110 protein-coding genes, 1 tRNA gene and 1 riboswitch (3 of these 112 running past the window's edge) are annotated in these 115343 nt (G+C 55.2%); of the genes, 56 read left to right on the plus strand and 55 right to left on the minus strand.

Features of this window, described 5'->3' with window-relative positions:
* Nucleotides 1-8, plus strand: the 3' end of a protein-coding gene (locus FEE96_RS17245; protein WP_138164367.1) for a penicillin-binding protein activator. It extends 1165 nt beyond the left edge of the window; only the last 8 of its 1173 coding nucleotides appear in the window; its start codon lies beyond the left edge, outside the window; the stop codon is at nt 6-8.
* Nucleotides 1-2796, plus strand: the 3' portion of a protein-coding gene (locus tag FEE96_RS17250) for a [protein-PII] uridylyltransferase (protein WP_171021747.1). Its footprint begins 33 nt before the window's first position; 2796 of the gene's 2829 nt are visible here — the last part of the coding sequence; its start codon lies beyond the left edge, outside the window; the stop codon is at nt 2794-2796. The genes FEE96_RS17245 and FEE96_RS17250 overlap by 41 nt, the downstream gene beginning before the upstream one ends.
* Nucleotides 2793-4343, plus strand: a complete 1551-nt coding sequence (gene murJ, locus FEE96_RS17255) for a murein biosynthesis integral membrane protein MurJ (RefSeq protein ID WP_138164368.1) — start codon at nt 2793-2795, stop codon at nt 4341-4343. The genes FEE96_RS17250 and murJ overlap by 4 nt, the downstream gene beginning before the upstream one ends.
* The gene (locus FEE96_RS17260; RefSeq protein WP_138164369.1) at nt 4340-4927 is read left to right on the plus strand and encodes a Crp/Fnr family transcriptional regulator; all 588 of its coding nucleotides are present in this window, start codon (nt 4340-4342) and stop codon (nt 4925-4927) included. The genes murJ and FEE96_RS17260 overlap by 4 nt, the downstream gene beginning before the upstream one ends.
* 71 nt (nt 4928-4998) lie before the next feature.
* Complete coding sequence (locus FEE96_RS17265; protein WP_138164370.1) at nt 4999-5196, plus strand: YgaP family membrane protein; 198 nt, start codon at nt 4999-5001, stop codon at nt 5194-5196.
* A 94-nt stretch (nt 5197-5290) separates the two neighbouring features.
* Here FEE96_RS17265 and FEE96_RS17270 read toward each other — a convergent pair whose 3' ends face one another.
* On the minus strand, nt 5291-5977 hold the full coding sequence (locus FEE96_RS17270; protein ID WP_138164371.1) for a rhomboid family intramembrane serine protease: 687 nt from the start codon (nt 5975-5977) through the stop codon (nt 5291-5293).
* A 125-nt stretch (nt 5978-6102) separates the two neighbouring features.
* Between FEE96_RS17270 and trpS the strand changes: the two genes are divergently transcribed.
* The gene (gene trpS / locus FEE96_RS17275) at nt 6103-7131 is read left to right on the plus strand and encodes a tryptophan--tRNA ligase (protein WP_138164481.1); all 1029 of its coding nucleotides are present in this window, start codon (nt 6103-6105) and stop codon (nt 7129-7131) included.
* 58 nt (nt 7132-7189) lie between these two features.
* Nucleotides 7190-7396, plus strand: a complete 207-nt coding sequence (locus tag FEE96_RS17280) for a cold-shock protein (protein ID WP_127750132.1) — start codon at nt 7190-7192, stop codon at nt 7394-7396.
* 167 nt (nt 7397-7563) lie between these two features.
* Here the strand turns inward: FEE96_RS17280 and FEE96_RS17285 are convergent, their stop codons facing one another.
* From FEE96_RS17285 to paaG, 4 genes are read right to left on the minus strand one after another with little or no spacing between them, the layout of a single operon-like run.
* Nucleotides 7564-8160 (minus strand): TetR/AcrR family transcriptional regulator, encoded by a 597-nt coding sequence (locus FEE96_RS17285; protein WP_138164372.1) that lies wholly within the window; start codon nt 8158-8160, stop codon nt 7564-7566.
* Between the two features lie 4 nt (nt 8161-8164).
* Nucleotides 8165-9475: a phenylacetate--CoA ligase PaaK gene (gene paaK, locus FEE96_RS17290; RefSeq protein WP_138164373.1), complete on the minus strand. Its 1311-nt coding sequence runs from the start codon at nt 9473-9475 to the stop codon at nt 8165-8167.
* 15 nt (nt 9476-9490) lie between these two features.
* Nucleotides 9491-9916: a hydroxyphenylacetyl-CoA thioesterase PaaI gene (gene paaI / locus FEE96_RS17295; protein WP_138164374.1), complete on the minus strand. Its 426-nt coding sequence runs from the start codon at nt 9914-9916 to the stop codon at nt 9491-9493.
* A gap of 2 nt (nt 9917-9918) precedes the next feature.
* Nucleotides 9919-10704 (minus strand): 2-(1,2-epoxy-1,2-dihydrophenyl)acetyl-CoA isomerase PaaG, encoded by a 786-nt coding sequence (gene paaG / locus FEE96_RS17300; protein ID WP_138164375.1) that lies wholly within the window; start codon nt 10702-10704, stop codon nt 9919-9921.
* 122 nt (nt 10705-10826) lie between these two features.
* Between paaG and paaZ the strand changes: the two genes are divergently transcribed.
* From paaZ to FEE96_RS24140, 5 genes are all read left to right on the plus strand, one after another.
* Complete coding sequence (paaZ, locus tag FEE96_RS17305; protein WP_138164376.1) at nt 10827-12857, plus strand: phenylacetic acid degradation bifunctional protein PaaZ; 2031 nt, start codon at nt 10827-10829, stop codon at nt 12855-12857.
* Nucleotides 12858-12953: 96 nt separating this feature from the next.
* The gene (locus FEE96_RS17310; RefSeq protein ID WP_138164377.1) at nt 12954-13757 is read left to right on the plus strand and encodes a PaaX family transcriptional regulator C-terminal domain-containing protein; all 804 of its coding nucleotides are present in this window, start codon (nt 12954-12956) and stop codon (nt 13755-13757) included.
* A 27-nt stretch (nt 13758-13784) separates the two neighbouring features.
* Nucleotides 13785-14741 carry an alpha/beta hydrolase gene (locus FEE96_RS17315; RefSeq protein ID WP_138164378.1) on the plus strand — a complete coding sequence of 319 codons (957 nt, stop codon included), beginning with the start codon at nt 13785-13787 and terminating at the stop codon, nt 14739-14741.
* 137 nt (nt 14742-14878) lie between these two features.
* Nucleotides 14879-14955 (plus strand) — tRNA-Met (locus FEE96_RS17320).
* A 246-nt stretch (nt 14956-15201) separates the two neighbouring features.
* On the plus strand, nt 15202-15465 hold the full coding sequence (locus tag FEE96_RS24140; protein WP_212744794.1) for an S-adenosylmethionine decarboxylase: 264 nt from the start codon (nt 15202-15204) through the stop codon (nt 15463-15465).
* A gap of 374 nt (nt 15466-15839) precedes the next feature.
* Here the strand turns inward: FEE96_RS24140 and FEE96_RS17330 are convergent, their stop codons facing one another.
* Nucleotides 15840-16712, minus strand: a complete 873-nt coding sequence (locus FEE96_RS17330) for a MurR/RpiR family transcriptional regulator (protein ID WP_138164380.1) — start codon at nt 16710-16712, stop codon at nt 15840-15842.
* Nucleotides 16713-16860: 148 nt separating this feature from the next.
* Here FEE96_RS17330 and FEE96_RS17335 point away from each other — a divergent pair, with 148 nt between their 5' ends.
* The 7 genes from FEE96_RS17335 to FEE96_RS17365 all read left to right on the plus strand — a co-directional run bounded on the left by FEE96_RS17335 (nt 16861) and on the right by FEE96_RS17365 (nt 24923).
* On the plus strand, nt 16861-17646 hold the full coding sequence (locus tag FEE96_RS17335) for an N-formylglutamate amidohydrolase (protein ID WP_138164381.1): 786 nt from the start codon (nt 16861-16863) through the stop codon (nt 17644-17646).
* Complete coding sequence (locus tag FEE96_RS17340) at nt 17639-18235, plus strand: TRAP transporter small permease subunit (protein ID WP_138164382.1); 597 nt, start codon at nt 17639-17641, stop codon at nt 18233-18235. Before FEE96_RS17335 ends, FEE96_RS17340 begins: the two co-directional genes overlap by 8 nt.
* Nucleotides 18235-19737, plus strand: a complete 1503-nt coding sequence (locus FEE96_RS17345) for a TRAP transporter large permease (RefSeq protein WP_138164383.1) — start codon at nt 18235-18237, stop codon at nt 19735-19737. The genes FEE96_RS17340 and FEE96_RS17345 overlap by 1 nt, the downstream gene beginning before the upstream one ends.
* Before the next feature lie 52 nt (nt 19738-19789).
* Nucleotides 19790-20824, plus strand: coding sequence for a TRAP transporter substrate-binding protein (locus FEE96_RS17350; RefSeq protein WP_138164384.1), 1035 nt, complete (start codon nt 19790-19792; stop codon nt 20822-20824).
* Nucleotides 20825-20929: 105 nt separating this feature from the next.
* A complete protein-coding gene (locus FEE96_RS17355; RefSeq protein WP_138164385.1) occupies nt 20930-22282 on the plus strand; it encodes a glutamine synthetase family protein in 1353 nt (450 codons plus the stop codon).
* Between the two features lie 113 nt (nt 22283-22395).
* Complete coding sequence (locus FEE96_RS17360; RefSeq protein WP_138164386.1) at nt 22396-23778, plus strand: aldehyde dehydrogenase family protein; 1383 nt, start codon at nt 22396-22398, stop codon at nt 23776-23778.
* Nucleotides 23778-24923, plus strand: coding sequence for an iron-containing alcohol dehydrogenase (locus tag FEE96_RS17365; protein WP_138164387.1), 1146 nt, complete (start codon nt 23778-23780; stop codon nt 24921-24923). Before FEE96_RS17360 ends, FEE96_RS17365 begins: the two co-directional genes overlap by 1 nt.
* 102 nt (nt 24924-25025) lie before the next feature.
* Here FEE96_RS17365 and FEE96_RS17370 read toward each other — a convergent pair whose 3' ends face one another.
* Nucleotides 25026-26030, minus strand: coding sequence for a LacI family DNA-binding transcriptional regulator (locus FEE96_RS17370; protein WP_138164388.1), 1005 nt, complete (start codon nt 26028-26030; stop codon nt 25026-25028).
* 155 nt (nt 26031-26185) lie between these two features.
* On the opposite strand from FEE96_RS17370, the gene gap reads away from it, so the two are divergent.
* The 10 genes from gap (at nt 26186) to FEE96_RS17420 (ending at nt 38483) form a co-directional block, all read left to right on the plus strand.
* A complete protein-coding gene (gene gap / locus FEE96_RS17375; RefSeq protein ID WP_138164389.1) occupies nt 26186-27214 on the plus strand; it encodes a type I glyceraldehyde-3-phosphate dehydrogenase in 1029 nt (342 codons plus the stop codon).
* Nucleotides 27215-27445: 231 nt separating this feature from the next.
* Nucleotides 27446-27916 carry a hypothetical protein gene (locus tag FEE96_RS17380; protein ID WP_138164390.1) on the plus strand — a complete coding sequence of 157 codons (471 nt, stop codon included), beginning with the start codon at nt 27446-27448 and terminating at the stop codon, nt 27914-27916.
* Nucleotides 27907-30102 carry a NosR/NirI family protein gene (locus tag FEE96_RS17385; RefSeq protein ID WP_138164391.1) on the plus strand — a complete coding sequence of 732 codons (2196 nt, stop codon included), beginning with the start codon at nt 27907-27909 and terminating at the stop codon, nt 30100-30102. Before FEE96_RS17380 ends, FEE96_RS17385 begins: the two co-directional genes overlap by 10 nt.
* Nucleotides 30103-30114: 12 nt before the next feature.
* Nucleotides 30115-32031: a TAT-dependent nitrous-oxide reductase gene (gene nosZ / locus FEE96_RS17390; protein ID WP_138164392.1), complete on the plus strand. Its 1917-nt coding sequence runs from the start codon at nt 30115-30117 to the stop codon at nt 32029-32031.
* A 4-nt stretch (nt 32032-32035) separates the two neighbouring features.
* On the plus strand, nt 32036-33292 hold the full coding sequence (locus tag FEE96_RS17395) for a nitrous oxide reductase family maturation protein NosD (protein WP_138164393.1): 1257 nt from the start codon (nt 32036-32038) through the stop codon (nt 33290-33292).
* The gene (locus tag FEE96_RS17400; protein ID WP_138164394.1) at nt 33285-34178 is read left to right on the plus strand and encodes an ABC transporter ATP-binding protein; all 894 of its coding nucleotides are present in this window, start codon (nt 33285-33287) and stop codon (nt 34176-34178) included. The genes FEE96_RS17395 and FEE96_RS17400 overlap by 8 nt, the downstream gene beginning before the upstream one ends.
* Nucleotides 34175-34999, plus strand: coding sequence for an ABC transporter permease (locus FEE96_RS17405; RefSeq protein WP_138164395.1), 825 nt, complete (start codon nt 34175-34177; stop codon nt 34997-34999). Before FEE96_RS17400 ends, FEE96_RS17405 begins: the two co-directional genes overlap by 4 nt.
* Nucleotides 34996-35517: a nitrous oxide reductase accessory protein NosL gene (locus tag FEE96_RS17410; RefSeq protein WP_138164396.1), complete on the plus strand. Its 522-nt coding sequence runs from the start codon at nt 34996-34998 to the stop codon at nt 35515-35517. Before FEE96_RS17405 ends, FEE96_RS17410 begins: the two co-directional genes overlap by 4 nt.
* The gene (locus FEE96_RS17415) at nt 35514-36422 is read left to right on the plus strand and encodes an FAD:protein FMN transferase (protein WP_138164397.1); all 909 of its coding nucleotides are present in this window, start codon (nt 35514-35516) and stop codon (nt 36420-36422) included. The genes FEE96_RS17410 and FEE96_RS17415 overlap by 4 nt, the downstream gene beginning before the upstream one ends.
* 96 nt (nt 36423-36518) lie before the next feature.
* A complete protein-coding gene (locus FEE96_RS17420; RefSeq protein WP_138164398.1) occupies nt 36519-38483 on the plus strand; it encodes a sensor histidine kinase in 1965 nt (654 codons plus the stop codon).
* 105 nt (nt 38484-38588) lie between these two features.
* Here FEE96_RS17420 and FEE96_RS17425 read toward each other — a convergent pair whose 3' ends face one another.
* The 9 genes from FEE96_RS17425 to FEE96_RS17460 form a co-directional block, all read right to left on the minus strand.
* Nucleotides 38589-39938 carry a sigma-54-dependent transcriptional regulator gene (locus FEE96_RS17425; protein WP_138164399.1) on the minus strand — a complete coding sequence of 450 codons (1350 nt, stop codon included), beginning with the start codon at nt 39936-39938 and terminating at the stop codon, nt 38589-38591.
* Nucleotides 39938-40072, minus strand: coding sequence for a hypothetical protein (locus tag FEE96_RS24005; RefSeq protein ID WP_280817697.1), 135 nt, complete (start codon nt 40070-40072; stop codon nt 39938-39940). The genes FEE96_RS17425 and FEE96_RS24005 overlap by 1 nt, the downstream gene beginning before the upstream one ends.
* 133 nt (nt 40073-40205) lie before the next feature.
* Nucleotides 40206-41399, minus strand: coding sequence for a formate dehydrogenase subunit gamma (locus FEE96_RS17430; RefSeq protein ID WP_138164400.1), 1194 nt, complete (start codon nt 41397-41399; stop codon nt 40206-40208).
* Nucleotides 41400-41525: 126 nt separating this feature from the next.
* Nucleotides 41526-42119 (minus strand): formate dehydrogenase FDH3 subunit beta, encoded by a 594-nt coding sequence (gene fdh3B, locus FEE96_RS17435; RefSeq protein WP_138164401.1) that lies wholly within the window; start codon nt 42117-42119, stop codon nt 41526-41528.
* A 12-nt stretch (nt 42120-42131) separates the two neighbouring features.
* On the minus strand, nt 42132-45026 hold the full coding sequence (locus tag FEE96_RS17440; RefSeq protein WP_138164402.1) for a formate dehydrogenase subunit alpha: 2895 nt from the start codon (nt 45024-45026) through the stop codon (nt 42132-42134).
* Nucleotides 45027-45136: 110 nt separating this feature from the next.
* On the minus strand, nt 45137-45328 hold the full coding sequence (locus FEE96_RS17445) for a twin-arginine translocation signal domain-containing protein (protein WP_138164403.1): 192 nt from the start codon (nt 45326-45328) through the stop codon (nt 45137-45139).
* 50 nt (nt 45329-45378) lie between these two features.
* Nucleotides 45379-46005: a TorD/DmsD family molecular chaperone gene (locus tag FEE96_RS17450; RefSeq protein WP_425467333.1), complete on the minus strand. Its 627-nt coding sequence runs from the start codon at nt 46003-46005 to the stop codon at nt 45379-45381.
* The gene (locus tag FEE96_RS17455; protein ID WP_138164404.1) at nt 46002-46634 is read right to left on the minus strand and encodes a DUF3306 domain-containing protein; all 633 of its coding nucleotides are present in this window, start codon (nt 46632-46634) and stop codon (nt 46002-46004) included. Before FEE96_RS17455 ends, FEE96_RS17450 begins: the two co-directional genes overlap by 4 nt.
* On the minus strand, nt 46631-47170 hold the full coding sequence (locus FEE96_RS17460) for a DUF3305 domain-containing protein (protein WP_138164483.1): 540 nt from the start codon (nt 47168-47170) through the stop codon (nt 46631-46633). Before FEE96_RS17460 ends, FEE96_RS17455 begins: the two co-directional genes overlap by 4 nt.
* A gap of 376 nt (nt 47171-47546) precedes the next feature.
* On the opposite strand from FEE96_RS17460, the gene FEE96_RS17465 reads away from it, so the two are divergent.
* On the plus strand, nt 47547-49493 hold the full coding sequence (locus FEE96_RS17465) for a 4Fe-4S binding protein (protein WP_138164405.1): 1947 nt from the start codon (nt 47547-47549) through the stop codon (nt 49491-49493).
* On the opposite strand, the gene FEE96_RS17470 is transcribed toward FEE96_RS17465, so the two are convergent.
* A complete protein-coding gene (locus FEE96_RS17470; RefSeq protein WP_246079504.1) occupies nt 49487-50269 on the minus strand; it encodes a hypothetical protein in 783 nt (260 codons plus the stop codon). The genes FEE96_RS17465 and FEE96_RS17470 overlap by 7 nt on opposite strands.
* A 27-nt stretch (nt 50270-50296) precedes the next feature.
* On the opposite strand from FEE96_RS17470, the gene FEE96_RS17475 reads away from it, so the two are divergent.
* From FEE96_RS17475 to FEE96_RS17485, 3 genes are read left to right on the plus strand one after another with little or no spacing between them, the layout of a single operon-like run.
* Nucleotides 50297-51364 (plus strand): Mrp/NBP35 family ATP-binding protein, encoded by a 1068-nt coding sequence (locus FEE96_RS17475; protein ID WP_138164406.1) that lies wholly within the window; start codon nt 50297-50299, stop codon nt 51362-51364.
* Nucleotides 51361-52065: a biotin/lipoate--protein ligase family protein gene (locus tag FEE96_RS17480; protein ID WP_138164407.1), complete on the plus strand. Its 705-nt coding sequence runs from the start codon at nt 51361-51363 to the stop codon at nt 52063-52065. The genes FEE96_RS17475 and FEE96_RS17480 overlap by 4 nt, the downstream gene beginning before the upstream one ends.
* A complete protein-coding gene (locus FEE96_RS17485; RefSeq protein ID WP_138164408.1) occupies nt 52065-52544 on the plus strand; it encodes a DUF6505 family protein in 480 nt (159 codons plus the stop codon). The genes FEE96_RS17480 and FEE96_RS17485 overlap by 1 nt, the downstream gene beginning before the upstream one ends.
* Nucleotides 52545-52646: 102 nt before the next feature.
* Here the strand turns inward: FEE96_RS17485 and FEE96_RS17490 are convergent, their stop codons facing one another.
* The 5 genes from FEE96_RS17490 to FEE96_RS17510 form a co-directional block, all read right to left on the minus strand.
* Nucleotides 52647-53447 (minus strand): ABC transporter substrate-binding protein, encoded by an 801-nt coding sequence (locus tag FEE96_RS17490; RefSeq protein WP_138164409.1) that lies wholly within the window; start codon nt 53445-53447, stop codon nt 52647-52649.
* The gene (locus FEE96_RS17495) at nt 53444-54154 is read right to left on the minus strand and encodes an ATP-binding cassette domain-containing protein (RefSeq protein WP_138164410.1); all 711 of its coding nucleotides are present in this window, start codon (nt 54152-54154) and stop codon (nt 53444-53446) included. Before FEE96_RS17495 ends, FEE96_RS17490 begins: the two co-directional genes overlap by 4 nt.
* Complete coding sequence (locus FEE96_RS17500; RefSeq protein WP_138164411.1) at nt 54154-54858, minus strand: ABC transporter permease; 705 nt, start codon at nt 54856-54858, stop codon at nt 54154-54156. Before FEE96_RS17500 ends, FEE96_RS17495 begins: the two co-directional genes overlap by 1 nt.
* 264 nt (nt 54859-55122) lie before the next feature.
* The gene (locus tag FEE96_RS17505; protein WP_138164412.1) at nt 55123-56076 is read right to left on the minus strand and encodes a dihydrodipicolinate synthase family protein; all 954 of its coding nucleotides are present in this window, start codon (nt 56074-56076) and stop codon (nt 55123-55125) included.
* A complete protein-coding gene (locus tag FEE96_RS17510; RefSeq protein WP_138164413.1) occupies nt 56073-58202 on the minus strand; it encodes a xanthine dehydrogenase family protein molybdopterin-binding subunit in 2130 nt (709 codons plus the stop codon). Before FEE96_RS17510 ends, FEE96_RS17505 begins: the two co-directional genes overlap by 4 nt.
* Before the next feature lie 158 nt (nt 58203-58360).
* Between FEE96_RS17510 and FEE96_RS17515 the strand changes: the two genes are divergently transcribed.
* Nucleotides 58361-59155 carry an aspartate dehydrogenase gene (locus FEE96_RS17515; protein ID WP_138164414.1) on the plus strand — a complete coding sequence of 265 codons (795 nt, stop codon included), beginning with the start codon at nt 58361-58363 and terminating at the stop codon, nt 59153-59155.
* A gap of 9 nt (nt 59156-59164) precedes the next feature.
* Nucleotides 59165-60109 carry a LysR substrate-binding domain-containing protein gene (locus tag FEE96_RS17520; RefSeq protein ID WP_138164415.1) on the plus strand — a complete coding sequence of 315 codons (945 nt, stop codon included), beginning with the start codon at nt 59165-59167 and terminating at the stop codon, nt 60107-60109.
* Between the two features lies 1 nt (nt 60110).
* Here the strand turns inward: FEE96_RS17520 and FEE96_RS17525 are convergent, their stop codons facing one another.
* The 5 genes from FEE96_RS17525 to FEE96_RS17545 form a co-directional block, all read right to left on the minus strand.
* Nucleotides 60111-60653 (minus strand): 3-hydroxyanthranilate 3,4-dioxygenase, encoded by a 543-nt coding sequence (locus FEE96_RS17525; protein WP_138164416.1) that lies wholly within the window; start codon nt 60651-60653, stop codon nt 60111-60113.
* 163 nt (nt 60654-60816) lie between these two features.
* The gene (gene nagA, locus FEE96_RS17530; protein WP_138164417.1) at nt 60817-61959 is read right to left on the minus strand and encodes an N-acetylglucosamine-6-phosphate deacetylase; all 1143 of its coding nucleotides are present in this window, start codon (nt 61957-61959) and stop codon (nt 60817-60819) included.
* Nucleotides 61956-62984 (minus strand): SIS domain-containing protein, encoded by a 1029-nt coding sequence (locus tag FEE96_RS17535; RefSeq protein ID WP_138164418.1) that lies wholly within the window; start codon nt 62982-62984, stop codon nt 61956-61958. Before FEE96_RS17535 ends, nagA begins: the two co-directional genes overlap by 4 nt.
* A gap of 11 nt (nt 62985-62995) precedes the next feature.
* Nucleotides 62996-63754 carry a GntR family transcriptional regulator gene (locus FEE96_RS17540; protein WP_138164419.1) on the minus strand — a complete coding sequence of 253 codons (759 nt, stop codon included), beginning with the start codon at nt 63752-63754 and terminating at the stop codon, nt 62996-62998.
* The gene (locus FEE96_RS17545; RefSeq protein ID WP_138164420.1) at nt 63751-64641 is read right to left on the minus strand and encodes a glucosamine kinase nucleotide-binding domain-containing protein; all 891 of its coding nucleotides are present in this window, start codon (nt 64639-64641) and stop codon (nt 63751-63753) included. Before FEE96_RS17545 ends, FEE96_RS17540 begins: the two co-directional genes overlap by 4 nt.
* A 153-nt stretch (nt 64642-64794) precedes the next feature.
* Between FEE96_RS17545 and FEE96_RS17550 the strand changes: the two genes are divergently transcribed.
* The 10 genes from FEE96_RS17550 to eda all read left to right on the plus strand — a co-directional run bounded on the left by FEE96_RS17550 (nt 64795) and on the right by eda (nt 76591).
* Complete coding sequence (locus FEE96_RS17550) at nt 64795-65688, plus strand: N-acetylmuramic acid 6-phosphate etherase (RefSeq protein ID WP_138164421.1); 894 nt, start codon at nt 64795-64797, stop codon at nt 65686-65688.
* Nucleotides 65689-65732: 44 nt separating this feature from the next.
* A complete protein-coding gene (locus tag FEE96_RS17555) occupies nt 65733-66983 on the plus strand; it encodes an ABC transporter substrate-binding protein (RefSeq protein ID WP_138164422.1) in 1251 nt (416 codons plus the stop codon).
* Between the two features lie 69 nt (nt 66984-67052).
* A complete protein-coding gene (locus FEE96_RS17560) occupies nt 67053-67967 on the plus strand; it encodes a carbohydrate ABC transporter permease (RefSeq protein WP_138164423.1) in 915 nt (304 codons plus the stop codon).
* A gap of 11 nt (nt 67968-67978) precedes the next feature.
* Nucleotides 67979-68818, plus strand: a complete 840-nt coding sequence (locus FEE96_RS17565) for a carbohydrate ABC transporter permease (RefSeq protein ID WP_138164424.1) — start codon at nt 67979-67981, stop codon at nt 68816-68818.
* Nucleotides 68815-69843: a Gfo/Idh/MocA family protein gene (locus FEE96_RS17570; RefSeq protein ID WP_138164425.1), complete on the plus strand. Its 1029-nt coding sequence runs from the start codon at nt 68815-68817 to the stop codon at nt 69841-69843. Before FEE96_RS17565 ends, FEE96_RS17570 begins: the two co-directional genes overlap by 4 nt.
* Before the next feature lie 2 nt (nt 69844-69845).
* Entirely contained in the window at nt 69846-70841 is a 996-nt protein-coding gene (locus FEE96_RS17575) for an ABC transporter ATP-binding protein (protein ID WP_138164426.1), read from the plus strand.
* 152 nt (nt 70842-70993) lie between these two features.
* Nucleotides 70994-72619, plus strand: a complete 1626-nt coding sequence (gene pgi, locus FEE96_RS17580; RefSeq protein WP_138164427.1) for a glucose-6-phosphate isomerase — start codon at nt 70994-70996, stop codon at nt 72617-72619.
* A 28-nt stretch (nt 72620-72647) separates the two neighbouring features.
* Nucleotides 72648-74099 carry a glucose-6-phosphate dehydrogenase gene (zwf, locus tag FEE96_RS17585; RefSeq protein WP_138164428.1) on the plus strand — a complete coding sequence of 484 codons (1452 nt, stop codon included), beginning with the start codon at nt 72648-72650 and terminating at the stop codon, nt 74097-74099.
* A 32-nt stretch (nt 74100-74131) separates the two neighbouring features.
* Nucleotides 74132-75943: a phosphogluconate dehydratase gene (gene edd / locus FEE96_RS17590; RefSeq protein ID WP_138164429.1), complete on the plus strand. Its 1812-nt coding sequence runs from the start codon at nt 74132-74134 to the stop codon at nt 75941-75943.
* Complete coding sequence (gene eda / locus FEE96_RS17595; RefSeq protein WP_138164430.1) at nt 75944-76591, plus strand: bifunctional 4-hydroxy-2-oxoglutarate aldolase/2-dehydro-3-deoxy-phosphogluconate aldolase; 648 nt, start codon at nt 75944-75946, stop codon at nt 76589-76591.
* 53 nt (nt 76592-76644) lie between these two features.
* On the opposite strand, the gene gph is transcribed toward eda, so the two are convergent.
* The 7 genes from gph to phnD all read right to left on the minus strand — a co-directional run bounded on the left by gph (nt 76645) and on the right by phnD (nt 82701).
* Nucleotides 76645-77301: a phosphoglycolate phosphatase gene (gph, locus tag FEE96_RS17600; RefSeq protein ID WP_138164431.1), complete on the minus strand. Its 657-nt coding sequence runs from the start codon at nt 77299-77301 to the stop codon at nt 76645-76647.
* Nucleotides 77301-77855: a thioredoxin family protein gene (locus tag FEE96_RS17605; protein ID WP_138164432.1), complete on the minus strand. Its 555-nt coding sequence runs from the start codon at nt 77853-77855 to the stop codon at nt 77301-77303. Before FEE96_RS17605 ends, gph begins: the two co-directional genes overlap by 1 nt.
* Before the next feature lie 124 nt (nt 77856-77979).
* Nucleotides 77980-78993, minus strand: coding sequence for a class 1 fructose-bisphosphatase (locus tag FEE96_RS17610; RefSeq protein ID WP_138164433.1), 1014 nt, complete (start codon nt 78991-78993; stop codon nt 77980-77982).
* 248 nt (nt 78994-79241) lie between these two features.
* Nucleotides 79242-80057: a phosphonate ABC transporter, permease protein PhnE gene (phnE, locus tag FEE96_RS17615; protein WP_138164434.1), complete on the minus strand. Its 816-nt coding sequence runs from the start codon at nt 80055-80057 to the stop codon at nt 79242-79244.
* The gene (gene phnE, locus FEE96_RS17620) at nt 80057-80869 is read right to left on the minus strand and encodes a phosphonate ABC transporter, permease protein PhnE (RefSeq protein WP_138164435.1); all 813 of its coding nucleotides are present in this window, start codon (nt 80867-80869) and stop codon (nt 80057-80059) included. The genes phnE (FEE96_RS17615) and phnE (FEE96_RS17620) overlap by 1 nt, the downstream gene beginning before the upstream one ends.
* Nucleotides 80866-81660, minus strand: a complete 795-nt coding sequence (gene phnC, locus FEE96_RS17625) for a phosphonate ABC transporter ATP-binding protein (protein WP_138164436.1) — start codon at nt 81658-81660, stop codon at nt 80866-80868. The genes phnE (FEE96_RS17620) and phnC overlap by 4 nt, the downstream gene beginning before the upstream one ends.
* Before the next feature lie 69 nt (nt 81661-81729).
* The gene (phnD, locus tag FEE96_RS17630; protein ID WP_138164437.1) at nt 81730-82701 is read right to left on the minus strand and encodes a phosphate/phosphite/phosphonate ABC transporter substrate-binding protein; all 972 of its coding nucleotides are present in this window, start codon (nt 82699-82701) and stop codon (nt 81730-81732) included.
* Between the two features lie 50 nt (nt 82702-82751).
* Here phnD and FEE96_RS23555 point away from each other — a divergent pair, with 50 nt between their 5' ends.
* From FEE96_RS23555 to FEE96_RS17650, 5 genes are all read left to right on the plus strand, one after another.
* Complete coding sequence (locus FEE96_RS23555; protein ID WP_171021748.1) at nt 82752-82976, plus strand: hypothetical protein; 225 nt, start codon at nt 82752-82754, stop codon at nt 82974-82976.
* A riboswitch (cobalamin riboswitch) is annotated at nt 82940-83156 on the plus strand. Its footprint overlaps the gene before it by 37 nt.
* Before the next feature lie 101 nt (nt 83157-83257).
* Entirely contained in the window at nt 83258-83665 is a 408-nt protein-coding gene (locus FEE96_RS17635; protein ID WP_138164438.1) for a DUF1636 family protein, read from the plus strand.
* Complete coding sequence (locus FEE96_RS17640; RefSeq protein ID WP_138164439.1) at nt 83662-84456, plus strand: ABC transporter ATP-binding protein; 795 nt, start codon at nt 83662-83664, stop codon at nt 84454-84456. Before FEE96_RS17635 ends, FEE96_RS17640 begins: the two co-directional genes overlap by 4 nt.
* Nucleotides 84457-84461: 5 nt before the next feature.
* Nucleotides 84462-85397, plus strand: coding sequence for an ABC transporter substrate-binding protein (locus tag FEE96_RS17645; RefSeq protein ID WP_138164440.1), 936 nt, complete (start codon nt 84462-84464; stop codon nt 85395-85397).
* 3 nt (nt 85398-85400) lie between these two features.
* Nucleotides 85401-86450: a FecCD family ABC transporter permease gene (locus FEE96_RS17650; RefSeq protein ID WP_138164441.1), complete on the plus strand. Its 1050-nt coding sequence runs from the start codon at nt 85401-85403 to the stop codon at nt 86448-86450.
* Between the two features lie 58 nt (nt 86451-86508).
* Here the strand turns inward: FEE96_RS17650 and FEE96_RS17655 are convergent, their stop codons facing one another.
* From FEE96_RS17655 to uxaC, 14 genes are all read right to left on the minus strand, one after another.
* Nucleotides 86509-89736 carry an error-prone DNA polymerase gene (locus FEE96_RS17655; RefSeq protein ID WP_138164442.1) on the minus strand — a complete coding sequence of 1076 codons (3228 nt, stop codon included), beginning with the start codon at nt 89734-89736 and terminating at the stop codon, nt 86509-86511.
* Nucleotides 89733-91199, minus strand: a complete 1467-nt coding sequence (locus FEE96_RS17660; RefSeq protein WP_138164443.1) for a Y-family DNA polymerase — start codon at nt 91197-91199, stop codon at nt 89733-89735. The genes FEE96_RS17655 and FEE96_RS17660 overlap by 4 nt, the downstream gene beginning before the upstream one ends.
* Entirely contained in the window at nt 91153-91707 is a 555-nt protein-coding gene (locus FEE96_RS17665) for an ImuA family protein (RefSeq protein WP_138164444.1), read from the minus strand. Before FEE96_RS17665 ends, FEE96_RS17660 begins: the two co-directional genes overlap by 47 nt.
* Before the next feature lie 266 nt (nt 91708-91973).
* Complete coding sequence (locus tag FEE96_RS17670) at nt 91974-93107, minus strand: UxaA family hydrolase (protein ID WP_342770974.1); 1134 nt, start codon at nt 93105-93107, stop codon at nt 91974-91976.
* Nucleotides 93108-93112: 5 nt separating this feature from the next.
* On the minus strand, nt 93113-93496 hold the full coding sequence (locus FEE96_RS24060; RefSeq protein ID WP_342770975.1) for a UxaA family hydrolase: 384 nt from the start codon (nt 93494-93496) through the stop codon (nt 93113-93115).
* 3 nt (nt 93497-93499) lie between these two features.
* Nucleotides 93500-94669 carry a mannonate dehydratase gene (uxuA, locus tag FEE96_RS17675; RefSeq protein WP_138164445.1) on the minus strand — a complete coding sequence of 390 codons (1170 nt, stop codon included), beginning with the start codon at nt 94667-94669 and terminating at the stop codon, nt 93500-93502.
* A complete protein-coding gene (locus tag FEE96_RS17680; protein ID WP_138164446.1) occupies nt 94666-96093 on the minus strand; it encodes a mannitol dehydrogenase family protein in 1428 nt (475 codons plus the stop codon). Before FEE96_RS17680 ends, uxuA begins: the two co-directional genes overlap by 4 nt.
* The gene (kduD, locus tag FEE96_RS17685; RefSeq protein ID WP_138164447.1) at nt 96071-96814 is read right to left on the minus strand and encodes a 2-dehydro-3-deoxy-D-gluconate 5-dehydrogenase KduD; all 744 of its coding nucleotides are present in this window, start codon (nt 96812-96814) and stop codon (nt 96071-96073) included. The genes FEE96_RS17680 and kduD overlap by 23 nt, the downstream gene beginning before the upstream one ends.
* The gene (kduI, locus tag FEE96_RS17690) at nt 96811-97635 is read right to left on the minus strand and encodes a 5-dehydro-4-deoxy-D-glucuronate isomerase (protein WP_138164485.1); all 825 of its coding nucleotides are present in this window, start codon (nt 97633-97635) and stop codon (nt 96811-96813) included. The genes kduD and kduI overlap by 4 nt, the downstream gene beginning before the upstream one ends.
* A gap of 16 nt (nt 97636-97651) precedes the next feature.
* Nucleotides 97652-97957: a cupin domain-containing protein gene (locus FEE96_RS17695; protein WP_138164448.1), complete on the minus strand. Its 306-nt coding sequence runs from the start codon at nt 97955-97957 to the stop codon at nt 97652-97654.
* An 8-nt stretch (nt 97958-97965) separates the two neighbouring features.
* Complete coding sequence (locus tag FEE96_RS17700; RefSeq protein ID WP_127747184.1) at nt 97966-99246, minus strand: TRAP transporter large permease; 1281 nt, start codon at nt 99244-99246, stop codon at nt 97966-97968.
* Nucleotides 99247-99248: 2 nt separating this feature from the next.
* On the minus strand, nt 99249-99770 hold the full coding sequence (locus FEE96_RS17705) for a TRAP transporter small permease (protein WP_138164449.1): 522 nt from the start codon (nt 99768-99770) through the stop codon (nt 99249-99251).
* A 60-nt stretch (nt 99771-99830) separates the two neighbouring features.
* Nucleotides 99831-100814: a TRAP transporter substrate-binding protein gene (locus FEE96_RS17710; protein WP_138164450.1), complete on the minus strand. Its 984-nt coding sequence runs from the start codon at nt 100812-100814 to the stop codon at nt 99831-99833.
* A 24-nt stretch (nt 100815-100838) separates the two neighbouring features.
* A complete protein-coding gene (gene uxaC / locus FEE96_RS17715) occupies nt 100839-102245 on the minus strand; it encodes a glucuronate isomerase (protein ID WP_138164451.1) in 1407 nt (468 codons plus the stop codon).
* Nucleotides 102246-102398: 153 nt separating this feature from the next.
* Here uxaC and FEE96_RS17720 point away from each other — a divergent pair, with 153 nt between their 5' ends.
* Both FEE96_RS17720 and FEE96_RS17725 read left to right on the plus strand, forming a co-directional pair.
* A complete protein-coding gene (locus tag FEE96_RS17720) occupies nt 102399-103136 on the plus strand; it encodes a GntR family transcriptional regulator (protein WP_138164452.1) in 738 nt (245 codons plus the stop codon).
* Complete coding sequence (locus tag FEE96_RS17725; RefSeq protein ID WP_138164453.1) at nt 103133-104065, plus strand: sugar kinase; 933 nt, start codon at nt 103133-103135, stop codon at nt 104063-104065. Before FEE96_RS17720 ends, FEE96_RS17725 begins: the two co-directional genes overlap by 4 nt.
* Before the next feature lie 126 nt (nt 104066-104191).
* On the opposite strand, the gene FEE96_RS17730 is transcribed toward FEE96_RS17725, so the two are convergent.
* From FEE96_RS17730 to FEE96_RS17760, 7 genes are all read right to left on the minus strand, one after another.
* Nucleotides 104192-105220: a 5-oxoprolinase subunit C family protein gene (locus FEE96_RS17730; protein ID WP_138164454.1), complete on the minus strand. Its 1029-nt coding sequence runs from the start codon at nt 105218-105220 to the stop codon at nt 104192-104194.
* Nucleotides 105217-105879 carry a 5-oxoprolinase subunit B family protein gene (locus FEE96_RS17735; RefSeq protein ID WP_425467334.1) on the minus strand — a complete coding sequence of 221 codons (663 nt, stop codon included), beginning with the start codon at nt 105877-105879 and terminating at the stop codon, nt 105217-105219. The genes FEE96_RS17730 and FEE96_RS17735 overlap by 4 nt, the downstream gene beginning before the upstream one ends.
* Nucleotides 105880-105972: 93 nt before the next feature.
* A complete protein-coding gene (locus FEE96_RS17740; protein WP_138164456.1) occupies nt 105973-107256 on the minus strand; it encodes a TRAP transporter large permease in 1284 nt (427 codons plus the stop codon).
* A 3-nt stretch (nt 107257-107259) separates the two neighbouring features.
* Complete coding sequence (locus FEE96_RS17745) at nt 107260-107823, minus strand: TRAP transporter small permease subunit (RefSeq protein ID WP_138164457.1); 564 nt, start codon at nt 107821-107823, stop codon at nt 107260-107262.
* 64 nt (nt 107824-107887) lie between these two features.
* Nucleotides 107888-108925: a TRAP transporter substrate-binding protein gene (locus FEE96_RS17750; RefSeq protein ID WP_138164458.1), complete on the minus strand. Its 1038-nt coding sequence runs from the start codon at nt 108923-108925 to the stop codon at nt 107888-107890.
* 2 nt (nt 108926-108927) lie between these two features.
* The gene (locus FEE96_RS17755) at nt 108928-109761 is read right to left on the minus strand and encodes a putative hydro-lyase (RefSeq protein ID WP_138164459.1); all 834 of its coding nucleotides are present in this window, start codon (nt 109759-109761) and stop codon (nt 108928-108930) included.
* 75 nt (nt 109762-109836) lie between these two features.
* Nucleotides 109837-110736 carry a LysR family transcriptional regulator gene (locus tag FEE96_RS17760; protein WP_138164460.1) on the minus strand — a complete coding sequence of 300 codons (900 nt, stop codon included), beginning with the start codon at nt 110734-110736 and terminating at the stop codon, nt 109837-109839.
* Nucleotides 110737-111295: 559 nt separating this feature from the next.
* Here FEE96_RS17760 and FEE96_RS17765 point away from each other — a divergent pair.
* The 4 genes from FEE96_RS17765 to FEE96_RS17780 all read left to right on the plus strand — a co-directional run.
* On the plus strand, nt 111296-112204 hold the full coding sequence (locus FEE96_RS17765) for a hypothetical protein (protein ID WP_138164461.1): 909 nt from the start codon (nt 111296-111298) through the stop codon (nt 112202-112204).
* Between the two features lie 366 nt (nt 112205-112570).
* Nucleotides 112571-113608, plus strand: coding sequence for a TRAP transporter substrate-binding protein (locus FEE96_RS17770; RefSeq protein WP_138164462.1), 1038 nt, complete (start codon nt 112571-112573; stop codon nt 113606-113608).
* A 73-nt stretch (nt 113609-113681) separates the two neighbouring features.
* Entirely contained in the window at nt 113682-114464 is a 783-nt protein-coding gene (locus tag FEE96_RS17775) for a TRAP transporter small permease subunit (protein WP_138164463.1), read from the plus strand.
* Nucleotides 114465-114469: 5 nt separating this feature from the next.
* A protein-coding gene (locus FEE96_RS17780; RefSeq protein WP_171021749.1) for a TRAP transporter large permease crosses the window boundary here: on the plus strand, nt 114470-115343 show its 5' portion. Its footprint extends 575 nt past the window's final position; only the first 874 of its 1449 coding nucleotides appear in the window; the start codon lies at nt 114470-114472; the stop codon falls past the right edge of the window.

Genomic DNA, 115343 nt, shown 5'->3' on the forward strand with positions numbered 1-115343 from the left:
GATTCTGATCCGGCGGCCAGGGCCATTACCCGTTTTCCATTGGCCCTGGGCCCACTGGTCTGTGATCCATCTGCGATTTTCGACAGCGAAAAAATTCGATCACAGATCGATGATTTGGCCACCAGCAAAGACAACGCCACCTTGCGTGGCGAAGTTGTCCAGCTTTTGCGGGACGCCAACAAGGCCGGGCGGGCGTTGATCGCCGAGCAGTTCGCAAAAGCGCCCTTTGATGCCCGCCCCATGACCCGATCTTATACGTTTCTCACTGACGGGCTGGTCACTTCGGCCTTGTACGCAGCTATTGAAATTATGCATCCTGCCGCGACGCCAACCAGCAGTGAACGTATCGCTGTTATCTCGGTCGGCGGCTACGGTCGTGGTGAAATGGCACCAGCTTCGGATGTCGATCTGTTGTTCTTAACCCCCTACAAGATCACAGCCTGGGCCGAGAGCGTCATAGAATCGATGCTCTACATTCTGTGGGATCTGAAGCTGAAGGTTGGCCACGCCAGTCGCACCATCCATGATTGTCTAAGATTAGGGCGCGAAGATTTCACCATCCGAACCGCGATGCTGGAGCACCGGTTTCTAGCAGGTGATCAGGACCTGGCCGACGAGCTGGACCAACGGTTGACGCGTGATCTGTTTCAGGGAACCGCTCACGAGTTCATCGAGGCCAAGTTGTCTGAACGCGAAGCGCGCCATATCAAGCAGGGCCAACGCTATATGGTCGAGCCCAATGTGAAAGAGGGCAAAGGCGGATTGCGGGATCTGCAATCGATGTATTGGATCGCCAAATATCTGTACCAGGTGCAAGACACCGCCGAACTGGTGCCACTGGGCCTGTTTGAATCGGAAGAGTTCGATCTGTTTGCCAAGGCCGAAAACTTCCTCTGGGCGGCGCGATCCCACCTGCATTTACTGACCAAGCGCGCCTCTGAAGTTTTGTCGTTCGACATGCAGGTCGAGGTCGCCGAACGTATGGGCTACCAGGATGTGGCTGGCCGTCGCGCTGTCGAAATTTTCATGCAGGATTATTTCCGCCATGCCACCACGGTGGGGGATCTGACCCGGATTTTTCTGACCAAACTTGAGGCCAGCCACCAGAAAGGTGAACCCTTGCTGGAGCGGCTGTTTCGTCGTCGCCCCAAGACCAAACCGGGTTACACGGTGGTGAATAACCGTCTGGACGTCGTTGAGCCTGAGACTTTTTTGAACGACAAATTGAACCTGTTGCGGCTCTTCGAGGAAGGCCTGCGCACGGGAATGTTGATCCACCCCGACGCGATGCGGTTGGTCACGGCCAATTTGGACTTGATCGATGATGATTTCCGCAAGACTCCCGAAGCGCGCCGGATTTTTCTAGACCTCCTGCTGAAACACGGTAATCCCGAACGCGCCTTGCGGCGCATGAACGAACTGGGCGTGCTGTCAGCGTTCTTGCCCGAATTTGCCCCCATTGTCGCGATGATGCAGTTCAACATGTATCATTCCTATACTGTGGACGAACATACGATTCAGGTCATCGTGAATTTTGCTGCAATTGAGCGGGAAGAACTGGAAGAAGAATTACCTCTCAGCTCAAAAATCATGCGCAAAGGGCTGAACCGCAAGGTCCTGATGGTGGCAATGCTGTTGCACGACATCGGCAAGGGCCAGCCTGTTGATCACTCAATTTTGGGGGCGCAGATCGCGCGTAAGGTGGCGCCGCGGCTTGGACTGAACAAAGCCGACAGTGAAACCGTGGAATGGCTGGTGCGCTATCACTTGCTTATGTCGGATATGGCGCAGAAACGTGACATCGCCGATCCTCGCACCGTACGGGATTTTGCCAAGGCTGTGAAAACAGTGAAACGGCTGGACCTGCTAACCGTGCTGACCGTTTGTGACATTCGTGGCGTTGGACCAAACACGTGGAACAACTGGAAAGCGGCACTATTGCGGGCGCTGTATAAGCAGACCCGCGAAGCGCTGGAGAACGGCATGGAGGCGCTGAACCGCGAACTGCGCGGTACCAGCGCCAAAAAAGCACTGCGGGCAGCTCTTCCGGATTGGCCCAAAGCTGTGCTCAAGAAAGAAACAGCACGTCATTATGATCCGTACTGGCAGGGATTGCATATCACTGGCCATGTGGATTTTGCCGAAATGCTGCGTGAACTGGAGCAAAGCGAGGACCCGGGGAACATCGTTATCCGGTTGTTTCCTGATGACGACCGTGATGCCACGCGGGCTTGTTTTGTGATGCCAGACCACCCCGGAATTTTTGCCCGTGTGGCCGGCGCATTGGCACTGGTTGGGGCCAACGTCGTTGACGCGCGCAGTTATACCACCAAAGACGGCTACGTCACCGATGCCTTCTGGATCCAGGATGCCGAAGGTCACCCGTTTGAGGCGTCGCGCCTGCCCCGCCTTCGCCAGATGATCCGCAGAACCCTAAAAGGGGAAGTCGTCGCCCGTGATGCATTTAAGGCGCGTGATAAAATCAAGAAACGCGAGCGCGCCTTTAACGTGCCAACCCATATCACCTTTGATAATGACGGATCCGAGATTTACACCATCATCGAAGTCGACACGCGCGACCGCCCTGGTTTGCTTTATGATCTGGCCCGCACCCTGACGGCTGCAAATGTCTATGTCGCCAATGCCGTCATCGCGACATATGGCGAACAGGTGGTCGATACGTTTTACGTCAAAGATATGTTTGGACTGAAATACTACGCGGCCTCAAAGCAACGGTTTCTTGAAAACAAGTTGCGCACAGCAATCGCCGAAGGCGCAAAGCGGGCACGGACATGAAGCCAATCAAATTGTTATCCGGGTTCCTGACCGTTGGGTTCTGGACCCTCGCCAGCCGTATTCTTGGCTTTGCACGTGAGATCCTACTGACCGCCTATGTCGGGCCAGGCCCGGTGATGGATGCCTTTGTCGCAGCTTTCCGTCTGCCCAACATGTTTCGTCGCTTCTTTGCCGAGGGCGCGTTTAACGCCGCTTTTGTCCCAATGTTTGCCAAAAAATTTGAGGCCGGCGACGATGCACAGGGTTTTGCCCAATCGGCCCTCAATTTACTTCTGACAGCCGTTTTGGTGCTTGTTGGGCTCGGCATGGTGTTCATGCCAGCATTGGTCTGGGCAACAGCCAGCGGCTTTTCTGGCGACATGCGCTTCGACATGACCGTTGGTTTTGGCTATATCATGTTCCCCTACATTCTGCTCATGTCTTTAGCTGCGCTGTTTTCCGGCGTCCTGAACGCCACTGGCCGGTTTGCCGCGGCGGCTGCGGCCCCAGTGCTGCTGAACATCTTTGCCTGTTCGGCAATGGTGGCTGGGGCTGTGCTTGGCGGCGAGGTAATCATATGGCTGGTCTGGACCATACCCGTGGCAGGCGTGGCGCAGCTGGCTCTGGTATGGGGGGCAGCCGAACGTGCAGGCATTCGTCTGCGCATTGGAAGACCCCGCCTAACCCAAGAAATGCGCAATCTGGTACGGGTCGCGGTTCCGGCAGCATTGGCTATGGGGGTGACACAGATCAATCTGGTGGTGGGTCAACTGGTGGCTTCGGATATTGAAAACGCTGTAAGCTGGCTGTTTGTGGCCGACCGGTTGTATCAACTGCCATTGGGCGTCGTAGGAATTGCCGTCGGCATCGTATTGCTGCCTGACCTGTCACGCCGGTTGCGCGCTGGGGACGATACCGGTGCACGGGATGCTTTTTCCCGCGCTGGAGAGTTCTCGCTTATGCTGACGATCCCCTCAACTGTTGCCTTTCTGGTGATGCCGATACCGCTGGTGTCGGTGCTGTATGAACGCGGAGCAACAGGCCCTGAAGATGTCACCGCCATTGCCCTCGCGGTTGCTGTCTACGGCGTGGGCTTGCCCTCATTTGTGCTGCACAAGCTGCTGCAACCACTGTATTTCGCCCGCGAAGACACCAAATCACCGTTCCGCTTTGCACTGGTAGCGATGGTGGTGAACGCAGCACTGGCCTTTGGCCTGAAACCAGTGGTCGGCTGGATAGCCCCTGCTGTCGCAGCCTCGGCCGCAGGCTGGGTGATGGTGGCCCTACTGATGTTCGGAGCGCGGGGCATGGGGGAGGTCGCCCGCTTTGACACCCGTTTTCACCGTCGTATCTGGCGCATCGTAGCTGCATCTGCTGTGATGGGTGTGATTCTGCTAGCACTGGTATCAACATTTGGCTGGCTCTTCACCCTGCCAAGCTGGCGGTATCTGGCTCTTCTGGGCCTGATCATTCTTGGCGCAATCAGCTACTTCGGTGCGGGTCAACTTCTTGGCGCTTTCAAACTGGGTGAATTCAAACGTGCCATGCGCCGCGGCGGCCACACATGACCCAGCTGACATGCCCCGCTGGAACCGTTCTGTTCACACCCGGTCAGGACTGCCCCGGCTTTGTGCGCCTGACCAAAGGTACGGTGCGCGTCTCGCTCACCGCAGCCAACGGGCGCGAGGTGGTGCTGTACCGGGTTGGCCCGGGGGACGTCTGCCTGCAAACCTTTGCCTGCTTGACCGATGGTAGAACCTACTCTGCAGAAGGGATTGCCGAAACGCCGCTTAGCGGCGAAATCATGCCCCACGCTGATTTTCGCAGTGCAATGACCCGCGACGACGCATTTCGCACCGAAATCATGACTGCGGTTGCACGCCGCTTTGGAGATTATGAGCAGCTGGTCGAAGACGTCGCCCTCACCGGGTTTGATGCGCGGTTGGCCCGGGTGCTGCTGCGACTGGCTGATGATCAGGGGCGTCTGTCAATCACACATGAGGCTTTAGCCGCCGAAACGGCATCAGGACGCGCTTTTGTCAGCCGTCGTCTACGTGAACTGTCTCGTCTGGAACTGGTTGAAACACACCGTGGCGGGTTGCAAATCCTGGACCGCCCCGGATTAATTGCTGTTTCTCAAGACCAACGGTGACACTGTCACCGACAGCCCAAGCCTCAGGGGCTAAAGTCCGTTCAAACGCGCTAGTTTGAAAGGAAAAGAACATGCCTCGCAACGAAGGCTCCCTAGACCGCGCCCTGCGCATCATCCTCGGATGTGCACTGCTGTCATTGATTTTCATCGGTCCGCAAACCATGTGGGGGCTCGTCGGAATCATCCCGCTGGCCACTGGTTTGATGGGCTTTTGCCCACTTTACCGGATCATCGGTCTCAACACCTGCCCATTGAAGAAACAGAGCTAGAGACCGCCACAGCGCCGCGCCTCTGCGCGGCGCTACGCCCAACGCCTTGTGGCTCATCGACGATGAGTTTCAAAGGGGGCGGGAGTGCACCATCTTAGTCGCGGCGGATATTGCTTCGAATGCGGGCCCAACCGCCCGGAGCAAGGAAAAATGACAACCCAAATCCAGTTGCAAACCCTGCCAAATCCGCAACCCAGTCCTTTTGGCCACCAAACAGCAGACCAAACAGCAGCTGAATCCCCATCAAAAACGCAATCAGTGTAAAGGCGCGGCTTTGCTGGGCACCAACCAGCGCCAAAGATCGCCAAAGCAGATACGTAAAGGCTCCGATCAGCCCGTAGACCGCAGGGAAGCCACCGTAGAGCCACTGGGATGAGTTCACCAACAGCGCATAACCCAGCGCCCCCCCGATACCTGAGAGCAGAAAAATCACGACCATGGCGAGATTTCCCATGACCTCACCAACCATTTTTCCCATGGCCAAAACAAACACACAGACAAACAACGCCTGGGTAAAGGCACCATGCACAAAGGTGTAGGACACAAATCGGATCATGTGCTCAGCTGGCCAGCGATCCGTTTCCCACATCGACCAGAAGAGCTCACTGTGAAAGCCGTAGGTGTGCAGGGCATCTAGCCGCCACCCTATCGCGCTGGGGCCTCCAATGATGCCACGTGCGCCGAGGGAAAACACCAGCTCGATCCCCATGATGAACAAAGCCAGCGCCACCACGGCAGGGGGGAGTGTATTAACCGGTGATGGATTGGGATCGCTGCTCATTTCAATAACTCCTTGGCCACATGTGGCTGTTCTTTAACCATCTCAGGACGTGCCGCCTGTTGACGATAGCTGATCCCATGGGTAAGGCACCTGAGATCGTAATTCCAGACGGGAGTTATCGCCAGATGAGCGAAACCAGTTTTACCCCGCGTGTGTTCTCGGGCATTCAGCCGTCCGGCAACCTGCACCTGGGCAACTACTTGGGCGCAATCAAGCGCTTTGTCGATATGCAGGGCTCGGATTTCGAGACCGTTTATTGCATGGTGGACATGCATGCGATCACCGTCTGGCAAAATCCCCAGGACCTGATGAAATCCACCCGCGAGTTGTGCGCCGGGTTCATCGCCAGTGGCATCGACCCAGAACAGTCGATCCTAATCAATCAGAGTCAGGTCCCTGAGCACGCCCAACTGGCGTGGATCTTCAACTGCATCGCCCGCATGGGCTGGATGCAGCGGATGACTCAGTTTAAGGACAAGGCTGGTAAGAACTCACAGAACGCCTCATTGGGGCTGTTTGCTTACCCTGCGCTGATGGCCGCGGACATTCTGGTCTACCACGCCACCCACGTACCCGTGGGCGACGATCAGAAACAACATCTGGAGCTGACCCGCGACATCGCGGCCAAGTTCAACCATGACTATGGCGTTGATTTCTTCCCGATGACCGAACCGGTGATCAAAGGTGCCGCTACACGGGTGATGAGCTTGCGGGATGGGTCGAAGAAAATGTCAAAATCGGACGCATCAGATGCAAGCCGTATCAACATGACAGATGACGCGGACACATTGGCCAAAAAGATCCGCAAGGCGAAAACTGATCCGGATGCGCTACCAAGTGAAGCCAAGGGTCTGGAAGAGCGCCCCGAGGCGCGCAATCTCGTCAATATCTATGCTGCACTGAACGACCAAAGCGTCGACGCCGTGCTGTCCGAGGTTGGTGGCAAACAATTTGGCGAATTCAAGCCGATGCTGGCTGAATTGGCGGTTGCCAAGCTTGCTCCAATCGCGGAAGAAATGGCAAGATTGATGAATGAGCAAACAGAGATTGACCGCATACTGTCTCGTGGTGCAGAACGGGCGCGAGAAATCACTGCGCCGATTCTGCGCAAGACATATGACATTGTGGGTATGGTTCCGCCTACCACATTGTAATAACTGAACGACAACAAGCCCTTACACGTTGTTTGGGCGACATACTGGAGAAAATCGGATGGCTAACGGCACCGTAAAATGGTTTAACGCAACTAAAGGTTTCGGCTTTATTGAGCCAGAAGCAGGCGGAAAAGACGTGTTTGTACACATTTCTGCTGTTGAGCGTTCGGGCCTGAACGGCCTCAACGACAACCAGAAAGTTTCCTACGAGCTGGAAACTGGCCGTGATGGCAAAGAATCTGCTGGTTCGCTGAAACTGCTGTAAATCAGTTTCTTGCAGCTTGAGCTGCAGACATTTAGAAGCCGCCCTTTTCAAGGGCGGCTTCTTTCATTTCATGAGAGCACAAATCGATCTTAAACAGAGCCCTGCCCCCCGAAAATGACGGGAAAGCCGGTGATGCATTGGAAACCGGCGTCAGTGACTGTTCGTGGTCAGATCCCGCTTACCCCGTTCAGCGTCAAGCTAGAAACCATACTGGCATAGTCTTCCCGCGCCTGTGTTCCTGCACCTGAATTCCACATATAGTACCAATTCAGCATACCAAACACTGACATCGTCGCCGCACGCAACTTGGCTGCATCATGGTCAAAGACCTGTGGCGCAGCTCTGCGCAGGGTATCACTCATGTGCTGAACCAATTCGCGCTGGTAGCCCCTGAGCAGGGCCTGTTGGTCCTCTGGTAGAGCCGCCATGGCGCTAATCTGCACCTGATGTTCATGATCGGCCCCCTGATAGGCCTGCAGTATCCCAGAAACAATCCGGTGCAACTGCTGATCTGGCACTAACCCCTGCAGATCCAGCCCGCAAACTCGGTCTCGCAGATCACGCAGGTAACTGTCGAGAATATCAAAAAGGATGGCATCTTTGCTATCGTAGTAGTGATAGATATTGGCCTTTGAGATCCCACATTCACGCGCAAGCTGGGTCATTGAAGCGCGGTCAAATCCCTGCTCCGCAAACACCTTGGCTGCGGATTTCAGGATTTGTTCACGCTTCTGATCATGGTCCTTAGCAATCGTTCGGGCCATTTTGTTACCCTTTATGGCGGTTATCAACAACTCGGACGGCCTTACCCTGCGACCGTGCAACAGATCCGGGATCGCCTGTGATCACCTCGGTCGAAACACCTACTATATCCTTGATCCGTTTAGTCAACATTCGTGCCGCCGCGGTTTTTGACAGTTCATTTGCCGCACCTGGCTCTGCCTCAACAAATACACGCATCGCATCCATACGTCCGGATTTATACAGCTCGATCTGGAAATAGGGGGCTAGACCACCGGTGGCCATCACCTGCTCTTCGATCTGCGTCGGGAACACGTTCACACCACGCAGGATAATCATGTCATCACTACGCCCGGTGATCTTCTCCATCCGCCGCATCGAACGGGCTGTACCTGGCAGCAACCGGGTCAGGTCACGGGTGCGGTAGCGGACCATTGGCAGGCCCTCCTTGGTGAGAGTGGTGAAGACCAATTCACCCATCTCGCCGTCCTCGACTACCTCTCCAGTAACCGGGTCGATTATCTCGGGGTAGAAATGATCTTCCCAGATGTGCAGCCCATCTTTGGTTTCGACGCATTCATTGGCCACTCCGGGGCCCATGATTTCAGACAGCCCGTAGATGTCCACGGCATGCATATCAAAGGCCGCTTCGACCTCTTGCCGCATAGCATTGGTCCAGGGTTCCGCGCCAAAAATACCCACAGACAGTGACGAGTCGCGTGGATCCAGCCCCTGTTTGTGGAACTGCTCCAGGATATTCAGCATATAGGATGGCGTGACCATGATGCCGTCAGGTTTAAAGTCATTGATCAGGCCGACCTGTTTCTCGGTCTGGCCTCCACCCATTGGCACCACTGTCGCCCCAAGCCGCTCGATGCCGTAATGCGCGCCCAGGCCGCCAGTAAACAGCCCATAGCCATAGGCGTTGTGTATCATATCACCGCGCCGCAATCCCGAGGCACGCAGGGATCGCGCAAGCAGGTCAGCCCAGTTGCTGATGTCATTGGCTGTATAGCCCACCACAGTTGCCTTACCTGTGGTACCCGACGACGCGTGTAGCCGCATGATCTGCTCACGCGGCACCGCAAACAGGCCAAAGGGATAGTTGTCACGCAGGTCGTTTTTGTAGGTGAATGGGAACTTGGACAGGTCCGATAGAGATTGCAAGTCGTCGGGGTGAACGCCCGCTTCGTCGAACCGTTGCTTATACATCGGGACGTTGTCATAGGCGTGGCGCAACGACCATTTCATCCGCTCCAGCTGCAGCGAGCGAATTTCATCGATTGAGGCAACTTCGATGGCTTCTAGATCGGATTTCTTAGGGCTCAGGTCTTTCATAGCGTCGTCCTCATTCTATTCGTCAAATAACTGGCCCTTGATCGCCCGGGAGAAACCCCGAAATTCTGCGATTTTCTGGCCGGTCTGATTGGTCACTGTCACGTCATAGATCCCACTACGTCCAGTCAGCGAGACCTCGCTGGCGCTGGCCGTCAACCGGTCACCCAGCTGGCCCAGCGCAGTAAAACTAATCATGTTGTGCTGTGCTACAGTGGATTGGTTGCGGCTGTTGCAGGCAAAGGCGAAGGCGCTATCGGCGAGCATGAACGTGACGCCACCGTGGCATATACCATGGCCGTTGCAATGATGCTGCGCCACAGTCAGTTCCAAGGTGGCAACCCCCTCATCCATATGGGTGATCTCCATCCCGGCCCATTTAGAGGCGTGATCGTCGGCCCACATGGCCGCTGCAGATTTTTCGGCCCTGAGTTTTGGTGTCATTACTATTTACCTTTGAATTCTGGTGCACGCTTTTGCAGGAAGGAAGCAACGCCTTCTGCATAATCTGCGCTTTCACCACAGGTTTTCATCGCATCTGCTTCAATTTCCAGCTGATCACTTAAGCTATTGGTGGCCGAGGCCTGAATGGTCATTTTAGTCAGCCCCAAACCCAACGTCGGGCCATTGGCTAGCTTTCCAGCCAAGGCTCGCGCCTGAGCCATCAAATCAACGTCAGGATAGGCCTTCCAGATCAAACCCCAGTCTTCGGCCTTCTGGGCGGGCAATGGCTCGCCAGTCAGAGCCAAGCCTTTGGCACGGGCCTCGCCCAGCAAATGCGGCAGATGCCAGCTGCCACCTGTGTCGGGGATCAATCCAACCTTGGAAAACGACTGAATGAACTTGGCACTCTCACAGGCCAGCACCAAATCACATGCCAAAGCCAAATTGGCCCCGGCCCCAGCGGCCACGCCATTCACCGCACAAATCACCGGGAATTCCAGCGATCGGATCAACCGCACCAATGGTGCATAAAAGGTGCGAACTGTGTTGCCCAAATCTGGCGGACCATCTGACTTTGACGGATCACGATCCCCCAAATCCTGCCCAGCGCAAAATCCGCGCCCTGCCCCGGTCAGCAGCACTGCGCGGGCGCCACCATCACGGGCAACTTCCAGTGCTGCGCGCAGGGCATAGTGCATCTCATCGTTAAAGGCGTTCAAACGATCCGGACGATTAAGGGTGATTTCCACCCAGGTTCCGTGATCCTCTGTCAGAATTGACGCAGTCATATGACTATCCCCTATCTATGCGCAGTGCCCTAATGGCCGTTTTGACAAATTTCTTGCATAAACCGACCGGTTGGTCAATATATTCTGCAACCCTACCAACTCTCACGTTCAAGGAGCGCGACATGAGCATTCAACAGGTTTCCAGTTTTGCCGCGGGCCAATGGATCACCCCCGGTGCCGGGGCACGCAACATCGCAAGCGCCATCACCGGTGACGTCATCGCAACCGCCGGCAACGACGCGCTGGATGTGCAATCTATGCTCGATCACGCCCGCAGTGTTGGTGGCCCCGCCCTACGTGCGCTGACATTCCATGACCGTGCCCGAATGCTCAAAGCACTGGCCGCTCATCTGAACCAACACAAACAGACCCTATACGAGGCGTCTTTTGACACTGGCGCGACCCAAAATGATCACATGATCGATGTGGATGGCGGAATTGGCACCATGTTTGTGTTTGCCTCCAAAGGGCGGCGGGAAATGCCCGATGGGCAAGTCTATCTGGATGGAGACGTCGAGCAGCTTAGCCGCCACGGAACCTTTCTAGGCCAGCATATTTGCACACCGCTGCAGGGTGTTGCCGTTCACATCAACGCGTTCAATTTCCCCGTTTGGGGCATGCTGGAAAAGCTAGCACCGACACTGTTGGCTGGCGTACCGGCAATTGTGAAGCCTGCCACCAACAGTTGCTATGTCACTGAGCTGGCAGTGCGGTTGATGCTGGACAGCGGCATTTTGCCAGCTGGCGCGCTGCAATTGGTTTCAGGCGGGCTTGGCGATATGCTGGACCATCTGGGCATGATGGATATGGTCAGTTTTACCGGATCAGCCAACACCGCGCTGAAACTACGATCTAACCCGGTAATCCTTGAAAACTCGGTCCGATTTGTCGCGGAACAAGACAGCCTGAATGGCTCTATCCTAGGCCCAGATGCCACCCCCGGAACGCCAGAGTTTGACTTGTTTATCAAAGAAGTCAGTCGGGAGATGACCACTAAGGCGGGTCAGAAATGTACTGCCGTCCGCCGCATCATCGCCCCCGATGCACAGGTTGAAGCAGTCATCGAAGCGCTGTCAGCCCGACTGGCAAAGACCACAATTGGTGATCCCCGACTGGACAGCACCCGGATGGGCGCTCTGGTCAGCAACAGTCAAAAGCGTGACGTGTTGGAAAAAGCCGCGATCATCGGTCAAGAAGCCACTCGGGTTTACGGAGACCCTGATAATTTCACGGTTGATGGAGCTGATGCCAACAAAGGCGCCTTTGTTCCGCCAATGCTGTTCCATTGCGCAGACCCTGATAATGCCCAGCGCGTCCACGATACCGAAGCCTTTGGTCCTGTCTCTACCGTGATGGGCTACCGCGATGTCGATCATGCTGTGGCGCTTGTGAACAAGGGTCAGGGCTCGCTGGTGGCCTCCGTCATCACCCACGATCCGGAGGTGGCCCGTCAGGTTGCATTGGGCGCGGGTGCATATCACGGGCGTCTGTATTTCAACAACCGGGACTCGATGAAGGAATCAACCGGCCACGGTTCTCCCCTGCCCCATATGGTCCACGGTGGCCCCGGTCGTGCAGGTGGTGGCGAAGAATTGGGCGGCGTACGAGGTGTGATGCATTACATGCAGCGTACCGCCATACAGGGTTCACCCGACATTCTGTCAGCCATTGGCCAGACGTGGGTTCCCGGTGGCACCGAAATCAAAGGTCCAGCCCATCCGTTCACACGCAAGTTTGGCGAGCTGGCGATTGGTGAAACCCTGCACAGCCCTTCGCGTATCGTCACACTTGAAGACATCGAAGCCTTCGCCAATTTTACCGGCGACACGTTTTATGCCCACATGGACGATGACGCCGCCAAGCGGAACCCGTTCTTCCCCGGCCGGGTGGCACATGGCTATTTGCTGTTATCCTTTGCCGCGGGCCTGTTTGTTGAGCCAAATGAGGGTCCGGTGCTGGCGAATACCGGGTTGGACAACCTGCGTTTCATGAAGCCAGTTTCGGCGGGTGATAGCATCAAAGTTCGCCTGACTGTCAAGAAAAAGACCCCCCGCAATGAGGAGTACGGCGAGGTGCGTTGGCATGTTACGCTGACCAATCAGGACGACGAACAAGTGGCTGAATACGAATTGCTGACTATGAACGCGTTCTAAGCGCAGAGCACTTCATACCCTCACAGGCTGAACAACAGACTGTCTATGAACGTAATTAGGCTGGTCTCCCCCCAAGGGGAGACCTACATAGGTTACATGATACATACAGATAACCCGTGCTTTGAAACCAGTGTTAACCTATTGAACGACCCGCAGAACCAGCGGGTTTGGTCGATTATCATCTCGCTTTTTGGCGACATGGCGCAACAACCCAAAGACCAAATCAGCGGCGGCGCACTGACCCGTGTTATTACACCTTTGGGTATTAAACCCGAAGCAATCAGAGTTGCCCTGCACCGGCTTCGTAAAGATGGCTGGATTGAAAGCGTTCGCTCTGGACGGGCCTCGGTTCATTACCTAACCGAGTTTGGCCGCACCCAATGCGCGGCAGTTACACCGCGGATCTATGCTCGTGAACCGGGGGCACCGCAAAGCTGGCATCTATTGATTGCCGCCGAGACCTGTGGTCAGGCAGCGTTGGACGAGGCATTGCTGCTGCCGGGCTATATTGCAGTTAACCGCACCACAGCATTGGGGTTTGGTCCAAAACCCGGAAAAACTCAGGATCTTCTGGCGCTGGATGCAGATAATTTGACTTTACCAAACTGGTTTAAAACTCAGCTGTTTCCTGCCGATTTATCAAATTCCTGTGCCGCCCTGCTAAAAGCAGTCAACGCGATCCCTGACCCAGCGCCGGATCTGAACTCAGCGCAGGTTGCCACGTTGCGTACGCTGATCGTGCACCGCTGGCGTCGTGTTGTGCTGCGCCACCCTGATTTGCCTGCCAGTTTTCACCCAGCAGGCTGGGTTGGTGAGGCTTGCCAAAGAAGGGTGTTTTCCTTGCTCGACCAACTGCCCCGTCCCGTTTTGGCTGACTTGTGCGAAACCCCAGAAATTTGACCAACTGCCACCAATCGGAGCCTGGCTATGACTGTTATTAACTCTCTTGCCCTGGCCGGTCTGGCACTGCCGGCAGCTTTTTTGTCGGCATCACATCTAAAAACCCGCCGTTTGGCGCGCAGGGCTGAAACCTTGGTGCCGCCCGTTGGTCAGTTGCAAATGGTACCCGGTGGCTCAATCCACTATGTTGAAATGGGCCCGCGAGAGGCGCCGCCACTGGTCTTGATCCATGGGCTGTCAGGACAGTTGCAGCATTTCACCTATGCCCTCGCGGAGCTGCTGACACCTGATTTTCGGGTCATCATCCTGGACCGCCCCGGCTGTGGCTATTCAACTCGCAATCAGGATCATCTCGCTACTCTGTCTGAGCAGGCGCGGATGATCCAAAGCTTTCTGGACCTGCGTAATGTAGATCAACCAATTCTGTGCGGCCATTCACTGGGTGGCGCTATTGCACTGGCAATGGCACTCAACGCACCACAGAAAATACGCGGGCTAGCACTATTGGCGCCTCTGACCCACCCGGTTGCTGATGCTGGCAGCTTTAAGGGACTAATCATACATTCCCCATTTATGCGCCGCCTGATTGCTCAGACGGTTGCAATCCCTGCCGCGCAACGCACTGCCACTGAAGTTCTGCAGCAGATTTTCGCTCCCTCCCCCTGCCCCGAGGATTTCCTGATCCAAGCGGGGGGCGCGCTTGGTCTACGTCCCAAGAGTTTTGTAGCCGCATCATCCGACGCCACGCTGGCCAGTGCTGGTATTGGGGAACAATCCCCCCGCTATGCCTCTGAGTTAAAGACACCCGGCGCGATCTTGTTTGGCTCCCAAGATGCGGTCCTTGACGTAAAGACAAATGGGAACGCCATGGAACAATATGGCCTGCACTGCGAAACCGAACCCAACCAGGGGCATATGCTGCCAATCACCGCACCAGCCCGGTGTAACCAGTTCATCCGGAACACTGTCGACAGTCGGTGCTGAGCCCAAACGCTCATCATTTCCAGCCAGCTGCAGGCCTCACTTCACCCCAGTCAGAAAAACACACCGCAATGCCCATTTGCAGTACTTTCTCTCTTGACCCCGCCCCGTGAACCTCCTAAATCGCCTGCACACGGCGTGGCGGTATAGCTCAGTTGGTTAGAGCAGCGGAATCATAATCCGCGTGTCCGGGGTTCAAGTCCCTGTACCGCCACCAAAACTCTTCTATCGCAAGAGTTTAAAGACCAGACCCCAAGTCGAAGATCTTATAGAAATTCTATTTTTGAAACGATGTCGCGAATGCGTGGACATTCAAGGAAACAATTGACGCCCCCATATGCTCTGGTCTGACAGGCATTTCGCGCAGATCGAAATCACTTCGACGAAACAAACACAAACGCTTGAAAGCCTGCCACCACACAGTCGACAGTTTCAACCAAATCACGAGCCAGAACATGCGCTAATGCGATCCGTGCAGGCGGTCGGTTCCAAGCTTATCGAGGTGAACACACACGATTTTGGTAACTGCATCGGATTTACCGGAGTAGCCCTGCTAGCGAAATCCATTATCTCCGCTCGCACTCAACCCGAGCATCGGTGTGTCGCCGTTGATCAACTGGCAGCGACCCCCGCCTATCTAACCGAAATTCAAAATTCGGCTCCGCAACTTTACAACAGGCCGCTTGGAGTGAAATCACAGATTGAGGTGCATGTCTTAGCTTATTAGACGTCAGGACCCATGGCGTTAGAAATAAGGAATGAGATCAACGTTTCATCATAGAAGTTGATACGCAGGATCAGTTGAACTTTCATCCCATGGTCTGGCGCGACCAGTCACAACAGCAGTTGCGGGTTGTCACCAAGGCTTGGCAATAAGGCGATGCGTGCCTCTCTGATGACAGCGATTCACAATATATTCGAACGGATGAGTACCGCCACCACGAGCAGTTGGCCCACCCAGCCCGGCCCAGGGTAAAGACCGATTCCGAAAGAGTTCTCCTTTCTGTCGCCGGTGATGGGCTGCCGTTCGTGGGGTCTTGAAAATATCCCAGTGTCACGCGCAACCTTACTGAGACGAAAACAACCTACAATCCCAAACCGTCAGGAAAATTTGCGGAACAGTCTTGTCATGTCGAACAGTTCATCCAGCCGGTCATAGCGATCTCGGGTTTCACTCCAGCCCTCTTCTTGGGTGGCTGCAATCATCGCCTCAAGCAACATCATGGTAGAGATGTTAGAATCCCAGGCTGACGGAATTTCGACCCAACAATTAAAGCTATGCTGCGCCACGGGTGCAATTGGACTGGCCCATTGATCGGTAATCAGGATGATCTTCACACCGCGATCAGCCGCCAGTTCTGCTAGCCGTTGCAGGTTGGTTTCATACCGCCGGACGTCGAACATCAGCAAAGTATCACCTTCGACCATATCCAGCACGTAATGAGGCCAGGTTGCTGAGGACGATGTCATATGAGTCACCCGCTGCCGGATCGCCTGAAAGTGGGTAAATGCATAATCGGCCAGCGCACGGGTGATACGCCCCCCAACCACATATAGCCGCCCTTCTGTGTTGGCCAATTTCCGTACCGCAGAGTCAAACTGTTCTGGATCAATATTAAACAATGTCTGACCAAGGTTATCTGTCACGGCCTGTGCAAATCTGTTCAGAAGATGCCCTTCGGGGGCCTCGGTGATCCATTTGTCACGCCGCTGAGTCGGCCCCGAAACCTTGGCTTCTAGCTCTTTCAGCAAGGCCTGCTGGAATTGAGGATAACCTTTAAAGCCAAGCTTTTGCACCATACGGGCCACAGTTGGCGTCGACACTTCAGCATTGGCTGCCACAATTGTAATCGATGCCAGCCCCGCAGCCGGATAGTTTTCTAGCAATGAGGTCGCGAACTTACGTTCTGATTGGGTCAATGAAGAATAGTGTTCGCGAAGCAATTCGCGGACGGTGGCGGTTGGATCGGTCAAAACTGCTGTCCCATTCTAATTGCCTACCTTTTAAGCACTTACCACACCAAAAACAATTCTCCTCTACGTCAGGTGTGGTCGTCTCTGAAAAGATATTGACACATTCAATCCTTCATGGAAAGATCTTTCCAAAATGGGAGAGGGCTGTATGTCATTGGGCGATTCCAACGCTTGCGCGAAGGTCGCGGAGATCAACAATCCGGAGGGATCCGGCGTTGCCTTGATTCTCTGTGAGCATGCCAGCAATCACATTCCCGAAGCCTATTCGGGCCTGGGATTGTTGCCGGCAGACCGGGACAGCCACGCGGCCTGGGATCCGGGCGCGCGAGCCATAGCACTCCATCTAAGCGAGGCACTAAATTCTCCGATGGTGGCCGGTCGGGTCTCGCGCCTAGTCTACGACTGCAATCGCCCACCCGAGGCAGTCTCGGCGATGCCCGAAAAATCAGAATTGGTCGAAGTTCCGGGCAACCGGAACCTGACAGACGCAGAGCGTCAGTTGCGGGTGGACGAAATCTACCGACCGTTTTGCCATGTCGTTAGCGATGTCATCACCAGCCGCAAGGCGGCAGGTATACAGACCGTTCTGATAACGATTCACAGCTTTACTCCGGTCTACTTTGGCCAGCAGCGAGCGGTGGAGATCGGCATTCTTCACGACGATGATCGCACGATGGCTGACGCCATGCTGGCCAACACCCATTCGCTGCAACACCGTCGGGTAGAGCGCAATCAGCCCTATGGTCCCCAGGATGGCGTGACGCATTCACTGCAATTGCATGGCCTGGCCAATGGTCTGGCAAATGTAATGATCGAAGTTCGCAACGATCTCCTGCGTACACCGGAAGATGAGGTCAAGATGGCCGAAGAATTGCTGGTCATGATTAAACCCGCTCTTGCCACGTTGGCGCAACAAGGGGGCGACAATGCCTAGAGTGATAACCGGATATATCCGTGGCGTGGACGCGATGAACCGCTTTATCGGCCGGATCGCAATGTATCTGATCTTTGTGCTGGTTGGCGTACTGCTGTGGTCATCAATCTCCAAGACGTTTTTCTATCCGTCGATCTGGACGCTAGAAACTGCGCAGTTTGTGATGGTTGCCTATTACATCCTTGGTGGCCCCTATTCGATCCAGATGGGATCAAACGTGCGGATGGACCTGTTTTATGGCGGCTGGTCGACCAAGACCAAAGCCTGGGTTGATGCCTTTACCGTGTTGTTCCTGATGTTCTATCTTGGCGTACTGCTCTTTGGCGCGGTGGGATCTACCGCCTATTCATTGGGCTATTTCGGACTCGAGCCGTTCTCGTTCTTCTGGGACCTGTTTGTCACGTTATTCACCGACGGTGTGTCAGGTGTCACTGAGAAAATAGGACACATGGAGCGCAGCCCAACCGCCTGGCGACCCTTCCTGTGGCCAGTAAAATCCATGCTTTGCGTCGGGGTCATACTGATGCTGATGCAAAGCCTTGCAGAACTGTTCCGGGATATCGGACGTCTTCGTGGAGTTGACCTCTGATGTCATATGAATTGATCGCAATCCTGATGTTCAGCGGCATGATGTTAATGCTGATGACTGGCCAGCGGGTGTTTGGCGCCATCGGCTTTATCGGAGCCGCCGCAGGTATGGCCCTGTGGGGCGTCGGGGGGTCGGATATTCCATTTGCGGCAGCGATGAAGCTGATGAAATGGTATCCGATGCTGACGCTGCCGATGTTCATTTTCATGGGCTATGTGCTGTCGGAATCCAAGATCGCCGATGATCTGTACAAGATGTTCCACGTCTGGATGGGACCGGTCAAAGGTGGTCTGGCGATTGGCACTATCGGCTTGATGGTTCTGGTGTCTGCCATGAACGGTCTGTCGGTTGCCGGTATGGCCATCGGTGCCACCATCGCCCTGCCCGAACTGCTGCGACGTGGTTATGACAAGGTATTGGTGACGGGTGTGGTTCAGGCCGGATCATCCCTGGGCATTTTGGTACCGCCATCTGTTGTGCTGGTGCTCTATGCGATGATCGCGCGGCAGCCGGTGGGTCAGCTGTGGCTGGCTGGGGTGCTGCCCGGACTGATGATGGCAACGATGTTTATCATCTACATCTACCTGCGCGCCCGTATTCAGCCGCATCTGGGGCCAGCCATGAAGCCCGAGGATCTGGCCGAGTTTGAACAGATTTCCGACCATCCGCTACGTCTGAACTTTATTGTCCTGGGTGCGCTGATCCTGTTGCCATTGCTGGCCATGACTGGCCTGTCCGATGCCAAGACCACCGCTGGTGTTGCGCTGGCTGCTGCGGTTGGCTCCTTTGCCCTGCGCCATAACCCGATGTTTTACACAGACGTGTTCATGAAAGAGAAACACCGCCTACTGTTCTCGGGCGTGCTGCCATTGGCGATCTTTGCCGCGATGATGGTCCCCTTTGTCAACGGCTGGACCTCGCTGGTGGAAAGCTCGGCTATTGGTGCGATGACCGCCTTTGTGGCTGCCGTGCTCAAGGGTCGGATGAACAAAGAGGTGTTTGAAACATCTGTCCGCTCGACCTTAGGTATTTCCTGCATGTTCATGTGGATTATCCTGGCCGCCCTTGGCTTTGGTGCGATTTTTGACGGGCTTGGCGCGGTAAACGCGATCAAGGACCTGTTCACCAGCCAGTTGGGTCTGAGCCCTTGGATGATCCTGATCCTGATGCAGGTCAGCTTCTTGCTGATGGGTACTTTCCTGGATGACACCGCGATGCTGGTGATCGTGGCGCCGCTCTATGTGCCGCTGGTCGGCGAGCTGGGCTTTGATCTGATCTGGTATGGCGTGCTCTACACCATCACCACTCAGATCGCCTATATGACACCGCCATTTGGCTACAACCTGTTCCTGATGCGGGCGATGGCCCCGCCCGAGATTTCGTTGCGCGACATCTACATCTCGATCATCCCCTTTGCGCTGATCATGGTGTGTGCGTTGGCTCTGGTGATGGTGTTCCCACAGATTGCCACATGGCTACCTGACTACGTTTACGGAAAATAATCCCAAAAAGAGCCCCGCCAGGGGGCCGCATTCTTAACAAGGAGAAACGACTATGACGACAAGACGTAAGTTTTTAGCCGCAGCTGGTGCCGGTGCAGTTGCTGCACCACTGGCGACACCTGCTATTGCACAATCTACTATCAAATGGCGCATGCAGACCTATGCAGGTGCTTCGCTGGGTGAGCACGTGATCAAGCCAGCCATCGACATGTTCAACAAGATCGCAGGCGACCGCATGCAGATCGAACTGTTCTATGCTGATCAGCTGGTCCCAACTGGCGAGCTGTTCCGTGCCATGCAACGCGGCACTATTGATGCGGTACAGTCCGACGATGACTCGATGGCGTCGCCTACCGAAGTCACCGTATTTGGCGGCTACTTCCCGTTTGGTTCGCGCTACAGCCTGGACGTGCCTGTGCTGTTCAACCAGTACGGCCTGAACGAGATTTGGGACGAAGAGTACTCCAAGGTTGGTGTCAAGCACATCTCGGCTGGTGCATGGGATCCGTGCCACTTTGCCACCAAAGACCCAATCCGGTCTTTGGCTGACCTGAAGGGCAAGCGCGTCTTTACCTTCCCAACTGCTGGTCGCTTCCTGAGCCAGTTCGGCGTTGTTCCAGTGACACTGCCATGGGAAGACATCGAAGTTGCGGTTCAAACAGGCGAGCTGGACGGTATTGCATGGTCCGGTATCACCGAAGATTACACCGTTGGCTGGGCTGACGTGACCAACTATTTCCTGACCAACAACATCTCGGGCGCATGGGCTGGCTCTTTCTTTGCCAACCAGGATCGCTGGAACGAACTGCCAGAAGACATGCAGACCCTGTTCCGTGCTTGCTGTGACCAGTCGCACTACTATCGTCAGTGGTGGTACTGGGGTGGCGAAGCATCGCTGCGGGTCAATGGTCCAAAAATGGAGCTCACCTCGATCCCTGATGAAGAGTGGAAGACCGTCGAAGACGCAGCGGTTAAATTCTGGGATGAAATCGCAGCCGAAAGCCCAACAAAGGCCAAGGTTGTCGAGATCTTCAAGAAGTACAACGCCGACATGCAGGCGGCTGGCCGCCCTTACCGTTACGGCTAAGACTAACTACATATCATCGGAGTTGGCCCCCTGCGGGCCAGCTCCTTTCATTGACAAATTCCGGATGCAACTTGATTGCCCGGCCTAACATTACAAAGGTTGCTCATGCTTTCCTTCGACACGCTTAAAGAACAGGTCGCCGATGGCACCGTTGATACCGTTCTGGTCTGCCTGGTGGACATGCAGGGCCGCCTGATGGGCAAACGCTTCCATGCTGGTCACTTTGTGGCAGGCGCATGGGAAGAAACCCATTGCTGCAACTACCTACTGGCCACCGATCTGCAGATGGCCACACCTGACGGTTATGAATCCACCAGCTGGGAACGCGGCTATGGCGATTACGTCATGAAGCCCGATCTGGCGACGCTGCGCCCAGTACCGTGGCTAGAGGGCACCGTGATGGTGCTCTGTGACGTACTGGATCACCACACCCACAAAGAAGTCCCCCACTCGCCGCGTGCGATCCTGAAGAAGCAGGTTCAGCGTTTGCAAACCATGGGCTACGAGCCGATGACCGCCACCGAACTGGAGTTTTTCCTGTTCGAGAAGAGCTTTGATGAGATCCGCAAGTCTGGCTACCGCGATCTGGAGCCGATTTCTGGCGTCAACGAAGATTACAACATCATGCAAACCTCGCGCGAGGAACACGTGATGCGCCCGATCCGCAACCATCTGTGGGATGCGGGCCTGCCGATCGAGAACTCTAAGGGCGAAGCCGAGACCGGTCAGGAAGAGCTGAACATCAAATATGCCAATGCGATGAGCACGGCCGAATACCACACCATCGCCAAACACGCGATCAAAGAGATCGCACATCAAGAAGGCCACGCGGTGACCTTCCTGCCCAAGTGGAGCCACGACAAGGTTGGATCGTCTAGCCACGTGCACCAGTCACTTTGGAAAGATGGCGCGCCTGCGTTCTTTGATGAGAGCGACCCGCTAGGCATGTCACCGCTGATGAAGAACTACATGGCGGGCCTGCTGAAATACGCGCCCGACTACACCGCCTTCATGGCGCCCTACATCAATAGCTACAAACGCTTCATGAAGGGCACCTTTGCCCCGACCCGCATCATCTGGTCAGTCGACAACCGTACCGCTGGTTATCGACTGTGCGGTGTTGGCTCCAAGGCGATCCGTGTGGAATGCCGCATTCCGGGCTCCGACATGAACCCTTATCTGGCGATGGCAGCCATGTTGGCCGCCGGCATTGCCGGGATCGAGGAAGGTCTGGAGCTGCAAGAGCCAAGCAAGGGTGACGTCTATCAGGGCAACACCGGCATGATCCCGGGCACCCTGCGTGATGCAGCGGCCACGTTGAAGGGGTCCGAGATGCTACGCGCCGCTTTGGGTGATGATGTAGTCGACCACTACACCCGCGCGGCTGAGGTCGAGGTCGAGGACTTTGATCGTGTTGTGACCGACTATGAAATCGCCCGTGGTTTCGAACAGGTCTGATTAAATTCGAATTCACACTGCCAGCCGTCTACTGGCGCGACTGGCGGTGGTTTTGAAAGAACTTTGAAGAGTGAAACAGGGCAATTGCTGCCCCTGAAGCTGGAGGTTTGGCAATGGGCCAGACACTGAAATGTATCTCGCCGATCGATAGATCGGTTTATGCAGAACGCGATACCCTGTCGCAAGACGCGGCATTTGCTGCCACCGATCGCGCCCGCGCGGCACAGGCGGCCTGGGCAGCCCGCCCGCTGGCGGAACGCACCGAACTGGTGATGGCCGGTGTTGCTGCTGTTGGCGCCATGAACGACGAAATCGTGCCTGAACTGGCCCATATGATGGGTCGCCCGGTACGCTTTGGCGGTGAATTTGGTGGCTTTAACGAGCGCGCCAGCCACATGGCAAGCATTGCTGAAGAGGCGCTGGCAGATATCGAAGTTGGTGAAGACGCAACGTTCAAGCGTTACATCAAACACATCCCACATGGTGTGGTATTGGTGGTTGCGCCGTGGAACTACCCCTACATGACCGCGATCAACACCGTGGCCCCTGCCCTGATTGCGGGCAACACCGTTGTGCTGAAGCACGCCACTCAGACCCTGCTGGTAGGCGAGCGCATGGCGGCAGCCTTCCACACCGCTGGCGTCCCAGAAGATGTGTTCCAGAACGTCTTTCTGGACCACGACACGACGTCCGAGCTGATCGCCGAAAAGGCGTTTAACTTTGTCAACTTCACCGGCTCGGTCGGCGGCGGCAAGGCGATGGAACGTGCAGCTGCGGGCACCTTTACCGGTGTCGGTACCGAACTGGGCGGCAAAGATCCCGGCTATGTCATGGAAGACGCCGATTTGGATGCAGCGGTAGACACGCTGATTGATGGCGCCATGTTCAACTCGGGACAGTGCTGCTGTGGGATCGAGCGCATCTATGTGCACGAAAGCCAGTATGACGCGTTTCTCGCCAAGGCGATTGCCATCGTCAAAGGCTACAAGCTGGGCAGCCCGCTGGACGAAGCCACAACCATTGGCCCGATGGCCAACGTGCGCTTTGCCCAGGAAGTCCGCGATCAGATCGCCGAAGCTGTTGAAGCAGGCGCAGTGGCCCATATCGACACTATGGCCGAGGATGACGGCGGTGCCTATCTGACCCCGCAGATCCTGACCAACGTGACCCACGACATGCGTGTCATGCAGGACGAGAGCTTTGGCCCTGTGGTTGGTATCATGAAGGTGTCCTCCGACGAAGAAGCGATCGCACTGATGAACGACAGCCAGTTTGGCCTGACCGCATCGCTGTGGACGCAAGATGTGGACCGCGCCCAGGCGGTTGGCGACCAGATCGAAACCGGCACCGTGTTCATGAACCGGGCTGACTATCTGGATCCGGGCCTGTGCTGGACCGGCTGCAAAGACACAGGTCGCGGTGGCGGCCTTTCGGTGATCGGGTTCCACAACCTGACACGCCCCAAATCCTACCATCTAAAGAAGGTGACAAGCTGATGAGCCTTGTTGGAAACTGGTCCTATCCGACCGCAATCAAATTCGGCGCTGGCCGGATCAAGGAATTGGCCGAGGCCTGTGCCACTGCTGGCATCAAAAAGCCACTGTTGGTCACAGACAAAGGACTGGCAAGCCTGCCGGTGACCCAGTCGACGCTCGACATCATGGAAGCCGCCGGTCTGGGCCGCGGCATGTTCTCGGAAGTTGATCCCAACCCAAACGAGAAGAACCTAGAGGCTGGTGTTGCCGCCTATAACGAAGGTGGCCACGACGGTGTGATTGCGTTTGGCGGTGGGTCCGGTCTGGATTTGGGTAAAATGGTTGCCTTTATGGCAGGTCAGACCCGTCCGCTGTGGGATTTTGAGGACATTGGCGACTGGTGGACCCGCGCCGATGCCGACGCTATCGCGCCGATCATTGCTGTGCCAACCACTGCCGGCACCGGTTCCGAAGTGGGCCGTGCCTCGGTGATCACCGACAGTGTCACCCATGCCAAAAAGATCATCTTTCACCCCAAGGTGCTGCCAACCGTGGTGATCTGTGATCCGGAACTGACTGTGGGTATGCCCAAGTTCATCACTGCGGGCACCGGTCTGGATGCCTTTGCCCACTGTGTCGAGGCGTTCTCGTCGCCACATTACCACCCGATGTCGCAGGGTATCGCGCTGGAAGGCATGCGCTTGGTCAAGGACTACCTGCCCCGCGCCTATGCCGATGGCACTGATATCGAAGCGCGTGCGCAGATGATGTCGGCCGCAGCCATGGGCGCTACCGGGTTCCAAAAGGGTCTGGGTGCTATTCACGCCATGAGCCACCCGATTGGCGCGGTGTTCAACACCCACCACGGCACCACCAATGCGGTCTGTATGCCCGAAGTGCTGAAGTTCAATGCCAGCGCCATTGCTGATCGCTTTGATCAAGCCGCAGCTTATCTGGGCATCGACGGTGGCTTTGACGGGTTCCGCGCCTATGTGGACGAGCTGAACGACAGCATGAGTATTCCACGCAAGCTGTCTGAGTTGGGCGTCACCGAGGCCAGCATTCCTGAGCTGGTCAAAGGTGCGATCATCGACCCATCCTGCGGCGGCAACCCGGTTGAGCTGACAGAGGCCAACCTGACCGAGCTGTTCAAAGCAGCCCTGTAAGGACCTAAGCCACTCACGGCTAAAGCTCCCTGGTCTTAGCCTGGGGGGCTTTTTGCATTCTACAGCCTAGCAACCCGGCAGTGCAGGACAAAGGTAACCAACCTACAGCGACGCGCCCAGACTGATGGTCGGGCGCAAGACCTCTAGCACAGGATCCATATCGCCCTTGACTGCGCGCGCCTGCAAAATAATCTGCGCCGCACGTTCACCGATCTGGCGGCGACAGGCATCGGTGGTGGCCAGGTCCAGCGGCAGGCCCTTTAGCAGTTGCAGATTGTTGAACCCGGCCAAGGCCACATCCCCCGGCACCGACACCCCTTCGGCCAGGCAGTGCATCAACCCACCCACCGACATCACGTCGCTGGAATAGTAAATACACTCCAGATCAGGATTGCGTTGCATCATGCTGGAGGTGAGCTGCCGCCCCGTTTCGATCGAGGAATCCCCGGAATAAAGCTCTTGGTCGTGTAGGTTCATCCCCTGCGCCGCCAAGCCATCGACAAAACCGTCAAACCGTTTTCTGGCGCGAAAATCCTGCGGCATCTTGGTCCCGATAAAGCCGATCCGTTCATAGCCGCGCGACAGGATTAACTCTGCCATGTCTCGGCCGGCCTCAAGATGGGAAATGCCAACACAATGCCCCACTGGATCACCGTCAACATCCATGACTTCGACCACCGGGATATCGGCCTGTTGCAGCATCTTTCTTGTCGCTTCGCTATGCTCCAACCCGGCGACAACTAGCCCCGAAGGCCGCCAGCTGAGCATCTCGCGTATGACCTCTTCTTCTTCTTCCACATCATAGCCCGTAATACCCACCACTGGCTTCAGCGGACTATCTTTCAAGATGGCTGAAATTCCCGACAGCACCTCGGGAAACACAAAGCTGTTCAATGAGGGGACCACGACGGCCACCAGATTGACCGATTGCGATGACAAAGAACCTGCAATTCTATTGGGCACATAGCCATGACTGCGGGCAATTTCTTCAACCCTTATGCGTGTTTTTTGTGACACGTCCGGCGCGCCGCGCAAGGCGCGCGAGGCCGTCATTTCACTGACACCCGCCAACAAAGCCACATCTTTCAACAATAATTTTTTTGTCATGGCCGCATGGTCACCTACTGCGGCCTCCACCGCAAGGGGGGGCGATACTGATTCAAGACTTGATTTCCACCTCCGTTAGCGATAACGAATAGCCAACCGTTATCGATAACGATACATTGGTGACGATCTCGTATAAATTTGGCGGAGTTGGACATATGACCCTGAAAATCGCAATCAATGGTTTTGGACGCATCGGCCGAGGCGTGCTGCGGGCGCTTATCGAGAATGACACCAGCGACATTGAAGTTGTGGCGATCAACGATCTGTCACCGCCAGAGACCCTAGTACACCTGTTGAAATACGACAGTGTACATGGCCGTCTGCGGGCTCCGATTACCCTGACCGAAGACACGCTGACGGTTGGACGACACAACATACGCCTGTCGGCCATCCGCAATCCGGAAGACCTGCCGTGGCAGGGCGTCGATATTGCCTATGAATGCACCGGGTTGTTTACAAGCCGCGAAACTGCTGGGAAACATCTTAAGAACGGATCCAAGCGCGTCCTCATATCGGCACCAGGCAAAGAAGTTGACCGCACTGTTGTGTTTGGCGTCAATCATCAAGAGCTGACCAGCGACGATATCATTGTTTCCAATGCCTCCTGCACCACCAATTGCTTGGCTCCTGTAGCTCAAGTTTTGGACACTGCGTTTGGTATCAAAACTGGCTATATGACCACCATCCACGCCTTTACGGGTGATCAGCCAACTCATGACACCAGCCACAAAGATCTGTACCGCGCCCGGGCTGCTTCGGTGTCAATGATCCCCACTTCAACTGGCGCAGCCAAGGCCATAGCTGAGGTGCTGCCGCATCTGAAAGGTCGGCTTGAAGGTTCTGCGATCCGGGTGCCAACTCCAAATGTGTCGCTCGTTGATCTCAGCTTTGTGCCAGAGCGCCCTGCCACCGTAGACGGTATCAATCTGGCCCTGCGCACCGCAGCCAAGGGAGATCTGGCGGGGATTCTATCTTATGAAGAAGACCCAATGGTATCGATCGACTTCAACCACGATCCGCATTCCTCGTGTTTCGCTGCTGCCCAAACCAAAGTAACCGAAGATGGTTTGGTGCGCATTGTAGCCTGGTATGACAATGAGTGGGGCTTCTCGAATCGTATGATCGACACCGGTCGAAAAATCGGGCAGCTGATGCGCGACGAACGGATGGCACTGGCCAGCTAGACACTCGGAATTAGCAGACTTTTCAATACACTCCCCAAGACCCCAACTGCTCGCACGCTCCGGCATGCGGGCAATTTTTATGTGACAAATCAACGAACTAACTTCACGGAATCTCACTTTTGAATGCATCTTCAAATTGGCTCGGATTACCCGTTTTTGTTGTTCTAGATCAAAGATGTTGGGCGAAACTAAAGGGTAGGTTGGCGACGAATTAACAAGTCGGCTTACCTAATGCTCGCCCCTCGCCAAATCCCAACTGCAACGCGTCTCCTCCCCGCTTTCCCAATTTGGGTTAAAGCGCTGGTGGCATCCTGTGCGCTGCTGCTGCAATTGGTGTTGCCTGTGGGTTCTCACCCTGCAAACGCGGGCGAGTGGATGGTGATCTGCGGGTCCGAGGGCCCCGCACTGGTGCAGGTCCAGCTGGCAGATGAAGACCAAGAAACTTGCCCCATGTGTGACAGTTGTCAAATGTGCGGAGAGTTTAACTCGGCCAATGCTTTGCTATCTGGCACCGGTGTTCCCGCTGACTTATCCCATTCATCTAACAAAACCGTCATCTGCAATGACGCCGTTGGCGCCAATCCGGCGCAATTCTGGCCTGCCAGCCGTGGACCTCCTCTGGCTCAAGTGTTCACAGTAGGCCTTTTCAGCCAACGCCCCCATGCCGCAACCCCGAACAAAGGAGGTGCGTCATGGACTTAAGACGCGCGATCCCGAGCCTCGCAAAAACACTTGCCTGCCTCCTCGTAACTACACTTTTCATGGTCGCCTCGAACGCCAAGGCCGATAGCCTTGCCAGCTTTCTAGCAGACCTGACCCCCGCAGAATTAGCGCCCGGAGCCGAGGCCTTTGGCCCGGTGTCACCGGACACCAAGGTTGCCCCGGTTCTGAAGGACGGCAAACCCGTCGCCTGGGCGTTCCTGACCTCCGATTTCGTTGGCACCACCGGTTATTCCGGTAAACCCATCCATGTTGTCGCTGCAATTGACAGCGATGCGGTACTGACTGGGGTGAAGCTGGTCAAGCACTCGGAACCGATCATCCTGATCGGCATCCCAAACTCTAAGATGATAGCCCTGACCGAAGGTTATGCTGGCCTTGACCTGAAAGCCGAAGCTGCCACAGGTGGCGAGGCGCATGATCTGGACATCATTTCTGGTGCGACCGTCACAATCATGGTGATCGACGACAGTCTGGTGCGGGCCGGCATCAAGGTCTCGCGCCTGCTTGGTCTGGGCGGGTTGTCGCCACAGGTTGCCGATGGCCCACGACGTGAAGTCGATATGGCACAGGATGCAACTTATGACTGGTCTACCCTGTCCGGTGACGGATCTGTGCGCCGCCTGACATTGGACATTGGCCAGATCAACACCGCATTTGCGGCCACCGGCGACGCACGTGCCGCCAAGCGCCCAGAGCCGGGCGAGCCGGACGACACTTACATTGACATGCACATGGCGCTGGTCTCAGTTCCATCCATTGGTCGCAGCCTGTTGGGTGATGCCGAGTATGAGAACCTGACAGAGTGGCTGGAGGAAGGCGAGCAAGCTATTCTGGTGCTGGGTCGTGGAACTTATAGCTTCAAGGGGTCCGGCTATGTGCGCGGTGGTATCTTTGACCGTATCCAGCTGATCCAAGGCGACAACTCGGTTCGTTTCTTTGACAAGCAACAGCGTCGTCTGGGTGATTTGGCCACCGCTGACAGCCCCAGCTTTGCTGAGTTGGATATCTTCAAGATCCCAGCGGATGCCGAGTTTGACCCAGCTGAGCCGTTCCGTCTGCAACTGCTGGCCCAACGGGCGGTTGGTGCGGTCGAGAAGACATTCCTGACCTTTGATCTGGGTTACAAACTACCCGAGCAGTACCTGCTGCCGGTTACGGCCCCTGTCATCGTCAACAGTGACACAGATGAGGCCGCCGCCAAGACCGCGCTGTGGCAGCGGATCTGGAAAGATAAGACCGTTGAGATTGGCATCCTGGGCGTCATGCTCTTGGTTCTGACTGCAACCTTCTTCTTCCAGTTCCAGGCTACCGCGAATGCCCGTGTGTTCTACTGGTTCCGCATTGGTTACCTCAGCTTCACTCTGGTCTTCCTGGGTTGGTACGCAAACGCACAGCTGTCTGTCGTCAACCTGATGGCCTTGGCCGGTAGCCTGCGCAGTGGCTTTACCTGGGATGCCTTCCTGATGGATCCGCTGGTGTTCATCCAATGGTTTGCCATCGCCGCTGCCCTGCTGTTCTGGGGTCGTGGTGCCTACTGTGGCTGGTTGTGCCCCTTTGGTGCGCTGCAAGAGTTGCTGAACAAAGCTGCCCGCGCGCTGAAGGTTCCGCAGTGGACCCTGCCCTGGGGCCTGCATGAACGCCTGTGGCCGCTGAAGTACATGATCTTCCTTGGTCTGTTTGGTCTGTCGATGGTGTCGATGACACTGGCTGAGACCTATGCCGAGGTGGAACCGTTCAAGACCGCCATCATCCTGAAGTTCGTACGCGAATGGCCCTTTGTCATCTTTGCCGTATCGCTGCTGGTTGCTGGCTTGTTCGTCGAACGCTTCTACTGTCGCTATCTGTGCCCACTTGGTGGTGCGCTGGCGATCCCCGCTCGTATCCGCATGTTTGACTGGCTGCGCCGCTACAAGGAATGCGGCAGCCCCTGTCAGACCTGCGCGAACGAATGCCCCGTTCAGGCCATTCACCCAACCGGTGAAATCAACCCGAACGAGTGCGTCGACTGCCTGCACTGTCAGGTTCTCTACCAGTCCGAAAGCAAGTGCCCGGTGGTGATCAAGCAGATCAAACGCCGTGCCAAAGTCGGCACCACCGACATGAAAATGCCCATCGGACAGCCACCGGCGAACCACCCGAACGCCAAGAAATCCACCGTTTCCTAAAGGAGAAACACAATGTCAGAACAAGACAACACACTAAACGTCACCCGTCGTGGCCTTTTGGGTGCCACAGCAACTGGCGCCGTCATGGCAACAGCTGGTGTTGGCGCAACCCTGATGTCCGCCAAAGAGGCTAGCGCCGCAGCCAAGGCTGCTTTGGAGCCAGGTGAATTGGACGATTATTACGGTTTCTGGTCCTCGGGTCAGACCGGCGAGCTGCGTATCATGGGTGTTCCATCCATGCGTGAATTTATGCGCGTTCCAGTGTTCAACCGCTGCTCGGCTACTGGCTGGGGTCAAACCAACGAATCCAAGAAGATCCTGACCGAAGGCCTGCTGCCGGAAACCAAAGAATTCCTGGCTGCCAACGGCAAGGAAACATACGACAACGGTGACCTTCACCACCCTCACATGTCGTTCACAGATGGCGTCTATGACGGCCGCTTTATCTTTATGAACGACAAAGCAAACACCCGTGTAGCCCGTGTGCGTTGTGACGTGATGAAGTGCGATAAGATCATCGAGATCCCCAATGCCATGGACATCCACGGCATGCGTCCACAGAAATACCCACGCACAGGTTATGTCTTTGCCAACGGTGAGCACGAAGCACCGCTGGTCAACGATGGCAAGATCCTGGATGAGCCATCGGAGTACGTGAACATCTTTACTGCCATCGACGGCGACGAGATGGAAGTGTCTTGGCAGGTAATCGTATCGGGCAACCTCGACAACACCGACTGTGACTATCAGGGCAAATATGCCTTCTCGACTTCGTACAACTCAGAAATGGGTATGACCCTGGCCGAGATGACCGAAAGCGAAATGGACCACGTTGTTGTCTTCAACATCAAAGCCATCGAAGAAGCTGTTGCTGCTGGCAACTACGAAGAGCTGAACGGTGTCAAAGTTGTTGATGGTCGTAAGAACGCCGGTTCAAACTTCACGCGCTACATTCCGATCCCGAACTCGCCGCACGGTGTGAACGCAGCACCTGACAAAAAACACATCATGATCAACGGTAAGCTGTCGCCAACCGTTTCTGTGATTGATGTTGAAAAAGTCGACGCACTGTTCTCTGACAATGCTGATGAGCGTTCGTGCATCGTTGCTGAACCAGAACTGGGCCTTGGTCCTCTTCACACTGCGTTCGACAACAAAGGCAACGCCTACACCACACTGTTCCTAGACAGCCAGGTGGTGAAGTGGGACATCCAGAAGGCAATCGACCTGTTTGCAGGCGCGGATGTTGATCCGATCCTCGACAAGGTCGACGTGCAGTATCAGCCGGGTCACAACTCGACCTCGATGGGTGAAACTGCCGATGCTGATGGTCAGTGGCTAATTTCGATGAACAAGTTCTCGAAAGACCGCTTCCTGAACGTTGGTCCGCTGAAGCCAGAGAACGAGCAGCTGATCGACATCTCGGGTGACAAGATGAAGGTTGTCCACGATGGCCCAACCTTTGCCGAGCCACACGACAGCATTATTGTTCGCCGTGACATCGTGAACCCGGTCAACGTCTGGGATCGTAACGACTCAATGTGGGAAGATGCGCGTATTCAGGCCGAAGCTGATGGCATCGATCTGGAAGAAGGCGCCGAGGACATCATCCGTGATAAAGATGATCCAACCAAAGTTCGCGTCTACATGACCAGCCAGGCTCCTATGTTCTCGATGGAGAAATTCACTGTCGATCAGGGTGACGAAGTAACAATCTATGTCACCAATCTGGATGACGTGGATGACGTGACCCACGGTCTGTGCATGGCCAACTTTGGTGTCGCCATGGAAATCGGCCCAATGGCAACCGCATCGGTTACCTTTATTGCTGAACGTCCCGGTGTACACTGGTTCTACTGCCAGTGGTTCTGCCACGCGCTCCACATGGAGATGCGCGGCCGGATGATGGTCAAACCTCGCGAGGCTTAAGAAAATGCGCTGGCTCCTACCCATAGTTTCACTGATCTGCTCACCTGCCTTGGCGGCTGAGTGGGATGTGCCCAACCGGGCGGGAGCCATTGCGGCAACACTGGCGCAGGCGGCGGATGGAGACACCCTCCGCCTCGCCCCCGGAACTTATACCGAAACTATTGTATTGGACCGGCCCATCACATTGGATGGGCGCGGTGTCGCCGTGATTGACGGCGGCGGAACCGGAACCGTGATTACTGTTACCGGCCCGGGTGTTACAGTCTCCGGACTTACGGTTGTCGGCTCGGGATCAGATCACGAGACCCTCGACAGTGGGATCAAACTGACCAAGACGGCGAAAGCGCCGCAAGTTCTGAACAACACGCTACGCGGTAACCTGTATGGCATCGACATTCACGGCGCGCGCGATTCACTGGTTGCTGGCAACACCGTCGAAGGCCGTCAAGACCGCCACATGAACGCGCGTGGCAATGGCATCTATGTCTGGAACGCGCCCGGTTCTGTGGTCGAAGACAACTCGGTCCGTTGGGGTCGTGATGGCATCTTTGTCAACAGCTCCAAGAAAAACACGTTCCGCAACAATACCTTCCGCGATCTGCGGTTTGCTGTGCATTACATGTATGCCGACAATTCCGAAGTGTCCGGCAATGTCTCGATCGGCAACCATCTGGGCTATGCCGTTATGTTTTCCACCCGTGTGCGCATCACCGACAACGTGTCGCTAAATGACCGCGATCACGGGATTATGATGAACTATGCCAACAAAAGCGTCGTGACCGGAAACTATGTCAAAGACGCCAAAGGCAAATGCACGTTTTTGTACAACTCACACAAGAACGATTTCAGCGGCAACTGGTTCCAGGGCTGTGACATCGGCATCCATTTCACAGCCGGATCGGGCAACAACCGCATGGTAGAAAACAGTTTCATCGGCAACCGGACGCAGGTCAAATACGTCTCTTCCAAATGGGTGGAATGGTCCGAAGCGGGCCGCGGCAACTATTGGAGCGATTTTGCCGCCTATGACGTCGACGGCAACGGGATTGCTGATACCCCCTATAGACCCAACGATAGCATGGACCACGTGTTGTGGACCCAACCCGCAGCCAAGATGTTGCTTGGCTCACCCGCCGTGCAGCTGGTGCGCTGGTCGCAGGCCGCCTTTCCGGCGCTGCTGCCGGGTGGGGTGATGGACAGCCATGCGCTGATGGCCCCGGTTAAACCGGCGGCAAGCAATAAGGTAGCACAGGATGGATAACAGCCTGATCATCAAGTCCGTGGATAAGTTTCGCGGTAAAACACAGGTACTGCAGGGCATTGACCTGACAGTTGCCCCCGGTGAGCGTCTGGCCCTGCTGGGCCACAATGGTGCGGGCAAGTCGACCCTGATCAAATCGATCCTGGGCCTGACCCCGATCCATGGAGGCAGTATCAGCATCAATGGCGCCAAGCCGGGATCGGCAGTGGCGCGCCGGGATACCGCGTTTCTACCCGAGGCGGTGAGTTTTCACCCGGCCCTGACAGGGCGCGAGCAGCTAAGCCTGTTTGCCAACCTGTCTGGCGCATCGGCTGATGTCCCTGCCCTGCTGGAACGTGTAGGGCTGGCAGATGCACTGGACCGCCGCATTGGCACCTATTCCAAAGGCATGCGGCAGCGTCTGGGATTGGCACAGGTTCTGCTGGGCCGCCCAAAGGTGGCGCTGCTGGACGAACCGACCAGTGGCTTGGACCCGATCTCGCGTCAGGATCTATATGCCATCATTGATGAGCTGGCTGAACAAGGCACCGCAGTGCTGATCGCCAGCCACGCGCTGACTGAGGTTGAGGCCCGCACCGACCGCATTGCAATCCTGCGTAAGGGTGTAAAGGTGGCAGACAATACACTGGCCGAGCTGTCGTCCGAGGCAGCCCTACCCACCCGCCTGCGTATTACTGCGCGCGCTGGAGAAATTGACAAGCTGGCGCAACAGGTTGGCGGCACCCGCGTCAACGGTGCCTCGGTTGAACTATGTTGCAGCGCCGATCAAAAGATGAACGAGCTGCGCCGGATCGCGGCGCTAGGGGACGTTGTGGTTGATATCAGCATGACCCCACCGCGACTGGAAGATCTGTATCGCCATTTTGCCAAGGAGAACCGCCAATGACCCCGCGCGCCCTTGCCATAGCCGGATCCGAGCTGCGGATTCTGCGTCGTAACCGCTGGCTGTTCATGGCCACCCTGATCATGGTGCTGTTTGCGCTGGCGCTGACCTTTGCAGGCAGTGCCCCCACCGGTACTCTGGGTGTGGATATGCTCACCGTTTCCGTGGCCTCGATGACCACCCTGTCGGTCTATCTTGCGCCATTGCTGGCCTTGATGATGTCTTTTGATGCAATCTCCGGTGACCGGGATCGCGGTAGCCTGTCGCTGTTGCTATCGTACCCTGCTGGGCGTGGTGAAATCCTGTTGGGCAAGTTTCTGTCCCACCTTGCCGCGCTTGCTTTTGCCATGACCGTTGGATTTGGCACCGCTGGTGCCCTTGCCGCGTGGTCGGGCGGAGCTGGGGCTGACAGCCTCCTGGCGCTTGGCCGTTTGATTGCAACCTCGATCCTGCTGGGTGCTGTGTTCTTGGCCCTAGGCTATGGCGTGTCGTCAGTCTCTGGTAGTTCGACCGCGGCTGCAGGTCTGTCAGCGGCGATTTGGTTGATATTCGTAGTGCTGTATGACCTTGGCCTACTGGGTGCCGTGGTGATGGATGAAGGTGGGTTCTTTACCCAGTCCATTTTCCCTTGGCTAATGGTCGCCAACCCGGCCGATGCGTTTCGGGTCTGGAACATTGCCGCGTCTGAAACCGTGGCGGTTACCAGTGGCATGACCGGCGCCGCAAGCGCCCTACCCGCCTGGGCAGCACCTCTGTCTTTGCTGCTCTGGCCAGTAATCGGCTTTGCCCTTGCCCGTCTTGCATTTGGAAGGGTTGAACCGTGAAGCTTATAATCCCCATTTTGGCTGTACTGGCCTTGGCCGCCTGCCAGGAAGAAGAAGCTAAAGCGCCACCGCCGCCAGCAGACTTAACCGTAACTGCACTTAGCTTTTTCTGCCAAATGAACATTGCAGACCACGGCGGACCCAAAGGGCAGGTGCACCTCGAAGGATATCCTGCGCCTTTGTTTTTTGCTCAGGTCCGCGATTTGGTCGCCTACCTCAAAAGCCCCGAACGCGATGCTAACATCACAGCGATTTACGTCAGTGATATGGGCCGCGCCGCGTCTTGGGAGGAACCCGGCATTGGCAATTGGATCTTGGCCAATGACGCTCTGTTTGTCGTCGGTGCCAATGTCGCCGGTGGCATGGGTGCCCCTGAGATCGTGCCTTTTGCCCAATCAAATGCTGCGCAGCCATTCATTGATTTATATGGCGGTACGTTGCTGCCCTTGTCCGAAATTCCCGATGACGCCGCACTGGCTCCCATCGACTTCTCCCAACAGCTGGAGACCCCTTCATGACCACACTGACCCGCCGCCGGTTTTTGACCATTTCCGCCGCGGCCGTTGCCCTACCCGCGCAGGCCGCGACTGTGCCCATGGCCAATTGGAGCGGCATCGCACTTGGCGCACCTGCCTCGCTGCAAATCGCCGGGCTGACCACAGAACAAGCCGCTCCGGTTTTTACAAAAATCGAAGGAGAGTTATCCCGCCTGGAACAGGTTTTCAGTCTGTACAAAAACGGATCAGAACTCAGCCGTCTAAATTCAAATGGGATTTTGAAGGCTCCGTCCCCGGATATGTTGGCAGTGCTCAGCTTGGCAGGTGCAATCCATGCGGCCACCAACGGTGCATTTGATCCCACAGTCCAGCCACTGTGGCAAAAATCCGTCGGAATGCAATCACCAGACAGCACAACAGGCTGGCAGCACCTAAGATTTGACAGCAGCGCAGTTACATTTGCTGCCCCTAATGGGGCTCAAATGGGGCTGACACTAAATGGCATCGCCCAAGGCTATGTTACTGACCAAATTGCAGCAGTGTTACATGACGCAGGCCTGCGTGACGTGCTGGTAGACATGGGTGAAATCCTAGCTAAGGGAAGCCCAGCACCGGGCCGCGACTGGTACGTGGGCATTGCCGCACCTGAAGGCCAAGTTGTAGAGCGCTTGACCCTATCTGACCGGGCTCTGGCCACATCTGCTCCGTTTGTGCCCAATGCCGGAGGTCAGATGACAGGGCCACATATTTTACCGCCAACACCACGGCACAAGGTTCAGCAGACATTGGTTTCAATCTCTGCGCCTACGGCAGTTCTTGCCGACGGGCTTTCCACGGCGTGCTGTCTGCTTAGCGCCTCACAAATCAACCAAGCTCTTTCTCATTTCCCAAACACCCAAATTGAGACACGACAAGAACTGTCCTAACACCACCACCTCTTGCCTTGCCCCCTGCCGGAATGCCACATTGGCACCAGCATGGGGCGACCATTGGGCCAGCCCGTTGACCACGGGAGCCAAAACTTGAAATCCGTCCGGCTCCGCCTTCTTCTTCTTGCCCTGCTGCCGATCAGCGTATTGATGCCATTGCTTCTGGTTCTGGCCATGACACGCTGGAATGCCGACTACGACGACATGTTGATCGCCAATGTTGACAGCGACCTACGCATTGCTGAGCAATATCTTGGCCGTATTCTCGCCGGTACAGGGACCGACATACGCAGCGTTTCTGAATCGAGCTTGTTCAGTGATGTTTTACTCGCTCCCCCACGGGAACAGGTACGTTTTCTAGATCAGCGTCGCGCGGAACTGCAGCTGGATTTCCTTTATTATATCTCAGGCGACGATTTATCAGGGCCGACGTCCAAATGGCCGGTGATCGCGGCAGCCGCAGCCGGTAGTTTGAGCTCCCGAATTGATGTCTTTTCTGCCAGCGAACTTGCCAGTTTTTCACCTGAACTCGAACAGCGTGCCCGCATTCCACTTATTGAAACTGAGGCGGCCGTCCCAACCGCCCGCACCACTGAAGACAGAGGCATGGTGGTTCACGCTGCATCCCCCGTAACTGTTCTCGGTCACGATGGAGTGCTGGTCGGTGGTATCTTGTTGAATCGAAACCTCGATTTCATCGACACCATCAACGCACTGGTTTATCTCAGCGACAGCGCCGGAGAAAACCGTCAGGGCACCGCCACACTTTTCCTTGATGACACCCGAGTATCGACAAACGTACGCTTATTCGAAGATGTGCGCGCCCTGGGAACCCGCGTTTCTGCCAGTGTCCGCCACCGGGTGTTAAATCTTGGTCAGACCTGGCTGGACCGCGCCTTTGTGGTCAACGACTGGTACATTTCCGGCTACCTGCCATTAACGGACAGTTTTGGCAGCCGAGTTGGAATGCTCTATGTCGGCTTTCTTGAAGCCCCCTATCAAGGGGCAAAACGGGCAGCCTACTGGACCATCGTGGCGGTCTTCATTGGCGTTCTGGTAATCTCGGCGCCACTGTTTTTATGGCTGGCCAAAGGTATCTTCTTTCCACTGGAGCGAATGACGCAAACCATGAAACGGGTTGAGCGAGGTGATCTTGCAGCACGCAATGGTGCGGTGGGCAGCCAAGATGAAATTGGTCAAGTGGCGGCCCATTTGGATACCTTGCTGAATCAGGTTCAAGAACGTGACCAGGCCCTGCGCGACTGGGCCGAAGAGCTGAATGCCCGTGTTGACAAACGAACGACAGAACTGAGCGCGGCCAATGCAAAGCTGGAAGACACTTTCAAACAGCTGGTGATGAGTGAGAAACTGGCCTCAATCGGTGAAATTACCGCCGGGGTGGCCCATGAAATTAATAATCCAGTGGCCGTAATCCAAGGCAACGTCGACGTCATCCGCATGACCCTCGACGAACGCTCAACAGAGGTAGAGACAGAACTGACATTGATTGACAATCAGGTGCTTCGGATTGATGCCATTGTGGGAAAGCTGCTGCAATTTGCCCGTCCAACTGAATTCGGAGCATTTGAGGAAAGCGTCGATATCGCCCCTCTGGTTGAGGATTGTCTGGTACTCGTGGATCACGTCACGTCAAAGCAAACCATCACCGTAAAGCGGATATTTGGCCCTGCGCCACTGGTCAACATCAACCCCGGCGAGTTGCAACAGGTGGTTATCAATCTGGTTATGAATGCAGTGCAGGCGATGAAGGGCTCAGGCACCCTGATCCTCAATTTACAAAGCCAATCTCGCGATGGCTGTGAAGGTGCACTGCTGTCCGTCACTGACAGCGGTCCGGGGATTGATGAAAAGAACCTAGGCTCTGTGTTTAATCCGTTTTACACCACCAAGCCCGGCGAAGGCACCGGACTAGGGCTCTCAATTAGCCAGACCCTAATTCAACGGGCTGGCGGACTGATCTCAGTGCGCAACCTTGCCCAACCAGGCGCCCAATTCAGCGTCTGGCTGCCCGCTGACGTCCAAACTAAACAGCAGTAGAGCCCGACATATCCAACATCAATCCAGCTTCATCTAGCTAAAAATATCCTGGGGTGAATTGCCCGACTGGGCAAGAGGGGCAACGCCCCTCCCCCTGTCACCGGATCAAAACCCCCATGAGGCGCATTTTCGATCGATGGTTTTGCGCGACACACCAAGTCGGCGTGACGCCTCTGCACGGTTGCCCTCACATGCATCCAACACATGCATGATGTGGCGCTGGGTGACGAGATCAAGCGTTTCAATTGCCGCCGCACCTGTGATTGCGCCAGTGCCGGAAAACTCTTCTGGAATTTCACCTAAGATCACTGAACGCTCGATCAGATTGCGCAATTCTCGTACATTACCCGGCCAATCGTATCGGCTGAACTTCAGTAGTGTTTCTTCATTCAGCTCAAGGGCTGGCATACCCAAGGTGGTCGAAAATTGCTCCATAAACAGCGCCGCCAGTTCAACGATATCCTCGACTCGTTCCCTTAATGGGGGCATCACGATCTGAACGACATTGATGCGATGATACAGGTCCGCGCGGAACCGGCCATCGGCCACAGCCTGCTTCAGATCAGCGTTAGTGGCAAACAAGAAGCGCAGATTCAGTGGGATGTCACGCTCTGCACCGACTGGACGGATGCGTTGATCCTCCAGCACCCGCAGCAGCGCCGCCTGAACTTGGTCCGGCATTTGCGCCACTTCGTCCAGAAATAACGTGCCTCCATCAGCATGCAGGAACAAACCATCCTTGCGCCGATCCTGGTCGTCAACCATGCCAAACAACTCGTGCGCAATCCGGTCTGGCGCGATAGCCGCACAATTGACTGCAACAAAAGGCTTTCCAGCCCGTTCGGACAAAGAATGCAGGGTTCGGGCTGCAATTTCCTTGCCCGTTCCACTGGCCCCCATGAACAAAACCGGAGTGGGCAGCGGCGCAAGTCGCGCCAGCATATCACGCGCCTGACAGATTGCTGCAGATTTACCCAGCAAGCGACCCCGACCAGCACTGCCTTCAGCCGACAGTTCGTGCTTCAACAGATAGTTCTCGCGCCGCAGATACTTGCGGTCCAGCGCCCGCGCCACCGAGTTCAGGATCTGATTGGCCCGAAAGGGTTTGAGCACAAAATCGGCAACCCCGATACGCAGCGCCTGAATGGCCGTCTCTAGATCAGCGTAGGCCGTGACCAAAATTGTATCAGCAAACAACCCCACCCGGCGCTGCTCCTGCACCCACTCCAATCCAGTCTTCCCCGGCATGATGTTATCCAGAACAACCAGATCAAAATGGGATTGATCCAAGATCGCTGTGGCTTCAGCAGCTGACGCCGCCTGTTCCACTTTTTTGCAGCGCGGCGTTAGGATCTTGGTCAAAAAATTCCGCATGCCGGGTTCGTCATCGATCACCAGTATCGAGGCCCCGGCCAGGCTTTCCCCATATTCGTCACGCGCCACAGGGGTCTGCATCACTTCACCACATCTAGTCGGACGGAAGCCCCAGATAGTTTTTCATGCGAAGCAAAACCTGCCTGGTTCAGCAGCAGATTGGCACCCAGAGCAATCACCGCAACTGCGGCAAACCCGGTCAACATGGCTTTCATCGTTTCAGTTCTCCGGCTGTGGTCGAATGTATCAGAATTTCAATCAGGCTGCGCCGCTCCTGCGGTACAACGGTATCAGATCCGGTGCGGCTTGACGAACGCCAAACGGCCGCACCGAAGACGTGAAAGTGAATTAGTCCGCTGGCGACTGCTTAGTGGGATTACCCTGCGAAGTATCTTGCTCCTGCTGGATCTCTTCGAGCCAGATACTATGGTGCTGCTTGGCCCAGGCCTCGTCGACCTCTCCACTACCCATCGCGTCATAAGCGCCTTCCATACCAACCGAACCGATATAGATATGTGCGATGACGATCGCCATCAGCACAAAGGCTAGAATGGCGTGCCAAAGCTGAGCCAGTTGCATTTCTTCCTGTGGCGCCAGTGTTTCTGACAATTCCCCAAGTCCCAACAGGCTTGACAGCCCGATGTCGTTTACCACGGCAAAAGTTTTGGCAAACATCGGTAACTCATATGGAAACAGCAGGGATACGCCAGTGATCGAAATGGAGGCACCAAACAGAACAACAGACCAGAAGATCACTTTTTGCCCGGCATTAAATTTCTTGGCTGGTGGGTGCTTGCTGCCCACAATTCCGCCAGCCTGTGCGATCCAGACTAAATCTGTACGATCTGGCAGGTTATGTACGACCCACATGACAAAGATAATCACCAATCCAACGATAAAGGCCCAAGCGACGTTGTTGTGCACCCATTTCCCCAACTCCAGAAATGTCGCGTTTGCTTCTTTCCCAAGGTACGGGGCAATTGCCACGCGGCCAAACAATGTAATCAATCCGGTAATGCCCAGCAAAATGAACGACCCACCCAGTAACCAATGGCCAAAACGTTCAAACGCCCTGAAACGGGTCACCGTACGGCCTGTTTTTTCACCATCAATGGGAATTTTGCCGCGCAACAGATAGAACACGACCAGCAACGCGAGCGTTCCCAACAGTAACCAACCGCCATATTGGCGCAGTGGCCCAGCCCGATAAGCCAGCCATCTCATACCACCATCTTGGACCAGAACCGTAGCGACTTCACCGCCAGCCGACACCCGAACGTCGGCCGAGCCATAGCGCAATGCGCGCCAAAATTCAGGGTCTGAGACACCTCCCTGTGTACCCAATTGTGGTACGCCCGGCAGACTGGCTGAATCGCCAACATTTTCACGCCGAAAAGTGTCGTCAACTGCGACGCTGTTCTGGCGTGCCATGATGTCAGCAAGCGTTTGAGCCCCGCCAGTGGCGGAACGATCAGGTGTGGTTTGTGCTGTAGCTGGCAAGGCCATGGTCAGGCATACCAGTAGCCAAAGAAGAACGCGCATTGGGTCCTCGACATTCTGTAAATTGAAAAGCGCCCCGTCTCCGGACGGACAACGGGTTGGAATTTCTAACATTCCAATAGGTTTGCTACCGGCGGCCTTCACAGCCGCCGGCAATACTATAGTGGCTTACTCGCCCTTTTGGTCGTAGGCAGTGCCCCAACCCCAAGCACCAGCACCAAAGCCGCGAGAAACGATGCGCTCACGGTAGACCGCAGACACGACGTCGCCGTCACCGGCCAGCAGTGCTTTGGTCGAGCACATCTCGGCGCAGATCGGCAGCTTGCCTTCAGCGATCCGGTTGCGACCGTACTTAGCGAACTCGGCTGTCGAGTGGTTTTCTTCCGGGCCACCGGCGCAGAAGGTACACTTGTCCATCTTGCCACGGCTGCCGAAATTGCCAGCCTGCGGATACTGCGGCGCGCCAAATGGGCAAGCGTAGAAGCAATACCCACAACCGATGCACAGATCCTTGGAGTGCAGCACCACACCGTCGTCGGTCTGGTAGAAGCAATCCACAGGGCAAACAGCCATACAAGGCGCATCCGAACAATGCATACAGGCGACTGAGATCGACCGTTCACCGGGCTTACCATCATTGATGGTCACAACACGGCGGCGGTTGATGCCCCAAGGCACCTCGTGCTCGTTCTTACAGGCGGTGACGCAGGCGTTGCATTCAATGCAGCGGTCGGCGTCGCAGAGGAACTTAGCTCTTGCCATCTTTCTTTCTCCTTATGCTGCACTGATGCTGCAGAGAGTACATTTTGTCTCCTGCATCTGGGTGACGCTGTCATAGCCATAGGTCTGAGCAGTGTTTGAGCTTTCGCCCAGCACATAGGGGTCAGCTCCGTCAGGATATTTGTCCCGCAGGTCCTTACCCTGGTAGTGCCCACCAAAGTGGAACGGCATAAAGGCTACGCCTTCGCCGACCCGTTCAGTGACCATCGCCATCACTTTGACTTTGCCGCCTTCGGGGCTTTCGACCCAGACCTGAGCCCCATCACGCACGCCGATATTGTTGGCGTCCCGGGTGTTGATCTCGACAAACATGTCTTGCTGCAACTCAGCCAACCAAGGGTTGGATCGGCTTTCTTCGCCGCCACCCTCATACTCGACCAACCGGCCGGATGTGAGAATGATCGGGAAGTCCTTGGACACGTCTTTCTTCTGGATCGAGGCATACAAAGTCGGCAGACGATAGGCCTGACGGTCTTCGTATGTTGGATAGTCTTCGACCAGATCACGACGGTTGGTGTACAGAGGCTCGCGGTGAACAGGAACCGGATCCGGGAAAGTCCACACAACGGCACGCGCCTTGGCGTTACCAAATGGCGCACACTCGTGCTTGATCGCAACCCGCTGGATGCCGCCCGAGAGGTCGGTTTTCCAGTTGGTCTTTGGACCTGCAACGGCATCAATCGATGCGCGTTCCTCATCCGTCAGATCACCGTCCCAGCCAAGGTCCATCAGCATCTGCATGGTGAATTCCGGATATCCATCCTGGATTTCCGAGTTCACCGAGTAGACACCGTCGGCCAGCAAGTTATCGCCGTCCCGTTCAACACCAAAGCGGGCGCGGAAGGTCAGGCCACCCTCGGAAACCGGCTTGGACATGTCGTAAAGGTTTGGCGTACCGGGGTGGTTCATCTCGTCCGTCCCCCAACACGGCCATGGCAGACCATAATAGTCCCCATCTGCCGGTCCACCAACAGCCCGCAAGGTGGTGCGGTCAAAGGTGTGCTGGTTGGCCATGTGCTTTTTCAAGCGCTCTGGGCTTTGGCCAGTATAGCCAATGGTCCACAGGCCTTTGTTGAGTTCGCGTGTGACGCTTTCAACATTTGGCGTGTTTTCATCGTCCATTTCGATGTTACGGAAAAAGCGATCAGCCCAGCCAAATTTGTTCGCAAACAGACCCATGATTTCATGGTCAGTTTTGCTCTCAAACAGCGGATCAAAGATCTTGTCCCGCCACTGAAGCGACCGGTTCGATGCTGTAACCGAGCCATATGTTTCGTACTGCGTACAGGCTGGCAACAAATAGCAACCATCGGTACGGTCATGCAACACAGCCGAGACGGTGGGATACGGGTCGATCACGACCAGCATGTCCAGCTTCTCCATCGCTGTCTTCATTTCCGGACCACGGGTCTGCGAGTTTGGCGCGTGACCCCAAAGAACCATCGCCCGCACGTTGTTGGGCTGGTCGATATTGTCCTTGTCTTCCAGAACACCATCAATCCAACGGCTGACCGGAATGCCCTTCAGGTTTTGCAGCGACTTATCTTTACCGTCTGCACTTTTCAACATGTCGAACTGGCTGGTCAACCATTCGGGATCTTCATCCCAAACACGTGCCCAATGGCCCCAGGCCCCCTTTGACAGACCGTAATAGCCCGGCAAAGTATGGCTTAGAACACCAAGGTCGGTGGCACCTTGAACGTTGTCGTGACCACGGAAAATGTTGGTCCCGCCACCGCTTGTGCCCATATTGCCCAGCGCCAATTGCAGGATGCAATATGCGCGGGTGTTGTTGTTGCCCGTGGTGTGTTGCGTACCCCCCATACACCAAATCACGGTGCCGGGACGGTTGTTGGCCAATGTCTTGGCAACCCGGTGCAGCTGCGATCCGGGAACACCCGTTACGCGCTCAACCTCTTCTGGGTTCCACTTTTTGACCTCTTCCCTGATCTGGTCCATGCCCCAAACACGGGTGCGAATGAACTCTTTGTCTTCCCAACCATTTTCAAAGATGTGGTACAAAATGCCCCAGACCAATGCGACGTCAGTACCTGGACGCAGGCGCACATATTCGTCGGCGTGTGCCGCAGTCCGGGTAAAGCGCGGATCACAGACGATTAGCGGTGCGTTGTTTTGTTCTTTGGCTTTCAGGATGTGCAGCAAGGAAACCGGGTGAGCCTCGGCCGGGTTGCCGCCAATCACAAAGATTGCCTTGGAGTTGTGGATGTCGTTGTAGCTGTTGGTCATGGCGCCGTAGCCCCATGTGTTTGCTACGCCAGCCACGGTTGTCGAGTGACAGATCCGCGCCTGGTGGTCGACGTTGTTTGTGCCCCAATAGGCCGCAAACTTGCGGAACAGATAGGCCTGTTCGTTGCTGTGCTTAGCCGAGCCAAGCCAGTAAACACTGTCAGGTCCGCTTTCCTCGCGGATATCCATCATGCCGCCGCCGATCTCGTCGATCGCCTGTTCCCAGCTGATACGCTTCCATTCACCACCCTCTTTTTTCATCGGGTACTTCAGGCGACGTTCACCATGGGCGTGCTCGCGAACTGCGGCCCCTTTAGCGCAATGGGCGCCTAGGTTGAATGGGCTGTCCCAACCAGGCTCTTGCCCGACCCAGACACCATTTTGAACTTCAGCAACCACGGTACAGCCGACTGAACAGTGGGTACAGACGGACTTTACGGTTTCGACAGCGCCCGCAGCAGCAGTTGCTGCATTGGCCCGCGTCACAGAACCGCCGGTGGCGGCAATAGCGGTCAAGCCACCGATGGCCAGACCAGAACCACGCAGAAACGCGCGGCGGTCAACGGAGCTTTCCGCGACCTTGGAGAGGATACTTGTCCGCTGGGAGCGTCTCGCAACCCCGTTGGTCTTTTTCCTAAGCATTATAACCTCCCTTGCTACCCGTTAATTCGGGCTTGCTAGGTTAACAAAAATCAGCAGGCGGTCGGGCGTCTCGCAACCAGTTGCCTGCAGTGGATAACAATGAGCGGTGTCTAGAACCGCACGCTGTCGAGGTAAGCGCGGGTATGCGCTGTATCCTGCATCTTGCTTGATGACAGGTCGGGTTCTGCGGCCTGCGCCTCGCCCCCCGTGGTCGCCACAGCCACCGCAGCCAGCGGTGCCGATGTTGCGGCCATCTTCAGAAAGTCTCGGCGGCTCGATGCCTCCTCAGTCTTCCTTGTCATGAGTTTTCCTCCTCATTGGTGATAGACGGTTGCCCGTCCGACTATACGGATCACTCCGCGCTCATCCGAAAACCTTCGGACTCGATCTCCATGAACACCCGGCCAACTGCGCCAACCGAGGCATAAAGAACCGAGTTCTTGGCGGCCTCCAGGTCCGAAAAGAAATGCCCCGCCCAAGGGCCAATGTGCTTATTGAAGAACGTTTTCTGGTCGACCAAGCTCGCCGGTTCTCCAAAACGCCCCACGATCAGAGCGCCCATCATTTCCATAAGAGATGCAATATTATCCTCGGGCTCATAAACGTTCTGACCGCGAGTCATGCCACGTGCGGCCATGTCACGACGCAAAGCCGCAAGAGGCTTCTCATTCAGGAAACCCGTCAGATAGTAGCTGGCGTAGGGCAGCAGCTCGCCGCGTCCCAATCCAATGAACAGCTTATTGAATTCACTCTCTACCGTAGCAGCCTTGGACAGGCTCGCCAGCTTGGCCAGCGCGTTGATCGCGGTTCCAAGATCACCGTCATCTCCTGACAGTACAGCCGTTTGTTCCAACAACATCTGCTCTGGGGGCGTGGCGAGCAGCAGGCCCAAAAAGTTGTATAGATCCGCCCTCAGACGGTCTTCCTCAGTTACGCGGACTTCGTCGGCCACGGCTGTCATTGGCGTCTCCTCTGTCATGTCTCAGCAGCTCCTTCATCAAACGCAAACCGCATTCGGCGCGGAGCAGCATAAACGTGTAGTTCATCAGCTTCATGTGCAATATCGGCGGGCGCAACATAGGCGACCTTTGTCACGGCCTCTTGTTCCGGTTGTTCGACATCGATCTCTTCGATCACCCCGGTCTCATCCTCCGAAGCCTCGCTAATTTCGGCGAGCTGCTGTTCGGCGGCTTCAGCCTCTTCTGCGGCCTGACGCGCCATTTCATCGACGTGGGCGGTCATACCTTTACCAACTTGATAGGCCGTCTGAATATTTTCGATTACACAAGAGGCGTCGGTGAAATCTTCACCGTAGTCGACCAGCCCGTCGATATTTGCCAACACTGGGTTCGTTAGCCACAAACGGCGTAGCGCACGCGTGCGAATTCTGGCTGGGATCGTTTCAGTCAGGAACACCTTAAAATCGTCACCCTCGCCCAATGTGTTTGGGTCTGGCAGCTCCAAATCAGCCAAAATCTCTGCATCACTTTTTTCCGCAACTCTGACATCACATTCCTGTGCCTGCAGCTGCACCTCAGCCCGCGCATCTTCAACTGCTTCCGCCTCGACGGCGGCTTTGCGGCGCGCCCAGAAATCAGACCCGCTCATTGCAGTCGTTCCTTCTTGGCCTTCACTGGCGAGCGATAGACATCTGCCAACTGAGAAATCCGTGCATCGCCGATACCATCCTCAACAGCACCAATGTCGGTCTTGTCGCGGCGGCGCTTCTTGAAGCGTTCTTCGTGGTGATGCTCCAGCGCAAAGTCCCGCACCCAGGCAATCAATCCGTCGGGCATCGGAATTTTCTCGATAATTTCTTCGCCAGTATCAGCATAGTCCTGCGCCTCATAGGGCGAGGCGGTGACCAAAGTCACTTCCAACGAGTGTTCTGTCGCATCGCTGTCGCGCAGCACCACGTAAACGCAAGGCACTTCCGCGCTGAGCCCGTGCAGATAAGCCTCTGCATCAGAACCGTGCAACTCCAGCGATAGGGTTGCAGCATGAAAATCAGAGATACCGTCCTGTTCACGTAACAGCTGCCAATTGGTCTCAGCCGCGCCTGGTAAAACTGCTATCGCTTTCCATGCGTATTTCGCCCACTGGGTCACACCCGGTGCGCGGCGCAGAACAACGCCAACTGGCATCACATCAAATTTGTCCGGATTGTGGATCAAGCGCTGGCAGTCCAATTTTGTCAAATTTCCTAGTTAACGTGCCCCAACCAACCGTCTTTTCAAAAGCTGCTTTTTACAATTAGACGGGGAATTCGTCACATCCGGACAATTTGGACAGCGCGGAATACCGCGGCATGCAGGAACGGTCGTTTTGTCTAATTCGACGAAATCACTCGACAATAGGTGCAGCTACCAATTCAGCGAATCATCCGGATTGATTCGCTGAATTCCGGGGCGTCCAGCAGTCTCAAAACTGGTTTACGAAGGCGAGGAATCATGCCTAGTTGGAAGCCAACACAGGGTGTCTAACACCCCTTCTGCCAGTCTAAATGCAAGCGAGGAATACATGGCCAAGCAACTGATTTTATGTGATTGTTCGGGATCACAACAGATCGACGCCACCGCCCTTTCTCAGGCCACTGGGGTCAGCTGCTCCAAACTGCATTCGGCACTTTGTACCACCGGAATCGACACAGCAGCAGCCGCCTTGGCAGGGGGCGAAGCAACTATTTGCTGTGCCCAGGAACAACGTCTTTTTGAAGAACTGGCAGCTGAAATCGATGCCCCTGCCCCCCCCTGCCTCGATCTGCGTGATCGGGCCGGTTGGACATCGGATGAAGGCAATACACTACCCAAAATGTCCGCATTGATTGCCGAAGCGGGACTTTCCGTCCCTGCCGCGAAAGGTCTGGACGTGGTGTCTGAGGGGGGCTGTCTGATCCTTGGGCCATCGGAAATCGCTTTGGCCGCAGCAGAAAAGCTTCAGGATGTGCTGGCAGTGACGGTCCTGCTGGACAAGACCGCCGAGCCCCCGATGAGCCGCGCCTTTGACGTGGTTCGAGGTGATCTGCGCCAAGCCTCAGGCGCACTGGGGCAATTCGAAATCCGCATCGATGCACTACAACAACTGGAACCTGTCGGGCGCAACTGGAGCTGGAGTGATGCCCGGAATGGTGGCAGATCAAGCTGTGACATCATTCTGGATCTGACTGGTGGCACGTCACTGTTTCCAGCCCCGGAAAAACGCGAAGGCTATCTGCGTGCCGACCCTGCACATGCGCCTTCGGTGGCTGATGCTCTACTACAGGCATCCCAGATGGTCGGCACTTTTGAAAAGCCGCTATATGTGCGCAATGAACCGCTACTCTGCGCTCACTCCCGTGCAGGCCAGACCGGTTGCACCAACTGCCTTGATATCTGCCCGACCGGCGCCATCAGTTCTAATGGTGACCATGTTAGCATCGATCCGATGATCTGTGCCGGGTGCAGCTCCTGCGCCACCCTGTGTCCTTCTGGTGCACTCACCTATGATGCGCCCCCTACAGACAGTCTGTTTCGTCGTATTCAGACCCTGGCCAAAGCCTATCTAGCCGCAGGTGGCGTCGCACCGCGTCTACTGGTTGTGAATGGACACGGCGGCGAAATGATCAGTTTGGCCGCCCGTTTTGGCCGTGGTTTGCCCGTTGATGTTGTGCCGTTGGAAGTCGAGGCATTGAATACCTTTGGCCATGCCGAGATCCTTGCGGCCTTAGCTGCTGGTTTTGCCACAGTCGACATCTTGCTCGCCCCCGGTGCCGAGCGCGAAGTAATGGAGCGTGAACTGGCACTGGCAAATGCCCTTGGCGGCAACAAGACAACCTTGCTTGACTTAAACGACCCAGATGCGCTGAGCGAAACCTTGTTTGGTGTCGAGGTGCCCACAGCCCTGGGCGATGTCGTTCGACCAATCGGAACCCGTCGCCAGATCACCCGCCAAGCAACCAAGGCGCTGATGCCTGACGCAGAAGTACTTCCACTGCCCTCGGATGCTCCTTACGGGGCAGTTTTAGTCGATACCAGCGCCTGCACCCTATGCCTGTCCTGCGTATCGCTGTGTCCTTCGGGTGCATTGGGCGATAACCCTGATCTTCCCCAATTGCGGTTCCAGGAGGACGCCTGCCTACAATGTGGTCTCTGTGCCAATATCTGCCCCGAAAAGGCAATCACGCTTGAACCGCGTCTGAACCTGACCGACAGCGCGCTATCACAAACGGTCTTGCACGAGGAAGAACCGTTTGCCTGTGTAGAATGCGGCTCACTCTTTGGGGTTAAGTCCACGGTTGAAAAAATTGTCGAAAAGCTGGCGGGGAAACATTCGATGTTCCAGAACCCTGGGGCTGCGCGGATGATTCAGATGTGTGACAATTGCCGGGTTGATGCCCAGTATCATCAGGAGAACAACCCCTTTGGTGGCGGTGACCGGCCACGCGTACGTACCACCGACGACTACCTCAGCAAGCGCCGCGATCACTGATGTTGCAACGGAGCTCCCAGATCTGCGGGTGGCAGATTGGCGACATAGGCGAGGATTGCCTCCAACTGATCGAGGGTTATCTCAACCGGCACAATTGGCGAAGGCCGATCCGGTGCAAAAGGCTCAGTCACGCCCTCCACCTGCGTAAAAGATGGATGTGGGTTGAGGACGTAGAAAGTCTGGAAACGCTCAACCCAGTTCTCCAGTGTTCGCAGTACAAAAAACGACGGGGTAGAGCCGATAGCATTCATCCGCTCGTCATCCCGCACCACATGACAGCGGCCACACATCCGACGCGACAGGTCCAGACCCAGCGCTGCGTCACCGTCAAATACAACACCGGCGTCCAGCGCCTGCTCGGCAAGGGGCAGCATAAACATCTGGACACCACCGGGCGCATAGCTCGTAATAGTACGCTGACCAATGTCCGAGTCCAACCAGCTCAGGAAACGCAGCACAGCTTGGTGTTCCGGAGCCAAAACCTGCATATACCAGGTCGATCGTGGGCCAACAAAAACCGGTTCACCGGTCGCGCCCAGCGCAATGTCATGTGCCTGACCCGCTGTGACGATCTGAACCCGAATTTGGGTCTTCAGCGAGAACCGCGGCAACAGGTGCTTCAGCAAGCCACTGTCAACCAGAGCCTGCGGCGCCATCAGCCGTACCAACCTGTCATCAGCCCGTGCAATCGGTGCGAAACTCAGGCAAATAGAAATCAGAACAATCAGTCGGGTCATGCGAAATGGTAGAAAACCACCGCCCCCTTCGTCAAGCACCCCCACAACCCAAGGAGCAAGACAAACGTGTCTCTCACCCGTGAATCCGTCCTCGCCGCGCTCAAATCAATCACTGACCCAATCAGTGGCAGCGATATCGTCAGCGCCGGCGTCATGCGCGCCCTCACAGTCGAAGGGGCTGAGGTCCGCTTCGTCCTCGAAATTGACCCTGCAAGCGCCGAGGCCTATGGCCCGATACGCGACGCCGCCGAAAAAGTTGTGACCGATCTTGCCGGTGTCGATAAAGTTTCGGCCCTGCTGACCGGTCATGCCGCCAAGTCCGCCCCACCGGACCTAAAACCATCAAAACCCGCACAGCCGCAGGGCCCGCAGAAAATCCCCGGTGTTGACCGCATCATCGCTGTTGCCTCAGGCAAGGGCGGCGTGGGAAAATCTACTGTTTCAGCCAATCTGGCCTGTGCTCTGGCAGCTGAAGGCCGCCGCGTTGGATTGTTGGATGCTGATGTTTATGGCCCGTCACAACCGCGCATGTTGGGGATCTCGGGTCGCCCCGCCAGCCCGGATGGAAAAACCATCCTGCCAATGCGCAACCATGGCGTCACAATGATGTCAATCGGCTTGATGACCAACGAGGATCAGGCCGTTGTCTGGCGTGGACCAATGCTGATGGGGGCGCTGCAACAGATGATGATGCAGGTGCAGTGGGGCGCTCTGGATGTGCTGATCGTCGACCTTCCACCCGGCACCGGCGACGTCCAGATGACCTTGGCGCAAAAGGCAGAAGTGGACGGTGCTATCGTGGTTTCAACTCCGCAGGATGTGGCCCTGATCGATGCACGCAAAGGCATCGATATGTTCAACCAACTCCACGTCCCAATCCTGGGCATGATCGAAAACATGTCGACCCATATCTGTTCCAATTGTGGCCACGAAGAGCATGTCTTTGGCCATGGGGGCGTGGTCGCAGAGGCCGCCAAGTTGAACGTGCCCCTGTTGGCTGAAGTCCCGCTGCATCTGGACGTTCGTTTGGCCTCTGATGGAGGTGCACCGATTGTTGTCAGCAAACCCGACAGCCCACAGGCGCAGGTGTTCCGAAACGTTGCCCAGGATTTAATCAAACGGGGCGCAGCATGAGCGACGTCTCCTTTCCTCCGCTTTTGCATGGCCATCAGGTCAGCGGCGTGGAGGACCCCTTTGATACAGCGTGTAAAAAGGCGATCATCGGTTGTGATGCCGGCTTGGTAACCTTCAATCTGGCACCGGACATTCTTCGGGCGGCAATGGTGTTTGCCCCCGAGGTTCCTCTTCGAAAAGCAATGGCAATGATGCCAACCTGTGGCGTAGGATTTCAAAACGCACTGGGAGCATTGGCGCCACCTGAAGTCGCGGTTCATTTAGAATGGCAGGGGGCAATCCGGATCAACGGTGCCCGTTGTGGTAGACTGCAAGCCGCCGCCAGTTGCTCAGATCCCGAGGTAACGCCTGATTGGCTGGTCATTGGGCTAGAATTGCCGTTGTGGCCCGCCTCCGAAGATACCGGTAATTCACCCGATGAAACTGCGCTTTATGCCGAAGGCTGTGCGGATGTCGAAGCGCCTGCTTTGTTAGAAAGTTGGGCCCGCCACAGTCTACACTGGATCACACGCTGGGAAGACGACAACGGTAAAGCCCTGCACGCTGAATGGCGCAGCCTCGCCCACGGCATGGGAGAGGACACAGTACAAAACGCGCTATCAGGCAGTTTCCTGGGTATCGACGAAGATTTTGGCATGCTCTTGCGTGCTGAAGACACCACCCACATGATCCCCCTTACATCCTTATTGGAGACATCGTGATGCAGCTTGCCCGCGCCATCCATTTTGACGAGAGCGACCAACGTGTCTTTGCCAGCCCAGCCCGAACCGGCGAATGGTGTGTTTCAGGCGGGTTTGAATTTTCCAACTGGGGTGAGTCCGACCTGAGTGGCAAGCCAAAGCAAGCCTTTTCCAATGGCTGGATGGGCTTGGAAACTGCTGGTCGAGTAACCTTTGTAGCGGTTACTCAGATCGAGCAGAGTGAGCTCGACACCTTGACCGGCCTTTTGGCCAAACATTTCGTCGATTTCTATAGTGCCCCAGACATCAACGCCGCTCGTCCTGTTGCGACCGAAGAACTAGCGCAAATGCTAGATCTTTGCGCGGAGCATGATGCCAACACCTTGCTAACCGTATCGCGTGAATTGACCAGTTCTGGCGTCAAAGAGGCCTTCCGCACCATCGAGCCGCAAGCTGCCGGATTGGAGCAATTTGCAATTCATGGTGATATGGACGCGTGAGTTTTTGCTATAGTGTAATCCTTCGGGTCACCTCAGCGACCATACAAAAGCCCCCACAAATTTGCGGGGGCTTTTGTACCGAGTAACGTTTACCAACTGACTCTATTTGGCATTGAAAACAAACAACGTCTCGCCATTGATCTTGTACTCATTGATCAGTGTTTTGGCGCGGCCTGAAACCAGCCAGTCTTCCAGTTTCATCGCTAGGTCATTCTGAACATGATCATGTTTTTCGGGGTTTACCGGAATATACGCATATTGGTTGAACAGTACTGGATCACCAGAGAACAGCAGCTCTAGGTCGCCCTTGTTGCCAAAGTTCAACCAACTGGCCCGGTCTGCCATAATATATGCCCCGAGACCTGAGGCGGTATTCAACGCCGCGCCCATCCCGGCACCAACCGCATTGTACCAGTCGCCAAGCTCCAGTGCATTCAAATCGGCGGTTTGCCACAGGCTCAACTCTTTTTTGTGGGTACCACTGTCATCGCCACGACTGACAAAGACCGCATGAGCTGTTGCAATTTTCAGTAATGCGTTTGCTGCAGTATCCGCCGAGCTTACGCCAGCGGCATCCCCTTTCGGGCCGATGAAAACAAAGTCATTATACATGATCTCGCGACGATGGGTGCCGTTGCCACCAGCCAGAAATTCTTCCTCAGCCTTTTTTGAGTGCACCAAAATTGCATCGACATCGCCAGCCGCGCCCAAGCGCAGTGCTTGGCCAGTTCCAACAACAACCAGCTGTACCTCCAGCCCCAAATCGGCCTTGATCTCAGGAAGCAGAATGTCTGACAGGCCCGAGTTATGGAACGACGTGGTCACTGCCATCCGCATCTCTTCGGCAAATGAAGCCGAAGTTAAGGCTAGTGAGGCAATCGCGCCAAAAATTATTTGTTTCACTCTACAATGTCTCCTCTTAGAAACGCGCGTCCCTGTTTGGTCTCAGCCCCAGCAAAAAATTGGCTTGCGGGCGTGAATTCGTGGATCCGACCATGCAGCACAAAAATCACTTCATCGGCCAGACGTTGGGCTTGGCCCATATTGTGCGTCGACATGATCAACCGGGTGCCATCAGCGGCTGCAGTGGTCAAAATTTCTTCGATCTCACGGGTGGCACGGCCATCCAGTGACGCACAGGGTTCATCCAGGAACAGTACATCTGGATTACGGATCAGTGCCCGTGCCAGTGCCAGTTTTTGCCGCTCGCCGCCGGATAACATGGTCGCCTGTTGTTTTACGGTATGACCCAGACCAACCCGCTCTGCCCAGTCTTGTGCGCGCTGTCTGGCCTCTGCCATTGTCACGCCGATCAAGCGTAGAGGATAGGCGATATTTTCAATCACGGTGCGTCGCATCATAACGGGTGCCTGAAACACAAAACCCTGCCGTTTTTGCGCTTCGTCCTTTGGGCAAGCCCATGTCAAACTGCCGGCATTCATCCGGGCAATACCATGTAGCATCTTAAGCAAAGTGGTTTTACCGGCTCCATTGGGACCAATGACGATGGTTACACCTTGCCCTTGCAAGGTCAGGTCAATCGGGCCAACCAATACCTTGCCCTGACGGCGCACCACGGCCTGTTTGGCTTCTAGTGGGAACATCTGCATCACCAGCGGCCCTCACTCTCGGTATGGCTCAATCGGTGGATCAAAAGGTTCACCGTCACAGCCAAAGCAATCAGAATAAACCCAAGTGCCAATGCCAGGGCAAATTCACCCTTACCAGTTTCGAGCGCGATGGCCGTCGTCAGTACGCGTGTTGCATGGTCGATATTGCCACCAACAATCATGATCGCGCCGACCTCGCCAATGGCCCGACCGAACCCGGCCAGGGCTGCCGTCAACAGTGCCCGTCGCCCATCCCAGAGCAGCGCCTGAATACGTTGGAACTGGGTAGTGTTCATCGAGATCAGCAGGTCATGATAGTCCCCCCAAAGCTCGCGCAGTGACTGATGCGCAATGGAGGCAATCAGCGGCACGATAATAATCACCTGCGCGATGATCATTGCTGTTGGGGTAAAAAGCAGTCCAAACACCCCAAACGGTCCTGAACGGGACAAAAACACATAAACCACAAGGCCCACCACAACTGGCGGCAACCCCATCAAGGCATTTAGCACTGCGATGGTAATCCGGCGAAGACGAAAACGGCGAACCGATAAGAAGGCTGCGAATGGAAGAGCTATGGCAGAGGCAATCAGCAGTGCCGTCAGAGTAACACGCAGGGATCGCAAACTGATTTCAACCAGATCAGCATCCAACGTCACCAGCAGCCAAAAGGCCTGTGTCAATCCGCTCCACAAGTCAGACATTGCTTCCGGTTTACTCCTCATGGGCCACGGATCGCGGCAGCCTAACACGGATGTTATAGCTTCCAAATCACAGCTAGGGACGTAGCAATAGACAAAAACGACCAACCCGCCCCAAAAGGACAGATTGGCCATTGAATATCTCCCCTTGCGTTGAAACAGGGTCAGTTTGCGCAGGGCAAGGGCACTGCGAGCGCGGATATTTAGTTGGCGAAATCATCGCCTACTTCGCACGTTACACTGACTGTTTTGTCTCAAAGAACTGGGTCAAAGCTTTAAACCGCAGGCCTCGAAAGCCTCTCGTGTTCGAGCTTTTTCTTCCTCAGTCAGCTGCAACAGTGGGGACCGTACTGCGCCGCCAACCTGCCCCAACAGTTCCTGCCAGTACTTGCCGTGCGCCTGTGGCTTGCCGCCGGGTTTCGTATCTAAGATCGCACGCCGCACCGGGTCCAGACTATCACGTATCTGACGCGCCTCAGCAAAGCGGCCCTGAAACGCCAACTGGGTGTAATCGTGCATCCGGCGATCGTTCTTAGTCTGCAACTGATATGGTGGTGACGAGCACAAATAGAGCTTCCAATTCAATTCCTCAATGTTATCAAGCCACTCCACTTCGGACGCGGTCGAAACATGGATTTTATCCCCAACCATATGGCTAAGGCGCACATACATCTCGCGCGGAACTGAATATTTGATCGCCACAATGTTCGGCAGTTCCGCGATACGGGCACAAAGCTCAGGGCTCATGAGGTAGCCGCTATCCGGGTGGCTCCACATGGCGATGCCAATATCAACCTGATCGCAGATCGCCTTGTAATAATTGAACACGGTGTCATCCGGATCAGTGACAAAATGCAGCATTGGCGCGTGCACCACGATGTAATCGGCGCCGCAGTCCTGCGCATGACGGGCCAGTTCGAGCACCGTGTCGAAATTCTGATCCGAAGCCGACATGATGGTGCCTACCTGGCCGTCGCACTCCTCCACCGCAATCTCAAAATTACGTTTGCGCTCTGCCAGGCTCATCGAAAAGAACTCACCCTGTTTTCCGGCGATAAAGAGCCCCTGAATGTCGAGATCATCTACCCAATGACGAATGTTCGACCGAAGCCCGGCTTCGTTGAAAGACCCATCGTCGTGGAACGGGTTAAGCGCTGCGGCCCAGATGCCGCGCATATGTTCGCGGGCGTGGTCTTTGGCGTCCAGTTTCGAATATTTCATGTGGCGGCTCCTTCTTCGGCGGCCTGAATGGCACGCCACAGGGTTTGACTGGTCAATGGCATTTGCAGATCCTCAACCCCCAATGGGCATAGAGCATCAATTGCGGCGTTCAGAATTGCGGCAGGTGCCCCAATTGTCCCGGCTTCCCCCACGCCTTTGGCGCCCAGCGCATTCATTGGACTGGGTGTCTGAAAGGTATGTTGAGACAGGAGAGGCATATCACCGGCACGCGGCAGGGCGTAATCCATGAAAGAACCGGTCAACAACTGGCCATCTTCATCATAGATCACCTGCTCCATCAGCGCCTCACCCAGACCTTGGGCAAACCCACCCAGAACCTGACCCGCGACCTGCATTGGGTTGATGATACGGCCGGTGTCATCCACGGCAACTGCCCGCTCGATCGAAGGCACTCCGGTGTCACCGTCAACAGAAAGCAAGATCATATAGGCGCCATTCCCCCATGCCTCACCTTCGTTTTCATATCTCAGGTCAGCAACCAAGGGGGCTGTTTCGCCTTGGTCCAGCCGAGTGCGGATTTCTTCGCAGGCTCTGAGCACGGCACTACCGCCAATGGCGGTACTGCGACTGGCTAAGGCTCCGATCCCTTCAGGGCAGTTTTTGGTATCGCCGCAAATGACCGTGATCTGTTTCATCGGAATTTGCAGGGTATCTGCGGCGATCTGGGCAAAGGCGGTCTCACGCCCATGGCCCTGCGTCGAGCTTCCGCTGGCAACCAACACGCCGCCATCAGCGTTCAGCGTAACCCGCGCCGTTTCCCACCCCGTCCCCGAAGGCTCAAGATAGAACCCGATCCCAAGCCCGACCAGCTCTCCGCTGGCGCGTCGCACATCGCGCTCTTTTAGGGCCTCATTATACCCGCCCTTGTCCATCAGCACATCCAGAACCCTGGAGTAGTCACCGGAATCAAGCACATTCCCAGTGCCAGTCCGATGCGGGAATGCACTGGCGTCCAACAGGTTCCGGCGACGAATTTCAACCGGGTCCAGCCCGGTCACAACTGCGGCTTTATCTACCAGCCTCTCAATCAGACAGTTGGCCTCAGGGCGTCCCGCACCGCGATAGATGCCGGTAGGGGCAAGATTATGGGCCTGTGCACGGGTCGAGATTTCAAGGTTTTCGATTTGGTATCCCGCAGGCAAGATCCGTGCAGCATTCCACACCGTGGTCAGCGCCGAATTGGGTAACCAATGGCCCACTGGTCCATTTACCTCGGCCTGCAGCGCCTGAAACATTCCATCCTTGTTCACAGCCAAACGCCCGATTGTTGTGAGCCCCCGCCCATGGGTGGCAGACAAGAACTCTTCAGATCGGGTCGCTGTCCATTTCACATCGCGTTTGTGATGGAACGCAGCCCAGACCGCAATAACATCCTCCGGATACAACGAGGCCTTCATACCAAAGGCGCCCCCCACATGGGGGGCAATCACACGAATGCGATCAGCGTCAATTCCCAATATAACGGCAAGCGCGCTACGAGAGCGGTGCGGAGTTTGTGTCGAGTGCCAGACCGTAACCGCATCTCTATCTTGGTGATATGCCACTGCAATGGCGCGAGGTTCCATCGGCGACGGCGCAAGTCGGGGATGCAAAATTGCGGTTTCAACAATGTGGTCAGCTGCTGCCAGTCCAGCCGCAGCGTCTCCAGCGCTCCATGCCTGTTCTGCAACTAAGTCTGGTGCTACGTCCGGCCCAGTAGCCAATGCGTCGTCGATTTCGGCATAGACAAGTTCAACCGCGTCCAGCGCCAAGGCATTGCTGGTTGCCAATATTGCTGCAACTGGTTGCCCAACCGCATGGACTTGCCCCTGAGCCAACACCGGAAACTCCGTTTGAACCGAAAGAGGAATAAGTGGGTTAACAGTCAGACGGCCCAAGTGGGCAACATCCGCACCAGTATGCACTGCCACAACCCCTTCAGCAGCCAGTGCATCTTCCGTTTCCAGCTCAGCAATATCGCCGCGCGCCTCTACGCTGCGCAAGAATGAGACATGCAGCGGGTTTTGGAGTAAAATATCGTCAGTATAGGCCCCCTGCCCAGCCACCAGAACCGCATCCTCACGGCGGATCACCCGCTGTCCGATATGGGAGTTCTGATCCTGCATCCGCCTTTGGCACCCTATTGTTTCCAAAGCAGATATGACTCAGACGCAAGAGCAGTACCAAATACAAAAAACTCAAATTGATATAACTATAATGGATAGCAGTAAGCCTAGACCAAAACTATACTAACAGTCAGTTAGACTCTTCAAAAGGCCGCCACGTGAAAATTGCCCTGCTCGGAAACGGCGCTATCTCGCGCTATGTGCAACAAGCCATCCTCAAGCAAGGGCTACACATAGAAGCTTTTCTGTTGCGCCCGCAGCGAATGGACGAGGACCACCAAAGCGTGGCGTCGGACCCTGCAATCGTCAGCTCGGTGACGGCATTACCGCAAGACATAACGCACCTGATTGACTGTGCTGGGCATCAGGGGCTGGCCGAACACGGGCCTGCAGCATTGCGCGCAGGCCTGGATGTCATCACAGTGTCAATTGGCGCTCTGGCGGACCCTGATATTTATGACGACCTTGTTTCTTCGGCAACACAAGGCGGCAGCCGGCTGCATTTAGCAAGCGGTGCCATTGGAGCGTTAGATACTCTGCGAGCCGCCCGTAGCGGGCAACTGGACAGTGTCCGCTATACCGGTCGCAAACCGCCGCAAGGTTGGATAGGTTCGCCCGCCGAACAAAGCCTTGATCTTCAAAGCTCGCTGCCCAGCGCCCAGACACATTTCACTGGGCCAGCCCGCGATGCCGCACTCCGTTACCCCAAGAATGCCAATGTCGCAGCAGCCGTTGCATTGGCTGGGGTTGGCTTTGACGCTACAGAGGTAGAGCTGATCGCAGACCCCACCATTTCATCCAACATTCACGAAATATGCGCTAGCGGTGACTTTGGCTCATTTACCTTTTCAATCACTGGCAACAGCCTGCCCGACAACCCTCGCAGTTCAGCCCTTGCCGCAATGAGTGTCGTCGCGGAAATTCTTGCCATCAACAAACCGATCAGCAGCTAGGAGCACACTATGGCCGTTCGTCATTCCCGAATTGTTGACCGTGTATTGACCCGGTTAAAGCTAAAACAGTTGCGGCTTCTGGTTGCCGTGGGCAAGCACAACAATATTCAGAACGCCGCCCGCGAATTGAACGTATCACAGCCAGCCGCCACCAAGATGATCAAAGATCTGGAGCTGGATTTTGAAGTGCAGCTTTTTGAGCGTACCAATCGGGGCGTCATTCCGACCCCTTATGGTGAAGCCCTGATCCGACATGGGAAACTGATATTCGCCCAGGTCTCAAACGCTGCGCAGGAATTGGACGACCTGAACGAAGGCAGCAGTGGTCGCATTGTCATTGGCACACTTCTGGCTGCGTCCCCGCAATTGCTGCCAATGGCGATAGAGAAGCTTTTGCACACGCGTCCAAGTGTTTCGATTAAAGTTGTCGAAGGCACTAATGAGGTTTTGATGCCTGCACTAAAGTCGGGTGAAATTGATCTGGTTGTTGGCCGCCTCCCTGCTCAGCGCCACCGCAGCGACTTGGAACAACTGCAGTTGTTTGACGAAAAAATATTGTTGGTGGCGCGCCACGGGCACCCCATTTGCGCCAACCCCAAGCTTAGCTTTGACGACCTAAAACCCTGGGGTTGGATCCTGCCACCGATCGAAACCACTCTGCGGCGTCAACTGGACCAGTTTTTTGTCCGGCAGGGGCAGTATGCACCCGCAGTCGCAATTGAATCAGTCTCTTACCTAACCAATCGTGCAGTCTTGCAAGCCGGTGATTTCCTCGGCCTGATGCCCGCACACGTCGCAGCACAGGATATCGCGTCGGGATTGCTGCAAGAGATACCATGGAGCCTACCTATAGACGACGGGCCTGTTGGTGTTTCATTCCGCAGCGCCGATCAGCTATCACCAGCCGCCACTGTTTTTTTACAGGCGCTCCAAGATGTGGCCGCTTCGATGTAACCTATAACTTAACCCAACCTTCGGGAGGTTCTTTGCCCGGATGCATGACACCGCAATTCGGACAGGTCCGCGCCGCCTCTGAAGCATAGAACTGCGCATAAACCGGTGGCAGGTCCTCAACGATGGATTTCAACTGCATCTCGGCACGGTGCACCAAAGCGCTACATTCAAAGCAATACCACTCAACCGCATCCAGCTCTCCGATCTGCCGTTTGGGCTCGATCACCAGTCCAATTGATCCTTCTTGTGGGCGCTGCGGTGAGTGGCGCACATGTGGTGGCAGCAGAAATATCTCGCCCTCACGAATTGGCACATCATAGAACTCTTCTCCGTCATACAGCTTGAGCACCATATCGCCCTTAAGTTGGTAGAAGAATTCCTCAACGGGATCATCATGGTAGTCGGTACGTTTGTTGGGGCCTCCGACAACTGTCACCATCATATCAGCATCTTCCCAGATTTGCTGATTGCCCACCGGGGGTTTTAGCAAGTGTTTATGCTCGTCAATCCAGCCCTGAAAATTAAACGCCTTTAGCTTTCCCATAATACATCCCTGTCCCTGCCTACTCGTCACCTTGAAGGCATGGCTGCTATCAGCTCAAGGAATAAAATCGAAATCAGGTATCCATTTTTTGAATGGCAAATACGGAACCTGCAATGTGAGTTCAGCTTGAGGGTAACTAATTTCAAGGCTCAAGGCTGAGCGACTAAACCAACTGTCCGCACTGCCAGACCTGCTCTAGTGCCAGCGACTCGTTCAGGTGCAGAACATCCGCCCGACATCCCTCAGCCAATCGGCCAACATGCGCTGCGTCAACCAGATCTGCCGGAACCTCACTTGCCATAGAAAATGCAGTTTCCAAGTCTACGCCACACATCTCCACCAAATTGCTCACTGCCGTTACCAGCTCCAGATGCGCTCCGGCAAGGGTGCCATCTTCCAGTGTCAGGCGGTTGCCACTTCGCCGGATCAGACGATCATTCAACGTAAAGCAATCGATTTCGGATCCTGCCGTGGCCATTGCATCGCTGACTAGGAAAATGCGTCCCGGGCCCCGCTTTGATCGCAGTGCCAGCGCCATGCTTTCGGGGTGTACATGTATCCCGTCGGCGATCAGCCCGGCGCTCAACCCTCCCAGAGCAAGTGCGGCCCCGACAGTACCTGGCTCACGGTTGCCGATCTGGCTTTGAGCATTGAACAGATGCGTAACACAGCGCGCGCCCGCCGCTGCTGCTGCTTCGCAAGCGTCGAAGCCTGCATTTGTATGGCCTAGCGAGACCAGAACCCCAGCTTCGTGCAGGGACGAAATCTGGTCATTTGTGACATTTTCCGGGGCAACTGTGATTTTCAGCACCGGTAATCTGGCTGCAGCGTCGAGCAACACCTCCAAATCTTCTGCGCTCATAGGGCGAATTAGCGCGGGATCATGTGCGCCCTTGCGCTCCAATGATAGATGCGGCCCTTCGAGATGAAGCCCCAGTATGCCAGGGACACCCTCAGCCACGGCCTGCTCGACCGCCGCGATCGCACCGCGTACATGAACGGGGGTATCCGTGATCAATGTTGGCAAAATAGAGGTGGCGCCAATGCGCGCATGAGCCTCAGACATCGTGCGAAGTGTCGCCACATCATTCAACATCACCCCGCCACCGCCGTTGACCTGAAGGTCGACAAAGCCGGGTGCCAGATATCCGCCTGCCAGTTTGATGACACAGGCCTCGGCGGGGACGTCGGCTTGCCCAACAATCCCTGCGATCTGGTGACCCTTCAGCAACAACGCGCGCCCGGCGTGAAACTGCCCCTCCTCCAGAATCCGGGCGCCAATCAGGGCCGTAAGCCGATCAGTCATACCGTTTCCGTTACTTTTTTCAGATGTCTAGGCGCATCAGGATCGATCCCTCTGGACGTAGCAAAGGCTTCAACCATGGAATAGAAGGAAACAATCAGGCTCAGTGGATCGGTCAAACCATGATCTGTGCGGATGTGATCAATACATGCCGCGCCCTGCACTCGATTGGTTGTAGCAAACACTTGTGCTCCCTTAGCGGCAATCTGATCCGAGATGTCCGCCAGCGCCCCTTCTGCCGCATCAGCGGCCGCAAACCCCAGCACCGGAAAGCCCTCACCAACGATCGAAACAGGCCCGTGCAACACTTCTGCAGAGGAATAACTCTCGGCGTGCAGCTGACAGGTTTCTTTAAACTTCAGCGCAGCCTCATTTGACACGGCCAGCGCCTGCCCCCGCCCAAGCGTAAACAGAGATTGATGCGCGCCTATTGCTTCGCGCACTTCGGGCCAGTTGATCTGCGCCGCCGCCTCTAATTGTTTTGGGAGCGCACGAATAGCAGCCAGCAGCGCAGTATTGCGATCCCATTCAGCCATCAGCCACAAGCCGGCCACCGCCGAAGTGACAAAAGTCTTAGTGGCGGCGACGCTTAACTCAGGTCCAGCATGAATATTCAAGGTATGGGCACTGGCCTGCGCCAATGGCGATCCCGCGTCATTTGTCAGGGCTACCGTCAGCGCCCCGTCACGACCTGCATTACCGGCCATCGCAACAATATCCGGGCTTTGTCCCGACTGGGACACAGCAACGCTCAACCCCTTATTCAACTTCAGGGTGCTGTCATAAATCGACCCCACCGAAGGCCCAACAGAGGCAACGGGAACACCAAGGAGGATCTCAGAAACGTATTTCAAATAGGTGCAGACGTGATCCGACGACCCACGTGCCACAGTCATGACAAAGGCAGGGTCCAATCCCCGAACAGCATCAGCCACTGAGGCAATATCTGCTGCTCCCTGCGTCAAAAGCCGGTCAACTGCAGCTGGAATCTCATCAATTTCGCGACGCATTTTGGTACTTTGTGTCATAGTGTCAGCTCCTATTGGCTGGCCAGCCGCAGCTCGGCTACAAAATCGTAGGCGTCACCGCGATAGATAGAGCGGGTGAACTCAACCACCCGCCGATTAGGCAAATATGAAGTACGCATAATCCGAAGACCTGCGGCGCCAGGATCGACCCCCAGCAGGGCAGCGTCTTCTGCGTCAAGATTGATCGCTGAAATGCGCTGCAAGGCCCGCACCGGACGATTTCCATCTGCTTCCAGCACCTTGTACAGAGACGTTTCAACCAACAGTGGGTTGGGCAAGATGTCTACAGGTAGCGAGGCGCGCTCAATCGCCATGGGCATGTCACTGGCCCGGCGCAGGCGTTCAATTCGGGCAACTGAATCGCCTGGGGACAACCCCAACACCATCACCTCCTCTGGTGAGGGCATGTAAAGACCCCGACCCAGCCATTCGCTGGACGAATCGAGACCGCGCCGCACCATGTCTTCTGTAAATGAGGTCAGTCGCGAGAGGGATTGTTCAACTTTCGGTGGTCCGTCAGAAACAAAGCTGCCTGACCCCTGCCTTTGTACGATGATGCCACGATCGACCAGATCTTGCATCGCCCGCCGCACCGTTACCCGAGACACCCCACTTAGCGCCGCTATTTCACGCTCTGCCGGAAGCGGCGCGTTTTCCAACAACAGACCATTGCTGATACCATCTTCAATCCGTTTTCGCAGACGTACATATCGCGGTCCAGTGGCTTCATCCAGCCAGTCAGCAGGTTTAAGGAAGTCTTCGATTGTCATGCTGTTTCCTGCCCCACTTGTTGCGCAAACCGGCGGGAGAGCTCTAAGGCCCCATCCAGCGCCACGCCTTGGCCTTCTGTCACTACTGCGGCAATTTCAGCTGGCAGATAATCCACATAGTGTTCTGCAACACCACCCACTGGGCACACAATTTCGCCGGGCTGATGGCCTAATGCAGCCAACCCACTGCAAATATAGTCCGCCCCAGCGACCATCAGTTCCTGCCCGACGGCATCGCCAGCTCTGGCGGCCTGGACCACCCGCGGCGCGTAGCCACCGTAGTCAACAGGCTTGGCCCGGAAAGAAAAATTCATGATTTGCGCGACATCGTGCTGGAATTCGCCCAAACAGCTCTCAACCAAGTCGCTAGTCGGCAGGATACCATCCAGCACATGCAGCGCTCGGCTGAGCAATTCTTTACCCAACCAACACCCAGAGGATTCGTCCCCCAGAATAGAGCCATAGCCTCCGATTAAGCGCATTCCATCTTGGCTTTGTCGCGCCAGAAACGAACCCGTGCCAATTCCCAGCAAACAGCCAGGCCGATCACCCAGTGCACCAACCACTGCTGACGGGCGGTCATCTTCGACCAACACGTGTCGCGACGGCAATTGATCCGCAACAAATTGCGAAACAGCGTCATCTACCACTCCAGCCAGACCAGCATAAATAGGGATTTCGCCGAGCCGCGCCACATCAAGACCTGCCAACGTGGAAAGTTCGATCAAGCCGTCATTTAAGACCGCAATCGCAGCCTGCGGCGCACTTGAAACATTTGCCCCCCCACGTCGCGCATACGTCACGCCAGCAGGTGACTGCAACGCAAACCGACAAGAGGTGCCGCCACCGTCAATTGCAATAAAGTAAGAATTCGCCGAGTCTCTCATATCAATACCTATACGATACCTTTACTCGAAATAAAAGACCTTTTGCCACCAAGTGCCCTCCAAAGCAGGACCAAATTGGTTACGGGACAATAAATGGTAGACAAAAGGTATTAGATAGGTATTTAATGAACGCAACTTCCTGGGAGGAATCACATGACCGAGACCGCGTCACCACAGACGGAAACACTGCATAGCGACGCTATGGGGTTGGACCTACGTGCTGATAGCGAAGTCCTGTCACAACTCCTGAACAGTCAACAAAAGGCTCTCGAATCGATGAGCAGCGCACTGCCAGAGATCGCAGCCGCCGCCGAAATGCTGGTAAAATCCATTCGCAACGGAGGCCGTCTGCATTACGCTGCCGCTGGGTCTTCAGCTTTGATGGGACTAGCAGATGGCGCAGAGATTCCGGGGACATTTGGCCTGACTGCTGATCGCATCGCAATTCACATGGCTGGCGGCGTTCCGCTGAATGGCAATATGCCAGGCCATACAGAAGACGACGATAGAGCCGCGCTTGCAGCCGCAGAAACCGTCAAGCCGCAGGATGTTGTTATCGCAATCTCAGCCAGCGGCTCAACGCCCTACCCAATGACGTTTGCGCAGGCCGCACGAGATCACGGCGCCGCCATAATTTGCATCGCCAACAACGCAGATGCGCCACTGTTTGCACTGGCGGATGTCGCTATCCACCTAAAAACACCACCAGAAGTGATCGCCGGATCGACCCGCTTGGGTGCAGCCACGGCCCAAAAGGTCGCGCTGAATATGATGTCCACCCTGACGGGTATCCGTTTGGGCCACGTATTCGACGGCATGATGGTCAACCTCGTAGCTGACAACGAAAAACTGCGGGGCCGGGCTATTGGTATCGTAACCCAGATCACAGGGGCTACCGAAATGACCGCCCAGGACTGCCTGCAAAAAGCAAATGGAGCGGTCAAACCCGCCGTACTTCTTGCCGCCGGGGCTGCGTCAATCCAACAGGCAAATACGATTATCGAGCAAGCCAACGGAGACCTGCGTGTCGCGTTGCGACAACTTTGACCACGGCCAATTGGCCAACAATTGATTATCTAAGGGAGAAAGATATGAACCGGAAACTTCTTAGCCTGGCACTTCTGGGCTCGACCATCTTGGGCGGCGCTGCCGCTGCTGATGTCACACTGACCATCGAGAGCTGGCGCAATGACGATCTTGTCCTGTGGCAGGACAAAATCATCCCAGCATTTGAAGCCGCCAATCCCGGCATCAAAGTAAAGTTCACACCTTCGGCCCCAGCCGAGTACAACGCGGTGCTGAATTCCAAATTGGACGCAGGCAGCGCCGGCGATCTGATCACTTGCCGCCCATTCGATGCTTCGCTGGCCCTGTATGACGGTGGTCACCTGGCCGACATTTCCGGCCTAGAAGGTATGGCCAACTTTTCTGATGTAGCTAAATCAGCATGGCAGACAGACGACGCCTCGGCCTCGTTCTGCATGCCAATGGCATCGGTTATTCACGGCTTCATCTATAACAAAGAAGCCTTTGCAGAGCTGGACATTAAGATCCCAGAAACCGAAGCTGAGTTCTTTGCTGCGCTTGAAACCATCAAAGCAGATGGCAACTATATCCCGATGGCGATGGGTACCAACGACCAGTGGGAAGCCGCAACCATGGGCTATAACAACATTGGTCCAAACTACTGGAAAGGCGAAGAGGGCCGTTTGGCTCTGATCGCTGGCGACCAGAAGTTGACGGATGCACAGTGGGTTGCCCCATATGAAGCTCTGGCCAAATGGGGTGAGTATCTGGGTGACGGATATGAGGCTCAAACATATCCAGACAGCCAGAACATCTTTACTCTGGGCCGTGCTGCAATTTACCCAGCAGGCAGCTGGGAAATCACAGGCTTCAACGCTCAAGCTGATTTTGAAATGGGCGCCTTCAAGGCTCCAGTCCAAAACGCTGGCGACACCTGCTACATTTCGGATCACACCGACATCGCGCTTGGCATGAATGCTGCATCGCCCAATGCCGAGGCGGCCAAGACCTTCCTTAACTGGATGGGTACGTCTGAGTTTGCTGGTATCTACGCCAACGCTCTGCCTGGCTTCTTCTCACTGTCCAACCACGAAGTGGCAATGGAAGATCCGCTGGCGCAGGAATTTGTCAGCTGGCGTGGAGAGTGTGAATCTACAATCCGGTCGACTTATCAGATCCTGTCGCGTGGCACGCCAAATCTGGAAAATGAAACCTGGGGTGCCTCGGTTGCCGCCATCAAAGGCAGCAAATCTGGCGCTGATCTGGGCATGGAACTGCAAAGTGGTCTGGCCAGCTGGTACGCACCACACAAGTAATACCACCACTCACTTGATAACGTTCTGGGCCATCTGTTGGCCCGGAACACCCATGCGGAAAGGGATGACATGAAGAATTCAGGCATCAAATGGCACGTCATCGTGTTTCTGGCACCCGCGGTACTTGTCTATACCGCCATAATGATCTTCCCGCTGTTCAATACCCTGCGATTGGCGCTGTACACAGAGGTGGACCAAGTCCGCCAATTTGTTGGTCTTGAAAACTTCCGCACCCTGTTTGGAAACCCTCATTGGTCAGGGCAGTTCTGGAACGCGCTGGGCAATAACTTTTGGTTTTTCTTCATCCATATGATTGTGCAGAACCCTATCGGCATTGCGCTCGCTGCTATTCTCAGCCATCCACGTCTGCGCTTTGCTGCAGTGTATCGCACCGCAATTTTTGTACCCACGATCCTATCGTTTGTTATCGTAGGTTTTGCCTGGAAACTGATCCTGTCACCGATCTGGGGTATTACCCCTGATATGCTCAAAGCCTTGGGTCTGAAATGGCTATATGCACCCTATTTGGGCAAAGAAGAATATGCACTGACCACACTCGCGCTGATCTCGGTCTGGCAGTTTGTCGGTATACCGATGATGCTAATCTATGCCGCGCTTCTGTCGATCCCCGAAGAAGTTCTGGAAGCCGGGGAAGTTGACGGCATCACCGGCTTTGCGTCTTTCTGGAAAATAAAATTACCGCTGATCCTGCCTTCGATTGGCATCATCTCGATCCTGACATTTGTGGGCAACTTCAACGCCTTTGACTTGATATACACCACCCAAGGGGCGCTTGCCGGGCCTGCCTTCTCAACCGATATCCTAGGCACGTTCATGTATCGCACGTTCTTTGGCTTCCAGCTGCAATTGGGCGACCCACATATGGGGTCGGCTATCGCCAGCGGCATGTTTGGCATCATCCTAATTGGTGTCTGCATCTATCTGTTTGGCATCCAGACCCGTCTACGCCGGTATCAATTCTAAAGGAGGCTGAGATGTCCAAAGCACGCAATAACCCGCTAAACAGCTTCGCCGCCCATGCCGCGCTGATCACCTATACTCTGATCGCGCTGTTCCCGGTGTTCGTCATCCTGGTCAACAGCTTCAAAACCCGCAAAGCAATCTTTCGCGATCCATTGGCGCTACCCGAAGCCGATACGTTCACATTGATCGGCTATCAAACTGTGCTGAAACAGGGGGACTTCTTCCTCTACTTTCAGAACTCGATGATCGTTACAGTCGTGTCGCTGACACTGGTGTTGCTGTTCGGCGCCATGGCTGCCTTTGCGCTGGCCGAATACAAATTCAAAGGCAATCTGCTGATGGGGCTGTATCTGGCGCTTGGGATCATGATTCCAATCCGTATTGGTACCGTCGCTATTCTCGAAATGATGGTCAGCAGCGGCTTGGTCAACACCCTTTGGGCCCTGATTTTGGTCTATACCGCACAAGGCCTGCCTCTGGCGGTGTTCATTCTGTCCGAATTCATGCGCCAGGTTTCTGATGACCTCAAAAACGCAGGCCGAATTGATGGGCTGTCAGAATACACCATTTTCTTCCGGCTGGTGCTGCCACTGGTTCGCCCTGCAATGGCAACTGTGGCCGTTTTCAACATGATCCCAATCTGGAACGATCTGTGGTTCCCATTGATCCTGGCCCCCGCCGAAGAAACCAAAACGCTGACTTTGGGTAGCCAGGTGTTTATTGGCCAGTTTGTTACTGACTGGAATGCCGTCCTGTCGGCCCTGTCGATGGCCATTCTGCCGGTGATGATCCTCTACGTGATCTTCTCACGCCAGTTGATCCGCGGCATCACCTCAGGAGCTGTTAAATGATCCGCGTCCTAATAGCTGGCCTTGGCAACATGGGCCTGTCCCATGCGCTTGCCCACCACAACAATCCAGGCGCCGAGGTTGTCGGATTGGTCAACCGGTCTGGGGTCGTCGAAAACCCCGATCTACAAGGTTATCCGGTGTTCACCGACTTCGATATCGCGCTCGCCGAAGTGAAACCTGATCTGGTTGTGGTTGCCACCTATTCCGATAGCCATGCAGGGTATGCAATTGCAGCGATGGAAGCTGGCGCACATGTGTTTGTCGAAAAGCCGCTGGCCACAACTGTAGAAGACGCACGCCGCGTCACCGCCAAAGCCGTCGAACTGAACCGCAAGCTGGTCGTAGGCTATATCCTGCGCCACCACCCCTCGTGGGTTCGTTTAATCGAAGAAGCACGTAATCTGGGCGGGCCATATGTATTCCGCATGAACCTGAACCAACAATCCAGTGGCGACACATGGGAAACCCACAAGGCGCTAATGCAGACCACGCCACCAATTGTGGATTGTGGCGTGCACTATGTGGATGTCATGTGCCAGATCACCGATGCCAAACCCGTCCGCGTAAACGGCATGGGGCTGCGCCTGTCCGACGAGATTGCCGAGGACATGTATAACTACGGCCAGTTCCAGGTGGTGTTCGAGGACAACTCGGTTGCCTGGTATGAAGCTGGTTGGGGCCCGATGATGTCGGAAACCGCGTTTTTTGTAAAAGACGTGATCTCACCCAACGGTTCTGTGTCGATTACTGAAAAAGACAAAGCTGGGTCTGATGATGTTGACGGCCACACCGCCGTTGGCGCGCTTTTGGTGCATCGCCCGGATGGGGATCAGCTGATCGACTTGCCGGGTGAGCCCGGCCATCAGCAACTTTGCGACGCCGAGCAGGCCTATATGCTACGCGCCATTACCGAGAACATCGATCTATCCCGCCATATGCAGGACGCCGTCCTGTCCCTGCACATCTGTCTGGCTGCGGACGAAAGCATCCGCTCCGGCCACCCAATTGACTTGACTGGAGCCTGATCATGACCGCTCTTTCGCTTACCAATGTTTGTAAATCCTTTGGCCAGGTCGAAGTCCTCAAAGACATCAATCTGACTGTTGAAGAGGGCGAGTTCGTCGTTTTTGTTGGCCCTTCGGGCTGTGGCAAATCCACTTTGCTCAGAGTTATCTCAGGCCTGGAAGAAGCCACGTCTGGTGATATCGAAATCAGTGGCAACTCAGTGAATGATGTACCACCTGCCAAGCGTGGCATCGCCATGGTGTTCCAATCTTATGCGCTTTATCCGCACCTGACAGTACGCGACAACATGTCGTTGGCCCTGAAACAGGAGCGCAAACCCAAGGACGAGATCGCGGCACGGGTTGCTGAAGCAAGCCGGATGTTGTCGCTGAGCGACTATCTTGATCGGCGCCCTTCGGAGCTATCGGGCGGGCAACGTCAGCGTGTCGCCATTGGCCGTGCTGTAGTCCGCGAGCCAGACCTGTTCCTATTCGATGAACCACTGTCCAATCTGGATGCAGCCCTGCGGATGAACACCCGGTTGGAAATTGCCCGACTGCACCGCCAGCTCGGCGCTAGCATGATATATGTCACCCACGACCAGATCGAAGCGATGACACTGGCTGACAAAATCGTAGTATTGCGAGATGGGCGCGTTGAGCAGGTCGGCAGCCCAATGGAAATCTACAACCACCCCGCCAACCGCTTTGTTGCTGAGTTCATTGGCTCTCCATCAATGAATTTTGTTCCAGCAGAACGGCTCGGTGGGCAAAATGGACAATTCGTCGGTATTCGTCCCGAATATGCTCAGGTCACCCCAAATGGTCGCTTGAAGGGCAAAGTCATTCACGTCGAAAAATTGGGAGGTGACACCAACATCCTAATCGACCTGGGCGACGATCTGACCTTTACCTCCAGGGTGTTTGGGCAGTACGATACTCATGTAGATCAGGAAATCGCTCTGGATTTCGATGATACCAAGTGCCTGTCCTTTGACGCTGAAGGACAACGTATCTGATCGTATAGCGCCTGAATGGGTCATGCCAATACGTGCTGAGACAATATAGCTCTCGCCATAAGTGATTTTTGGCGCTACACACCGAGATGTTACCGCTAACTTCGCAAGAGCTTACGACCCGGTAGCCGCTGTGGCAGCAAGGACATTATGTAATGAGTACCATTTGGCAGTTACTAGAGGAACATCGCGCCAAGACCGCTGAGGTTGCAATCTTATCGCTATTTCAGCACGATGGCCGCTTTGACGATTTTTCAGCCGAGCAGGACGAGCTTCTGCTCGACTTCTCCAAGACCAGCATCGACAACACTGCGCTGGATCTGCTGGTACAGCTCACAGAAAGCGTGCAGCTGGAAGAAAAAATTGATGCGTTGTTTCGTGGCGATCCAATCAACACCACCGAAGGCCGCGCCGTACTCCATACTGCGCTGCGAGCGCAGGCGGACACACCGATCCTGGTAGACGGCAAAGACGTTTTGCCCGGTGTCCGCGATACTTTGGCGCGAATGGAACAATTTGCACAGGACATCCATAGCGGAAGAATTACAGCCGCAGATGGAGACAGCTTCACAGATGTAATCAACATCGGTATTGGCGGTTCTGATCTTGGCCCAGCAATGGCAACTTTGGCGCTAGCCCCTTACCACACGGGACCACGCTGCCATTTTGTGTCCAATGTGGATGGCGCTCATATCCATGACACGCTTCAAAACCTGGACCCGCGACGCACTCTGGTGATCATCGCATCCAAGACGTTTACCACTATTGAAACCATGACCAATGGCAACACCGCGCTGGTCTGGCTACGCGAGGCACTGGGGGATAAAGCCACCGAACACCTGGCTGCTGTCTCAACTGCTCTGGACAAAACCACCGCGTTTGGCATTGTACCCGATCGGGTCTTTGGTTTCGAAAACTGGGTCGGCGGTCGCTATTCTCTCTGGGGGCCAATCGGGCTGCCAATTCTATTGGCTATTGGCTCAGACAGCTTTCGCCAATTCCTGCAAGGTGCGGCAGCAATGGATGACCATTTTCGCACAGCTCCGATGCGGGTAAACTTACCGGTATTGATGGGCCTGGTCGGCATCTGGCACAACAATATCTGCGGCTACGGCAGCCGCGCCATACTGCCCTATGATCAACACCTGCAACGCCTACCCGCCTACCTGCAACAGTTGGATATGGAGAGCAACGGCAAGCAGGTGGCTCAGGATGGCACCGCCCTTCCCCGCGCTTCTGGCCCAGTGGTCTGGGGAGAACCCGGCACCAATGGACAACATGCATTTTATCAATTGCTGCATCAGGGCACCGCTGTGGTTCCAGCTGAGTTCTTGATCGCCGCCGAGGGCCATTCACCGGAACTGGCGCATCACCATCAATTGCTCAAGGCGAATTGTCTTGCCCAGTCTGAAGCTTTGATGTGTGGTCGTTCCAAGGCTGAAGCTACCGTCGTTGCCTCTGAACGAGGTTTCGAGGGCGATGAACGAGAACGCATGGCCGCTCATCTCAGTTTTCCCGGCAACCGCCCGTCAACAACCATTGCCTATCCCAAACTCACACCTTTTGTGCTGGGTCAGATTATCGCGCTCTATGAACATCGCGTGTTCACAGAAGGCGCAATCTGGGGCCTCAATTCATTCGATCAATGGGGGGTAGAGCTTGGCAAGGAACTTGCTGTTGCGCTGCTGCCAATGATCGATGGTGCACCATCAGATGGTAAAGACGACTCAACCAGCGGCTTGCTTGATAAGCTTTCCCAAAACACCGCCAAACAGACCTGAACCCCAGCTTAATACGTCAGAGAGAACTATGGTTTCCCGAGTCATACCCGTCCAATCTTTTGATCTTGTGCTGTTCGGCGCGACCGGCGACCTTGCCCGGCGCAAAATCCTGCCCAGCCTGTTTCATCGGTTCCAACTGGGGCAGTTCTGCGACAGTTCCCGCATCATCGGCGCCTCGCGTAGCGATATGGATGTAGACAGCTTTCGCAACTTGGTGGCTGATGCCGTTCGCGAATTTGGCCAGAAAGACGAGGTCAACGACGAGGACATCACCGCGTTTGTGGCTCAGCTCGACTATGTCGCAATTGATGCCAAGGGAGATCAGGGCTGGGACGAACTGGGGAAACACATGCGCCCAGATATGGTGCGTGCCTTTTACCTATCGGTCGCCCCAAGCTTGTTTGGCGATATTGCCACTCGGCTGCGCAGCACAGGTATTGCGACGGATGACAGCCGCATTGTGGTTGAAAAACCTTTTGGCAACGACCTTGCCAGCGCTCAGGCACTAAACAAAGCGCTACGGGCCAATTTTGAAGAAGGCCAAATTTACCGGATCGACCACTATCTTGGCAAAGAAACGGTGCAGAACTTGATGGCATTACGCTTTGCCAACTCGTTGTTCGAACCTTTGTGGAACTCCTCTCATATCGACCATGTCCAGATCACCGTTGCCGAAAGCATCGGAGTGGAAGGCCGAGGCGAATATTATGACCGCTCCGGCGCAATGCGCGACATGGTGCAAAACCACCTGATGCAACTGCTTTGCCTGACCGCGATGGAGCCACCGGGCAAGTTTACCCCGGACGCTGTGCGCAACGAAAAGGTCAAGGTGATCGAGGCACTGGAGCCTGTTGAAAATACCGACATCGCGCGTGGACAATATCGCGCCCAAAATGACACCGGTAGTTACCGCGACCATGCTGGCGATCCAAACAGTCAGACCGAGAGCTTTATCGCCATGAAGGTTCAAGTGGCCAACTGGCGCTGGGCAGGCACACCGTTTTATCTGCGGACCGGAAAACGCCTGCGTGAACGCGTGTCAGAGATCGCAGTGTTTTTTCGCGACCCTCCACATAACATTTTCCAAGGCAGCGACCCTGCCAAAGGCAATGTTCTGGTCATCCGCTTGCAGCCGGATGAAGGCATTACCTTACATACCACCATTAAGGATCCCGGCCCCGGCGGAATGCGTCTGACCGAGGCTGCGCTGGACATGACCTTTGCCGACAGTCTAGCCGAAGCCGAACGCCCACAAGACGCGTATGAGCGGCTGATCATGGATGTGATCCGTGGCAACCAGACTCTGTTTATGCGCGGAGACGAGGTCGAAGCGGCTTGGGCTTGGGCCGATCCAATCATATCGGGTTGGGACGACCCGCGACACGCACCTCAGCCCTATGACACAGGTGGCTCAGGGCCCGAAGACAGCCTGCTCCTGCTGCACCGTGACGGTCGGCGCTGGCGCAGAATCGGCAACTAATCCAAGGCACCAAAACAGAAAAGCGGCACCCAATGACCCTGAATACAACCCTGGCCTCGGTAACCGAACGCATCATCACCCGCAGCGCGCCTACACGGGGCGCCTATCTGGAAAGAATGCGCGCTGCCCAGAGCAACGGCCCTGCGCGCGCGCACCTTACGTGCAGCGGTCAGGCCCATGCCTATGCTGCAGCCGGTCCTGATCAGGCAGCACTGGCCAAAGCATCCGCTGGCCACCTTGGCATCATCACCGCCTACAACGATATGCTGTCTGCGCATCAGCCATTTGAAACCTACCCGCAGATCGTCCGCGACGCAGTGCGTAAAGTGGGTGGAACTGCACAGGTTGCCGGTGGCGTTCCGGCGATGTGTGATGGTGTTACGCAGGGCGAGGCTGGTATGGAGCTCAGCCTGTTTTCGCGCGATGCCATTGCCATGTCGACTGCTGTTGGCCTTAGCCACAACACCTTTGACGCCGCCGTATTTTTGGGCGTCTGTGACAAGATCGTGCCAGGGTTGGTGATAGGCGCTCAGGTCTTTGGCCATTTGCCTGCTGTATTCCTGCCAGCCGGGCCAATGGTCAGCGGTTTGGCTAACGATGAAAAAGCCAAGATCCGTCAAAAATACGCTATGGGTGAAGTCGGTCGCGAAGAACTGCTGAAAGCGGAAATGTCGGCCTATCACGGGCCCGGAACCTGCACCTTTTACGGTACAGCCAACACCAACCAGATGCTGATGGAATTCATGGGCCTGCACCTGCCGGGTTCCAGCTTTGTCAATCCGGGCACCGAGCTGCGTGAGGCCCTTACACAGGAGGGCGCGCGCCGGGCTTTGTCGCTTAGCGCCTTGGGCAATGCCTATACTCCGGTTTGTGATATCCTGGACGAAAAGGCCTTTGCCAACGGTATTGCCGGGCTGATGGCGACAGGGGGATCAACCAATTTACTGATCCACCTTATTGCCATGGCCCGCGCGGGGGGCATTATTCTGGACTGGCAGGATTTCTCGGATCTGTCCGAAGTGGTGCCGCTGCTGGCGCGCGTTTATCCAAACGGATTGGCCGATGTGAACCACTTCCACGCGGCAGGCGGGCTTGGTTACATGATTGGTGAAATGCTGGCCAATGGTTTGCTGCACCCGGATACTAAAACCGTTGCTGGCGACGGCCTGTCCAATTATGTCACTGAACCCTTCCTCACCGACGATGGTCTGGAATGGCGCAGCGGCACTGGTCAAAGCCTGAATGAGGGAATTTGCAGACCTGTTAGTGCCCCGTTCCAGCCAACAGGGGGTTTAAGCCGCCTGACCGGCTCGCTTGGGACGGCTGTCATGAAGATCTCGGCCGTTGCTGAAGAACACCGTATCGTCGAAGCCCCTGTCCGAATCTTCCATGACCAAGATGATGCCAAAGCGGCATTCAAGGCAGGTGAGTTCACTGGAGATGTGATCATCGTGGTACGCTTCCAAGGGCCCAAGGCCAATGGCATGCCGGAACTGCACAGTTTGACACCTATGCTATCGATTATGCAGGGCCGTGGACAAAAGGTGGCTTTGGTCACCGATGGCCGTATGTCCGGAGCCAGCGGCAAAGTACCCGCTGCCATCCACGTGGTGCCCGAAGCACTGGACGGCGGGCCAATCGCCTATATTCAGGACGGCGACATGCTGCGTGTTGATGCTTTGACCGGAACATTGGACATCCTTACGCCTGACGTGACCAAACGCGACCCGGCAACTGCTGACCTTTCTGCCCATGCCTATGGCATGGGCCGCGAACTGTTTTCCCCTTTCCGCCAATTGGTTGGTTCAGCCGACACCGGCGCCAGCGTATTCGGAGACCTATAGATGTCCATTACCCCCCAAGCCGCCAGCGCGCGCAACCGCGAGATCTGCCAGATGGCACCGATTATCCCTGTACTGGTGGTGCATGACGTGGCCCACGCCCGCCCACTGGCCGAGGCCCTTGTACGCGGTGGATTGCCGGTACTGGAAGTTACCCTGCGCACGCCCGTCGCGCTGGATGTCATCCGTGAAATGGCCAAGGTTGAAGGTGGCGTCGTTGGTGCCGGGACTTTGGTGACCCCAGATGATGTGACTGCCGCTGTTGCGGCCGGCGCCCAATTTGGCGTCTCCCCTGGTGCAACTGATTTACTTCTGGATACCTGCGAAGACATCGGCCTGCCCCTATTGGCGGGCGCGGCCTCGGCTTCAGAAGCCATGCGACTGCTGGAGCGCGGGTACGACATGCTGAAATTTTTCCCTGCAGAAGCCTCGGGTGGGGTTCCGACACTGAAAGCCGTTGGCGCACCACTGCCCCAGATTTCATTCTGCCCCACAGGTGGTGTCAGCCCGTCCAATGCTGCCAGCTATCTCTCACTCCCCAACGTGGTCTGCGCCGGTGGCAGCTGGGTAGCCCCCAGCGATCTGGTCAACAGTGGCCAATGGGGCAAGATCGAAGCCCTAGCACGGGCCGCCAGTCAATTGGGGCTCTAAACCGAGTAGCATCGTGCCCCTCGTCCTCCGAACGAGGACGAGGGGCACATTGTTCAAGCGGCTTCTACCAGTAGGTCTCGGACCAAAGCCGGTAGCACAGTGTAATCATCAAAAGCCACGGTATGGGGCATCTCATCTACCGCGCATTTGCGATACCCTAGGGTGAACAGCAAAAACGGCACTCCAGCCCGCTCACCAGTTTCTGCATCCACATCGCTGTCACCCACATATAGCCGGGGCCCCTCTCCCAGCGCCTCAAACGCTGCGTGCAGCGGCGCCGGGTCGGGTTTGTGCACCGGCAGGCTGTCACCTCCCCACATGGTGTCAAACAAATGGTCGATTTTCAGATGTTCCAACACTGAACGACAAGGCCGGATTGGTTTGTTAGTACAGATGCCAAGGCTGTGACCCTCTGCCTTGAGTGCTTCCAACGCAGCCACAACGCCGGGATAGATCACCGTCAGATGAACAGCGTCGTCGTAGCGGGCAACAAAATCAGCCAGCAACCGGGCCTGTTCACTATCCGGTATTCCACGCGCACCGCGCATTCGGTTGACGAAGATAGCAGCCCCATTCCCGATGAAGTCGCGTGTCTGTTCCAGCGAGATCAATTCCAGACCTTCTTGCGCTAGTACAGTGTTGGCAATGCCATGAATGTCCGGCGCGCTGTCAATCAATGTGCCATCCAGGTCAAAAACAATACGAGCCATCAGGCATCCTTCCATTTGATTGAACAGCCCATCGAGGCAATTTGTTCTGACGGTCCAATACCGGTTGCGGCCACAAGCTTCATCGCTTCAAACAGGTCACGGCGCAATTCGTCTGCGCCCGCAGCCCGTGTTGAGCCATCTAGGCGGCCCCGGTACTGCAACTCAAGATCACTATTGAAACCAAAGAAGTCCGGCGTGCAGGCTGCGTCATAGCCACGTGCAATACTTTGATCAGCGTCGTAAAGATAAGGGAATGGGAACTCTCGGTCCGAGGCCAGTAAAGCCATATTTTCGAAACTATCCTGCGGATATGCTGCGACGTCGTTTGACGAAATTGCAACAACACCGACCCCAAGCTCCTGCAATTCTGTTGCATCGCGGATAATACGGTCCAGGACAGCCAGCACATAAGGGCAGTGATTGCAGATAAACATCACCAACGTACCTTTAGGGCCTGAGATATTGGCGAGAGATACAGTACGCCCATCAGTGGCAGGCAAAGTAAAATCCGGCGCTTTCCAACCAAAATCACAGACAGGGGGAGTTACAGCCATGGGGGATCCGATCTAAAGGTTCAGGAGGGAAAGGGCTCGCGGTAAGTCCGGATACCCTTGCCGTTTAACTGTGGACTGTCCACCGATCCCGGCCGGAATTCCACCAAGAATGTGGTCATGGTTTTCACGATTTAATCTGAGGGGACCCGTTGCTTCCACGAAAGGCAGAGTTTTCTTGCGTAGGCAGGTCGTGATAAACGGCGACCCGTTCGACTTTGGCTGGTGTTCCAAACACAAAAGGCACCCGCACATGTAACGAATCCGGAGCACGGTCCAGAATGCGAGCCGATCCATCTGTCGCCCGCCCACCAGCCTGTTCGACCAATAAAGCAATCGGTGCGCATTCATACAGCAGCCGCAAACGACCGTTCTCATAGCCCTGACGTTCATCGCTGGGATACAAGAAGATACCCCCTCGCATCAAGATACGGTGCGTTTCGGCCACCAGGGATGCCACCCAGCGCATGTTGAAATTTTTGCCACGGGGGCCAGCCTCCCCGGCTAAACAATCATCAATATAGGTCCGGATCGGTTTGGACCAATGACGATAGTTGGACGCGTTGATGGCAAATTCGATAGAGGTCTCCGGGATTTCGACGCTTGGGTTTATCAGTACAAATGCCCCGGTATCAGGGTCCAGAATGTAATGCTGGACACCATCCCCAAAGCTCACAACCAATGCCGTTTGCGGGCCATAAATGACATAACCACCGCCAATCTGATGGGTTCCCGAACGCAAGAAAGTATTATCTGGATCCTCCAGCGCTTCGACAAAGGAGAAGATCGTCCCGATGGAGACATTGACGTCGATGTTCGAAGAGCCGTCCAGCGGGTCGATGGCCACACCAATGCCACCATCAGCATCAATCTCCACGACCTCTTCGCGTTCTTCTGAGGCGTACCAGCGCACACCGGTCCCGCGCAGACCGTCTGCGAAAGCCTCATCGGCGATCACATCCAGCGCTTTTTGGTTGTCGCCATCAGTGTTGCTACCGACCTCGTGCCCCAGGGAACCCGACAGTTCGCCCCGTGCAATTGTCCGGGACAGCTGTGCAGCCACCTCACAAATTGCCAGCATGGGCTGGTACAGTTTTTTAGGTATAGCGTCTGACGCTACGATGGCAGCAACTGAGGTCATCATGGCCTCCCTATCTGAACTTCGGTTTGGCGCCATTTGCGGCGGTCAGGTGTCTTATGTACCTAAATCTTCAGAACCAATAGCGGGAATTTTCAGGTGTGGACCTGCGTCAAGTACACCCGCTCCCACACATGCCTGGCAGATCATCTGTGCAACATTGTGAAACGAAAATTGGGCGCAAAGGCGCCCAATTAGATTAGTTTAAGATGCCGTTATCTCTGCTCGTGCGCCCCTTGCAGGACCCCCGGCTAGATAATCGCACCACGAACTTTGGCCGATACCCACTCGCTGACCACCACCGCGAACAAAATCACCAGAAGGATCAGACTAACCTGTGGCCAAGCCAACGTGTTCAAAGAACCCTGCAGCTGCAAGCCAATACCGCCGGCGCCAACCAGTCCCAACACTGTGGATTCGCGCAGGTTGATATCCCACCTGAACACTGCGATCCCCGCAAAGGCTGGCAACACCTGAGGCACGATTCCATAGGCCATCACTTGCCAGCGACTGGCGCCCGTGGCGGTAATGGCCTCGACCTGTGTCTCGTCGATTTCTTCAATCGCCTCGTAGAGCAATTTGGCGCAAAACCCAATTGAACGGATTGAAATGGCTACCAGTCCAGCAAACACACCCGGTCCAAGGATCTTAACCAGTAACAAAGCCCAGATAAGTGAGTTGATTGATCGAGTTGAAACAATAATGAGCAGCGCAATTGGCCGAACGAACAACGCTGAAGGCGTCGTATTACGTGCAGCCATGAAGGCCACGGGAACCGCCATCATCAACGCCAAAACTGTGCCCAAAGTGGCAATGTTCAACGTGTCCCATAGTGGCTCCCACAGCTTGTCCATGTAAGACCAACGCGGTGGAACAGCACGACCGCCAATATCTGCAGCGATACGCGGCGCATCCCAAAAGAACTGCCAGGTTGTTGCCGCTGATATCTGCTGCCAGCACCACATGAACACAGCCGTTCCAATGAACCAGGCAAACCAGATCTTGAACTGGGTGTTGCGATCACGTCTCTGCCAGACTTTCTGGCCATCAACATTAGAAATAGCCATTACTGAACCCTCGCGCGGATAATGCCGGACAGATACTCTAGCGCCATAACTGTGACGATGATCATCAAGAGAATGGCCGCTGCAGTATCAAACTCATAGCGATCGAACGCCGTATTCAGCGTAGCTCCAATACCTCCGGCCCCAACGATACCCAAAACAGCACTTTCGCGGAAATTGATATCCAGCCGGTAGATCGACAGCCCAATCAGGCGCGGAACCACCTGCGGATGGATGCCGTAAGTATAGCGCTGCAACCAGCTTGCCCCGGTAGACCGCACCGCCTCCGCCTGTATCCGGTCCATATCTTCGATTTCTTCGGCCAGCAGTTTTGACAAAAAGCCGATCGTCGCAAAACTAAGGGTCAGAAAGCCAGCCAGAGGTCCAAATCCAAAAATCGCCACCAGCAAAATGGCGACAACAATTTCATTCAGCGCCCGGGACAGCGCAATAATTGAACGACACACAAGATAAACCGGCAAAATCGAAATATTGCGGGCTGCACCCAGGCCAATTGGGATTGAAATGCCGATACCAACTACAGTTGACGCAAACGCCATCACCGCGCTTTCGATCATACCACTCTTGATTTCGCCGGCCCGCGAGGTGAAGTCCGGATTGGCAAAGGCGATGACAAATTGCCAGCCGCGGTCCAGTCCCCGGTACACCCGGGCCCAGTTTACATCGATCGAATAGATCGCAAGGATCAAGTAGATTACCCCCCCTATCAGGAGGGCCCAGCGCAAACCGGGAGAGCTAATAAAGGGAGGTTTTTTCCATGGTTGGCCCAACCGGGCCTCTAGTGCAGCGCTCATTGTGCTGCATCCATTTCATCTTCGTCCTCAACCTTCTGGATTGTCTCAGACCAATCTTCATCTCCGTAGATCCGCGTCAACACACCCTCAGTCAGCTCGGCGGGGGTTCCGTCAAAAACCATGGTGCCTAGTTTCAAGCCAACGATACGCGACACAAACATCTGTGCCAAAGCAACGTCGTGAATATTCACAATGGCTGCCAGCTCCCGCTCTTTGCACAGTTCGACGATCAACCGCATGATCTGGCGTGAGGTTTTGGGGTCCAGTGAAGCAGTCGGTTCATCCACCAACAAGACCGAAGGATTTTGGATCAGCGCGCGGCAAATGCCTACCCGCTGCCGCTGCCCACCGGACAGCTCGTCGGCGCGTTTATCTGCCATTTCAACCAGTCCAACCCGGTCGAGCAGACGAAACGCCTCGTCGACATCTTTTTGCGGATATTTGCGAAGGAAGCTGCGCCAGAAACCAACGTATCCCAACCGACCGGATAACACGTTTTCCATAACCGTCAGACGTTCGACCAGAGCATATTCCTGAAAGATCATCCCCATACGACGGCGTTCTTTACGCAACCCGCCCAGACCCAACCCGGTCAACTCAACGTCACCCAACTCAACCGTTCCCGAGGTCGGCTCCACCAATCGATTGATACAACGGATCAGAGTGGACTTCCCAGCGCCAGATGGACCAATCAGGGCCAGAACCTGGCCCGTGGGCACCTCCAAATCGACATCGTTCAACGCCCTGTCGCCGGTTTTATAGATTTTGGTCAGTTTTTTTAAACGCAGCATTTAGGCCTCGTAATGCGCAAAGGGCATGCGCCCCGAGATCGGGGCGCACAATTTAGATTTAGCTTTGGATCAGTTGCAAGCGTAGCTCACACCATTCGCAGTATCGATTTTGCGAATAACGTCCCAGAACTCCTTATAGTTCATCTTTAGGAACTGGCCTTCATTGGACTTCTCGAACTCTTCCTGCAATGCGGTCCCTTCCCACTCAAAGCTGAAGAACGCGTCTTGGATTTGAGCCTGCAACTCGGGCGTCAGATTGTGCGCTGTGCCAAATCCAGTGGTTGGGAACGTCTGTGATTTGTAGATCGAAACCACATCATCGGCTTTCAACTCACCGCGGCTGATCATCCGGTGCAGAACCGAGTTGGCAATCGAGGCCGCCATATAGTCCTGATTGGCAACACCCATGATCGAGTTGTCATGCTTGCCTGAGTAAACTGGTTCAAAATCCCGATCAGGGATTAAATCATAGTCACCTTTCAAGATTGCGCTTGGTGCCTTGAAACCAGAGTTTGACGTCGGTGAGGTAAAGGCCAGCTGTCCGCCTTTGATGTCTTCGACCTTTTCAATACCCGAACCCGGATATGTCAGAATTTCCATTTCATAGCCAAAATTGCCATCCAGTGAGGCCATGATGGTAAAGGGCCGGAATCCTGCACAGTTCACTGCCAGGGGATTGGACCCGGTGTTAAAGCCAGCAATGTGCAAGCGGCCCGAGCGCATGGCCTCGATTTGCGCCGCATTAGATTGCACTGGGAAGAACTGGACTTTTTTGCCGGTTTTTGCAGCCAGGTGATCCATAAATTCGGCCCAAACTGACACATAAACAGCCGGATCTTCCACAGGAGTATAGGTGAAGATCAGGGTGTCTGGGTCAACCAGTTCGCTTGCATCTGTTGGGATATCCGCAACCAGATCGCCATCAGCGTCACAGAACCGGTCATCCAAAGTACCGCGCTCACAATCAGCCGCCGCGGCACCGGCAAGGGTCAGGCCAGCAATAAAGGCCGCCATTGACACAGCTTTAGAAAAAACACTCATAATCTTCTCCCTTTTGTTTTTTATTCGACAGAGCCTAGCGGTAAAAATTCATGCAGCAAGCATTTTGTCATATTCATCATCGCGGTACTCCCGCAGCTATTGCGTTGATGCTCTCTCATTGGACAGACCGTCTGCTAGTGGCAAATGCCTGGGTTCTTGCCGACGGCCTCACGGAATTTGCGATTTCGTTTGAACAGGTCAGGATTGAATTTTTCAAATTGACAGATCCACGCAAGTCAGGCACCTCTGCCTGGATGGTTCTCGGTACGCCATAGGTAATCCGGGATGAAAAGGGAACACGGTGCGGTGTAGCCATCAGGCGCCAAATCCGTGACTGCCCCCGCAACTGTAAGCGGCGAGCGACCTGTCAAAACCACTGGGCTAACCACCCCGGGAAGGTGACAGAGAGCTTCGACCCGTGAAGTCAGGAGACCTGCCATCTGGATTCAACTCAACCCAGGCGGGGAGCCTGGACGGAGGCCAGATATGGTTACGACAGCATATGCTGAACACATGACAGGTTTCTTCATGCCCCCGCATTTTCGCGGAGGGCGACATGAGCCGACCCAATTCCCACAGAATTACTGTTTGCACGTCGTGCAGACACACCAACGATCTATGCCGGTCCGGTTATGAACTGATCGACCAACTGCGCAGCGCAATTGCGGCAGCGGGAAACACTGTTTCAGAAGACTTTGAAATGTCGGGGACTGCCAGCATGACAGGCTGCAATCGCCTGTGCACTGTGGCCTATCACGGCAGCAGCAAGGCGGCATATCTGTTTGGTGATATCGATCCCGATCAGGACATCAAGGATCTGGTGGACTATGCTCGCCAGCCTGCAATGCAGCATGGCGGTTGCTGTTCCGCGATGGGCCATCCCGAAAAGCCACTCGAGTCTTCGCTGCTCCGAGTACCTTCCGCCGTCATTGCGTTAGAGGAAAGTACGGAACTCCTGTCATGAATGGGGCCGAACTGCGCGTTGAAAGCGTCAGCTGGTCTCCAGCTCGGCATGCCGAGCCTATCCTGCACCCAACATCGTTTAACCTAGCGGCCGGGCGCGTTTTGGGCGTGGTAGGGCCAAATGGAGCAGGCAAGTCCACTCTGCTTCGGCTCTTGTATCGCTTCAACAAACCCTCTTCTGGCCGTGTCTTGGTTGGCGACGACAATCTATGGTCATTGCCGCCCCGCACAGCCGCCCGCCGTGTTGCGGCCGTTTTACAGGAACACACCACGGATTTTGCTTTGACCGTCCGCGAGATCGTCAATTTGGGGCGTCTCCCGCATCGAGCGGGTTTCACGACGACTGGTCAGCTATGCCACCGGATTGTCGACGACGCGCTGCACCGGCTGGACCTATTCCAGCTTGGGCATCGCCAGTTTAGCACCCTGTCCGGCGGTGAACGTCAGCGTGTCATGGTGGCGCGGGCACTGGCGCAAAACCCTCAAATTTTGGTTCTGGATGAACCAACCAACCACCTGGATATTCGCCACCAATTGGAAGTCTTGCGTCTAATCCACGACTTGAACATGACCATCGTAACGTCACTACACGACCTGAACACGGCCGTTAGGGTCTGCGACGAAATCCTGGTGTTGAAACAGGGCCGCCCGTTGGGGTTTGGCCCTCCTGCCCAATTCCTGAATGCCAGCTTGGTATCAGAGGCCTTTCGGGTTGATGCCCGACAGGAAAACCTCAGCCCAAGTAACACCCCGCATTTTTCCTTTCACTTACCAAACCAACCTGAGAGATAACCCCGATGAAAACCGAACTCTCCGCTTTTGCCCTGGTTATTACAGCCAGCAGCGCCATAGCCGATACCACAGTCCAGAGCTGCAATCGCAATGTGACCTTTGCCAAACCCCCAAGGGCTGCCGTTTCAAATGACGTAAATCTGACCGAAATGATGCTGGTCCTTGGACTGGCTGACCGCATGGTCGGATACACTGGTGTTTCCGGGTGGAAGACACTGGACGCAAAGATGCGCACCGGTATCAAGGAACTTCCCGAGCTGTCAGCCAAATATCCAAGCAAAGAAGTGCTGATCGGAGCTGATGCCGATTTCTTCTTTGCTGGCTGGAACTATGGCATGAAAGTCGGCGGTGAAATCACGCCTGAGACACTCGATCCATTTGGTATCCAGGTTTACGAATTGACTGAAAGCTGCATTCACATTGGCAGCAAACCCAAGGTCAGCATGGACGACATGTATAATGATCTGTTGAATCTAGGCCGTATTTTTGATGTCGAAGCCAAGGCAGAAGCTCTGGTCGGTGCATACAGGGCCGAACTGGAAACCTTCACTAGCGAGCTGAAAGAGGGCCCCGAGCCATTGCGGGTCTTTGTCTATGACAGCGGCGAAGAAGCCCCCTTTACTGCCGGTCGCTATGCCATGCCCACCGCCTTGATCGAAGCTGCCGGCGGTATCAACATCATGAGTGATTTCGAAAAAAGCTGGGCCAAGGTGACTTGGGAAGAAGTTGTTGAGCGCAATCCCGAAGTGGTGGTGATCGTGAATTATGGTGACGTAACGGCGGCACAAAAACGCGAATTCATGATGTCGAACCCGGCCTTTGCTGGGATCGACGCTGTGCAGAACGATCGTTTCACGGTCCTGGAGTATGTCGAAGCCACCCCCGGCCCGCGTAACATACAGGCGATCAAGTCTCTCGCCTCATCTTTCTGGGGACACTGAAAGATGACCGACATAGGCTTGGCCAGACCCAGTTCTCGATCCCCCGACAGGCGATTGGGCCCGGTCATCATTGGCGGTTTTCTGATACTGCTTATGTCGGTCAGCGTCGCAGTCTCAGTGGGGGCAATATCTGTCCCCATCACTACAGTTTGGGGCGTCATAACAAACAAGTTTTCGCCGGGCCTGATTGATCCGGATTGGTCGCAAGGCCGGGCGGCAATTGTTTGGGACATCCGCTTTCCACGCGCTCTACTGGCCGCGATGGTTGGGGCTGGGCTGGGGCTGGTGGGGGCCTCTTTGCAGGCAGTGACCCGCAACCCTTTGGCAGATCCGCATCTGTTGGGTATCTCTTCTGGTGGTGCCTTTGGTGCAATTCTGGCCCTTTTACACACAGGGCTGTTTCTGGGTCTGCTAACCGTTCCTCTCATGGCTTTTGTCGGCGCATTGGGTGCGACTTTGTTGGTACTCGTGGTCTCCCGGTTTTCTGGCGCGGCCAGCGCAGATCGATTGGTGCTAGTTGGTGTCGCCGTGTCGTTCATCATCATGGCCGGGGCAAATATTTTGATATTTCTCGGCGACCAGCGCGCCACTCATACAGTGGTCTTCTGGATGCTGGGAGGTCTGGGTCTGGCGCAGTGGTCTCATCTGGCCTATCCGCTTGTGATCCTCATCTTCTGTAGTGGGTGGCTCTGGCTCCGCAGTCCTGACTTGAACGCCATGACCATCGGTGATGAAACAGCCACAACCCTGGGCATTCCGGTGGCCCGGTTTCGCCTCGAAGTGTTTGTGACCGGCGCACTGATCACCGGGGTCATGGTCGCGTTCTCGGGCATTATCGGCTTTGTCGGCCTGATGGTGCCCCATATTGTGCGCTTGCTGGTGGGTGGCGATTATCGAAGAGTGCTACCTACTTCGGCCCTGTTTGGTGCCATTTTCCTACTTTGGGCTGACATTGTGGCGCGGACCATTATGGCACCCGAAGACATGCCAATTGGCATTGTGACAGGTCTGATCGGTGGGCTGTTTTTTGTTTGGGTACTAGGGCGAAAATAGAGCCCCAAAGCCACCAGGCACGGGCAGGTCCAATAGCGTGCCGCCCGTGTCTTTGCACTCAATGGAAATCTCGACTTGGAAAGAGCCTCTTTGCCTGTTCACGTGGATGGCGGGCCGTTTTAACCGGGGTTTGTCGGGGGGCGTCATCGGCTTGCGGCAAGGTGATCCCAATTGCGCTGTCCATCGGGTGCCCAAGGTCGCTAAGGTGATGTGACAGATCCTCGATGTTCTGTGCAATAAGATGCACTACGATTCCTTCCCGTTGCAAATACCCGGTGACCCGCAAAAGCCGCCCCCCCATGACACTGCGCCGAAACTGCTTATAGGCCTTTGCCCAGATCACCACATTGGATACACCGGTTTCATCCTCAAGCGTCAGGAAGACGACCCCAGAGGCAGTACCGGGCCTTTGGCGTGTGATGACCAGCCCGCAAACACTGGTGCGGCCAAGTGGTGCAGTTGCCAGCGCCGCATGGGTGGTCAGATCTGGTATGTTGGGGCGTAGCAACTCCATCGGGTGGGCCCGCAGCGACAGGCGCATCGCGACGTAATCCTCAACCACCTCTTCTCCCAGGTTCATAGTGGGCAGGGTCACGTTAGGCTCATGGATACCTTCCCCTTCAAATGGATCATTAAACAGCGGCAATGGGGTTTGCGCCCGCAGCGCCTTGACCCGCCACAGTGCATTGCGCCGTCCCAGTCCCATATCGCAAAAGGCATCCGCTTCGGCCAAGCGCTCCAGCGCTGCGGGTTTCAACCCAGCCCGCAACCAAAGGCTTTCGGGATCTGGATAACCATTGCCACGTGCCGCCACGATCCAGACGGCATCTTCCTCCCGGAATCCCTTAATCTGGCGAAACCCAAGCCGCAGCGCCAATGTATCATCAGCGCGGCGCTCCAGCGTATTGTCCCAGGCGCTATTATTGGCGCAAATTGGCCGAACTTCGATTTGGTGTTCACGGGCATCTCGTACGATCTGAGCCGGCGCATAAAACCCCATCGGCTGGGAGTTGAGCAAAGCACAGGCAAACACCGTAGGATGATGACATTTCAACCAGGCTGAGACATAGGCCAACAGGGCAAAAGCTGCCGCATGACTTTCAGGAAAGCCATATTCAGCAAAGCCTTCGAGTTGAGAGAAACAGCGGTCGGCAAAATCGGGTTCATAACCACGGTCCAGCATGCCGCGCACAAACCGCTCCTTGAATGTGCCGATTGTCCCCATTCGTCGAAACGTCGCCAAAGAACGCCGCAGTCGATCCGCCTCCTCCGGGCTGAACCCAGCGGCAACCACGGCAATCTGCATCGCCTGCTCCTGAAACAGCGGCACCCCCATGGTTTTGCCTAACACCTGCTCCAGCTCGGGCGATGGGTAATGCACCGGTTCCTTGCCTTGTCGACGGTTGATATAGGGATGCACCATGCCCCCCTGGATCGGGCCTGGACGAACAATGGCGACCTCAATCACCAAATCATAGAACTCGCGCGGTTTCATTCGAGGCAGGAAATTCATCTGCGCACGGCTTTCGACCTGAAACACCCCAATCGCATCAGCGACACATAACATGTCATAGGTCGCTTTGTCCTTTGTAGGGACCGTGGCAATGGAATAGTTTGTCCCCCCATTCTGAGCAATCAGATCAAAACTTTTGCGAATACAGGTCAGCATCCCAAGGCTCAGAATATCAATCTTGAGAATACCCAGACTGTCGATATCATCCTTGTCCCACTCAATTACCGTGCGATCCTCCATCGCGGCATTCTCAATCGGACACAGCTCATCCAGTCGCGCATTGGTGACAATGAACCCGCCTACGTGTTGTGACAGGTGACGGGGGAAACCGATGATCTCACCAATCAACCGGATGGTCTGGGCAAGGCGGCGATTATTCAGATCCAGCCCCAGCTCGCGAATGCGTTCAGGATCTGCACCCCCATTGGACTGGCCCCAAATTTGCCCGGACAAATTGGCGGTGACATCCTGCGACAGCCCCATGACCTTGCCAACCTCGTTGATCGCCGCCCGCGAGCGGAAGTGGATCACCGTAGCGCAAAGCCCAGCACGGTGGCGGCCATACTTTTTGTAGATATGCTGGATCACCTCTTCACGGCGCTCGTGTTCAAAATCGACATCGATATCCGGTGGTTCGCCACGATGTTCTGACACAAACCGTTCAACAACCATGGTGATGGTCTCTGGGCTGACATCGGTGATGCCAAGCAGATAACACAGGATGGAATTGCCCGCAGACCCACGCCCCTGACATAGAATTCCCTGCGATCTGGCAAATTGCACGATGTCATGCACGGTTAAGAAATAGGCCGGGAACTTCAATTTCTCGACCAGCGCCAGTTCCTTTTTAACCTGCGCCTGGGCTTTTTCCGACGCGCCATCGGGGTAGCGACGCACCAGCCCTTCAGCCGCCAATCGGGCCAATCGCGCCTGTGGAGCCTCGCCTTGTGAAATCTCGTCCGGGTATTCATAGGAAAGCTGTGACAGGCAAAATCCACAGCGTGCCGCAATCTCCAACGTACGTCGGAGCGCGGCAGGATGCCGGTGAAAAACCCGCTCCATATCCCCTGCACCTTTCAGACGGCGTTCCCCATTAGGCAGGGCACGGGTGCCAATTTGATCAATGGTGATATGTTCACGCATACAGGTCAGCACATCGGCCAGTTGGCGTCGCTTGGCATGGTGCATCAAAACATCTCCAATCGTCACCATTGGCGCGGCGACGCGTAGAGAAAGGTCCATGCAGCAATCCAAATACGCCTGATCAGCCCCGTTATATTTAGGCGCCGCACCTAAAAATATATGACCAGGATAGCGGCTCACTGCCGCCTGAATATGCTGAGCTGTATTTGGTGCGCCAAGCCCCTTCTGCGGCAAGGCAATCAAGATGATCCCTGTACAGCCCTCCAGCATATCCTGCATGTCCAGGTGGCACCCCCCTTTCTCTGCCCGTCTTTTTCCGAGTGTTAAAAGGCGCGACAACCGTGCATAGGCAGGGCGATCCTGCGGCAGGGCAATCCAATCCACCGAACTGTCACGTAGCACCAGACGGCACCCAACAATCAGCTTGGGCAAGGGCACAGCCGGACCTGCGTCACGGCGCAATTCCTTAAGCGCCGAATAGGCCCGCACCACGCCGGCCAGAGAATTCCGATCGGTAATAGCGATGGCTTCCAGACCAAGCTCAACAGCACGAGTGACCAGTTCCTCGGGATGAGACGCCCCTGTCAGGAAAGTAAAATTTGAGGTGACACACAGTTCTGCGTAGCTCATGCAAACTCCCCCTGCACAAACCATCCCGGTTTCTGGGGAGTATAAAACAACCACAAACGGCGCCCCTGTTTGGTGTCTACCTTCCAGTAATCACGCAGCCCCGAGCTCCAGTTTTCATCGGCAAGCCACCACTCAGGCGCAATCCGTTCTGGTCCGGTTGCCTTACCTGTCGCAAATGACATCCGACGCCAGCGAAACCGTTCAGGGGGGCGCTTGCCAATCCCTGCAATTGCCTCAGGCGGGAACAGGTGCAAAGGACGCGGACGTTGTGCAAGCCAGGGGCCCTCGGGGGTGGAATAGGCTGCAGGCGCAATGATAAAACTGTGTTCAGGGATATGGCTATCCGCGGGCAGGAAACGTTGTACATTTTCCAACCCAATCCGTGTGCCTATCCGCGTTATCAAATCATCCAACCTATCCTTATTTTGATTGCCAACATGGTTCATTTGCTGAACCGGAAGCGGTTCAACTCCAATGGCCTCAAGACGAAGTTGATCAATTCCATACCCCGCATCCACCTGCCCTACTCCACGCTCGAATAATGGCAAAATGCGCGCGGCATCCCGCAGAGGGCGCGCCAGCCGCAATTCAACCTGCTGGCTCGCCTGATCAACGCGACGCAATGTAAGTTGCAAAACCCGCGCGCCTTTTTCATCCTTCTTCAACTTGCTGCAAAGTTGCTCCAGCAGGCGCTCGGTTCCAGCCATCACATCCGCGCTCAAACCAATTGGCTCGGGTAGTGTCATGCGCACCCCGTAATGAGCGGGCGGGCGCAGTGGCGAAATGTCCTCAGGCAACTCCCCCACTGCCTGATCCAATCGGTGCAGGACCTCTTTGCCAAAGCGTCGCGTCACCGTGGCGCGCGGCAAGGCAATCAGATCTGCAATCTGCTGCACCCCAAGCCGCTGCAGGGCAACCACGGTTTTTTCCTCGAGGCGCAACGCAGCAACCGGCAGTGACGTTATCTGCTCCGGCGTAGCGCCTTCCTCAGCCATGGTTCTATCAAAATGCGCCAACCCCCAAGCCGCCCCACGCGTATCACCCAAGCCAATGCGCACAGTTATCCCTGCTCGGGCCATCCGAAGGCGCATATCACCCAGCATCGCGGCCTCACCGCCGAACAAATGCGCCGACCCTGCAATGTTGAGCACCAAGCCATCCGCCCCGTCGAGGCCAACCCAGGGACAGTACCGCCCCGCCCACCGGGCTAAAATTCGCAGAAAATACCGGTCAGCCTCAGGATCCGCAGGGCAGCTTCTTAGACTAGGGCAAAAGGCGCGTGCATCCGAAAACCCCATGCCACGCTGCAATCCCATCTGTTCAGCCTGTGCATTCAAACAATAAATCCGGTCACTATTGCCTTGGTGTTGAATCAGTGCAAAAGGCGCATCAATCGGCTGTGTCCGTCCAACCCGTTCACTGGGTAGCCTTGGAAACCACAATGATACGACACGTCTGCGCATCCCACCTTACATCCCATGCAGCCAATGTTCCCGATTTGTTCTTTGTAATTTCCCAACGCTGCAGAGTCGAGTCCTGCTGATCAAAAACTGGGGCGCAACGCCAGCGGGTTTCCGCAGCATTGTTACCCTGACCTTCGGGAATAATGCACAGCCCGGTGCTTTCTCCTGCTTGCGCCGCCAGTTGCAACCGCCGCCCCGCAGTGAAGCTAAGCGGCTGGTGAAGTTCAATCACCACCAAGTTTACCACGCCAGATCGCAGCGCCTCTTCGGCCACCGCCAAACCATCTGTCTGATCTTTCGTTTTGACTCGCAGTAGGTTTTGCGGATCCATATAGGAAGAAAACCCTATGGGGTTGATGTGCCCCGCAATCCAATCCTCACAAATCCAAAGGACAGCCCCGCCCAAGTAGCCGCCCAAAGCAAAGGCAAATGATTGCGCATTTGGGAGACAAATCTCATGGGTTCGGCCCGTGCGTAGCGGGAAATTTTGAAAGAAACTGGTGGTCATCTTTGTATCCTACACACAAACTTCGCAAGTTACCCTACACTGGTAGTTCCCGTTCTAAAACTAGTGGTGTTCAAAGGTAAAATCCTCTCGGCAACATGACTGAGGAGAATTGTGGATGTAAACCCCGGGCTTTAGCGAAGCTCAGTAAGCTTCATCCCGATTGTTAGGTTGCATCCGACTTGAGTTAGGCCACAGCTGCACGCCTCCGGTCTGACAGTCTTGTTGAAAATGGCTCTCTCTCATGACAACCAGTCAGCCTGTCTAAATCACATGACGGCGCCGATTTGCCATGGAACAAACTCGTTGTTTCCCAACCCAAGGGCTTCGGATTTGCTCACTTGGCCGGATGCAGTCGCGCGGATCAGATCAAATATCTGCTGGCCTTTGTCCGCAATGCTGATCGCGCCAGAAATGATATCTCCGGTACCCAAGTCCATATCATCGGGCATTTGGGCAAAAAGGCGATCGGACGTAGCCAGTTTGATCGTCGGCGCAGGCTTAGAGCCGAACGCAGACCCACGGCCTGTGGTGAACACAACAATCTGCGCCCCTCCTGCGATCTGCCCTGTCACAGAAACGGGGTCGTAACCTGGCGTGTCCATGAACACGAAACCTTCATCACACACTGTCTCAGCATAGTCATAGACCGCCATCAGTGGCGTCGTCCCTGCTTTGGCCACTGCGCCAAGGGATTTTTCAAGGATCGTGGTGATCCCACCTTGCTTGTTGCCTGGACTGGGATTGTTGTCCATGGAGCCACCGTTTTGCGCAACGTAGCTTTCCCACCACTTGATTTGGCCAATCAGTTTCTCTGCCACCTGTGCGCTACTCGCCCGGCTCAGCAATATCTGTTCAGCCCCGTAGATTTCGGGGGTTTCGGACAGAATGGCAGTCCCACCTTGGGCCACAATCAAATCGCTCGCGACCCCTAGCGCAGGGTTGGCCGTAATCCCTGAAAACCCGTCCGAGCCGCCACATTGCAATGCCACGCGCAGCGCGCTCATTGGCTGTGAACTACGTGTCGCGAGGTTAACCAGAGGCGCGATGTCAGCCACATGAGCCTTGATGGATGCAATGGTCGCAAGTGTACCACCCGTCTCCTGGATGGTCAGAGTATGAAACCGGTCGGTGCCTGCATCGCCAAAATGCGAGCGCATACGCGCAACCTGCATGACCTCGCAGCCCAACCCCACAAACAATGTGGCCCCAACATTGGGGTGGGTCGCATGGCCCCATAACACCCGTTCAAGAATGTCGTAACCCGACCCGCTTGCCGCCATGCCGCAACCTGTGCCGTGCGCAAGGGCAACAACGCCGTCGACATTCGAATAAGACGCCAGCATCCCACTGGTCTCAATCTCAGCCGCAGCGCGACGGATCACGCTGGCCGAACAATTCACCGTCGCTACAAGGGCAATGTAATTGCGAGTACCAACACGGCCATCAGTACGTTTGAACCCTTGAAAATCACGCGTAAGCAGCTTGGCAGTGCTGCACGTGAGGCAACCAAAGCTGACCCGATGTTGTAGCCTTTCTCGGGCGTCGCGAAGGTGCAATTGTGGCTATGCACATGGGCACCTACCGGAATATCTTGCGTTGCATGCCCGATGAATTGTCCAAACTTTACCACAGGCGCGCCCGCTCGCAGGTCAACCCGCGCAATCTTGTGGCCTGCGGGTATAGGCCCGGCCAGTGCCGTACCCAAGCCAAGTGGAGCGTCGCCTGCCATTGCACGTACGGTTAAAACGGACACGGTATCATTAGGGTGCAAAATCAACGGTGCAGACATAATTTAACTACTCAAGGCGCGGATAACGCCGCGCAACTCTGCCAAACCTTTCAATCGGCCAATCAACGGATATCCTGGGATCAAGTCGCGTGTCAGGTCAGACAGCATATGGTGGCCGTGATCGGGGCGAAACGGTATGTTATGGTCGCTGCGCCCAGTATCTCGACGGCGTGCCTCCTCTTGCAAAATCACACGGACCAAGGCGACCATATCGGTATCTCCGTCCAGATGGGCAGCCTCTTCAAATGATCCATTGGGGTCTTTGCGCACATTGCGCAGGTGCACAAAATGGATGCGTTGAGCAACTTTGGCAGCGATCGCGGGTACATCATTGGCCGGATTGGCCCCCAGAGAGCCGGCGCAGAGCGTCACACCGTTGGCCCGGCTGTCATAGGCATCCATTACCCAATCCAAATCGTCACCGCTTGAAACGATCCGGGGCAGCCCAAGAATATCGCGGGGCGGATCATCTTGATGCACGCAGAGACGCATGCCCAGCTCTTCAGCCGTTGGAACAACTTCCTGCAAGAAGCGATGGTAATTCGCCCGCAACGCTGCGCGGTCCATATCGGCATAACTTTCGAGGATGTTGCGCAGACCGATCACATCATAACGCTCAAACGCGCCCGGTAGCCCTGCCATGATTGCAGCCAATAGGTCGTCACGGTCATTTTGAGTTGCTTGCTGGAACCATGCCGCTGCGCGATGGCGCACGTCTTCTGGGTAGTCATCCTCAGCCGCGCGGCGGCCCAGCATATGAATTTCAAACGCGGCCATTCTTACAGCGTCAAAACGCAGGCATGTGGCACCATTGGAAACTGGGGCGGCCAAATCAGTGCGTGTCCAATCCAGCAGCGGCATAAAGTTGTAGCAAATTGTTTTCACGCCCTCAGAGGCGAGATTGGCCATGGACTGTCTGTAATTGGCAAACAGCTGCCTCAAATCCCCTTCGCCCCGCTTAATGTGTTCATGGACCGGCAGGCTTTCTACGACGTTCCATTCAAACCCAGCCTTTTGTATCAGCCTCTTGCGCGCGGCAATCGAGTCGACAGGCCAAACTTCCCCGTACGGAATGTCGTGCAGTGCTGTCACGATATCGCGCGCGCCTGTCTGAGCCACCTCACTCAGCGAGATAGTGTCGAATTCACCGTACCACCGCCAGCTTTCGATCATACTGTCACCTCTTGTGCTGATTGACGAGCACCCTTGGTCCAGAGCTGCTGTGCTGCTTGGGTAACGGGTTCCGCTAATTGGCCCGCAAGGTCTTCGTCGAAAATCTCACGCATTGACAGAATGGCTGCTACGATATCGGCTGGAGTGTCATCGATCCCCGCTGCACCGCGCAATTGCTCGGCCAACGGGTCGCGGACATCAATCGGCTGCCCAGACTCATCTGTGCCACTAGCGTAGCGCATCCACGCCGCCACCGCGAGGTACAGGCAAGGTGAAGGGCGGCCTGCCGCGATGTTCTCGCGCAGGGTACCAAGCAACCGTTGAGGCAGTTTCTGGCTGCCATCCATGGCGATTTGCCACGTCCGGTGCTGAATGGCGGGGTCGGCGTAGCGCTCGAATAGCGTATCGGCGTATACATCAAGAATGACGCTGTCAGGAGGTGTCACGGCAGGGATAATCTCGGCCCAGAGCGCGCGCGCAAAGGTGGCGAAAACTGGATCGGAAATTGTCTGATCAATCGTTTCATGACCTGCCAAATAGCCTGTGTAGGCCAGCGCGGAATGAGTCCCGTTCAGCATTCGTAGCTTCATATGCTCGTGGGCGGTGACATCGGCCACCATTTCAGCACCAGCAGCCGCCAGATCGGGGCGTTCCCCCCCTACAAAGTCGTCTTCGATTGCCCATTGGGAAAATGGCTCATGCATCACCGGGGCGGCATCTTTTACCCCGGTAAGGGTCGCGACACGGGCGATATCATCTTTGGTGGTGGCAGGCGTTATGCGGTCCACCATTGTGCAGGGGAAACGACCCTCTGCTGCAATCCAGTCAGCCAAACCTGGATCAATCCGGCGTGCCATATCCAATACCACGCCGCGAACGACACATCCGTTTTCAGGCAAATTATCGCAGCTCAGCACTGTAAACGGAGCGATGCCTGCCGCGCGTCGCCTCTGCAACGCACCCACTAGAAAACCGATAGCTGAGACGGGCAAGTCATGTGTCAAATCATGCTGCACATCAGGATGATCGGGATTTAACGTTCCAGTTGCCGGATTGTGGCAATAGCCTTTTTCAGTGACTGTCAGCGACACGATTTTAACCGCCGGATCAACCATAACAGCCAGCACCGCCATGGGATCTTCTGGGGCCACCAGAACATCGTTGAGAACATTGATCTGGCGCGGCACAACGTTGTTCTCGGCCAATGAGACCGCGGTATATTTCCAGTCTTGCGCGCGCAGTGCATCGCGCGTGGTTGGACTGCGAAGCGAGACGCCGACAATGCCCCAATCGACACCTGATGCAGCCATAGCATCAGCCACATATACGCAGCCAAAAGCCCGGAAAAATGCGCCTAAACCCAGATGTACAATTCCGGTTGCCGGGCTTGATTGCAAAGCTTTATCGGGCAAGCCAGCCTCCATCTACGTTTAAGACGGCGCCATGCACGTAGGCCGCCGCCGGTGTGCAGAGATACACCGCAGCACCCGCAATATCCGACGGGTTCCCCCAGTGTCCGGCGGGAATTCGGTCAAGAATGGATTGATTGCGAGCCGGATCGGCGCGCAGGGCTTGTGTGTTGTTGGTCTCGATATAACCCGGGGCTACAGCGTTCACATTGATGCCCTGTGCAGCCCATTCATTGGCCAACAGTTTGGTCAGTCCTGCCACACCGTGTTTGGAGGCTGTGTAGGACGGCACGCGGATGCCCCCCTGAAACGATAGCAAGGAAGCGATGTTCACAACTGCCCCCTGCCCGCCGCGCCCCAACACTGCCTTGGCAAAAGCCCGCGTGGTGAAGAACAGCGCCTTCAGGTTCACATCCATCACCGCGTCCCAGTCGTCTTCTGTGAAATTCACCGCATCATTGCGCCGGATAATGCCTGCGTTGTTGACCAGAATGTCGATATCTTGGTCTGCGAACAGGGTTTGCCCGGCCATAGGATCACTGAAATCCACGCTCAGGTTTGCGGCTTTACCACCAAGCTTTTCAATTTCGAGCAAGGTTTCATCAGATGGTCGGCGGCCAGCACAGATGACGTCAGCGCCAGCTTGCGCAAGACCAATGGCAATTGCTTGTCCGATACCTGTATTGGCCCCTGTCACCAGGGCGCGGCGCCCTGCAAGAGAGAACGGATTGTTCACCGCAAATCCCCCATGGCAACCATATCCATGTCTGTGAAATCGACATTATCGCCGGCCATCGCCCAGCAGAATGTGTAGGCACCGGTGCCAGCCCCACAATGCACCGACCACGGCGGTGAAATCACCGCTTCTTCGTTGGCCATCACGATATGGCGGGTTTGGTCAGGCTCACCCATGATGTGGAAAACCCGCTGGTCTGCGCCTACATCAAAATACAGGTACGCTTCCATCCGACGATCGTGCAGGTGTGCGGGCATCGTGTTCCACACTGATCCTTCGGCAAACTGAGTGTACCCCATGACAAGCTGGCAAGTCTCGGCAACTTCGGGATGCAGAAACTGCAGAATAACGCGCTCGTTCGCTGTTTCGCGGGCGCCCATTTCGACCCGGCGTGCATTGGCCAGCCTGATCAGTCTGGTGGGGCAGCTGCGATGTGCAGGCGCGGACAAAAGATAGAAGCGGCCAGGGCCGGAAAAGCTCACCGGGCCAGCGCCCATACCGACATACAGCACTTCGCCGCGTTCCAGAATATGGTCCTCACCATCCACGCTGACGGTACCGGTGTCGCCCACATTTAAGACACCCAATTCGCGTCGCTCTAGGAAAGATGCAGTACCCGTTTCTGGCATGTGATCCAGTGTCAACGTTCCGTTTCCGGGCACCGCCGATCCCAGAATCAGCCGGTCGTAATGACTGTAAACAAGGTTGATTTCACCTTCGGCGAATAACTCACCAACATGGAAATGATCCCTGAGTTGATCCGTGTCCAGCGTCTTGGCGGTGGCTGGATCGATGGCATAGCGAGTTTGGCTTTTCAGCATGGTCATGTCTTTCAAATCAGAGGAAATCAGCGCGGCGCGGCGTGAAGGTGTCAATCAGGGTGCCGGCTTCAAGGCAAACGCACCCATGGCGGGCTTGGGATGGAATAATCAGGCTGTCACCAGGTCCCAAATCCTGTTCGGCTCCATCAATCGAAAAGACAAAGCGGCCAGACTCGACATAGGTAGCCTGCACATGCGGATGGTTGTGCAACTTGCCTTTGGCACCGGCCTCAAACCGGAATGCGACCAGCATTAGATCAGCGCTTTCCGCCAGAACCTGACGCGTCACGCCGGGATCAGTCGGGACAATTGGGTTTTTCATACCAGACCTCAGTGAAACAGTGACGGCAGCCAAAGCGACAGCGCCGGAATGTAAGTGACAAGCATCAGGGTGCCAAAGGCTGCTCCGTAGAACGGCCAGATCGACCGCACCGCATCCCAAACTGGAATTCGGCCCACAGCGCAGCCAACAAACAGCACCGCCCCGACCGGGGGGGTGCAGAGACCAATGCCGAGGTTTAGGATCAAAATGACGCCAAAATGCACTGGATCGACACCAAAGGCGGTCGCCACTGGCAAAAAGATTGGCGTGGTGATCACAATCAGCGGTGACATGTCCATGAACGTGCCCAGCAGCAGCAGCACCACATTGAGCAGCAACAGAATGATGATCGGATTGTCCGACACCCCCTGCAAGAGCGCCACCATGGAGGCAGGCACCTTGGTATAGGCCAGTAGCCAGCCAAACGACGCGGCACAGCCGATCACAAGCAACACCATGGCCGTGGTACGTACAGCAGCTAAAGTCGCCTCGACAAAATCATTCCAGCTTAGGCTACGGTACACAAAGAACGTCACCAGCAAGGCGTAAACTACTGCGATGTTCGACGATTCCGAGGCGGTAAAAATGCCGGACCTCACACCGCCAAAGATGATCGCCACAAGCACCAGACCCGGAGCCGCGGAGACAAACAGCGTGCCGATCATACGAAACCCCTGGAACGGTTGCACCGGATAGCCTTTGCGCTTGGCCACCCACCAGGCCGCAATCATCAACGTCAGCGCCAGCAAAAAGCCGGGCACGATACCAGCGGTGAACAGATCAGCGATCGAGATCCGCCCTCCGGCCGCAATTGAATAGATGATCATGTTGTGCGACGGCGGCAGCATCAGGGCGATGATCGAGCTGACAACAGTGATATTGACCGCATAGTCAACGTCATAACCGCGTTCTTTCATTTGTGGCACCATCAGACCACCCACCGCGCTTGCATCGGCGGCGGCTGATCCAGACACACCGCCAAACATCACTGATGACAGCACGTTGACTTGGCCCAGGCCACCCCGAAGATGACCCACAAAGGCGCCAGCCAAGGCCACTAGACGGCGCGCAATATCGCCGCGCACCATCAAGTCACCTGCGAAGATAAAGAAGGGGATTGCCATCAGGGCAAAGACCGACACGCCGGAATTCAGACGCTGGAAAACCACCACTGGCGGTAGGCCCAGATAGGCAATAGTGGCAAAGCTGGATACGCCCAAACAAAAGGCCACAGGAGTGCCAATTAGAAGCAGAAAGACAAAGGTGCCAAAGAGGACATACAGTTCCATTGTTAGTTCTCCACAGCGTCTTCGCCAAATCGGGCGGTTGGCAAACCGGCAGCCCGGCGAGCCACCCGTTCAAGAGAGAACAGGACCACCAGGACCCCACCTGCGACCAGCGGGGCGAAATCAAAGGCACCGGAAATTCCAAGGCTCGGCAACATGTTTGCGGCGGTTTTGGTGGCCAGTTTCCATCCAAACCAAACCATGCCGACACCAAATCCGGCCACTGCCAGATCAGAGATTGAATAAAGGATAAGCTTGACCCTGTCGGGCACAAGATAAAGCATCACATCAAACGACAGATGATATCCTTCGCGGATGCCAACCGCGGCCCCCAAAAAGATGAACCAACCCATAATCATCACCGACGCGGGCTCAGTCCAGACAATGCTGTCATTCAGAATATAGCGCCAGAACACCTGTGCAGCGATCAGCGCAGTCATTACAACCAACCCCACTCCCGCCACCCAAAGCGCTACACGGGCCAGCAGGCCAGTAGTAAGAGCCACTGATTTCATTGTGTCTTTCACGCGCACATCCTTGCTCGGTAATTGGGATGACCTGCACCCAAAGATGCAGGCCAAATCATCTTATTTAGTGGCTTGAATGTCGGCGACCATCTCTTTCAGAACCGCCGATGTGACGTATTTTTCATAGACAGGGACCATGGCTTCGATGAACGGCGTCTTGTCGATATCAGTGATGATTTGGACGCCAGCCTCACGCACGCGGGCTTCGGAAGTCTGCTCACGTGCAATCCAGAGGTCTCGCATAACCGGAACAGAATCGCGTGCGGCCTGACGGACCAGCGCCTGATCTTCGGCACTTAGCTTGTCAAACGACGACTTTGCCATCACCAGTACTTCGGGCACGATCAAGTGTTGATCAAGCGTGTAATACTTAGCGACTTCAAAATGGCCAGAGCTGTCATAAGACGGCCAGTTGTTTTCGGCACCATCAATAACGCCTGTCTGGATGGACGAATAGACTTCGCCATAGGGCATTGGCGTCGCGTTGGCACCCAGCGCACTGACCATATCCACAAACATGTCCGACTGCATGACGCGGAACTTCATACCAGCCAGATCATCGATCGAGGCAATTGGCTTTTCAGAGTTGTAGAAGCTGCGCGAGCCGCCGTCATAAAACGCCAAGCCCACCAGATCATGATCGCTGAACGCGTCCAGAATCTGTTGTCCAACCGGACCATCCATAACCTTGTTCATGTGCCCAACTGACCGGAAGATATATGGCAGCGATGGCACTTGGGTTTCTTCGATGATATTGTTGAACGGTCCCAGCGAGACGCGGTTCATATCGATCACACCAAACTGGGTCTGTTCAATAGTATCTTTTTCTTCACCCAACTGGGCGGAGTGGAACACTTCGATACACAGCCGTCCGTCCGAACGCTCTTTCAGCATTTCACCCATCGCATTCACCGCCGCAACGGTGGGATACCCATCCGGATGGGTGTCAGATGAGCGCAGAGTGATCTCGCAAGATGCTGCGGCAGCAGAGGCCAGCGCAACACTGGCGAGCAAAGCCGCACCTATAGTTTTAACGTAAGTCATTGTTTTCCTCCCTGGAAATGGCTCTCAGAGCCGGTAGGCTTGTTTGGCAAGCCGATATGCAAGGTCTTGTGCGACCTCGAATGCCTCATCCTCATGCAATCGTCCGGTGGCGACCAATGTGGCGAGAAAAGAGCAATCCACGCGGCGCGCCACATCATGGCGAGCCGGGATCGAGCAAAAGGCGCGGGTGTCGTCATTAAAGCCGACAGTGTTGTAAAAGCCTGCGGTTTCTGTCGCCATTTCCCGGAACCGGAACATGCCTTCATAACTATCATGGAACCACCAGGGCGGCCCCAATTTCAGCGCGGGGTAAACCCCCGCAAGGGGCGCCAATTCGCGTGAATAGCTTGTCTCGTCCATCGTAAATACGATGATTGTCAGATCTGACCGCCCGCCAACTGCGTTCAAAAGCGGACGCAGAGCAGTGACGTAATCGGTGCGCATCGGGATGTCGCATCCCTTGTCACGTCCGAACATTGCAGTGATATTTGCTGAGTGATTGCGAAATGAACCTGGGTGAATTTGCAGAACCAGCCCATCATCAATGCTCATCCGTGCCATTTCGGTCAACATATGGCCGCGAAAACGATCCGCTTCATCCGCGCTGCATTTGCCTTGGAGCGCTTTGGAAAACAAGGTAGCGGCCTCAGCTTGTGGTAAATCTTCTGTACGTGCGGACAGGTGACCATGATCGCTGGATGTGGCGCCAAACGTCTTGAAAAATGCGCGCCGCTTACGATGTGCAGCCAAGTAGCCACCCCAAGTAGTGGTGTCCTCACCCGTCATTTCACCCATAATCTGGACGTTGTTGGTAAAACCCTCAAATTCAGGATCAACAACCGCATCAGGACGGTATGAGGTAACAACCTTACCGTCCCAGCCGCTATCACGGATCATTTTGTGCCAACGCAGGTCGTCTATCGCGCTTTCGGTTGTAGAAATTGCCTCAATATTGAACCGCTTAAACAAGGCACGTGGAAGAAACGCGTCTTGCTTCAGACAGTCTGCAATCTGATCATAGATCATATCCGCGGTTTCTGCCGACAAGCGCGCGGATACACCGAACACCTCTTGAAATGCGTGATCGATCCAAAGGCGCGACGGTGTTCCCCTGAACAGATAGAAGTTCTCTGCGAACAGCCGCCAAATTTTTCGTTTGTCTTGCTCGGTTGCGCCTCCGTCAGCACGTGGCACACCAAGGGCACTCAACGCTATTCCCTGAGAATGCAACATCCGGAAAACATAGTGATCCGGTGTCACAAACAAATCAGTCGGATTGGTGAAATTTCGGTTTTCAGCAAACCAACGCGGGTCGGTGTGACCGTGAGGGCTGACAATCGGCAACTGGCTTACGCTTTGGAATAGTAGGCGCGCCAAATCACGCACAGACGGATCTGTCGGAAACAAGCGATTTTCGTCCAGCAAAGCCATCAACATTCCTTCCCCAATACACACCCTGACACCATTCTGTGTCCGGCAACTCAACTGATATCCTAGGATCACAGAATCAACCTGTCAACTAATAACCCAGTTGCGACTTTTCCAAATAGATGTAATGTCATGCATGATAGAGGGACACTGGGAATGAAAAATTCTGTGGCAAATACACCTAAAACACACGATGAAGACCTGCCACTGCCAGTCATCCGGCAAGCGACGGCACCAAGCGTTGCCGACCAGATTTTTGATGCGTTAAGTCAACGAATTCTTTCATTAAAACTGCCCCCCAGCACAAAAATATCTGAGGCCGAGGTCGCCAAGCAAATGGGTGTCTCGCGCCAACCGGTGCGCGAAGCATTCAAGCGCCTTGCCAAGCTTGGTTTTTTATACATTCGCCCCCAAAGCAGTACGACAGTAAGCTTGATTTCGGAAAACGCCGTCTTGCGCGCACGGTTTATTCGCACCGCACTTGAGGTGAAAACAGCCCGTACAGCAGCCGGCACATTGGACCCAGACGGGCATGCGGCACTTGCCGCACTTATTGAGGACCAAAAAGCGGCGATAGCAGCCAAAGACAGGGAAAAATTCCACGCGCTGGATGATGCGTTCCACCGAGAAATCTGCGTGCGATCTGGCGTGGGATATGTCTGGAACCTGATCCACGAAAACAAGGCCCACATGGACCGTGTTCGCATGCTAACGCTGAACGCCGCCTCACAAAAATTAGCGCTTGATGATCATATCAGGATATTCAACGCCTTAACGTCGAACGATGCTGATGCGGTTGAGCTGGCAATGACGGAGCACCTGTCACGTATTCTGATCCATATTGAAGCGATCAAGGCGGACAACCACAATTGGTTCACCGAGGACACGCAATGACCCGTATCGTCGCGATTGGCGAGTGCATGGTTGAAATCGCCCCAACAGGGCAAACTTCTGAGTACCGAATGGGGTTTGCGGGCGATACATTGAACACCTCTTGGTACCTCCGCCAGCTCTTGGGACCACAAGATCAGGTAGACTATTTTACTGCCCTTGGCACCGACTCGCTGTCCGACCAGATGGTAGATTTTCTGTCACAGGCAGATATAGGCACGGGCCATATCATTAGGCGTGGAGAATTGACTGTTGGGCTCTATATGATCCAACTAGCCAAGGGCGAGCGTAGCTTCAATTATTGGCGCGGGCAAAGTGCGGCCCGCACCCTTGCGCAAGAGTCTGAAACATTATCTCAGGCTCTTGCGGGTGCTGATGTTGCCTATTTTTCTGGAATTACGCTCGCGATCTTGCCGCCGCAAGATCGCGAACGGTTGCTAGAAATATTACGAGCCTTTCGCGCCAACGGTGGGTCTGTAGTTTTCGACCCCAACCTTCGTAGACGGCTTTGGCGTTCCGCAAATGAGATGACCTCAGCCGTGATGGCAGCCGGCGCAGTCAGTGACATTGTGTTGCCATCACATGAAGATGAAGCAAGCTGGTTTGGTGACACCAATCCCAACGCCACAGCGCTGCGCTATGCCGAACAAGGCGCGGAACTCGTTGTTGTCAAAAACGGTCCCGGCCAAATTGTGGCCCTGACCAATGGGGAGCTCAGCATACACCCCCCAGTATCCGTCACCAATATTGTCGACACCACAGCAGCAGGGGATTCGTTCAACGCGGGTTTTATTGCCAGTAGAATCCAAGGGCGCACACCTGCTGAAGCGATCACCACTGCCAGTACTCTTGCAGCCCAAGTGATCCAATTTCGTGGCGCACTAGTTCAGCTACCCCCTCCAGACTCACCTATGAACCTCAGCAATACATAAGAACAACCAGCGTCCAGAAACTGCAGGTGACATTAGCCGAAGTCACCTCATCTATTTGCGCCAGAACATTGCCCTCCCCCATGGCTAAAACGTCACCCCGTGTCAGCCTTCAGGTAGGCGGGTTTGTCACTGCAGTGCCTTGTCGAGATCGTCTCCAGCAGTTACGCCACTGATAAGTTGGTAAGATAGCAGGTTGGGGATTTTGCGGGGGTCACGGATCAATGGCTGGATGGTTTGCCGCAGATTTTGGAGTTTCTTCCATTCGCGGCTCTCGATTTCAACGGCGTCCTCCAACGAGACAAACTTAAACTGCAAAACAGCCCCTGCGCATGCCTGTGCAACACGCGGCAAATCCGCAGGCAGCACCGTTCCAATACGGGGGTAGCCGCCGGTTGTCTGACATTCGCTAAGCAACACAAAAGGCGCGCCATCGCCGGTAATCTGAACATCCCCAGGTACAATCACTTCGGAGACAACACTGAGACCGGCTTCGGATTGAAATCCCACACCTTTGGTTTGCAAACGAACACCCATCCGGTTTCCACGGGTATCACGGCGAAATTCGGTCGTCTCAAAATGCTGGATCTGCTCAGGCGTAAAAAACTCGGTTTGCAGGCTGGGGACAATACGCAGCAAGCCGCCGTCAAACCTCTGCGATGGTTCCAGCCCCATGCCGATTTGGCAAACGCCTTGATCTGGGCCCACTGGCAAGCTGTCACCAGCGAGAACAGGAGAGCCAAGTCCCGCCGCCAAATGGGCGGATCGCGCTCCAAGTTTGACTGTTGTCTCCAGTCCGCCACCAACATGTAAGTAGCCGTAAACACCTGTCACTGCCCCACCAATCGACAGCCTGGCACCTTTGGGCAACGCGTGGCTGGCATTCCACACTACCCGCGCCCCATCAACACTGGCCCGCATCGGGGCCCCGGTCAGAGCAATCCGCATATCTTCGGTTGCTTCGAACTCCCCCCCCATCCCAGCCATTTCCAGTGTGGCCTTACATCTGCCCTGTCCTAACAGGGCGGCGCCCTCGGCAATGGCCAAGTGATCAGCAGCACCGCCACGAGACAATCCATACTCCAAATATCCAAAGCGGCCCAGATCCTGGATGGTCATCCCCTGGCCCGCCCGGTGTACGATTAGGCTACGGTTCATGTGATCACCTCGAATGTTGCACCACCATCGGCGTCTCGTTTCATCTGAGTCAGAGTTTCGGGTGATGTAGATACAAAGATAACTTCATCACCTGGACGCAGCACAAAAGGTTGCTCCGTCTCGGGGCGAAAAAGGCGGAAAGCGGTTTGTCCGATATGACGCCACCCTGTTGGCGTGGTAACGGAAAACAGCACTAGCTGCTGAATCGCGACGGCCAGCGCCCCTTCGGGAACCTTATCTGTCAGGGCAGTTTGCCGTGGTATATTCCACACTTGTGGCAATTCACCCAAGTAGGGTTGGCCAGGTGCAAAGCCAATGGTCTGTACCCGAACGCGGCTTTGTGAGACAGAGGCAACTGCTTCGTCCACTGTCATCCCGGCGGCTCGCGCGGCCTCATCCAGCTGCGGGGCCATAGTGGTTCCATACACCGTTGGGACCCGCCACAACCTTCGCCCTGTTGGAAGATCACCTGTAAACCAGTCCTGCTGAGCCAGTAGCCCCTTGAGCATGACACGCAGATCTGCGTGGGTCTGCCACTGCGGATCAAACCGTAAGTAGGTCGAAACTAACGAAGTGGAGGTCTCTTCAATTCCATCCCAATTCTGGCTCTCCAGCGCCACCCGAAACGTCAGTGCCGCGCGGTTTGCTTGTTCGCTCAACCGGTCTCCAAATTGCACGAGGAAACCGTCGACCCCAAGCGTACAAAGCCTGGGCCATTCCGATGACAGCGGCATGTTTTTAGTCCTTTGGTTCTAGTAGAACAGTGACGGCAACCACAGCGCCAAGCCGGGGAAGACAAGCAACAGACCAAGCATCACAAACATGGTCAACACAAAGGGCAACGCGCCTTTCATGACGTCCATCATCACGCCTGTTTTGCGTAGGCCCTGCACGACATACAGGTTAATGCCAATCGGCGGTGTGATGAGAGCTGTTTCCAGAAGCACCATCAACAGGATCCCAAACCACACCGGGTCAAATCCAAGCGCCACCACAATGGGTGTGATCAGCGGTGCCATGGTCAACAACATGGACAAAGTTTCCATGAAACATCCAATCACTACCAGCACCAGAATGATCATCAGCATGGTCTGCATTGGTGACCAACCAAGGCCAGTGACAAAATCGGTCAAAGCCTGGGTCAGCCCGATGATGGACAGGACAAAGTTCAAGAACACAGCAGCGACAATAATCAGCATGATCATGGCAGTGGTCCGCATGGTGCCTTCAATGGCTTGGCGCATCATATCGATACTCAGTTTGCCGTTGATCGCAGCCAGCACCATGGCCGCTACAACTCCCAAAGATGCGGCTTCGGTTGGGGTGGCTATGCCTGCGTAAATCGACCCGACAACGACCATGAAAATGCCCATTGGCGGGATCAGGGAGGGTAACGCGCGCAGTCGTTCACCCCAAGTATACCTAAGCCGCTCACCACCCCAGGACGGGCGCAACACGCACATCACAACAATTGTACCCATGAACAGCGTTGCTAAAAGGAACCCGGGAAGGAAGCCCGCCAGATAGAGCTCGGGAACAGAGGTATTGGTGAGCATGCCATACAGGATCAGGTTGATCGACGGTGGGATCAGGATCCCCAAGGTCCCCCCCGCTGCGATGGTGCCCAAAAACAGTTGTTCATTGTATCCACGTTTCTTGATTTGCGGGATAGCGACGGTGCCAATGGTCGCGGCGGTAGCAACCGAGGATCCAGATGTGGCGGCAAACAAAGCAGAAGAGCCGATATTGGAATGCATCAAGCCACCTGGCAACCACCCCAGCCATTTGACAATGCCGTCGTACATGCGCTCGGTGATACCAGCCCGCAGCAGGATCTCGCCCAACATCACAAACATTGGGATCGCCACCAGCAGAAAATCGGTGCTTGTTTGCCAGGCCATATCTGAAATGGCGCGATGCAGAGGCATGGGGCTGTCAGTCCATTGCAGGATCAGGCCAAGCCAGCCCAAAGAGGCCGCGATGGGAACGGCCAGTCCAATCAGGGCTAGCAAGATGAGAAGTGTTTTCAACAACATGGCTTAGACGCTTTCGTCTTGGATTTGTTCATCTATGGATTTCACGCCGATCAACTCCTGCACTCCGGTGGCATCACCAGCGAAGAACCTCTTGACCGCAGCCAGTCCCAGCAGGACGCCCGAAATCACAAACAACACCCAGCCCAGCAGCCAGGGAATTTGCGGATAGGCCAACGGAACCCGCATTGGCGTGATAGACCGAGAGCCATGTTTCAGAGTGTCGCCCACCATGCCCCAGACCATCGTCGTCACAACCAGCGCGAAACCAACCAGCAGCACAAGGCCAAGCAGATTGATCACAGAGTGTAGCTTGCGTGGGATCACTCCCATCAACGCATCAACCCGAATATGGGCGCGTTCAAACAGAGCAAAGCTGAGCGCAAAAGATGTGGCCACCCCAAACGCATAGCCCGAGATCTCGTCAGCCCCGCCCAGCGAGATATTAAAAACCTTTCGCAGCAGAATTTCCAGAGTGACCAGAAAGGCTGACAAGACGATCAGGGTTCCGCCTATCCACGTCAGCCATAGGCTTAATTTTTGGGTTCGGCTCAGAAAAGATTCAAGCATCGGTTTATGCCTTTCGGATGCAAAAAGGGCGGCCAGTTACCTCGGGCCGCCCGGATTGTTTGGTTCAGTTGGCGGCGGCGGTCATGCCAAGGACCTTGCCAACGGTATTGTTCCAATTCTCGGCACAGTCGGCGCCACAGCGCTCTGCCCAGCGCGCGAGAACCACATCAGTGGCGACCGTATCGCGAATGGCCAGATCTGTGGACGAAGGTTCAACAAGTTTCATAGCACCCTTTTCACCGATCTCGCAGTCACCACCCGTGATGCAGGAGATAGCCACCGCATCCTCGGTTGCGGTTTCAGCCCACATCCGGTCGTTCAATGCAGAAATTTCGGTCTGCATCAGCGCCTGCTGCTCTGCTGACATCGAATTCCACTTGTCCATATTCATCGCGCCAAAGGCCAAGCCCCAGCCGACACGCAGGGTGTAAGCATGCGTGGCAACCTGTTGCCAGTTTGCGGTGTAGGCCGACATGGTGCCGGTAATACCACAATCCACCACGCCTTTTTCCAGTGCCGGGATAACTTCGGAAAATGACACCGTGACGGATGTGCCGCCGACGCCTTCAACAAAATCGCCTAATGTTGTTGCGTAAACGCGGATCTTCTTACCCTTCAGATCCTCGATTCCATTGACTTCGGCGTTGCACCACAGAGTCTGGCTGGGGAACGGGTACAGCATCAGCAACTTGGCATTGTAGGTCTCGGCAAATGCCTTTTCCATCGTTGGGTAATAGGCCTCAGCGACCTGACGCTGGGTTTCGATGTCTTGTGTAACCGAGCTTAGATCCGCGCCTTCGAAAATTGCGTTTTCCGCAGCTACATAGCCGGGCAAACCAAATGCAAAGTCAAAGACACCATTTTTGACCAAACGCATAATTTCGAAGCCCTTCAATCCCAGACCAGACTGAGATTGAATTTCGCCCACAATCTGCCCGCCAGAGGCCTCGGCAAGACGTTCGTTAAAGAACGGACCTTCGTGTTTTTGATAGTTTGTTAGGCTGGACCAGGTGCCTACGGCTTTGAGAAGGACCGGGCTGTCAGCAAAGGCCGTGCCTGCCATCAATGCCAGTGCGCCAGCTGCTGTTGCAAATCTTTTCATTTTCATTCTCCCTTAAAGTGCTTGTCTGTCTGATAGTTCGGAACTTCGGCGTATTCGCTGACATCGGTGATCAGCATGTGACCGGGCGTATGCGTAATGCAGAGTGGTAGCCCTGCCTGCTCAATGGCGACCTGAGGGGTGACACCGCAGGCCCAAAAAACCGGGACATGGCTTTGGATCTGTGGGGCCGCATCGCCCCAGTCGGGATTGTCAAGACTGTCTATGCCAATCTCTGCCGGATCCCCCCAATGGACCGGTGCACCATGTGCCAGCGGATAATGGCGCGAAATCTCAGCAACCTGCGCAACGCGATCCTCCGGCACAAAGCGCATGCTAACCACCATCTTCCCTGAAAACTGCCCGGCCGGTACCGTTTCTATGCCTGAGCGGAACATTGGTACTGTCTTGTTGTTTTCGATGTGCCAGAGCGGAATACCCGCCTGTTGCACCGCATTTTCAAAGGTAAAGGAGCAGCCCAAAGCAAAAACCACGAGATCGTCCTGCCAGAGGTCTGAGATATCGTTGACGGTTTCGATCAGCGACCCATCACGATACACGTTATAGGCAGGTACGTCGGTCCGAATATCGATGTCTGCACCTAAGGTGAACATCATCGGGTTGCCCGTATCTGAAACCCCACTAAGTGGGCAGGGTTTTGGGTTACGCTGGCAAAACCGCATGAAATCCAGAGCAAAAGCTTCGGGCATGATCGCCAGATTTGCCTGTAGAAATCCTTGTCCCAATCCCGCCGTATGAGACCGGTACTGCCCAGCGCGAATGGCTGCCCGGACCTTTGCCAGACCACTTTCCTTGAGCTGATGATATGATGTGTCCACGCGATCCCCTCCACTTGCAGCAAGGGTCACAGGAAGAGGCTATAAGGTCAAATTGAATGATTTTGTCAAAAGTGATCAATCATTTTTATCACCCTGATAGGTATAGGCAACATCTCTGGCTGCCTGCGCAGCAGTTTCAATCAGATGGCTTTTGGGTTCTGCCAGGTATGAAGCAGTGAACTGAAGCGGCCCTGGCAGCCAGCCAGGATCAAACTCCCGGATGCGCCCTGTGCTTACAAAGTCTTGTCCCAAAGCTCTTGGGAGAACTGCAACCCCAAGATCCGCCTCAACCAGCCGAAAACAGGCCGAAAGCGATGACGAAGGAAACATCGAGACATCAGGGCCAACCCGCTCGAAGAGCATTTCCTTCAGTTCGCGAAAGGGGCGCGTATTGCGTGCATAGGTGAGCACTGGTCGGGACAAATATTGCGCTGGGTCCTGTTCTTCGTCTGCTTTTGCCGCAACATACCAAGCGAGATCAAACCCGGGTAACTCGATGTTGTTGACCGAATATTCTGAAACCGGACCAAGCAAAATTGCTAAGTCTATTTCTCTGCTCATCAAACCAGCGCGCAGGTTGATCGAGATGTCGACGTTAAATTCTATCTCTAGTTTTGGATAAAGACCGTGCAGCCGTGCAACCAGATCAGGAAGCCAGCATTGGGCGATGGTTTCAGATACCCCCAACCGCAGACGGCCCTCAATCCCAGCAGGATCCACAACATCTTTTTCAACCAATTCGGCCAAATGCTCGAACTTCTCTGCATGAGCAACCAGCAACTCTCCCCGTTTGGTCAGTTTCATACCGGCGGATGTTCGATCGAACAGGCTGCAGGTCAGGCTCTCCTCAAGGGTTTTGATCCGAGCCGTAACCGCCGGCTGTGTCAGATTTAGCCCATTGGCCGCTCTACGAATGCCGCCCAAGCGGACGACGGTCAAAAACGTTTTCAACTGTTCAATATTGATTCTGGTCATGATTGAAACTGTGACATGTCGATTCCGAAATTTCCATTTTTGCAAGTTGGTCTCGTGCCTCAACCAATTCGCTCGATATCGCACGGGTCGATTGTCCGTCGCGTTAAATTTGGCCATCAAAGCGGCTTAGTTTTCGAGATGCCACCATTGACGCAAAAGGCGGAAAGTTAAAGTCCGCTGTGGTCGGCAGTACCGAAGGCTAAGCGCAAGTAGTGAACTTTGCGAAGTCGAGGCTATTGCACTGTCGATGAGGTGCGAACAGCCCAATCTGGGTACTAATGCAGCTTGCAGATCGCGACCGCTGCTATCCTAAGTCAGCACTCTAACCGTCGGGCGGCCAACTGCCCGCTAATAGCAACTACAAAATCTAAGTTGAAAAAATAGGCCAGCCAAAGCATGCTAATGTTTTCTAGTGCTCTTTTGGGGGAATAGTATGAGCAGTTGCTCGCCGTTCCGCGACATTAGAGAAGTTGGTTCTACCTCAACTACTAAGAAGTAGTAATCTATGCGGTCGCGAGAACGCTAGAATTCAAAAATAACGATTGTAATGGGGGAAACGATGGCTACGGCACTTAACAATAGCAATATTGAAAAGATTAAGAAACTCATTCTCAAAGAAGGCTATCTCACGAGTTTCTGGCGTGAGTACCGCTCGAACGCGACTAAGGGGTGTGGCGTTGGCAAAGCGCTGGACAATCTGAAGAAATTGGGTGTGCCAAAGAACGGCGATCCCTCCAAAGGTAAACTTGACCAGATGTCTGAGATTATTCAGGGGTTTGACGATTTATCTGTGGCTATGCTGAAGGCCCGTGGTAAATGCGGCGGCGGTCAAAAACACACTAAAGAATTTTGCGTCGCCTACGGTAAACACATTGAAAAGCTTCACGCTGAGGCAGTCAAACTCGCCCAAGGTGGCGCACAAAAGGCTATGGCGAAGGAACTGCTGAAAGATGATCCCAAGAAAGAAAAAGGCCTAGACCCTAAGGTCATCCAAGCCAACACCAAGGCTATTCTGGAAGCGGCTAAGAAATACACCGAGCTGGCCAAATGGCTTGTAGCAGTTCAGCAAACCTCTGCAAAAGCAGCAAAGTTGTTGGAATCAAAAATGTCTGCTTGGGCCAGCCAGCGCAACAATGATGGCATCGATACTCAGCGCCTTGACGCAGCGATGGAAGGCGCCATCAAGAAAATCGCAGTTGACGCCAAGATTAAACCGTCTTTCCAGAACATGCAGAAGACCCAGAAAGAACTGCAAAATATTTTAAAGGTGGTCAAAAAAATCAAAACTGAAGGAATTGATCCTAAGGTTGTAAGGGCTTCCTCTGATGCGATCAAAAAAGGCGACAAGGCTTTCGATCTAGCACGCAAAGCGATTGAGGGCTTTCTTTCTGACTATAAAGGCGCTCTGCAGGTAGTTGCGGAAGGTAGGAACCGAAAGGTGAGCGAGGCGCAGGTCGAAGGTCATTAATCTACCAGTTTGACGCCTTCGTCAGTCATAGCCAAATTTGGGTAAGAAACCTCAGGCGTGTTGCCCAGCCAATTCGAGAAAGTGGGGGCGTATTTTCAACGATACGCCCTCTCCTACATGTGGGGCAATATGCGGAAAACTGCGCTTGTCTCTCGAGAGCGTAAACATACCAACTCTCCGAAATCCAGAGCTCTAGCCAGACCTTAGTTTTCTTCGCAATCAACCTGGCCGCCAACACAAATCAAGACAAACTCAAGTTAACATGTGAAATTCGCTGAAAACTGGTTATAAAACATTACCAAATTTCGCGATATGAGTCGCTTTAGCTGGTTTTTGTGCCAAACAACTGTTCTCGGGAGGAACAATATGACGATCAAAATACGTGCCGCAGTAGCCGGCCTCGCCTTGATGGGCACAGCCGTCTCGGCTCAGACAACAATCGAAATGACCACTGCTTTTGGCCAGAACCTGCCGATCCTCGGCACGGCCGCTGTGGATTTCACTGACCGGCTGAATGCGATTTCCAACGACGTTGAAATTGAACGTTATGATCCCGGTAAACTGGTGCCAACGCTGGAAGCCCTAGATGCGGTTGCCAACGGGTCGGTCGATGCGGCCTACGCCACAACAGGTTACTGGCAAGGCAAGCTCAATACAGCGTCTCTTTTTGCAGCGGTGCCATTTGGCCCGGAAGCTGGCGAATTCCTCGGCTGGATTCTTTATGATGACGGTGCCAAATATTGGCAGCAAATGTATGATGATGCTGGCTATAATGTGCACGCCATCCCTTGCGGCGTGATCGCGCCGGAAACCTCGGGTTGGTTTAAAAACGAGATCAACACCGTCGAAGACCTCAAAGGTCTGAACATGCGTTTCTTCGGCCTTGGGGCCAAAGTAATGGACAAACTTGGCGTTTCGACTTCGCTGCTGGCCGCGGGCGACATCTTCCCGGCATTGGAACGTGGCGCAATTGATGCGACTGAGTTTTCGATGCCCCGCATTGATGCCCGTCTTGGCTTCCACAAGATTGCCAAATTCAACTACTTCCCCGGTTGGCACCAGCCCTCGACCTTGTTTGAACTGCTGGTCAATGGTGACGTTTGGGCTGATCTGGACGAAACTCAGCAGGCTCAGATCGAAACCGCCTGTCTGGCTACAATCACCACCAACCTGGCCGAAGGTGAAGCCACCAACTATGCGGCAATGGTCGACAACGTTGAAAACAACGGCGTGACCATCAAGCGCTGGTCCCCTGAAATGCTGGATGCCTTTGAAGGCGCATGGACCGAAGTGGTCGGTGAGCTGTCTGCCGATGATCCATTCTTCCAGGAAGTATGGGCTGATCTGCAGGACTACCGCGAAGGGTATAAAACCTGGTCGACAATTTACCTGCCGCGCAACTAATCGCAGCACGTAGAACTATAAGATGGCGGCTGCCCAATGGTGGCCGCCATCGCATGAATAGGGGAAGAAAGTCATGACCGGGGCCAATATCGACGTCGAGCAAGTGCTCAAGATCACCGATCCAGGTGAATTGAACCGCTCGGAACATCTGTGGGGAGACAGACTTGTAATCAATTTGGGCAATGTAATTGCCTGGTTGTTCCCGATCCTGATAGTGGCGATCGTCACTCAGGTGATTATCCGCAAGATGGGCATGAACCAAGCTTGGCTCGACGATTTGCAGTGGTGGCTTTACGGCATCGCCATGCTTTCGGCTTTTGGCTATGCGATCACCACCGACAGCCATGTGCGGGTCGATATTTTTCACGCCAATTACAGCAAACGCAAACAGGCGCGGATTGAAGTGTTTGGACTGGGCTGGCTGCTATTGCCGTTCCTTTTGATCATGACAGACGTACTGATGCACTACGCGTTCTCGTCGATTGCTGCGCGCGAAGGCTCTGACAGCCCAAACGGACTACACGGACTCTTCCTTTTAAAATCCGCCCTGCCTCTTTTGTTTGCTGTGGCAATCATATCGACCATTGCGACACTGTCCCGCAATCTGGCCAAACTGAATACCCCGGCGCTTTGGCGGATGATCCTCGGTGGGCTACCAGGTTTCTGGTTTTTGGCCGAGCGCGCTACGCACTACGCCCTGTGGTGGATCGTGCATCTGTCCAACCCTGAGCTACCCATCCGCAAGGTCGCGCGTGAACCCATATTCGACGACACAGTCTGGTACGGCCTAGGCCTTATCACCATTATTGCCGCTATCAGCTTTGTGCTGAATCGCCGCGCCGACTCCGAGGCCTGAAATAAATGGAAATACTCTCTGCTATGGGCATGGTCATGGACCTGAACCAATGGTTGGTTCTGGCCATGTTCCTGACCTTCATCGTTATGCTGTTTCGCGGCATTCCGGTGGTTTACGCACTGGTTGGTGTCAGCCTGATCTTCTCTGTCTTTGCCTTTTTGGTGCTTGATCCCAACAAGAAGATGATCAACGAGTTCATAGACTTTCACCGCACCGGCATTTCGTATGTAAAACTGCACGCAAATGCTGGCCGTTTCTTCGGCGGCATCATCAAGAACCCGATCCTCGTTGCGTTGCCAATGTTCATCTATATGGGGTTAATGCTGGATCAGTCTGGCGTCGCGCAAAAGATGATGCGCTCAATGCAGGTGCTGTTTGGTGCTCTGAAAGGCGGGTTGGCACTGACTGTCATGTTAATCGGCATCATTCTGGCGGCCTCAACCGGAGTGATTGGTGCGTCAGTGGTCTTGCTGGGCGTCATGGGTATCCCCACCATGATGAACCAGAATTATGCAAAACCCATTGCGACTGGCACCATTGCTGCGTCGGGGACGCTGGGTATCCTTATTCCGCCGTCGATCATGCTGGTGATCATGTCGGATCAGCTGGCGATTTCACTGGGTGATCTATTCATGGGCGCCCTATTCCCCGGGCTTCTGCTTGGCGTGCTGTACATCGTTTACATCATCGTCTACGGCCTGATTTCACCCAGTTCGATGCCGGTGCCCGAAGACCGTGAACCGATCAGCATGAAAGTGGTTAGGGATGTAGCACTTTCAGTTGTGCCGCCCTTTGGCCTCATCATTGTTGTGCTTGGTTCAATCTTCTTTGGCCTGGCGACCCCGACCGAGGCATCAGGTCTTGGCGCGCTTGGCGCAA

The sequence above is a fragment of the Parasedimentitalea maritima genome, from assembly GCF_005771405.1.
Lineage (GTDB): Bacteria > Pseudomonadota > Alphaproteobacteria > Rhodobacterales > Rhodobacteraceae > Parasedimentitalea > Parasedimentitalea maritima.

Excerpts from the sequence above, each read along its gene's own strand:
- murJ (WP_138164368.1), top strand. The coding sequence starts at position 2,793 with ATGAAGCCAATCAAATTGTTATCCGGGTTCCTGACCGTTGGGTTCTGG.
- FEE96_RS17260 (WP_138164369.1), top strand. The coding sequence starts at position 4,340 with ATGACCCAGCTGACATGCCCCGCTGGAACCGTTCTGTTCACACCCGGT.
- FEE96_RS17265 (WP_138164370.1), top strand. The coding sequence starts at position 4,999 with ATGCCTCGCAACGAAGGCTCCCTAGACCGCGCCCTGCGCATCATCCTC.
- FEE96_RS17270 (WP_138164371.1), bottom strand. The coding sequence starts at position 5,977 with ATGAGCAGCGATCCCAATCCATCACCGGTTAATACACTCCCCCCTGCC.
- trpS (WP_138164481.1), top strand. The coding sequence starts at position 6,103 with ATGAGCGAAACCAGTTTTACCCCGCGTGTGTTCTCGGGCATTCAGCCG.
- FEE96_RS17280 (WP_127750132.1), top strand. The coding sequence starts at position 7,190 with ATGGCTAACGGCACCGTAAAATGGTTTAACGCAACTAAAGGTTTCGGC.
- FEE96_RS17285 (WP_138164372.1), bottom strand. The coding sequence starts at position 8,160 with ATGGCCCGAACGATTGCTAAGGACCATGATCAGAAGCGTGAACAAATC.
- paaK (WP_138164373.1), bottom strand. The coding sequence starts at position 9,475 with ATGAAAGACCTGAGCCCTAAGAAATCCGATCTAGAAGCCATCGAAGTT.
- paaI (WP_138164374.1), bottom strand. The coding sequence starts at position 9,916 with ATGACACCAAAACTCAGGGCCGAAAAATCTGCAGCGGCCATGTGGGCC.
- paaG (WP_138164375.1), bottom strand. The coding sequence starts at position 10,704 with ATGACTGCGTCAATTCTGACAGAGGATCACGGAACCTGGGTGGAAATC.
- paaZ (WP_138164376.1), top strand. The coding sequence starts at position 10,827 with ATGAGCATTCAACAGGTTTCCAGTTTTGCCGCGGGCCAATGGATCACC.
- FEE96_RS17310 (WP_138164377.1), top strand. The coding sequence starts at position 12,954 with ATGATACATACAGATAACCCGTGCTTTGAAACCAGTGTTAACCTATTG.
- FEE96_RS17315 (WP_138164378.1), top strand. The coding sequence starts at position 13,785 with ATGACTGTTATTAACTCTCTTGCCCTGGCCGGTCTGGCACTGCCGGCA.
- FEE96_RS24140 (WP_212744794.1), top strand. The coding sequence starts at position 15,202 with ATGCGATCCGTGCAGGCGGTCGGTTCCAAGCTTATCGAGGTGAACACA.
- FEE96_RS17335 (WP_138164381.1), top strand. The coding sequence starts at position 16,861 with ATGTCATTGGGCGATTCCAACGCTTGCGCGAAGGTCGCGGAGATCAAC.
- FEE96_RS17340 (WP_138164382.1), top strand. The coding sequence starts at position 17,639 with ATGCCTAGAGTGATAACCGGATATATCCGTGGCGTGGACGCGATGAAC.
- FEE96_RS17345 (WP_138164383.1), top strand. The coding sequence starts at position 18,235 with ATGTCATATGAATTGATCGCAATCCTGATGTTCAGCGGCATGATGTTA.
- FEE96_RS17350 (WP_138164384.1), top strand. The coding sequence starts at position 19,790 with ATGACGACAAGACGTAAGTTTTTAGCCGCAGCTGGTGCCGGTGCAGTT.
- FEE96_RS17355 (WP_138164385.1), top strand. The coding sequence starts at position 20,930 with ATGCTTTCCTTCGACACGCTTAAAGAACAGGTCGCCGATGGCACCGTT.
- FEE96_RS17360 (WP_138164386.1), top strand. The coding sequence starts at position 22,396 with ATGGGCCAGACACTGAAATGTATCTCGCCGATCGATAGATCGGTTTAT.
- FEE96_RS17365 (WP_138164387.1), top strand. The coding sequence starts at position 23,778 with ATGAGCCTTGTTGGAAACTGGTCCTATCCGACCGCAATCAAATTCGGC.
- FEE96_RS17370 (WP_138164388.1), bottom strand. The coding sequence starts at position 26,030 with ATGACAAAAAAATTATTGTTGAAAGATGTGGCTTTGTTGGCGGGTGTC.
- gap (WP_138164389.1), top strand. The coding sequence starts at position 26,186 with ATGACCCTGAAAATCGCAATCAATGGTTTTGGACGCATCGGCCGAGGC.
- FEE96_RS17380 (WP_138164390.1), top strand. The coding sequence starts at position 27,446 with ATGCTCGCCCCTCGCCAAATCCCAACTGCAACGCGTCTCCTCCCCGCT.
- FEE96_RS17385 (WP_138164391.1), top strand. The coding sequence starts at position 27,907 with ATGGACTTAAGACGCGCGATCCCGAGCCTCGCAAAAACACTTGCCTGC.
- nosZ (WP_138164392.1), top strand. The coding sequence starts at position 30,115 with ATGTCAGAACAAGACAACACACTAAACGTCACCCGTCGTGGCCTTTTG.
- FEE96_RS17395 (WP_138164393.1), top strand. The coding sequence starts at position 32,036 with ATGCGCTGGCTCCTACCCATAGTTTCACTGATCTGCTCACCTGCCTTG.
- FEE96_RS17400 (WP_138164394.1), top strand. The coding sequence starts at position 33,285 with ATGGATAACAGCCTGATCATCAAGTCCGTGGATAAGTTTCGCGGTAAA.
- FEE96_RS17405 (WP_138164395.1), top strand. The coding sequence starts at position 34,175 with ATGACCCCGCGCGCCCTTGCCATAGCCGGATCCGAGCTGCGGATTCTG.
- FEE96_RS17415 (WP_138164397.1), top strand. The coding sequence starts at position 35,514 with ATGACCACACTGACCCGCCGCCGGTTTTTGACCATTTCCGCCGCGGCC.
- FEE96_RS17425 (WP_138164399.1), bottom strand. The coding sequence starts at position 39,938 with ATGCAGACCCCTGTGGCGCGTGACGAATATGGGGAAAGCCTGGCCGGG.
- FEE96_RS24005 (WP_280817697.1), bottom strand. The coding sequence starts at position 40,072 with ATGAAAGCCATGTTGACCGGGTTTGCCGCAGTTGCGGTGATTGCTCTG.
- FEE96_RS17430 (WP_138164400.1), bottom strand. The coding sequence starts at position 41,399 with ATGCGCGTTCTTCTTTGGCTACTGGTATGCCTGACCATGGCCTTGCCA.
- fdh3B (WP_138164401.1), bottom strand. The coding sequence starts at position 42,119 with ATGGCAAGAGCTAAGTTCCTCTGCGACGCCGACCGCTGCATTGAATGC.
- FEE96_RS17440 (WP_138164402.1), bottom strand. The coding sequence starts at position 45,026 with ATGCTTAGGAAAAAGACCAACGGGGTTGCGAGACGCTCCCAGCGGACA.
- FEE96_RS17445 (WP_138164403.1), bottom strand. The coding sequence starts at position 45,328 with ATGACAAGGAAGACTGAGGAGGCATCGAGCCGCCGAGACTTTCTGAAG.
- FEE96_RS17450 (WP_425467333.1), bottom strand. The coding sequence starts at position 46,005 with ATGACAGAGGAGACGCCAATGACAGCCGTGGCCGACGAAGTCCGCGTA.
- FEE96_RS17455 (WP_138164404.1), bottom strand. The coding sequence starts at position 46,634 with ATGAGCGGGTCTGATTTCTGGGCGCGCCGCAAAGCCGCCGTCGAGGCG.
- FEE96_RS17460 (WP_138164483.1), bottom strand. The coding sequence starts at position 47,170 with ATGCCAGTTGGCGTTGTTCTGCGCCGCGCACCGGGTGTGACCCAGTGG.
- FEE96_RS17465 (WP_138164405.1), top strand. The coding sequence starts at position 47,547 with ATGGCCAAGCAACTGATTTTATGTGATTGTTCGGGATCACAACAGATC.
- FEE96_RS17480 (WP_138164407.1), top strand. The coding sequence starts at position 51,361 with ATGAGCGACGTCTCCTTTCCTCCGCTTTTGCATGGCCATCAGGTCAGC.
- FEE96_RS17485 (WP_138164408.1), top strand. The coding sequence starts at position 52,065 with ATGCAGCTTGCCCGCGCCATCCATTTTGACGAGAGCGACCAACGTGTC.
- FEE96_RS17495 (WP_138164410.1), bottom strand. The coding sequence starts at position 54,154 with ATGCAGATGTTCCCACTAGAAGCCAAACAGGCCGTGGTGCGCCGTCAG.
- FEE96_RS17500 (WP_138164411.1), bottom strand. The coding sequence starts at position 54,858 with ATGTCTGACTTGTGGAGCGGATTGACACAGGCCTTTTGGCTGCTGGTG.
- FEE96_RS17505 (WP_138164412.1), bottom strand. The coding sequence starts at position 56,076 with ATGAAATATTCGAAACTGGACGCCAAAGACCACGCCCGCGAACATATG.
- FEE96_RS17510 (WP_138164413.1), bottom strand. The coding sequence starts at position 58,202 with ATGCAGGATCAGAACTCCCATATCGGACAGCGGGTGATCCGCCGTGAG.
- FEE96_RS17520 (WP_138164415.1), top strand. The coding sequence starts at position 59,165 with ATGGCCGTTCGTCATTCCCGAATTGTTGACCGTGTATTGACCCGGTTA.
- FEE96_RS17525 (WP_138164416.1), bottom strand. The coding sequence starts at position 60,653 with ATGGGAAAGCTAAAGGCGTTTAATTTTCAGGGCTGGATTGACGAGCAT.
- nagA (WP_138164417.1), bottom strand. The coding sequence starts at position 61,959 with ATGACTGATCGGCTTACGGCCCTGATTGGCGCCCGGATTCTGGAGGAG.
- FEE96_RS17535 (WP_138164418.1), bottom strand. The coding sequence starts at position 62,984 with ATGACACAAAGTACCAAAATGCGTCGCGAAATTGATGAGATTCCAGCT.
- FEE96_RS17540 (WP_138164419.1), bottom strand. The coding sequence starts at position 63,754 with ATGACAATCGAAGACTTCCTTAAACCTGCTGACTGGCTGGATGAAGCC.
- FEE96_RS17545 (WP_138164420.1), bottom strand. The coding sequence starts at position 64,641 with ATGAGAGACTCGGCGAATTCTTACTTTATTGCAATTGACGGTGGCGGC.
- FEE96_RS17550 (WP_138164421.1), top strand. The coding sequence starts at position 64,795 with ATGACCGAGACCGCGTCACCACAGACGGAAACACTGCATAGCGACGCT.
- FEE96_RS17555 (WP_138164422.1), top strand. The coding sequence starts at position 65,733 with ATGAACCGGAAACTTCTTAGCCTGGCACTTCTGGGCTCGACCATCTTG.
- FEE96_RS17560 (WP_138164423.1), top strand. The coding sequence starts at position 67,053 with ATGAAGAATTCAGGCATCAAATGGCACGTCATCGTGTTTCTGGCACCC.
- FEE96_RS17565 (WP_138164424.1), top strand. The coding sequence starts at position 67,979 with ATGTCCAAAGCACGCAATAACCCGCTAAACAGCTTCGCCGCCCATGCC.
- FEE96_RS17570 (WP_138164425.1), top strand. The coding sequence starts at position 68,815 with ATGATCCGCGTCCTAATAGCTGGCCTTGGCAACATGGGCCTGTCCCAT.
- FEE96_RS17575 (WP_138164426.1), top strand. The coding sequence starts at position 69,846 with ATGACCGCTCTTTCGCTTACCAATGTTTGTAAATCCTTTGGCCAGGTC.
- pgi (WP_138164427.1), top strand. The coding sequence starts at position 70,994 with ATGAGTACCATTTGGCAGTTACTAGAGGAACATCGCGCCAAGACCGCT.
- zwf (WP_138164428.1), top strand. The coding sequence starts at position 72,648 with ATGGTTTCCCGAGTCATACCCGTCCAATCTTTTGATCTTGTGCTGTTC.
- edd (WP_138164429.1), top strand. The coding sequence starts at position 74,132 with ATGACCCTGAATACAACCCTGGCCTCGGTAACCGAACGCATCATCACC.
- eda (WP_138164430.1), top strand. The coding sequence starts at position 75,944 with ATGTCCATTACCCCCCAAGCCGCCAGCGCGCGCAACCGCGAGATCTGC.
- gph (WP_138164431.1), bottom strand. The coding sequence starts at position 77,301 with ATGGCTCGTATTGTTTTTGACCTGGATGGCACATTGATTGACAGCGCG.
- FEE96_RS17605 (WP_138164432.1), bottom strand. The coding sequence starts at position 77,855 with ATGGCTGTAACTCCCCCTGTCTGTGATTTTGGTTGGAAAGCGCCGGAT.
- FEE96_RS17610 (WP_138164433.1), bottom strand. The coding sequence starts at position 78,993 with ATGACCTCAGTTGCTGCCATCGTAGCGTCAGACGCTATACCTAAAAAA.
- phnE (WP_138164434.1), bottom strand. The coding sequence starts at position 80,057 with ATGGCTATTTCTAATGTTGATGGCCAGAAAGTCTGGCAGAGACGTGAT.
- phnE (WP_138164435.1), bottom strand. The coding sequence starts at position 80,869 with ATGAGCGCTGCACTAGAGGCCCGGTTGGGCCAACCATGGAAAAAACCT.
- phnC (WP_138164436.1), bottom strand. The coding sequence starts at position 81,660 with ATGCTGCGTTTAAAAAAACTGACCAAAATCTATAAAACCGGCGACAGG.
- phnD (WP_138164437.1), bottom strand. The coding sequence starts at position 82,701 with ATGAGTGTTTTTTCTAAAGCTGTGTCAATGGCGGCCTTTATTGCTGGC.
- FEE96_RS23555 (WP_171021748.1), top strand. The coding sequence starts at position 82,752 with ATGCAGCAAGCATTTTGTCATATTCATCATCGCGGTACTCCCGCAGCT.
- FEE96_RS17635 (WP_138164438.1), top strand. The coding sequence starts at position 83,258 with ATGAGCCGACCCAATTCCCACAGAATTACTGTTTGCACGTCGTGCAGA.
- FEE96_RS17640 (WP_138164439.1), top strand. The coding sequence starts at position 83,662 with ATGAATGGGGCCGAACTGCGCGTTGAAAGCGTCAGCTGGTCTCCAGCT.
- FEE96_RS17645 (WP_138164440.1), top strand. The coding sequence starts at position 84,462 with ATGAAAACCGAACTCTCCGCTTTTGCCCTGGTTATTACAGCCAGCAGC.
- FEE96_RS17650 (WP_138164441.1), top strand. The coding sequence starts at position 85,401 with ATGACCGACATAGGCTTGGCCAGACCCAGTTCTCGATCCCCCGACAGG.
- FEE96_RS17655 (WP_138164442.1), bottom strand. The coding sequence starts at position 89,736 with ATGAGCTACGCAGAACTGTGTGTCACCTCAAATTTTACTTTCCTGACA.
- FEE96_RS17660 (WP_138164443.1), bottom strand. The coding sequence starts at position 91,199 with ATGCGCAGACGTGTCGTATCATTGTGGTTTCCAAGGCTACCCAGTGAA.
- FEE96_RS17665 (WP_138164444.1), bottom strand. The coding sequence starts at position 91,707 with ATGACCACCAGTTTCTTTCAAAATTTCCCGCTACGCACGGGCCGAACC.
- FEE96_RS24060 (WP_342770975.1), bottom strand. The coding sequence starts at position 93,496 with ATGTCTGCACCGTTGATTTTGCACCCTAATGATACCGTGTCCGTTTTA.
- uxuA (WP_138164445.1), bottom strand. The coding sequence starts at position 94,669 with ATGATCGAAAGCTGGCGGTGGTACGGTGAATTCGACACTATCTCGCTG.
- FEE96_RS17680 (WP_138164446.1), bottom strand. The coding sequence starts at position 96,093 with ATGGAGGCTGGCTTGCCCGATAAAGCTTTGCAATCAAGCCCGGCAACC.
- kduI (WP_138164485.1), bottom strand. The coding sequence starts at position 97,635 with ATGCTGAAAAGCCAAACTCGCTATGCCATCGATCCAGCCACCGCCAAG.
- FEE96_RS17695 (WP_138164448.1), bottom strand. The coding sequence starts at position 97,957 with ATGAAAAACCCAATTGTCCCGACTGATCCCGGCGTGACGCGTCAGGTT.
- FEE96_RS17700 (WP_127747184.1), bottom strand. The coding sequence starts at position 99,246 with ATGGAACTGTATGTCCTCTTTGGCACCTTTGTCTTTCTGCTTCTAATT.
- FEE96_RS17710 (WP_138164450.1), bottom strand. The coding sequence starts at position 100,814 with ATGACTTACGTTAAAACTATAGGTGCGGCTTTGCTCGCCAGTGTTGCG.
- uxaC (WP_138164451.1), bottom strand. The coding sequence starts at position 102,245 with ATGGCTTTGCTGGACGAAAATCGCTTGTTTCCGACAGATCCGTCTGTG.
- FEE96_RS17720 (WP_138164452.1), top strand. The coding sequence starts at position 102,399 with ATGAAAAATTCTGTGGCAAATACACCTAAAACACACGATGAAGACCTG.
- FEE96_RS17725 (WP_138164453.1), top strand. The coding sequence starts at position 103,133 with ATGACCCGTATCGTCGCGATTGGCGAGTGCATGGTTGAAATCGCCCCA.
- FEE96_RS17730 (WP_138164454.1), bottom strand. The coding sequence starts at position 105,220 with ATGAACCGTAGCCTAATCGTACACCGGGCGGGCCAGGGGATGACCATC.
- FEE96_RS17740 (WP_138164456.1), bottom strand. The coding sequence starts at position 107,256 with ATGTTGTTGAAAACACTTCTCATCTTGCTAGCCCTGATTGGACTGGCC.
- FEE96_RS17745 (WP_138164457.1), bottom strand. The coding sequence starts at position 107,823 with ATGCTTGAATCTTTTCTGAGCCGAACCCAAAAATTAAGCCTATGGCTG.
- FEE96_RS17750 (WP_138164458.1), bottom strand. The coding sequence starts at position 108,925 with ATGAAAAGATTTGCAACAGCAGCTGGCGCACTGGCATTGATGGCAGGC.
- FEE96_RS17760 (WP_138164460.1), bottom strand. The coding sequence starts at position 110,736 with ATGACCAGAATCAATATTGAACAGTTGAAAACGTTTTTGACCGTCGTC.
- FEE96_RS17765 (WP_138164461.1), top strand. The coding sequence starts at position 111,296 with ATGGCTACGGCACTTAACAATAGCAATATTGAAAAGATTAAGAAACTC.
- FEE96_RS17770 (WP_138164462.1), top strand. The coding sequence starts at position 112,571 with ATGACGATCAAAATACGTGCCGCAGTAGCCGGCCTCGCCTTGATGGGC.
- FEE96_RS17775 (WP_138164463.1), top strand. The coding sequence starts at position 113,682 with ATGACCGGGGCCAATATCGACGTCGAGCAAGTGCTCAAGATCACCGAT.